The sequence below is a fragment of the Sinorhizobium terangae genome (assembly GCF_009601505.1).
GTDB classification, from domain to species: Bacteria; Pseudomonadota; Alphaproteobacteria; order Rhizobiales; family Rhizobiaceae; genus Sinorhizobium; species Sinorhizobium terangae.
This window is the reverse complement of sequence record NZ_WITC01000090.1, coordinates 2,501-117,843: the sequence shown is the minus strand read 5'-3', so window position 1 is coordinate 117,843 and position 115,343 is coordinate 2,501. Positions and strand designations below refer to the sequence as shown.

Genomic DNA, 115,343 nt, shown 5'->3' with positions numbered 1-115,343 from the left:
ATTCTTCGGAGAAGTCGCTGAAGGAATACGGCGACAAGGTTTCGGAAACCGACCGCAAGGCGATCAGCGACGCGATCGCTGCCCTGAAGGCCGCAACCGAGGTTTCCGAGCCCGACGCCGAGGACATCAAGGCCAAGACCAATACGCTTATGGAAGTTTCCATGAAGCTCGGTCAGGCGATCTATGAGGCACAGCAGGCCGAAGCCGCCCATGCGGATGCCGCAGCGGACGCCGCCCGCGACGACGACGTCGTCGACGCCGACTTCGAAGAGGTCAAGGACGAAGACGGCCGCAAGCGGTCGGCATAAGGCATCTTTCGATCGTGACATCACAGGAGCCCGGGAGCGATCCCGGGCTTTTTTGATGCCCGATCGACCGCCGGCATGCGGTCGATCAGATGCCGGCGACGACGCAACAGGCCGCGCGAGCGCCTTTTTCGACAAAAAACCACGCGTACCCCGAGTTGGCTATGGTATCGCGCTTCAAGGTTTACTAAATCCTGTGGCAAGATAATCAGGCAGCCGCCGGATCCCCGCGCTGGCACGCCTTGTCAATGGGACATTCTTTGAAGCATGAAACGTGATCTTTACGAAACGCTCGGCGTTGCAAGAAGTGCGGATGAGAAGGAGCTGAAAAGCGCCTTCCGCAAACTGGCGATGAAATATCATCCGGACAAGAACCCGGGCGACGCTGAAGCTGAAAAGTCTTTCAAAGAGATCAACGAAGCCTACGAAACGCTGAAGGACCCGCAGAAGCGCGCGGCCTATGACCGCTACGGTCACGCTGCATTCGAGCAGGGCGGCATGGGCGGCGGCTTCGGCAACGGATTTGCGGGCGGCGGTGCCGGGGGCTTCTCCGACATCTTCGAGGACATCTTCGGCGAGATGATGGGCGGCGGCCGCCAGCGGCGCTCCGCCGGCGGGCGCGAGCGCGGCGCCGATCTTCGCTACAACATGGAAATCTCGCTCGAAGAGGCCTATTCCGGCAAGACGGCGCAGATCCGCGTGCCAACGTCGATCACCTGTGACGTCTGCAGCGGCAGCGGCGCCAAGCCCGGCACGAGCCCGAAAACCTGCGCGACCTGTCAGGGCTCCGGCCGCGTACGCGCAGCGCAGGGCTTCTTCTCGATCGAGCGCACCTGCCCGACCTGCGGCGGCCGCGGCCAGACGATCACCGATCCCTGCACCAAATGTCACGGCCAGGGCCGGGTCATGGAGGAGCGTACGCTTTCGGTCAACATTCCGGCCGGTATCGAGGACGGGACGCGCATTCGGCTCTCGGGCGAAGGTGAAGCCGGCCTTCGCGGCGGCCCGGCGGGCGACCTCTATATTTTCCTCTCGGTCAAACCGCATGAATTCTACCAGCGCGACGGCGCCGACCTTTATTGCAGCGTGCCGATCTCGATGACGACGGCGGCGCTCGGCGGCAAATTCGACGTGGCAACGCTCGATGGCACCAAGTCCCGCGTCACCGTGCCGGAAGGCACGCAGGCCGGTAAACAGTTCCGTCTGAAGGGCAAGGGCATGCCGGTGCTGCGCTCCAGCCAAAGCGGCGACCTCTACATCCAGATCCAGATCGAGACGCCGCAGAAGCTGACCAAGCGTCAGCGCGAGCTCTTGCAGGAGTTCGAGCAGATCTCGTCCAAGGAGAACAATCCGGAGTCGACGGGCTTTTTCGCCCGGATGAAGGATTTCTTCGACACGCTCAGCGACTGATATCGGTTCGAACACGACGCACCGCCGTCCCCCGACCTGAAAACCCTTGGGGCGTTTCGCTGTCTCGTTGAGACAGCGAAGCGCCCCACTCTTTTGAGCAGCCTCAATGCCGGGTGGAAAACTGTCACATGTCCTGGAGCCGATCAGCCGAACAGGCCTGCGGCGTAGTAGGAAAGCGCGGCGATCCCGGCAGCCGCCGGCATGGTGATCACCCAGGCGATGACGATGTTGCCGGCCAGACCCCAGCGCACGGCCGAGACGCGCCGTGCCGATCCGACGCCGATGATGGCGCCGGTGATCGTGTGCGTGGTCGAGACCGGAATGCCGAGCCAGGTGGCGCCGAACAGCGTGATGGCACCACCCGTTTCGGCGCAGAAGCCCTGCATCGGGTTGAGCTTGGTGATCTTCGATCCCATCGTGTGGACGATCCTCCAGCCGCCGAACAGCGTGCCAAGGGCGATCGCCGCCTGGCAGGTGATGACCACCCAGAAGGGCACGTAGAATTCAGACCCGAGATAGCCCTGGGAGAAGAGAAGCACGGCGATGATGCCCATGGTCTTCTGCGCGTCGTTGCCGCCGTGTCCCAGCGAATAGAGCGAGGCGGAAACGAACTGCAGCACCCGAAACGTGCTGTCGACGGCAAAAGGCGTCTGGCGCACGAAGAGCCAGGACACGATCAGGACGAGAAGCAGCGCGAGGAAAAACCCGATGGCGGGCGACATGACGATTGCCCCGGCAGTTTTGAGAAGGCCGTTCCACACGATGGAACTGAAGCCGGCCCTGGCGAGGCCAGCTCCGACGAGGCCGCCGACGAGTGCGTGCGAGGAACTCGACGGAATCCCGAACAGCCAAGTGACGATGTTCCAGACGATCGCGCCCATCAGCGCCGCGAAGATGACCTGCGGCGTAACTATCCCGGGATCGATGATGCCCTTCCCGAGCGTTTCGGCCACGTGGAGGCCGAAAAAGAGAAAAGCGATGAAGTTGAAGAAGGCTGCCCAGAGGACCGCATATTGCGGCCTCAGCACCCGGGTCGAGACGATGGTCGCGATCGAGTTGGCCGCGTCGTGCAGTCCGTTGAGGAAATCGAAGAACAGCGCGACGGCGATGAGCCCCACGAGCAGCGGGAAGGCGAGCGTCGCATCCATCAGACGTTCTCGATCACGATGCCGCTGATTTCGTTTGCCACGTCCTCGAAGCGATCGACGACTTTCTCCAGTTCGCCGTAGATTTCGCTGCCTATGATGTAAGCCATGGGGTTGGTGGCGCCGTGGCGCTGGAACAGATCCTTGAGCCCCTGCTCGTGCAAGTCATCGGAGCGACCTTCGACACGGGTCACTTCCTCGGCAATGGTGCTGAGGCGATGGGCATTCGCACCGATCCGGTTGAGCAAGGGTATCGCCTCGGCAACGAGATGGGCCGCCTGTACCACTGCGGCACCCATTTCCTGCATGCCGGGATCGAAGCTTTTCTGCTCGTAGAGCCGGATCGTCTTCACCGTCTTGTGCATCATGTCGATCGCGTCATCCATCGACTGGATGAGATCCTTGATGTCGCCACGGTCGAAGGGGGTGATGAAACTCCGGCGAACCGCCAGCAAAACTTCGCGGGTGATCTCGTCGGCTTCATGCTCGAGCGCGACGATGCGATCGCAATGGCGATCGATGTCCGGTCCCCCGGCGAGCAAGGCATTCAGCGCTTCCGCTGCTCCCATGACTGTGCGCGAGTGCTGTGCGAAGAGATCAAAGAATCTATCCTCGCGGGGAAGAAGCTTGCGAAACAAAGCGATCATTATCGATGCATCCAACCGTCGATTGTCATAAAACTGTCATATTGTACCCGCGATCCCAAGGAAAGTTCCGAGGCGAAAGAAAACAAAGGCTTCCCCCAGCGGATTCAGGGCCGGGCTCGAACATCCTTTCGCCTTGCCTTGGCGTCGCTTTCATCCTACCTGACAGCAACGTCGAATCCGGACCCGAGATGCCGCACAAGGTCTTCGTCAACCGCCTGAAACTGACCGACTTTCGCAATTACGCGACGCTGGCGCTCGACCTCGACGCACGCCATGTCGTGCTGACCGGCGAGAACGGCGCAGGCAAGACGAACCTTATGGAAGCGGTCTCGTTCCTCTCCCCCGGCCGCGGCCTGCGCCGTGCGGCCTATGCCGACGTCGCGCGCGTTGGAGCGGCCGACGGCTTCTCGGTCTTTGCGGCAGTCGAGGGCATGGAAGGGCCCGTGGAAATCGGCACGGGCACCGCCGGCACCGAGGATGGCCAAGCGCGCCGCCTGCGGCTCAACGGCACGCCGGCCAAGACCGTGGATGAATTGACCGACCACCTGCGGGTGCTCTGGCTGACCCCGGCGATGGACGGCCTCTTCACCGGCCCGTCCGCCGATCGCCGGCGTTTTCTCGACCGGCTGGTGCTCTCGCTCGACCCCGAGCACGGTCGGCGCGCCAGCGAGTTCGAGCGCGCGATGCGCAGCCGCAATCGGCTGCTGACGGAGTTTCGGCCGGACCCTGCCTGGCTTTCGGCAATCGAGCGAGAAATGGCGGGGCTCGGGGTGTCCATGGCATTGGCGCGCCTCGAAATGCTGGGCCTGCTGACGGCGCTGGTCGAAAGAAGCCAGGTCGAGCGAAGTCAAAGCGAGGGTACATTTCCTTCCGCGACGCTGTCGCTGTCGGGCTTTCTCGACGACTTGCACGGCCTGCCGGCCTACGATCTCGAAGAGCGCTATCTGGCAATGCTGCTGGAAGGCCGCGGCCGCGATGCCGCGGCCGGCCGCACGCTTGATGGTCCGCATCGCAGCGATCTTCTCATTCGCCACCGGGAAAAGAACATGGAGGCCGAACGGTGTTCGACCGGCGAGCAGAAAGCGCTGCTGGTCGGCCTTGTGCTCGCCCATGCCCGTCTTGTCGGCGACATGACCGGCCATGCGCCCGTGTTGCTGCTCGACGAAATCGCTGCCCATCTCGACGAGGGGCGGCGGGCAGCACTCTTCGATCTCGTCGACGGCCTTGGTGGTCAGGCCTTCATGACCGGAACCGACCGGACCATGTTTGCAGCGCTTGGCGAACGCGGCCGCTTCCTGACCGTTGCCAACGGACAGGTTTCCGGGTGAGACTCGCGCTGCAAAGCATGCGGAGAAGAATCGGTCACGCCTGTGATTTTCGGTCGGTCCGTCCCTAAATCAACGTGATCCAACGGAAAGGTTCCCGAATGACGATCGACGCAAAGCTCGACACCGCGGAAATCGCCCGTTACGCGCGCCACATCGTCTTGCCGGAAGTGGGCGGCGCGGGACAGCAGAAGCTGAAGGCGGCGCGCGTTCTCGTCATCGGCGCAGGCGGCCTCGGCGCGCCCGTGCTCCAGTACCTCGCCGCGGCCGGTGTAGGAACACTCGGCGTCATCGACGACGATGTCGTGTCACTGTCGAACCTGCAGCGGCAGGTCATTCACGCAACCGCGGATATCGGTCGCCCTAAGGTCGAGAGCGCCGTGATGGCGATCAATGCGCTCAATCCCCACGTGACGGCCACGATGCATCACACGCGGCTCGAGGCCGGAAATGCCGAGGAAATCTTCCGCCACTACCATCTCGTCATCGATGGCTCTGATAATTTCGATACGCGTTATCTGGCGGCAGACACGGCCGAAGCGGTGCAGGTTCCGCTGGTCACCGGCGCCGTCGGCCGCTTCGACGGGTCGGTCACCGTGCTGAAGCCATTCGAAACCGATGTCGAGGGCCATCCGAACCCGTCCTATCGCGACCTCTTTCCCGCCCCTCCCCCGCCGGGCGTGGTTCCCTCCTGCGCCGAGGCCGGCGTGCTCGGCGCCTTGACCGGGGTTATCGGCACGCTGCAAGCAATGGAGGCGATCAAGCTCATTACCGGGATCGGCGTGCCTCTCGTTGGTCGGCTGCTGCTCTACGATGCGCTCGCGGCCGAGTTCAGCACGATCCGCTATCGTCGTGGCGCGGCTTGAGGACACCATGAAGGTGATTCGCATCGACCGTCGCTTCGATCGCATCGAAGAATTGCTGGCGCTGATCCTCGCATCCTTCGCCTATATGGATGGACGGATCGAGCCCCCTTCTTCGGCGCATGCGCTGACGGCGGAAACGCTCCGTCGAAAGACCGAAGACGAGATTGCCTTTGTCGCCCTCGCCGAGCGCGATCTCGTCGGCTGCGTGTTCTGCAAGCCGGAAGCGGATTGCCTCTACATCGGCAAGCTCGCCGTCGCGCCCTCGGCACAGCGCAGGGGCGCGGGGCGGCTGCTTCTCGCCGCGGCGGAAGAAACGGCGCGCGAATTGAAACTTCCCGCGCTCCGGCTGCAGACACGCATCGAGCTTTCCGAGAATCACGCGACTTTCGCGGCTTGGGGTTTCGCCGAGACCGGCCGTTCGGCCCATCCCGGCTTCACCCGTCCGACGTCGATCGAAATGCGGAAGGTGCTTTAAAGACGCGCAGCGAGCGAAGGAGCCATGCGGCAGTGTTTCGACGCAAAACGAAGAGCCCCTCCCCAACCCCTCCCACAGGTGGGAGGGGCTTCCCCGCGGCAGCCTCCGCACTGAAATGAACCGTTGCCGCTTGTGGAGACGCAGCACTGGGCGCGAGCAAGCCCCTCGCCCTTGTGGGGAGGGGTGGGGGAGGGGTATCCGGACAGAAATGCCGCTCTAATCCCGCCCCGGCAATACGCGGTCCGGCGGGCGGTGGCCGTCGAAGAAGGTGCGGATGTTGATCACCACTTTTTCACCCATGTCGATACGGCCTTCGAGCGTCGCGGAGCTCATGTGCGGCAGCAGCACCACCTTGCCTTCGCCGGCGAGCTTGACGAGCTTGGGGCTGACCGCCGGCTCGTTTTCGAAAACATCGAGCCCGGCCCCGGCAATCTTGCCTTCCCTGATGCACTTGATCAGCGCCGTCTCGTCGATGATGCCGCCGCGCGCGGTGTTGACGATGTAGCTGTCCGGCCGCATCAGCGCGAGCCGGCGCGCCGACAGCAGATGGAAGGTCGCGGGTGTCGAGGGGCAGTTCACCGAGACGATGTCGACGCGCGCGAGCATCTGGTCGAGGCTGTCCCAGTAGGTCGCCTCGAGCATTTCCTCGGTCTCTGGCTTTACCCGGTGGCGGTTGTGGTAGTGGATCGACAGGCCGAAGGCCTTGGCGCGGCGGGCGACAGCGGTGCCGATCCGGCCCATGCCGACGATGCCGATACGCTTGCCGGCGATACGGCGGCCAAGCATCCAGGTTGGCGACCAGCCCGCCCATTCTCCCTTGCGATCGGTCAGGATCTGCGCACCCTCGGCGAGCCGCCGCGGCACCGCAAGGATGAGCGCCATGGTCATGTCGGCCGTGTCTTCGGTAAGCACATTCGGGGTGTTGGTGACGGTAATGCCCCTTCGAGCGGCCGCGTCGACATCGATGTTGTCGACCCCGTTCGAGAAGGCGGCAATCAGCCGCAACTGCGGCCCCGCCTGCTCGATGAGCGCGGCATCGATGCGGTCCGTCACCGTCGGCACGAGCACATCGACCCGCTTGACCGCGGCAACCAGCTCCGGCTGCGTGCGCGGCATGTCGTCGACATTCAGCTCTGCGTCGAAGAGTTCGCGCATGCGGGTTTCGACGACATCCGGCAGTTTGCGGGTGATGTAGACCGTTGGCTTCTTCTTGCTTGTCATCGCTATGCGCGGGCCTCGTTCACGGGTCCTTAACCAAGTTGGGTGATAGTTTCTCCCTGTAGTCGCAATTTCTACCAGACCCGGTGGCGAAGACAATTGAAAGTCACTGCCTGACACCGGATTTGCACCCCAAGCCGACGGGCCAGATCAAAGTGCGCCTCCAAGGCTTCACTGCTATCGGAACATGAGCTTCGTCATGCGTGATGTCGTTTCCAGCTTCTCGACCGTGTTGGTAGCCGCCTGCATCGGGATTGCCGTGATGACCTCCGGCGCCTTCGCCCAGGCGGCGAAAGGCGCGAGCGGCCTGCCGCTGCCGCGCTTCGTCAGCCTGAAGTCGAAGAGCGTCAACTTGCGAATCGGTCCAAGCCTCGATTACGCGGTGGCCTTCCGCTACCTCAAATCGGGCGTGCCGGTGGAAATCATCCAGGAATATGACAACTGGCGCCGCATCCGCGACGCGGACGGGACGGAGGGCTGGGTGAACCAGGCGCTGCTTTCCGGCGACCGGACTGCGCTTGCCGCCCCGTGGATGCGCGGCAAGGGCGAAGGCATATTCGTCAACCTCCGCCGAGATCCGCAAAGCACCGCGCCGATCATCGCGCGGATGGAACCGGGCGTCATGCTGCAGATCGGCGAGTGCAATGGCGACTGGTGCCACGCCGAGACGCAGGGCGTCGAAGGCTGGATCGCTCAAGGCGAGATCTGGGGCGCCTATCCGGGCGAAGCGTTCAAGTAAGCGGCGGCAAGCGAAAGCCCCTCATCCGCCTGCCGGCACCTTCTCCCCGCAGGCAGGGCGAAGGGACTCGCGGCGCCCGCTCAGCCCCACTCCCGCGTGCGTGGAGTGGGTTAGGGTGAGCGGCACGTCCCGTTTAGAAACGGGCTGAATCCTTTAGACGAGAGCGGCTTGCCTCGCTGCATTGGCAAGCGAGACCATCGGGCGCGGTCCGATCTGGCCGATCACGATGCCCGCGGCCAGGTTCCCGAGCCGGCTGCAATCTTCAAGCGAGCGACCGGCCGTATAGCCAAAGAGGAAGCCGGCGGCGTAGAGATCGCCGGCGCCGGTGGTGTCGACCACCTCCTCGATAACGCTCGCGCCGACGCGCACGCGCTCGGCGCCGCGCACGATGACGGAGCCTTCCTCGCTCAATGTCACGGCGGCCAATTTGCAGTCCCTCGCCAGACTGTCGAGCGCGAGATCGAAATCCTCCGTCTCGTAAAGCGCCAAGGCCTCCTGCCTGTTGGCAAAGACGATGTCCACGGTGCCGGAACGCATGAGGTCGAGGAACTCGTCGCGATAGCGATGGACGCAGAAGCTGTCCGAGAGCGTCATGGCCACTTCGCGGCCGTTGGCATGGGCGATTCGAGCCGCCTCGCGGATCGCATCCTTGGCGCGCGGCGGGTCCCACAGATAACCTTCGAAATAGGTGACCTTGGCCTGCGCGACCACATCCGCCTCGACGTCTTCGGGGCCGAGTTCGACACAGGCGCCGAGATAGGTGTTCATAGACCGCTCGCCGTCCTCCGTCACGAAGATCATCGAGCGTGCGGTCGGCGGCATAGTTTCGAGCGGCTTGGTCTGGAAATAGACGCCCTGCGCCCGGATATCGTGGGTGAAAATGTCACCGAGCTGGTCACTGGCGATCTTGCCAAAATAGGCCGCGCGCCCGCCAAAGCTCGCGACACCGGCCGCCGTGTTGCCGGCGCTGCCGCCGGATGCTTCAACCGCGGGGCCCATCCGCGAATAGAGCAGCTCGGCCCGATCCGCGTCGATGAGGTTCATCGCGCCCTTGATGATACCGTTCTCCACAAGAAAGCTGTCATCGCAGCGCGCAATGATATCGACGATCGCGTTGCCGATCGTCAGCACATCGTATTTTGTCATGAACTCCGTCCGGTTTCCTGAAATGACCGGTCTCCGTTAATACCGGTTTTCCGGCCATTTGGAAGCCACTAAGGCGCCGCGCGTCTTTTCAGACGCACAAAGCTCGCTGTAGAACTTCGGGACGCGATATGTTCCGCCCTTAAATCGGCTCCGATTTTAGGCACTGGAGGCGAAAATGCATGCGATCAGGCCGGCAGCGCCCCGGCGTCGTAGGCGGCAGCAAATTCCGCGCTCGGCGGAATGGGCTTGATGACATCGATCATGACGCCGTTTGGGTCGGCGGTGATGAAATGACGTTGGCCGAAGTCCTCGTCGCAAATCTGCTTGAGTATGGGAAGCCCTGCGGCCTGCGCCTCCGCATAGACCTGGTCGGGATCGTCGACCTCGAAGTTCAGGAGCAAGCCACGAACCGGCGCTCGCGATGCTTCCGGTATAGTTTCATGGCGATAGTCTAGAACGGCGAGGGTCACATGCTTGTCCTCTGTCGATTGGAGATGCATGTACCAGTCGCTCGTGAAAAGCGCCTCGAAGCGGAAGTGCCTCATATAGAAATCCGACGTCGCCTGAACGTCGTTCGTCATGATGACCGGGTAATAGCTCGTCGTTTTCATGCTTTTCCTCCTCAACTCTTTTTCATACAATCTGTCTGTATCTAATTAACATACAGGCTGCATGTATGCAACAAACTCGACGCTCGAACCGAGATCGATCCGACGCCACGCGAACCGCAATCCTCGACGCGGCCCGCGAGCTCTTTGTCGTCCGCGGATACGCGGACACCGCAACACCTGACGTCGTTGCCGCAGCGGGGCTGACGCGCGGCGCGCTCTATCACCACTTCGAGGACAAGAAGGCGTTGTTTCGGGCTGTCGTCGAGCGGGAGGCACGGGAGGTCGCCGCGGCTATCGAACAATCCGGCGACACCCGTCTCTCCCCGCGCGACGCGCTCGTCTCCGGGGCCGGCGCCTATTTCGACGCGATGGCGATACCGGGCAGAGTGCGCCTGCTGCTGCTCGACGGCCCTGCCGTTCTCGGAGCGAACGAGGCGGCGGCGATCGACGCGGCTCACGCGCGGCGCACGCTGGAGGACGGTCTGAAGGCCGCGATTGCGCCGCGCCGCGTCGACAGCGCGGTCCTGACCGCGACGGCAATCCTGCTTTCCGCTGCCTTCGATCGCGCCGCAGTCGAGATCGAGGGGGGCGCCGCCCGCGCGGTCTATATGAAAGCAATCACCGATCTGGTCGACCGCCTAATCGCGCCCTGAAATCTCCCCCGCCGCCGTGACATATCACCCGGCGACAGGCACGACCTGCGGCGGCAGCTCGACCAGTGGGGCAGGTATATCGCACGTTTTTTCCGGAAACTTGCAGAGGTCCGCGATGACACAGCGCTCGCATTCCGGCCGGCGCGCCTTGCAGACGTAGCGGCCGTGCAGGATCAGCCAATGGTGCGCGTGGTAAAGGTAGGCCTCCGGGATAACGCGCGAGAGATGCGCTTCCACTTCGTCCGGCGTCCTGCCCGGTGCCAGGCGAATGCGATTGGCGATGCGGAAGATATGGGTGTCGACGGCGATCGTCGGTTGGCCGAAAGCCATCGACAGAACGACATTGGCGGTCTTGCGCCCGACGCCCGGCAGGGTCACCAGCTCTTCCCGCGTGCGGGGTACTTCGCCGCCGAAATCGGCGATCAGTTTCTCCGAGAGCGCGATGACGTTTTTCGCCTTGTTGCGGTAGAGCCCGATCGTCTTGATATAGTCCCTGAGCTTTTCCTCGCCCAGCGCCAGCATCTTTTGCGGCGTATCGGCCACTGCAAAGAGCGCGCGTGTCGCCTTGTTGACGCCGGCATCGGTTGCCTGGGCCGAGAGCGCGACTGCCACCACCAGAGTGAACGGATTGACGTGTTCGAGTTCGCCCCTCGGTTCCGGGCGCTGCACGGAGAAACGGCGGAAAATCTCCTCGACCTCGGCAGCGCTGTAGGCACTGCGCTGCCGCGCCGGGACCAGGCGGACCGTCGCAGCATTCGATTTTGACGATTGTTTCGGCGATTTCGGCTTCACGTTTTTCATGCCGCATCTATAGTCATTGGTTATGACCGAAGGCAACGCCGAGACCTCCATCAACGACCAGACGATCTTTGCCGCCGAGCTTACGCCCTACCGTTCGCTTGGTCTCAGGGGATTCAAGGTCCTTCTGATGATCGCGGGCGCGATGAGCCTCGTGCACATATTCGTCTTCCTGGTCATCGGTGCATGGCCAATCGTCTTCTTTTTCGGCCTGGACTTCGTCCTGCTCTTCGGCGCCTTCTGGCTCAACTACCGTTCCGCACGGGCCCGGGAAGAGGTGAGCGTCTCGCGAACCGACGTGTCTGTGAGGAAATTCACCCCATCGGGGAGAATGACCGAGCATCGCTTCAATCCCTTCTGGGCGCGGTTCAGCATCAAGCGGCACCAGGAGATCGGCATCGTCTCGATGTGGATCATCGGCGGCGGTCGCCAGACCGATATTGGCTCCTTCCTCAATCGCGACGACCGCGAAACCTTCGCGCTGGCCTTTGCCCGTGCGCTCGCGACTGTCCGCCGGCGCTGATTCTTGAAACGACCGATGCTCAACAAGAATCGGGTGGTTATCCGCTCGCTACAGGCTTACCTGTAGGCTGACAGGAGGCGATCATGAACGTTGTTACATCCATTCCGACCGACATCACTCCCGAAGGCACCGATTACGATACGGTCAGCCGCGTGATCGAGATGCTGACGGAGGATTACCGCGATCAGCCGTCGCTTGAAACCGTCGCCCGACGCCTCGGCCAGTCGCCAACGCAATTGCAGAAGACCTTCACCCGCTGGGCAGGGCTTTCGCCCAAGGCCTTTCTCCAGGCGGTGACGCTCGATCACGCGAAACGCTTGCTGCGGCAGGAGGACATGCCGTTGCTGGAGACAAGCATCGAGGTGGGTCTGTCCGGTCCGAGCCGCCTGCACGATCTCTTCGTAACACATGAGGCAATGTCGCCCGGCGAATGGAAGGCGCGCGGCGCCGGGTTGACCATTCGCTATGGCTTCCATCCCTCGCCGTTCGGGACCGCGCTCGTGATGGTCACCGAGCGGGGCCTTGCCGGACTTGCCTTTGCCGATTCCGGCGAGGAGCGGTCGAGCTTCGACGACATGGCCCGGCGCTGGCCGAAGGCAAGCTATGTCGAGGACAGTGCGGCAACGGCGCGCTATGCCGCCCGCATCTTCGATCCCGAGCGCTGGTGCGCGGAGGAGCCGCTGCAGATCTTCCTGATCGGCTCGGACTTCCAGATCCGGGTGTGGCAGGCTCTCTTGAATATCCCGCTCGGAAAGGCGACCACCTATTCGAAAATCGCCGACGAGATCGGCCAGCCGACCGCGTCACGCGCCGTCGGCGCGGCCGTCGGACGCAACCCGATTTCCTTCGTCGTGCCCTGCCACCGCGCGCTCGGCAAGAGCGGCGATCTCACCGGCTACCACTGGGGCCTGACGCGCAAGCGGGCGATCCTCGGCTGGGAAGCGGGCAAGGGCTGACACAAAAAAAGGGACGCCGCGGCGTCCCTTTTACCCGATGCGAAGGCGCGTTAATGCGCGCTGGACATGTCACCCAGCACTTCCTTCGAAGCGACGGTGGAATCCGCATTCAGCTTGTAGACCATCGGAACACCGGTCGCGAGGTTGAGCTTGAGGATCTGTTCCTTGGTCAACTTGTCGAGCACCATGACGAGCGAGCGCAGCGAGTTGCCATGCGCGGCGATCAGCACCTTCTGGCCCGAAAGCACGCGCGGCAGGATGTCGGTAAGATAATAGGGCCAGACACGCGCGCCGGTGTCGCGCAGGCTCTCGCCGCCGGGCGGCGGGACGTCGTAGGAGCGGCGCCAGATATGCACTTGCTCTTCGCCCCATTTGGCACGCGCGTCGTCCTTGTTTAGGCCGGAAAGATCGCCGTAGTCACGCTCGTTCAGCGCCTGATCGCGAATGGTTTCAAGCGAGGACTGGCCGACGGCGTCGAGCACGAACTGGCAAGTGCGCTGGGCGCGGACAAGGGAAGAGGTAAAAGCAATGTCGAACTTGATGCCATATTCGGCGAGTGCCTTGCCGCCAGCCTTCGCTTCTTCGACGCCAAGTTCTGTCAGGTCCGGGTCGCGCCAGCCGGTGAACAGGTTCTTCAGGTTCCAATCGCTCTGGCCATGCCGAACGAGAACGAGGGTGCCGCTCATTTCAATTCCTCTTGAAAGATTTGAGTGTCAGTTGAGCCCGAGAACGTCGAGCATGGAATAGAAGCCGGGCTTCTGGCTGCGACCCCAAAGGGCGGCGGTGACCGCGCCACGCGCGAAGATCGAGCGATCCGTGGCGCTGTGGGAAAGGGTGATCTCTTCGCCCTCGCCCGCGATAATGACGGAATGTTCGCCGACGACGGAACCGCCGCGCAGCGTCGCAAAGCCAATCGCCCCTTCCGGGCGTGCCCCGGTGTGGCCGTCCCTCACCCGCACGGAATGGTCCGCAAGCGCGATGCCGCGGCCCTTGGCCGCCGCCTCTCCAAGCAGGAGCGCCGTGCCCGACGGCGCGTCGACCTTGTGCTTATGGTGCATTTCCAGGACTTCGATGTCCCAGTCCGCCGCCTTGAGCGCGCGTGCAGCCTGCTGCACCAGCACGCCAAGGAGATTGACGCCCAGGCTCATATTGCCCGACTTGATGACCCGCGCGTGCCGTGCCGCGGCGCGGATCTTTGCCTCGTCGTCAGCCGAGCAGCCGGTGGTACCGATGACGTGGACGATGCGTGCCTGCGCTGCCAGCCCGGCGAATTCGACCGTACCCGCCGGCGACGTGAAATCGAGAACGCCCTCCGCCTCTACGAATGCCTCGAGCGGCTTGTCGGTGATGGCGACACCGATCGGCCCGAGCCCGGCGAGTTCGCCGGCGTCACGCCCGAGAAACGGCGAACCCGGCCGCTCCACCGCGGCGTGCAGGCGCACGCCGGCCATGCCGTGAACGATCCGGATCAGTGTCTGGCCCATTCGGCCAGCCGCGCCGACCACCACGAGCTTCATGTCCGTTTCGCTCATCGTCGAATTCCCCTGATGCTATAGGATTGCGTCTTCCGCCGTCATGTCCGAGGCGCTGCCCTGAAGATTGTGCAGCCGAGCGTAGAGGCCGTCCGGACGCTGTGCAAGCTCCTCATGCGTGCCCTCTTCCACGACGCCGCCGTCCTTCATGACGATGATCTTGTCGGCATTGACGACGGTCGAAAGCCGGTGCGCAATGACGATGACCGTGCGGCCGCTCATCGCTTGATCGAGTGCCTTCTGAACCGCAGCCTCGGACTCGGTGTCGAGGGCGGAGGTTGCTTCGTCGAGAAGGAGGATCGGCGCATTGCGCACAAGTGCGCGGGCAATCGACAGCCGCTGCCGCTGGCCGCCCGACAGTGTCACGCCGTTTTCGCCGACCGGCGTGTCGTAGCCCTGCGGCTGCGCCAGGATGAAATCATGGGCATAGGCGAGTCGTGCCGCCTCCTCGATTTCCGCGTCCGTGGCGTCCGGCCGCCCATAGCGAATGTTGTCGCGGATCGAGCCTTCGAAGAGGTACGGTTGCTGCGAGACATAGGCAAGGCCGTTGCGCAGCGACTGCTTGGTGACTCCGGCGATATCCTGCCCGTCGATGAGGATCTGCCCTGACTTGGGGTCGTAAAAGCGCGGGATCAGGCTGATGATGGTCGACTTTCCGGCACCCGAAGGGCCGACCAGCGCGGTCGTCTTGCCGCCCTCGGCGCGGAAGCTCACGCCTTTGAGGATCTCGTCGCCGCTGCTGTAGGCGAAGCGCACGTCACGCAGCTCGATCGCCGCTTCGCCGAACTTGATTTCGGTTGCATTGGGACGGTCACGCTGATGCGGAACAGTGTCGAGAATCTCGTAGATCATGCGCGCGTTGACAGCCGCGCGCTCAAGCGAAACCTGCAGGCGCGCAAGACGCCGCGCAGGGTCATAGGCCATCAGAAGGGCGGTGACAAAGGCGAAGAAAGCGCCCGGCGGAACGTTGCTGTAGATAGTGCGGAAGGCCGAGTAAGCGAGCACCGACGATATCGCCAGGCCGGCGAAGGTTTCCGTCATCGGCGCGGTGCGTTCGCTGAGCCGTGCGATGCGGTTTGCCCGGTTTTCCGCCCGGTCGATGATCGTCTCGACCTTGCGGCGCAGTTCGTTTTCCATCGTGAAAGCCTTGACGATGGAAATGCCCTGGATCGTTTCCTGCATGGCGCCAAGGACGCGGCTGTTGACCTCGACGGCCTCGCGTGTCGCCAGGCGCAGGCGCTTCGAGATATAACGCAGGCCGAGAAGCAGCGGCGGCGCGACGAAGAAGACAATGAGCGAGAGCAGCCAGTCCTTGCTGAACATGACCCCGATGAGCCCGATCAGGGTCAGAAAATCGCGCGCGATCGACGTCACCGTCATGTTGAGCACGTCGCGTATGCCGCTAACATTCTGGCTGATCTTGGCGGCAAGCTGCGCTGAGCGCATGTCATGGAAATAACCGACGCTCAGCGCCATCAGATGGGCGTAAAGTCGGCGCTGATAGCGGGCGACGATATTGTTGCCGATCTTCGAGAGCGCGACCGCCTGTCCGTAGGTCGCGAGACCGCGAAGCACGAAGGCCGCGAAGATGGCGGCACAGATCCACAGCACGATATCGGCGCGCCTGTTGGCAAAGGCCTCGTTGATCACGGATTCCATGATCCAGGCCGTGAAGCCGGTCGTCGCCGCCACGACCGCCAGGCAGGCGATGGCAAAGGCATAACCCCGGATGTGGTCGCGGCCGTTTTCGGCAATGACGCGCCTCAGGATTCCGGTAATCGTGTCGGAATCGACTGCGCGCTGTTTTCTATTCTTGGCGTCCAATAAGCCCGTCTTCCCTGAGCTCGCTCTAGATCACGATGATTTTAGGTCGAATCGACCTAAAATCATGAACGTGATCGATTCCAATAAGTTAGAGCGGGATGCGGGCGGAAAACCGCGCACACTTTTCCTCATCCCGCTCCAGCGTTCCGTGTACCGGCATCGCCTGTCCGGGGCTCTATAGTGCTTTGATGCCGTTTTGGCGAGTCTTTGCGAACATGGGCCGGTCAGCTTCTCCAGCGCCGTCCCTCCATTGCAACACCAAAATCTCTCGGCGTGCGCGCGAAGGCCGCGAGACCGGAAAGTGCCGCCATCGGATGGACGACGGCGAAAGTCGGGATCGTTCGCATCAATGCGGAATGCGGCGCCTTGTCCTCGAAGGCTGCGCGAAATTCCGGCCGCATCAAAGCCGGCAATATCTTCTGCGAGATGCCGCCCGCCAGGAACACGCCGCCGCGTGCCATGAAGATCAGCGCCATGTCGCCGGCAACCCGACCAAGATAGGTGCTGAAGAGCGATACCGTCTCAATGGCCACCGGATCCGAGCCGGAAAGCGCGCTGGTCGTCACCGCCGCCTGGTCGGCGAGCACCGGCTCCTCGCCATTGGCGGCGCAGACGGCGCGGTAAAGGTTCATGATGCCGCGGCCGCACAGGATCTGCTCGCCGGCCATGCGGCCTTCGATCGGCTCCAGGAACGGCCAGATCCGGAAATCGCGCTCGGTGCGTGGACCGATATCGACATGGCCACCCTCGCCGGGCACGGGAATCCAGGTGTGCTGCGCGAAAACCAGGCCGGCGACGCCGAGGCCCGTTCCGGGACCGAGCACGACGCGCGATGTCGACGGGCGGACGCTGCCGCCGCCGATCTGGACGAGATCCTCGTCAGCGGGTGTGGCGACCGCGAGCGCCTGCGCCTCGAAGTCGTTGATGATCAGCACGTCGGCGAGACCAAGGCTCGCCAGCATGTCCTTCGGCCGAATCACCCAGCCGGCATTCGTCAGCGGAATTTCGTCGCCCTTGATCGGGCCTGCGACCGCAAGGATCGCAGAGCGCGGCTGAACGGACGTCTTGTCGAGGATGCACTTCTGCATCGCCTCCTCGATCGTCGCGAAATCGCCCGTCTTGATCGGCGGCAGTTGCTTCGGTTCGGCATAGGTATCGATCAGCAGCGCGAAACGCGCGTTCGTTCCACCGATGTCGCCGATCAATATCGGAAAGGGAAAGCCGTGGTCACTCGCACTGAGCATTGCAAAATCCGTCCTGATCGCGGTCATGGAAACTTCGAGACTGTGTATCAGTTGCGCCGGAAGGCGATCAACTCTTCCGCCGTGGCGCGGTTCAGCGCCATCGGGATGTCGTAGACGATCGCTAGGCGCATCAGTGCCTTGACGTCGACATCATGCGGCATGGCGGTCAGCGGATCGACGAAAAAGATGAGGAAATCCACGTCGCCGGTGGCGATCATCGCGCCGATCTGCTGGTCGCCGCCGAGCGGTCCGCTCTTGAGGCGCGTGATATCGAGCCCGGGACAGGCCTCGAGAACGCGGCCTCCGGTCGTGCCCGTGGCGACGATCTTCCACTTGGACAACACCGTCTCGTTTGCCTTGGCAAAGGCGGCGAGATCATCCTTCTTCTGATCGTGGGCAATCAGGGCAAGACATTTGCGATCGGCCATGCAGCCTCCCCAGCGTCGATCTTAAATCGATTTGAACGCCCTATACATGAGCCTCGCGCAATTGGGAAGGCAGCAGGGCCGGCGGAAGCCGGCCTGTCGAGCGCGCGCTTCCGCAGGTTATTGCAACGCCGGACGCGGCAGGGGTACCGGAATGTTTCCCAACGGCGCCGCGGCCGCGGCACCGATGACGGCTTCGATGCTCGTCGCGGCGGCGGGAACGGCGGTCGCGGAGCGATAGGCCGTGCCGTAGGTCACTTCCTGCTCGGAAGCCGGTGCAGGACCGTCGAGTACCAGGGCGCAGGCCTTCGGCAGATCCGAAAGCTTCGCAAATTTCGGCTTCATGGGCTTTTCCGGCTTCTTCTTCGGCTTTGCCCATGGCTCGTCGGTGAACCACCAGGCGAGCGACTTGTCGCAGCCGTCACCCGCCGGAACGCGCGCCTGGCCCTTGCAGCCGACGGAGCCCTCCGGGCACTTGATGCGAATGTGGAAATGATAGTCGTGACCGTAGATCGGCCGGACCTTGCCGAGCGCCGAACGATCGCCCTTCCAGGTGTCGCATAACTTCTTCTTGATCGCCGGATTGACGAAGACGCGCTCCACCTGGGGATAGCTTGCCGCCATCATGATCAACCGCGCGTGAGCGGGGGTCCATATGGACGGATCGACTGTCAGGAACTTGTTCTTCTGCAGCATCGAGGTCGCGGAAATCGATTCGCGCTCCTCAAGGCTCAGCGTCCTTTGCGGCATTGGTGTCAGCCAGATGTCGGCGTCGAGGCCGATCTGGTGCGATGCGTGACCGGAGGTCATCGGGCCGCCGCGCGGCTGTGATATGTCGCCAAGCAAGAGGCCTGGCCAGCCGATCTTCTCCGCTGCATCGTGCGAGAAGCGCTCGATCAGCGCGATCATTTCCGGGTGGCCCCAGCGTCGATTGCGCGAAAGACGCATTGCCTGCCAGGTCGGTCCGTCCGTCGGGATCGCGACACCGCCCGCCAGGCAACCCTTCGCATAGAAGCCGAGGGACGAAGGCGCCATCGCCGCCGGCAATGCCTTGGCGCCAAAGAGTTCCTTCGCAGGCGTTCCATCAGCCGAAGCCGCGTCAGTGGCCAGAAGGCTCGCCCCCACGATCAAGCCTAAAATTGCCGAACCGCAGCGTCGAATGGCAGCAGCTATTTCAAATCCCATTCCAGTCCCCCGATCGGCGGCAGCACCGGTATCCCACGCGGTCTGCCTTCACCCCTATTTCGAATCACCGCACTCGCCGAGCCTACAGCGCCGCGCGTCTGACGCGCAAAGATCGCCGCAGCACTTAGAGTCGCCGCAGCACTTAGAATTGCTGCATGATTTTGTCCTCAAATCGATTCCGATTTAAGGAATCATGCAGTGGCGGATCACCCGGATGTGACTCAAAAATTTCGCCTGATTTTGGGCAAGTCCTGTCAATTGCCCCGATTTCGCCTATTCTGGCTCGAAAGATCATCGAATGATAAGGGAAGCAACTGGATGCTGGAATTGAGCGGTATTGTGAAGACGAAACTGGCGACCGCACTTCTGGCAATGCCCCTACTCTTACCGCTCGGCTCGGTCGGCGCGCGTGCCCAGGAACAGCCCACCTGGCACCATGGCCTTTCGCTCGTCGGCGAGCTCAAATATCCGCCGGGCTTCGAACGTTTCGACTATGTGAAACCCGATGCCCCGAAAGGCGGCGACGTCCGGCTCTCGCAGACGGGAACCTTCGACACATTCAATCCGCTGCTCGAAAAGGGCGAGGCGGCCGTTGGCCTGTCGCTCGTCTTCGACACGCTGTTGAAGCCCGCCGATGATGAAATTTCAACCGCCTATGGCCTGATTGCCGAGAGCGTTTCGTTTCCGGACGACATCTCTTCCGCCACATTCCGCTTGAGAAAGGAAGCGAAGTGGTCGGACGGCAAACCGGTGACACCGGAAGACGTGATCTTCAGCTTCGAGAAGGGCAAGGAGCTCAATCCGCTTTACCAGAGCTATTACAAGCACGTCGTCGGAGCTGAAAAGACCGGCGAGCAGGAAGTCACATTCCGCTTCGACGAGAAGAACAATCGCGAACTGCCGCACATTCTCGGCCAGCTCCTGATTGTCCCGAAGCACTGGTGGGAAGCGCCCGGTCCGGACGGCAAGCCGCGCGACATCACGCGCACGACGCTGGAGCCGGTGATCGGCTCGGGGCCCTACCGAATCGCTTCGTTTTCGGCCGGATCGCAGATCCGTTACGAACGGAGGGATGACTATTGGGGTGCAAACCTCAACGTCAATGTCGGGCAGAACAATTTCGGCTCCATCACCTACACCTTCTTCGGTGACAGCGGCGTCGAATTCGAGGCCTTCCGGGCCGGCGACATCGATTTCTGGCGCGAGACCCAGGCGCGCCGGTGGGCGACCGGCTATGACTTTCCGGCCGTCAAGGAGGGACACGTAAAACGCGAGCAGGTACCATTCAGGGCGACCGGCGTGATGCAGGCGCTGGTGCCGAACATGCGCCGCAAGCCGTTCGATGACGAGCGTGTGCGCGAGGCCCTCAACTATGCGCTCGACTTCGAGGAATTGAATCGCACCGTCTTCTTCGATCAATACACGCGTGTGAACAGCTATTTTTTCCTGACGGAACTGGCCTCCACCGGCCTGCCGGAGGGTCTCGAGCTCGAAATCCTGAACGAGGTCAAGGACCAGGTTCCGCCCGAGGTCTTCACCACGCCCTATGCGAACCCGGTCGGCGGCACGCCGCAGAACGCGCGAGACAACCTGCGCAAGGCGATCGGGCTCCTGAAGGAGGCCGGCTTCGAGCTCAAAGGCAGCCGCATGGTCAATACGGCGACCGGCAGGCCGTTTTCCTTCGAGATTCTCTTGAGCAGTCCGATGCTGGAGCGGGTGGTGCTGCCCTACGCGCAGAACCTCAAGCGGATCGGCATCGAGGCGAGTGTGCGTACCGTCGACCCGTCGCAATATACCAACCGCGAGCGGGCCTTCGACTATGACATGACCTGGGAAGTCTGGGGGCAGACCTTGAGCCCGGGAAACGAACAGGAGGACTTCTGGGGGTCGAAATCGGCGTCACGCCAGGGTTCGAGAAATTATGCCGGTATCTCCGATCCGGGCGTCGACGCCCTGATCAATCGCGTCATATTCGCCAAGGATCGAGAGACGCTCGTTGCCGCCACGAAGGCGCTCGACCGGGTGCTGCTCGCCCACCATTATGTCGTGCCGCTCTACTACCCGAAGGCAGCAAATATCGCCTATCGCGATACGGTCGGCAGGCCGCCGGAATTGCCGAAATACGCGATCGGCTTTCCGGACATCTGGTGGTGGTCGGCCGCCGCCAACCAATGAAACCCTTGCGCTCGAGCTGGCTCTCGATTCCAAATGTAAAGAGCGAATCACTTAAATACGGCAGTGGCCGGGGCCGAAAGGCACGGCAAGGAGTATCAGGCATTGAGACGAAATAGACGGCAACCCGAAGCACCGCGGATCGACGCGATCGGCGGCAACACGATGCCGAGGTTCGCCTGATGGGTGCCTATATCCTGCGTCGGCTGCTCCTGATGATCCCGACGATCGTCGGGATCATGGCCATCTCCTTCGCCGTCGTGCAGTTCGCGCCGGGCGGTCCGGTGGAGCAGGTAATTTCGGAGCTGACGAACGCGGCCGGATCGGACCGGCTCACCGGCGGCGGCGGCGATCTGCTCCAGGGTGGCGGCGACGAGGGCGGCCGATATCGCGGGGCGCAGGGCCTCGATCCCGAATTCATCGCAAAGCTCGAGAAGCAGTTCGGCTTCGACAAGCCGCCGCTCGAGCGCTTCCTGTCGATGATGTGGAACTATGCCCGCTTCGATTTCGGCGAAAGCTTCTTCCGCAATACGTCCGTCGTCGACCTCATCATCGACAAGATGCCGGTCTCCATCTCGCTCGGCCTCTGGATCCTCATCTTTTCCTATGCCATCTCGATCCCGCTCGGCATCAGGAAAGCCGTCACCGACGGGTCCACCTTCGATGTCTGGACATCCGGCATCATCATTGTCGGCTATGCCGTACCGGGTTTCCTGTTCGCCATCCTCCTGATTGTGGTTTTCGCCGGCGGATCCTTCTTCGACTGGTTCCCGCTGCGCGGGCTCGTCTCGGACAATTTTTATGAACTCCCCTGGTGGCAGAAGATCCTCGACTACTTCTGGCACATGACGCTGCCGCTCATCACGCTGCTGCTTTCGGCCTTCGCGACGACGACGCTGCTCACCAAGAACTCCTTCATCGACGAGATCAAGAAGCAGTATGTCACGACAGCGCGCGCCAAGGGCTTGAGCGAGCGGCGGGTGCTTTACGGTCACGTCTTCCGCAACGCCATGCTGATCGTCATCGCCGGCTTTCCCGGCGCGTTCATCTCCGCCTTCTTCACAGGCTCGCTGTTGATCGAATACATCTTCTCCCTCGATGGACTCGGCCGGCTCGGCTACGACGCCGTCGTCAAACGCGACTATCCGATCGTCTTTGCGACGCTCTACATCTTCTCGCTGATGGGCCTCTTCGTCGGTCTGATCTCCGACCTGATCTACACCTGGGTCGACCCGCGCATCGACTTCGAACGGAGGGACGTCTGATGAGCGTGGTCTCGGCATATTCCGGCGCGCCGGAAAAGGGGTGGTTGACGCCGATCGGGCGGCGGCGCTGGCAGAATTTCAAGGCCAACCGCCGCGGCTACTGGTCGTTGTGGATCTTTCTCGTGCTCTTCGGCCTCAGTCTGTTTGCGGAATTCATCGCCAACGACAAACCGATCATCGCCTCTTACAAGGGCGAGATTCTGTTTCCGGTTGTGTTCAACTATCCCGAGGAGAAGTTCGGCGGATTTCTTGCCGAAACGGACTACCGATCGGACTTCATTCGAGACGAGATTCAGGCCAATGGCTGGATGATCTGGCCGCCGATCCGCTATTCCTACCAGACGGTCAACTCGAATATTCCCCATTCGGCGCCGACGCCGCCTTTCTGGCTGATGAGCAAGGAGGAGCGCTGCTCCGCCTACCCGCAAGGTGCGGCGGATCCGGGCTGCACGCTCGGCAACCTCAACTGGCTCGGCACCGACGACCAGGCGCGCGACGTGATGGCGCGGATGATCTACGGCTTCCGCATCTCCGTCCTCTTCGGTCTACTGCTGACAATCGCGTCGGCCGTGATCGGAGTTTCGGCGGGGGCGATCCAAGGCTATTTCGGCGGATGGACCGACCTGCTTCTTCAGCGCTTCATCGAGATCTGGTCGTCGATGCCGGTGCTCTACATCCTGCTGATCATCGCCGCCATCCTGCCGCCTGGCTTCTTCATCCTGCTCGGCATCATGCTGCTCTTCTCCTGGGTCGGCTTCGTCGCCGTCGTGCGGGCCGAATTCCTGAGAGCCCGCAATTTCGAATATGTGAACGCCGCACGCGCCCTCGGCGTCGGCAATGGCACCATCATGTACCGGCACCTGCTTCCGAATGCGATGGTCGCCACCCTCACCTTCCTGCCCTTCATCCTTTCCGGCTCGATCACGACGCTGACCTCGCTCGATTTCCTGGGCTTCGGCATGCCGCCGGGTTCGCCCTCGCTCGGCGAAATGATCGCACAGGGCAAATCCAACCTGCAGGCGCCGTGGCTGGGGCTGACGGCCTTCTCGGCCATGTCGGTCATGCTTTCGCTCTTGATCTTCGTCGGCGAAGCGACGCGCGACGCCTTCGATCCACGAAAGACGTTCCGGTGAGCGCGACGATGACAGAGCCCCTCCTTTCCGTGCGCGATCTCTCCGTCGCCTTCCATCAGGGCGGCGAGACATCGGTCGCGGTCGATCATATTTCCTTCGACATCAAGCGCGGCGAGACGGTCGCACTCGTCGGCGAATCGGGCTCGGGCAAGTCGGTGTCGGCAAATTCGATCCTGAAGCTGCTGCCCTACCCGGCCGCAAGCCACCCGAGCGGCGAGATCTTCTTCAACGGCAAGGATCTCCTGAAGGCGAGCGACGCGGAGCTGAGGCATGTCCGCGGCAACGACATCACGATGATCTTCCAGGAGCCGATGACGTCGCTGAACCCGCTGCACACGATCGAGCAGCAGATCGGCGAGATTCTCGACCTGCACCAGGGCATCAAGGGCGCCGTCGCACGGGCGAAAACGCTGGAGCTCCTGAACCAGGTGGGCATCCGCGAAGCGGAAAAGCGCCTCGGCGCCTATCCGCACCAGCTTTCCGGCGGCCAGCGCCAGCGCGTCATGATCGCCATGGCGCTCGCCAACCGGCCGGAACTCCTGATCGCCGACGAGCCGACGACGGCGCTCGACGTGACCGTGCAGGCGCAGATCCTGGAACTTCTGAAGTCGCTCAAGGATGAGCACGGCATGTCCATGCTCTTCATCACCCATGACCTCGGGATCGTCCGCAAGATCGCCGACCGGGTCTGCGTCATGACCAAGGGCAAGATCGTCGAGACCGGCCCGACGGCGGAAATATTCGCCAACCCGCAGCACGCCTATACGCGGCATCTGCTCGCCTCCGAGCCCAAGGGCGAGCCTCCGCCCTCTGACGCCTCGAAGCCGATCGTCATCGAGGCCAGGGACGTGAAGGTCTGGTTCCCGATCAAGGCAGGCTTCATGCGCCGTGTCGTCGATCATGTCAAAGCCGTGGACGGCGTCGACCTGACGCTTCGCGCCGGCCAGACGCTCGGCGTCGTCGGCGAGTCCGGCTCGGGCAAGACGACGCTGGGTCTCGCGCTGACGCGCCTCATCTCGTCCAAGGGGCGCATCGCCTTTGTCGGCAAGGACATCGACGCCTACAGCTTCAGCGAAATGCGGCCGCTCAGAAACCGGATGCAGGTGGTCTTCCAGGATCCCTATGGTTCGCTGAGCCCGCGCATGTCGATCGCCGACATCATCGGCGAAGGACTGAAGATCCACGAAAACGCCCTTTCCGGCGAGGAACGCGACGCGCGCGTGGCGGCCGCCCTTCAGGAGGTCGGGCTCGATCCGGCGACCCGCTGGCGCTATCCGCACGAATTTTCCGGCGGCCAGCGACAGCGCATCGCAATTGCCCGCGCCATGGTGCTGAAGCCGCAATTCGTCATGCTCGACGAGCCGACATCGGCGCTCGACATGAGCGTTCAGGCGCAGGTGGTCGACCTGCTCCGCGATCTCCAGCGCAAGCACAATCTCGCCTATCTGTTCATCAGCCACGATCTCAAGGTCGTGCGTGCGCTTGCCAACGAGATGATCGTCATGCGGCTCGGCAAGGTGGTCGAACAGGGACCGGCGGAGCGCATCTTCGAGGCACCGGGCGAAGACTACACCAAGGCTTTGATGGCTGCCGCCTTCAATCTCGAAGCCGTCAATCTTTCCGCCATACGTCAATAGAGTTCCGAGAATGCCCGCCAAGAGTCCCGTCATCGTCGACCTGAAATTCATTCCTGAGGAAGTAGAGGCCGCTCTCGGTGGCGCGTTTCCCGATCGCGAAGTGATCAATCGCGCGGATCCGGCGCAAAAGGATCGCGATCTCTCCGGCATCGACTACGCCGTGGTCTGGAAATCGGCCCCGGATCTCTTTTCGCGCGCGCCCGACCTGAAGGTGGTGTTTTCCGGCGGCGCTGGCGTCGACCACGTCCTGACGCTGCCGGGCTTGCCGAACGTCCCGCTCGTGCGCTTCGTCGACCGGACATTGACCACACGCATGAGCGAATGGGTGGTGATGCAGTGCCTCCTGCACCTGCGCCAGCATCGCGCCTACGAGGCCCTGGCGCAGAAGCGGGAGTGGCGAGACCTCATCCAGCCGGAGGCTGCCGACGTCACGGTCGGGATCATGGGCATGGGCGTGCTTGGCCAGGACGCGGCCCGCAAGCTCGCGACGATGGGGTTCAAGGTCGTCGGCTGGTCGCGGACGAAGCGGGCGATGGAGGGCATGGACACCTACGGCGCCGCCGACCTCGACGCCTTCCTTGCCCGCACGGACTTTCTCGTCGGCCTGCTGCCGCTGACAGCGGAAACCAAAGGCATCTTCAACGCCGACCTGTTCGCAAAACTCAGCCGCAAGGGGCCGCTTGGCGCCCCGGTGTTCATCAATGCCGGACGCGGCGGCAGCCAGGTGGAGGCCGATATCCTGGAATGCCTCGATTCCGGCGTGCTTGCGGCGGCGTCGCTCGACGTCTTCGAGGAGGAGCCCCTCTCACCGGACAGCCGCTTCTGGACCATGCCCAACGTCTATGTGACACCGCATGTCGCCGCCTCCTCCGACGTCAGGGCACTCTTTGCCCATGTCGAAGAGCAGATCGCCCGGTTCGAAAGCGGCCTGCCGCTGGAGCATGTGGTCGATAGATTAGCCGGCTACTGATAGGGCGCAGCGAGGGTTTGACGCTGCGGATTGCCCCCTCACCCTAGCCATTTCCCCGCAAGCGGGGCGAAGGGACTTGTCCCCGCTCGCCACGCCGACAGAGGAAGCCGAGGGAGCGCGGCATCCCCTTCTCCCCGCCTTCGGGGAGAAGGTGCCGGTAGGCGGATGAGGGGCAACCAAGTTTTCAAAAACACCCGACGGTCCCGCTCTACGGCCGGCGGTAGCCGGTTGGCTGGTCGTAGAGCCAGCCAATGCGGCGGATGGCGTCTTCCAGTCCCTCGCGGGCGACCGTCATGGTATGGCCGTTGGCGTGAACCAGCGTCTTCTCGTCCTCCATGATCGCCACATGGCCCTTCCAGAAGACAAGGTCACCGCGAAGGAGCTCCTCGCGGCTGATAGCGCGGCCAAGCCCACGCGCCTGCATGTCGGAGTCGCGCGGCGCATCACTTCCCACCATCTGCATCGATAGCTGCACGAGGCCGGAGCAATCGATGCCGAAGCCGGACCGGCCGCCCCAGAGATAAGGGGTTTCCAGAAAGCGTGTCGCCACACTCACATAGTCGCCCGCGAGTGCCTCGTTGGCCGGGACGCAATGATTGGCGATGACGGCCAATCCGCTGTCCAAGAGGAAGTATCGCGTCCCACGGGTTTCGGCTTCGCCGACAACATGCACGCGGCTCCCCATGGAAAGGGCGAAGGCCTGTGGAAAGCGCAGATCGGCGCCGCGATAGACGAATGTACGCGGCACCGCAACGAAGTGGGTCGCCGGCGCATTTGAAGAACTCAGCGCTGCCTCGGGCACATAGCCGACATAGCCGTCGAGATCGGCCTTGACCCATGCCCAGCCGCCCGCAACGTCCAACACACGCGCGGTCTCCCCGTAAAGCAATTCGGTGTCGGTCCCGCACGCGAGATCGGGCCTTCTCCGCAGCGGGGTCACGGAAACGGAGATGGTCGCGGGCGTGCCTTCGACATAGCGCGGCGCTTCGACAACGCCGCGCAGTCGCTCCTCTGCAAGATCCTCACGATAGGCATTGAGGCGGCGGTCAGGCAATTGCGACATGGGCAGACTCACAAGGACAATGTTCGACCCTGATTGATGATCAGATCGCCGAACTTTTCAAGATAAAGTGCACCTTCGACCGTACGTTTGATGACAACGTTGCGGCGGTCGCGCTCGTCGCGTACCCGGTCGACGAGGCCGAGCGCGCCCATGGTATCGAGCGCGCGGGTGATAACCGGCTTCGTCACACCGAGCGTCGCGGCAAGCCCTCGGACCGTGTGCGGGGGCGGAACGAGGTAGATCTGCAAGAGGATAGCCATCTGGCGCAGCGTCAGGTCGCGGCTATCGACCCGGACCTGTTCGAGCGTCACCGAATGCCAGAGCCCCAAAGCTTGGGAGGGCGTAAGCTCGACCGGCAAGGGAAACTCCTGCTTAAACCACGTTCCGGGAAAATAGCCGTTCGATCGTTACGCAAGCGTTTCTTTTGTCGCGTGATTGTGGGGGCCCTTATCCGCCTGCCGGCACCTTCTCCCATTTTGATGGAGAGAAGGTTGCGGCAGCGGGACGAGGGGCAGAGACTGATGAGAGGCTACCCTGCGATGCGGCCGATATGATGATAAAGCGCCCGGATCGCCTGTGCCTCGCCGCCGATGGGAGAATGGGGGCGCTCGGCCTGTGCCCAGCCGAAAATGTCGAAGTGCACCCAGCTCTTCGCGCTCGTCACGAAGCGCTTGAGGAAGAGTGCCGCCGCGATCGATCCGGCCATGCCGCCCGCGGGTGCGTTGGTGAGATCGGCGATGCGGGCGGAGACATCCTTGTCGTAGCCCATATGGAGCGGCATCCGCCACATCGGATCATCGACCGCAAGGCTTGCCTCGGCGAGATCATTGGCAAGCGTGGCATCGTCGGTGAAGAACGGCGGCAGATCGGGACCGAGCGCGACGCGGGCAGCGCCCGTCAGCGTCGCCATGTCGATGATGAGGTCGGTTTGCTCCTCGTCGGCATAGGCGAGCGCATCGGCGAGAATCAGCCGGCCCTCGGCGTCGGTATTGTCGATCTGCACCGTCAGGCCCTTTCGGCTCCGGTAGATGTCGCCCGGACGGAAGGCGTTTGACGAAATCGAGTTTTCGACCACCGGAACGATGACGCGCAGATCGACCTTCAGCTTGGCGTCCATGATCATCAGCGCGAGGCCCATGACGTTGGCGGCACCGCCCATGTCCTTCTTCATGAGCAGCATCGAGGAGGCCGGCTTGATGTCGAGCCCCCCGGTGTCGAAGCAGACGCCCTTGCCGACGAGCGTCACGCGCCGGTGACCCTTCTTGCCCCAACGCATCTCGAGAAGCCGCGGCGCCTCGGCGCTGGCCCGGCCGACCGTGTGGACCAGCGGGAAATTCTGCGCCAGCAGCGCCTCGCCCGATATCACCGAGACGTCGGCCTTGTAGTGGCTGGCAAGCGCCCGGAACGCTGCCTCCAGCGCCTCCGGCCCCATGTCGTTGGTCGGCGTGTTGATGAGGTCGCGCGCCAGAAAGACCCCGGCGAGTTGCCGCTTGATATCGGTCGCATCGGCGTCGGCAGGGATGAGCAGTGTCGGCGCCTCCGCCTTGGCGGACTTGTAGCGCTCGAAGCGATAGGAACCGAGGCCGTAGCCGAGAGCCAGGCGGTTGGCGGTCAACGGCGCCGTTTCGATATGCCACTTGCCGGCAGGCAGCGCGCGGGCGAGTTTTCCCGCCAGGAACGGGGCTTCCGAGGGATTGGCGCCGAGGCCGAACAGCGCGCCGCCGAGATGACCGTCGGATGACGGAATGAGAAGGACGGCGCCGGACTCCGCCTTGAACCCCGCCTTCTTAGCCCAGTCGAGCGCAATCGGATCGATGCTCCCCGTTTCGATATGCGCCGGCGTCACCGCGAAGATCGGCAGCGTCTTGCCGGTGCTGGTGTTGAACGGCGACGGCCGCTCGATGAACTGATAGGGAGCCATGGAAGTCCTCGACTGACAGAAACGGATTGCGCGATTAACGCTCCGTTAGGGTTAACAGATTATTGCTGGAGTGAAAGTTGCGCCGCTGATGTTGGGAGTTCCGGTGCGAACGCATGCTGGGGGCACCACTCATGACCGCTGAAGCCACTTCCCTACTCCCTCGTCTCGTTCAGGGTACAGCCGTCGCGCTTGTCGCGCTGTCGCTTGCCGGCTGCGCCGGCCAACAGAAGAAGGAGCTCACCACCGGCTCGATCCCGACGCTCTCGAAACCCGTGCAGTCGATGAACGCAACCGAACTGTCGCAGGCGGCAGAGAGCATAGGACAGGCCTATGAGCGCAATCCCAAGGATCGCGAGGCGGGCCTCAACTACGCCAACCTGTTGCGCATGACCGGCCGCAACGAGCAGGCACTTGCTGTCATGCAGCAGGTGGCGATCAACCATCCTTCGGACCGCGAGGTTCTGGGTGCCTACGGCAAGGCGCAGGCCGCAGCCGGCCAGCTCGAACAGGCATTGGCGACGATCAGCCGGGCGCAAACGCCAGACCGTCCGGATTGGAAGCTGAAATCCGCGGAGGGTGCCGTCCTCGACCAGCTCGGCCGGTCGTCGGAAGCGCGCCTCAGGTACCGCGAGGCCCTCGATCTTCGCCCCAACGAGCCCTCCGTGCTCTCCAATCTCGGCATGTCCTATCTGCTGACAAAGGATCTGAAGACCGCCGAGACCTATCTCAAATCGGCCGCCGATCAGCCCGGCGCCGACAGCAGCGTGCGGCAGAACCTCGCGCTCGCTGTCGGCCTCCAGGGGCGCTTCCAGGAAGCCGAAGCGATCGCCCGGCAGGAATTGACAGCAGAGCAAGCCGAAGCGAACGTCGCCTATCTGAGATCCATGCTGTCACAGCAGGGCGCCTGGAAGCAGCTCGCCAAGGCGGACGACGGAAACACGAACTAGCGCGGTCTTTTCACGCCTCGCGGCCACCCCCACCGTCATCCTCGGGCTTGACCCGAGGATCCATGCGCAAGCCTCCCAAGAGCCCGAAGACTTTTGCCAGCGTGGACCTACACCATGCAGAACGGGCTTGTATTTGGATCCCCGGGTCAAGCCCGAAGATGACTCCGCTGAGAGGCTGCGCGAACAACGGATTCGGTTACCAGTTCAAGGCGTTACGGCGATCTTTGTGTCGATAGGCGCCTCACATGAAACCGATGCGCCCTAAAACTTGTCCGCAACCTGTATCCCCGCCGGGCCCAAAATGACGGCGACGAGCACCGGCAGGAAGAAGAGGATCATCGGGACGGTGAGCTTCGGCGGCAGTGCCGCTGCCTTCTTTTCCGCCGCATTCATGCGCTGGTCACGGCTTTCCTGCGCCAGCACGCGCAGGGCCTGCGCCACGGGGGTGCCGTAACGATCGGCCTGGATCAGCGCCTGGGTCACCGACTTTACATCCTCGATGCCGGTGCGCAGGCCGAGATTTTCGAGTGCGACGCGCCGATCCGGCAGGAACGAAAGCTCGGCGGTCGTCAGCACCAGCTCTTCGGCGAGCGGCGGCGATTGCGCCGCGATCTCGTCGGCAACGCGACGCATGGCAAGTTCCATGGAGACGCCCGATTCGACGCAGATCAGCAGAAGGTCCAGCGCGTCGGGCCAGGCACGGCGGATCGAATGCTGGCGCTTGGAGACGGCATTGGCGATGAAGATATTCGGCGCGTAGAAACCGAGATAGGCGAAGCCGACGGCGAAGAGCAGCCTGAGCATCAATGGTTTGTCGGCAAAATTCCCCAGCACGAAGATGTAGACGACGGCAATGATCAGAAACATGAAAGGCAGGCAGAAGCGGGCAAAGAGAAAGGTATTGAGCGCGTTCTGCGATCGATAGCCTGCCGTCTTCAGGCGGTTGACCGTGTTGTCATCCACCAGCGCCTGCTTCAGGTTCAGCCGCTCGACGATCTGCCGCACCGAGGTGTTGTTCTGCGCCCTGAGGCTCGCCTTGCCGCTGGCAGCCTCGGCGTTCAGGCGTACGCGCTCGCGGGCGCGAATCTGTTCGCGTTCGGTCGCCACCGCTTTCATCCGCTTCGTCAGATCGCCTTGCTCGAAGAAGGGAACCACAAGCGAATAAAACGTCGCCAGCACCGCCATCGAGACCAGGACGGCAATGACGATGTTCGGATCTGTCAGCGTTTTTACCCAGGCATCCACCGAAGCATCCTCAAATGTCGAAATTGATCATGTTGCGCATCACGAAGATGCCGATGCTCATCCAGACGGCGGACACCCCCATGATGAGGTGGCCGCGCGGATCGGTGAAGAGGACCAACATGTATTCGGGCGACGTAAGATAGACGAGCGTCGCAACGATGACAGGCAGCGCGCCGATGATGCAGGCGGATGCCTTGGCCTCCATGGACAAGGCATTCACCTTCGCCTTCATCTTCTTGCGCTCGCGCAGGACCTTGGAGAGATTGCCGAGCGCTTCCGAAAGGTTGCCGCCCGCCTGTGCCTGAATGGCGATCACGATCGCAAAGAAATTCACCTCCGGCAGGGGAATGCTCTGGATCATGCGACCGCAGGCTTCCGGCACAGTGAGGCCCACCTGCTGGGAATCCACGACCCGACGGAATTCCGTCTTGACCGGCTCCTGTCCGTCGCTGGCAATCAGCCTCAGCGCGTCGTTCAGCGGCAGACCGGACTTGATCGAGCGCACCATGACATCGAGTGCGTTCGGGAACTCGTCCAGGAACTTCTTGCAGCGCCGCTTGATCATGAAGCCGACGATCCAGCGCGGCAAGCCGGCAGCGGCGATCAGCGCGACGCCGACGGCAATCAGCAATTTGCCGCTGGCAACGAATGTCAACAGAAACGCAAACAGGCCAAAAATGGCACTGAACACATAAAACTGCGGCACCGACATCGAGAGGTTGGCCTGCGCCAAGCGCATCTTCATCGACGGAGCGGCCTTCGCCGACTTTTCCTGCTGCTTCTTTTCGAGCTCCTTCAGCGAATCCTGGACGGATTTGCGCCGTTTCGACATCTCGGTGACGCGATCGCGTGCCGCCTTGATCTTGGTCCGGTCCGTCTCTGCAGCGCTGACCCGGCGGAAGCGGCCTTCGGCCTTCTTCTCGCTCTCGATGCGCGAGAAGAGCACACCGTAGGCGAGTCCAGCCGCCGCGACCGCGACGAGGCCAGCCAATGCCAGAACGGTGATGTCTACGCCGAACATCGTCGAACCTGTTCCTTTGCTCTAGCGGGGCGATGCGAAGTCGTTCTTCGCGCCTGTCCCGCTCTCGATCATTTCATTGTTTCCTTAAAACAGTGAAATGATCTAACTCTTTGAAATTAAGCGATTCCAGACGGAAAACCGCTACACGCTTTTCCTGGAATTGCCCTAGTTCTTTTCCATCGCGTCGAGCGTCGCGGCGAGCCGCTTGTCCTCGTTGAAATAGCGGGCGCGGTCCCAGAAATGCGGCCGGCCGATGCCGGTCGAAACGTGCCGGCCGATGATCCGGCCATTGGCGTCCTCGCCGTCCATCTCGTAGCGCATCAGGTCCTGCGTGATGATCACGTCGCCTTCCATGCCGACCACTTCGGTGATGTGCGTGATCCGGCGGGATCCGTCGCGCAGGCGCGAAGCCTGGATGATAACGTCGATCGAGCCCGCGATGATTTCCCGAACCGTCTTGGCCGGCAGCGTATAGCCGCCCATGGCAATCATCGATTCCATGCGGCTCAGGCACTCCCGCGGCGTGTTGGCGTGGATCGTGCCCATCGAACCGTCGTGACCGGTGTTCATCGCCTGCAGCAAGTCGAAGACCTCTGGTCCGCGCACTTCGCCGACGATAATGCGTTCGGGGCGCATGCGCAGGCAGTTCTTGATGAGGTCGCGCATAGTGATCTCGCCCTCGCCCTCGATGTTCGGCGGGCGGGTTTCGAGGCGCACCACATGCGGCTGCTGCAGCTGCAGTTCAGCCGAATCCTCGCAGGTGATGACCCGCTCGTCGCTGTCGATGTAGCGCGTGAGACAATTGAGCAGCGTCGTCTTGCCCGAACCGGTACCGCCCGAAATGACGATGTTGCAGCGGACGCGGCCGATAATCTGCAGGAGGACAGCACCCTCCGGCGTGATCGATCCGAAGCGCACCAATTGTTCGAGCGTCAGCTTGTCTTTCTTGAACTTGCGGATCGTCAGCGCCGTGCCATCGATCGCCAAGGGTGGGGCGATGACGTTGACGCGCGATCCGTCGGGCAGGCGCGCGTCGCAGATCGGGCTCGATTCGTCGACGCGGCGGCCCACCTGGCTCACGATGCGCTGGCAGATCGATAGCAATTGCGCGTTGTCGCGAAAGCGGATTTCCGATTCCTGCACCTTGCCGCCGACTTCGATGAAGGTCTGGCCAGCACCATTGACCATGATGTCGGCGATATCGTCGCGCGCAAGCAGCGGCTCCAGCGGCCCATATCCGAGTACGTCGTTGCAGATGTCGTCGAGCAGTTCCTCCTGCTCCGCGATCGACATCGCGAAATTCTTGATGGTGATGATATCGTTGACGATATCGCGAATTTCTTCGCGCGCGCTCTCGGTGTCGAGCTTTGAGAGCTGCGAGAGGTCGATCGTGTCGATCAGCGCAGAAAAGACCTGCGATTTGGTGTCGTAATAGTCCTCGTCCCTGGTCGCGCGCCGGCGCGCCGGCGGAGCCGCCGGTTGCGGACGGACCGGGGCGACAACGGCTTCGGCGATAACGGGCGCCACCGGTCGCTCCACAGCAATCGGCTGTGCGGCCGGCATGGGCGGCGGAACCACGGGGCTCGTTACACCAGCCTTGCCAAAACCTTCATTTCCGCGTTTGCCAAACATCACTTCAATCCGGTTGCTTCATTGCCTACCGCCCGCGGAGCCGGGCCAGCACCTTGCCGAGTCCCCCCTTGCGTGCCTTCTTGATCGTCGCGCGCCCGGTCAGGAGATGCGCCATCTGCGAGAAGGTCTCTGCGACCGGAGATTTCTTGTCGATTTCCGCGATCATGCGTCCGCTGTTGGAGGCGTTGCCGAAAAGAACCGCATCGAAGGGGATGATGGCGGCGGCTTCTAGCTCGAGCGACTCGCAGAACTCGTTCGGTGCGATTTCCGGCCGCTTCGGCATGCCCACCTGGTTGAGGATGAGGTGTGGCGCCTTGTCGTTCGGACGGATTTTCTTCAGCGCGTCGAAGAGGTTCTTGGTGTTTCTGAGGCTGGCGAGGTCCGGAACGGCCGTGACGACCACTTCGTCGGCCTCGGCCAGAACCGAGCGTGTCCAATCGGACCAGATATGCGGCACGTCAAGGACCGAGACAGGCGCGCTGCGCTGCAGAATTTCGAGGATCGGATGGAAGGCGCCTGCCTCGAAATCGTAAGCGCGATCGAGCATTGAAGGCGCGGCAAGCAAGGACAAATGCTCGGAACATTTCGTCAGAAGGCGGTCGAGGAAGACCTCGTCCAGTCTATCCGGTGCAAACACCGCTTCCGAAATGCCCTGCGGCGGATCCTGGTCGAAATCGATGTTCGCCGTGCCATATGGCAGGTCGAGATCGGCGAGGATGGTCTCCGTCGAAAACAGATTGGAAATGCCCCAGGCGCAATTGTGGGCGATGATAGACGAGCCGCAGCCGCCCTTCGCGCCGATGAAGGCAAGGCTGCGACCCAGAGGCTCGGCCTCGGGGTCGACGAAGATCGCCGAAACCGCCGTCAGGACATCCGCCATCGACACCGGGGCAACCATGTATTCTGAAATGCCGTGGCGGATCAGATCACGATAGAGCGCGATGTCGTTGTGGCGGCCGATAATGATCACCTTGGTGCTCGGATCGCAAACTTCCGCCAAGGGCGCGAGCTCGGCAAGCAACGAGCGCGGTTCGGTGGCGGCTTCCAGGATGATCAGGTTCGGGGTCGATACGCTGGCGAACATGTTTGCGGCGGCGGCGATGCTGCCGCCGGTGATCCGAAGGCTGACCTTCGCCATGCGGCGATCCTGGCCGCAACGCTCCATGAGCCGCTGCACCGTCTCGCTTTCGCAGAACGCATGAATCGAAATGCGCGGCAGCGGCCTCAACTGGTCGAGGTCGCCCGGGCGCGCCGCGTCGGCGGAAAAGTCCGCCGCTCCGCCGCTGTCGATGCTGTATTCAATGGCGCTCATCGCTTTTCCCCGGGCCCCGTCAATTGAAGATGATTGTCGTGCCGCCGTTGTCGGTGTCCGTGCCGCGCCAGGAGTTGATTACTTCGCCACGCTGCTCGGCATCGATCGGCGACATCTGGCGCGGGCCAATGAGATCCGTCGGATTGGATATCTGGGCGGCGAGATTGGACTGCGTGGCGCAACCGAAGTTGTAGTAGTTGCGGTTTTGGAGCGTGTTGAGCGTCAGATCCTCCGGCCACTCGCCGCAGGGTGCGGTCTGCGCGGCGATCGCGACATAGCTCAGGCGAATGGGCGCCGCATCGCCGGTTGCACCAGCTTCATATCCAGTTTCGATCACTCTTTTCGCCGGTATCCCGACCGCTGCCAACTGACGGCGGATATCCCTGCGGACGACTTGGGCGGCATGGCTGTTGGCCGATCCGCGCGGCAGCACGATCTGGATGACGCCGGTCGACGCATTGCGGTATTCCGCGGCAAATCCGCGGACGACGTCGCGCGTGCCCTGGGAGAGCCGCGTGTCGCCGGATGCGACGGGAATGTCGATAGTCCGCTCGGCCTCGGCGATGACGATCGGGTGCCGTGTACGATAATCGTCGGGGAGCGCGCCGGTCGCGAGCTTGTCCTTGGTGCCGCAGCTTGCAAGCAGTCCGGCGGCAATGGCGAGCGCGAGCATGGGAAGACGGCTTCGTTCGAGGAACATCCGGGTCTGCCTTTCAGGACTGTTCTGCGTGGCGTTTCGCTTGTTCATGACCCGACCTATTTGTAGATGAAGCCGACATTGCCGTGATAGCGACCGACAGGCGCCGGCGCCTCCGGACGTCCGTAGATCCGGTTGACGCGGCCGAGGAAGAAGCTGTCGAGATCGTTGGCCGGATTGAAATTATCGTCGGGACGCGAAATCGCGCTGCGGGCGACCGGACGCACCAGATAGGGCGTCGCGATGATGACGAGCTCCGTCTCGTTGCGCTGGAAATCCTTGCTGCGGAACAGCGTGCCGAGGATCGGGATTTTAGCGGCGCCCGGCAGGCCCGACATCGCCTGACGAATATTATCCTGGACCAGACCGGCGATGACGATGGAGCCGCCGGAGGGCAGTTCGACGCTCGTCGAAGCCTCGCGCCGGCGGATACCCAGGAAAGTATTGCCGGGTATGGCGTTTGCGCCGTTGCCCGTCACGACCGAGCCCTCATAGGTCGGCTCGGACACATCCGTCTCGATCGCCAGACTTATGCGACCGGGACCGAGAACGACGGGTTTGAAGTTCAATCGAATTCCATATTCGACATCGTTCACCTCGCGCGTAACCGTCGGTTCGCCCGTTGCGTCATCCTTCTTTACTTCCTGCACGCCCGACAGGCGGAATTCTCCGCCGACATAGAACTTGGCCTCCTGCCCGGAAATCGCGGTCAGACTGGGCTCTGCAAGCGTCCGCATGACGCCTGCCTGTTCCATGGCGTTGATGTAGCTCGAAATGGTCGTTGGACCGATCGATCCCTTGATGAGGGCATTGGCCCCTACACTGATCGCGTCACCAAGGTTGGCAGGATTGCGGAAACCGATACCGCTCTCGCCGTCCCCGACGCTGCCGTTGAAGCCGAGTTGCTTCAGCACCTGCCTGCTGACTTCGGCGACGGTCACCTTCAACGTCACCTGGTCGTCACCCTCGATCGTCAGCAAATTGACGATCTGGGAGGTTTGCCGGTCTTCGGCGAAGATATCCGCGTCGCCGTTGTTTCCCTGTGCGGTGATGTTGCGCGTCGTCGCCTCACCGCCTTTGAGGAAGGCCTGCGCCAAATCGACTGCCTTGGTGGAGTCGAGCGGCGTGCGGACGGTGCCGGTGAGGACGACGTTGTCCGAAACGATTTCGACGTTGATGTCCGCATCCGGAATGAAGCGGCGGAGATTCGCTTCGAGGCCGGCGACATCACGCTCGACCGCAATCTCAAGACTGACGATTTCCTCGCCGTTCGGCCCGAAGACGAAAATATTCGTCTGACCGACGGCCTTGCCGAACAAATAGATGCGCCGGGAGGTGCGGGTGACCGCATCGGCGAGCGACGGATCGGCGACCAGGATGTCGTGGGCATCCGTTGGGAGATCGACGACGACGGCCTTGTTGAGGCCGAGGCTGATTGTTTTTTTGACGCCCGGACCGCTGTTTGCGATTCTTACGACCGACGATGCGGCCGCCTCGGCCGCAGGCACGACCGGCAGTGCCATGCCCGAGAACGTCAGGCAGAACGACAGACCCGCTGCGATCGACGTCCGAAATATGTTTCCGTTCCGCTTCACCTTGCGCCCCGCTCGATCTTCATTTCTCGTTCTGGCCAGTGGCACCGTCGCTTTTGACGATGGAGCCCGATTTGATGAGCTGAATGCTCGGCTGGCCGTCACCGCTCAAAAGATAGTCTGCAGCGTTGGTATCGGCCTCCTGCGCATCGGCGACGCTGCGAAGCGCCAGCGAAATGCGCTCGGCCATCTGCTGTGCAACCGTCATGACCTTGGATTGATCGGGCGTCAGTTCCAGCGTCGCGGTGGTACCGACCACCGATTTCGAGCCGTCGTCCTTCTCTTCGACCTGCTGATCGATCGCCAGTACCCGGACGTTGCTCAGCACCGTCTCGGTCAGATAGACGCCGTCGTTATCGGACTTGCGCACCATGATGACGTCGACGCGGTCGTTCGGCAGGATGAAGCCGCCCGCGCCCGTGGCAACGGTGATTTCTGTCGCAACCGCCCGCTTTCCCGCAGGCAACAGCGACGACATGATGCGGCTCGAGGAATCGGCGATTTTTTCCTGGCGGACCGGCTCGCCGGTGAAGATCGGCAGGCGCACGACGGCGCCTGAAAGGTCTTCGACCGCACCCGGACGGTTTTCCTCGGTAATCAGTCCTTCGACGATGCCGTCTTTCGGCCAGGCCATCCAATGGATCGCGTCGGCTCCGAGCCGCGAACCAACCGGCAGGCTCTTGCTGGCGACCAGCACATTGACTGTCGGCGCCTGCTCGATGACTGGCTCGGCTGTTTGCGGCGCGGGACCACGGGTCAGCTTCATCGCGAGCAGTCCGGCCATGGCAGCCGAGGTCACGGCCACCGCCAGAATGATGATGCGCACCGGTTTCATGATCGTCCCCAAGCCCCAAGAATGCCCCTGGGCCAGATTGATCAGGAATTGGTGTAATTATGGTTAACGAGCCCGATACGGACGTGGTTAACGAATGCTTGCGTGGATTGATCTCACCAGCTGCGGGCGAGCATTTATGAAAGCTGCGCGAATGCAGCCTGCATCAGTGGCGATGAGGGATAGGCCGCAAAGCCACCAAGCGCGATGGCAACGCCGTACGGGATCTTCTTGGCAGTCAGAAGCAGGGCCGGTACCGGGATGCCGCTGGCGAGGATCGTGTTCTCCTGCTTGCGCAGGAACAGAACGGCGAGCGTCAGGATGCCGCCAAAAATGGATACGTAAACAAGGAACGCGACGAGCGAGACGTTGAGGCCGAACCAAATGGCGCTTGCGGTCAGGAGCTTGGCGTCACCTCCGCCCATAACGTTAAGCGCGAACAGGCAGAAGCAGACGGCAAAAACAGCGATAGCCGCCAAGACGTGAAGGCCGATCTGTCCAATGTCGAGCCCGGCGAAGGGTGCGACGACAATGAACGCGCCTATCAGGATGACCGACACCCGGTTCGGAATTGTCATCGTGAGAAGATCGGTGAAAGCCGCAAGGGTAAGGCAGAGCGGAAAAATGACCAAAATACAGGCAATTATCATGACGTCATCTACCGGTGTTATGTCATTCACCATCGGCGGCGCGGCTACGATAGCGCGTCCTTCCTAAAGAGGAGAGCCGCTTCAGCGGAAGCGGCTCTCCTCATTTGGAACTGATTGCCACGTTTTAGAACGCGCTTTCAGCCGTGGTCATCTTGTTACCAAGATCGACAAAGAGTGTGTTCAGCGTTCCGCCGAGTGACGTCGCGCCGGTGATCAGGGCAACCGAGATCAGAGCTGCGATCAAGCCGTATTCGATGGCAGTCGCACCGGTTTCGTCCTTCAGCAGGCGAGCGAAAATCGTCTTCATAGTGATTTTCTCCTGGTTCACTTGTTGTTCAGCACTTCCACCAACTGTCTGCCGTTGACGTGGCGTCATTCGAGACGAGGTGTCTCTCGGCATTCGCAGCGGCTGCGACTTAGAACTTGCCTTCAGCCGTGGTCATCTTGTTGCCGAGATCGACAAAAAGCGTGTTCAGCGTGCCGCCAAGCGACGTTGCGCCGGTGATCAGGGCGACAGAGATCAGAGCTGCGATCAGGCCGTATTCGATTGCCGTCGCACCGGACTCGTCCTTCATAAGGCGAGCGAAAATGGTCTTCATGGTGATTCTCCTACTTCACGTGTTTGTTGTTCAGCACTTCCGCCAACTGTTGCCGTTGATCGGATGAAAGGACGCTACAAGGGGCGAATTGCCATCGGCTTAAGGAAACCGGTTACCGTGAAGTTAAGCGGCCATCCCGCTTTCTTGGGTAAATGTGCAAGAAAGGGATGCCTTAAATTGCCGCGCATCCGGGTAACGGTTCATTCACCAAAAGAGGCGAAGATGCGCCGGACATCTCAGCAGGAAGCACCATGGACACGTTCCTCCCGCACAAGTGGATCGCCAGGCTCACATTCGGCGCAGCGCTCGTCGGCATGTTCGCGCCGTTCGCCACGCATGCGCAGGAACAGATGATGCGCGTGTATATGGATCACGCGCGCGTACTGAAGCTCGACCGGCCGGTCAGCAAGGTGATCATTGGTAATTCGGAAGTCGCCGATGCGACGGTCGCGGATTCGAAGACGATTGTGCTGACGGGGCGCAACTTCGGCACGACCAATCTCGTGATCCTTGACCAGGACGGAAACGCCATCGTCGATGAACGCATTCTGGTGTCGATCGACGAAGGCAATACAGTGCGTGTCTACAAGCAGACTTCGCGCACGGTCCTTTCCTGCACGCCCAACTGCGAGCGCCACGCCGAGCGCCAGGCATCGGCTGCAGGCGCCAACTGACACACCTGAAAAGAATTCAAGATCGCTAAAATTCTTCCGGTCATCGCAAACGAAAATTCAACGCTCCGCATTTATTTTTGACGGATCGGACGTGCATGACGGAACGGCGCAATGGCGACTGAGCGAAAGACATCATCTCTGCGGAACTGTGCGCTCCGCGGCCTGCTTCGGCGCTTTTTCGGCGATCGAAAGGGCGCGACGGCCATAGAGTTCGCGCTCCTGGCTCTTCCCTTCTTTGTGATTGTCTTCGCATCGATCGAAACCTTCGTCGCCTTTGCGGGCGAGCAACTGCTCGCCAACGCGACGGACACGCTGGCACGGAAAATCCGCACCGGGGAGATTACCTTCGAGGACAGCAGCAAGCCCGGCTTCAAGACGAAAGAGCAGTTCCGCCAGGCCTTTTGCGACGAGATCACGATCCTGATGCCCTGTTCGGCGACCGAAGTAAACGAGCCCGACAAGCTCTATCTCGATGTTCGAAATATCACGGATCTCACGCAGTTTCCGACTGCGGTTCCAAGGATTGGCTCCTCCTCGTCCTCCGATCTGGACACGAGCGGCTTCCAGTTCACGCCGGGAGGGGCCGGAGCGTTCACGATGGTGCGCGCCTACTATCGTTGGGAAGTGATAACCGACCTTGTCCGGCCCTATGTCACGAATCTCCGCCCTGCCGGCAGCAGCATGCCCCGGGATTTCCTAATGGTCGCAACTGCGACCTTCCGCAACGAAAATTACTGAGGTCGCCATGAGACGCTCGCCTGCATTTTCGTTTGCGCGGGGCATCTCGGGGTCGCTGACGGCGCTTGCTCGGGACCGGCGCGGCGTCGGTGCGGTGGAGTTTGCCATCATCGCGCCATTGTTGCTCATGCTCTACATCGGCGCCTTCGAGATTTCTCTTGGTTTCACCGTGGCCCGCAAGGTCGCGCGCGCATCGAGCGCCGTCGCCGACATCGTCTCCCGGCAGACCGACGTCAACAAAGCGCTGCTGGACAACATGAAGTATGTTGCCCTGAGCATCACGGCGCCGTACGACAGCACGGGCTATTCGCTGAAGATCACCGGCATACAGGTCACCGGCACCACCAGCGGGAAGGTCGTCTGGTCGCGGGACCAGAACGGCGCAACGCCCTATACCGTCGGCTCGACCGCCACCGTCCCGGCCGAACTCGACGCCGTGAACGCCTTCGTCGTACGCACGGAGCTTGTCGTGCCACACGACCTCCTGCTCTTTGCCCCGGGGCTCGAAGACAGCACGTTGAAGACGATCGATCTCTCCAAGACGTCCTATTATCGCCAGCGCTTTGGCGACACGATCAAATGCACGGACTGCTGACGACCGCTTCACGGCGTCAATTGCAATGCGCGCTTCCCCGCGCTATTCCTCCCGGATTGCGCGGATCGCTCCCCGCGCGGCAAGCAACACCGGATCGCGGCTCTTCCTGACGCGCTCCGGATAACCGGGTGTCTCATGGCGCGTGCATTCCTTTTCGTACTCGATTCCTTCGGCATCGGCGGCGCGCCGGACGCCGACGCCTTTGGCGACCTTGGGGCCGATACGCTCGGGCATATCGCCGAGTTCTGCGCGGCCGGCGCCGGTGATCGCGCGGGGCTGCGCGAAGGGCCGCTGCAATTGCCGAACATGTCCGCGCTCGGGCTGATGCACGCGGCGAAGCTTGCAACCGGGCGCCTGCCCGCCGGCATGCCGCTGCCGGAGCGGGTCTATGGCGTCTATGGCGCCGCCAGCGAAACCTCGCGCGGCAAGGACACGCCATCGGGCCATTGGGAAATCGCCGGCACGCCGGTGATGTTCGACTGGGGCTATTTCCCCTCGGAAGGAGACGCGTTTCCCGCCGAGCTCGTCGAGGCGATCTGCCGCGAGGGCGATATTCCCGGCATCCTCGGCAACTGCCATGCCTCCGGCACCGAAATCATCGCCCGGTTCGGCGAGGAGCATAGGCAGAGCGGAAAACCGATCTGTTATACCTCGTCCGATTCCGTCTTCCAGATCGCCGCGCACGAGCAGAGCTTCGGGCTCGATCGGCTGCTTGAACTTTGCCAGGTCGTCCGCCGGCTCGTCGACGACTACAGTATCGGCCGCGTCATCGCCCGCCCGTTCGTCGGCGATAACGCGCAGAACTTCACGCGCACCGGCAACCGCCGCGATTACTCGGTGCTGCCACCGGAGCCGACGGTTCTCGACCGCCTGAAGGAGGCCGGACGCAAGGTACATGCCGTCGGCAAGATCGGCGATATCTTCGCCCATCAGGGCTTGACAAAGCTCACCAAAGCCAATGGCAACATGGCGCTCTTCGATGCCAGCCTCGCGGCGATCGACGAGGCCGAGGACGGCGATCTCGTCTTCACCAACTTCGTCGATTTCGACATGCTCTATGGTCATCGCCGTGATGTCCCGGGTTACGCCGCCGCACTCGAAGCCTTCGACCAGCGCCTGCCGGATCTCGACCGTCGCCTCAAGCCGGGCGATATCGTCATCCTGACCGCCGATCATGGTTGCGATCCGACATGGCGGGGAACCGACCATACGCGCGAGCGTGTGCCGGTGCTGATGTTCGGTCCCTCGTTGCGCAGCCGCTCCTTTGGCGTCGCAAACACATTCGCGCATATCGGCGAGACGGTTGCCAGGCACCTTGGCATCGCGCCGGGCCCGCATGGGAGAAGCCTCATTTGACCCTTCACCTGAAGAAAGCCGAACTGCATTGCCACATCGAGGGCGCGACGCCGCCGGAGCTCGCGCTGAGGCAGGCAAGGAAATACGGGGTCGATACCAGCGCGATCATCCGCGACAAGGCCTATGTCTGGGACGATTTCACCAGTTTCCTGAAGTGCTACGACAGCGTCGCGTCGCTGTTTCGCACTGAGGGCGACTACGCGCTTCTGGCTGAGGCCTATCTGAGCGAGCTCGCCGAAGCGGGCACGATCTACAGCGAGATCATCGTTTCGCCGGACCATGGCAACACGGTCGGCCTCGGCGCGGACGCCTACATCGAAGGTCTTGCCGCTGGCATGGATGCGGCGAAGGCAAAGACCGGCATCGAATCGCGCATGCTGATCACCGGTATCCGCCACCTCGGACCGGAGGCGGTGATCAGGACCGCTGAATATGCAGCCAGGTTGCGGCATCCCCTCGTTACCGGCTTCAATCTGGCAGGCGAGGAACGGATGCACAGCGTCGCCGAATTTTCCCGCGCCTTCGATATCGTCCGCGACGCGGACCTCGGGCTGACGATCCACGCCGGCGAACTTTCCGGCGCTTTCAGCGTGCGCGATGCATTGGACCACGTGCGGCCAACGCGGATCAGCCACGGCGTGCGGGCGATCGAGGACGAAGACCTTGTGAAGCGGCTGGCGGACGAAGGCGTCGTTCTTGAAGTCTGCCCCGGCTCCAACGTTTCGCTACAGGTCTTCCCGGACTTCGCATCGCATCCTCTCAAGGCGTTGTACACAGCCGGTGTGCGCGTCACGCTCAACTCCGACGATCCGCCCTTCTTCCACACGTCGCTGGCGCAGGAATACGACATCGCGTCGACGGTCATGGGTTTCGAGGACAGCGAGATAAACGGGATGACGAGAACGGCGATCGAGGCCGCCTTCGTCGACGAGGCGACAAGGCAGAGATTGTTCGCCGCCCTCTAGACGGTCCCGGTCGGCGAAGGCTGGAAAGAGCGATACAATCACTTGCAGCTTCCGCTCTTTCCGTGGAAAAGAGGCCCATGTCCAAGTTATTAGGGGAAGAGCCATGGACGGCGTGACAGTCATCGATCATCCGCTTGTGCAGCACAAGCTGACCATCATGCGCAAGAAGGAAACGTCGACGGCAGGCTTTCGCAGGCTGCTTAGGGAAATATCGACGCTGCTCTGCTACGAGGTGACGCGCGACCTCGAACTCACCATGGAACGCATCGAAACGCCGATGATGGAGACCGACGCGCCCATTCTCGAGGGCAAGAAGCTTGTCTTCGCGTCGATCCTGCGCGCCGGCAACGGCCTGCTTGAGGGCATGCTCGAACTCGTGCCTTCAGCGCGCGTCTCGCATATCGGCGTCTATCGCGATCACGAGACGCTGCAGCCGGTCGAATATTATTTCAAGGCGCCGGACAGCCTGTCGGAGCGCCTCGTCATCGTCGTCGACCCGATGCTCGCCACCGGCAATTCCTCGATCGCGGCGATCGACAAGCTCAAGGAACGTGGTGCGAAGAACATCCGTTTCCTCTGCCTGCTCGCGGCGCCGGAAGGCATCCAGAACTTTCAGTCTACCCATCCGGATGTACCGATCTTCACGGCCGCGATCGACAGTCACCTTAATGAAAAGGGCTACATTATGCCCGGCCTGGGCGATGCGGGCGACCGCATGTACGGAACCAAATAGTTTCCCTTTCTTAACCACATCATAAGACTTGCGTGCAGCCGCCGGATTCCCGGCGGCTTTTTTGCATCCCGTTAGCGATCTTCTGTTCAGATGGAGAAGCGCGTGTGGTCGCCTGCGACACCGACTACAGAATCGATGCCGGAGAGCTGAGCAATGTTTGCACGTCTACTCGTCTTTGCCGGCGGCCTTGCTCTTGTCGCATTGGTCGTTCCCGACCTCGCTTCAAGCTATCTCGAAAGACGGAACGAAGCGACGGCTGAAGACGCTCAGCGCACCGCGCCCGCTACCGCCGCCAAATATGCGAGCGGCAAGAGCATCGTCCTTGAAGCCGATCCAACCGGTCATTTCTTCGGCACGTTCCGCATCAATGGACGGGCGGAACGGGGTCTCGTCGACACCGGCGCAAGCACAATTGCCATCAATGCTTCGGCTGCTCGTCGCTTCGGCATTTCCGTCGGCAGCCTCGCCTTCAGTGCGCGGGCGCAGACGGCCAACGGCATCGTCGAGGCAGCCTATGTCAGTCTGGATCGCGTCGAGATCGGCGGCATCACGCTCAAGGATGTCGATGCCATGGTCCTTCCCGACAAGGCGCTTTCCGGCATGCTCGTCGGCATGAGCTTCCTGAGCCGGCTATCGTCCTATCGTGTCGAGAACGGAGCGCTGTATCTCGTCAGGTGATGCGGGCGACAATGATCGGGCGCGGATCCGGCCTTCGGTCGGCGATCGTGTAGAGCGCCGCGACCTTTTTTGCTATATCGTCGGCCGTGTTGCGATCGGCCGCATGGACGAATGCGATCGGCTCGCCATTGCTCACTTTCGTCCCGAGCGGCTGCAGGCCCGAGAGGCCGACGCTGTGATCGATCCGGTCGTCTGGACGGGTTCGCCCGCCGCCGAGCGCAATCACCGCCATGCCGAGCTCGCGCGTCTCGCAGCTCGCAAGATAGCCGTCCCGGCTCGCCTCCACGGCCACCGCCACGGGCGCCCTTCTCAGATAGGCCTGCGGCCGGTCGACAAAGTCGGCCGGTCCTCCGAGCAGATGGACCATGCGGCCGAAACGCTCCATCGCGGCACCGCTTTCAAGCGCGTGACGCGCCATCGCTTCTCCCTGATCCGGATCGGGCGCCAGACCAGCGGCGACGAGCATCTCCGCGGCAAACGCCATGACGACTGTGTCAAGACGCGTGCCTTTTTTCTCGCCGCGCAGATAAGCAAGGCAGTTGTCGATTTCGAGCGCATTTCCCGCCGCGTCCGCGAGCGGCTCGTTCATGTCGGTGACCAGGGCCGACGTGCGAACGCCAGCACCGTTCGCGACATCGACGAGCGAGCGCGCGAGGATCTCGGTCTCGTCGGCATCGGTCAGGAACGAGCCGTTGCCGAGCTTAACGTCGAGCACAAGCGATTGGAGCCCTGCGGCAAGCTTCTTCGACAGAATGGAAGCGGTGATCAGCGGCACCGAATCGACCGTCGCGGTCACGTCGCGAACTGCGTAAAGGCGCTTGTCCGCGGGCACGAGATTCGCGGTCTGACCGATGATGGCGCAACCGACTTCGTCGACCACTTTGCGAAAGAGCGCCGGGTCAGGCTGAATGTTGTAACCCGGAATCGATTCAAGCTTGTCGAGCGTGCCACCGGTATGACCGAGGCCCCGGCCGGATATCATCGGCACCGCGGCACCGCAGCCGGCGACGATGGGTGCCAGCATCAGCGAAACATTGTCGCCGACGCCGCCGGTCGAATGCTTGTCGACGATCGGGCGACCCATCGCGCTCCAGTCGAGCGTGTCGCCGGAATCGCGCATCGCCAGCGTCAGCGCCACGCATTCGTCGCGGCTCATGCCGGAGAACCACACCGCCATCGCGAAGGCGGCAACCTGGCCTTCCGAGATGGAACCGTCGGCAATGCCCTTGACGAAGCCGGCGATCTCGGCCGCTTCGAGCTGGCCACCGTTTCTCTTCTGTCGGATGACTTCCTGTGGGAGCATGGTCAGGCCGCCGTTCAGGCTTCGCTCGCAATCATCTCTTTCAGGATCGCGGCCAGCCGCTTGCCGCCGACCGGCGCCATATCCTTCGTCTCGTGGTGGCTGAGTTCCGCGCCGGTCATGCCCGCGCCGAAATTGGTGATCACCGAGGCAGCGGCAACCCGCAATCCGAAGAACCGCGCCAGGATGACTTCGGGAACGGTGGACATGCCGACGGCGTCCGCCCCGAGAATGCGCGCCATCCTGATTTCGGCCGGCGTCTCGAAACTCGGGCCTGAGAACCACATGTAGACGCCGCTCTGGAGCGGAATGCCAAGCCGGGCCGCAGCCTTCTGCATCCGCTCGGCAAGCTCGGCGTCATAGGCATTCGTCATCCCGACGAAGCGAGCGTCGCCCTCGACGCCGATCAGCGGGTTGGAGCCGGAAAAGCCGATATGATCGGCGATGCGCATCACCGAGCCCGGGGGCATATCCTCCCGCAGCGATCCGGCCGAATTGGTCAGGATGAGGCTTTCGATGCCGAGCCGCTTCAGCGTCTCGATCGGCGCGCGCATCGCATTGGCGTCGCCCCGCTCGTAATAATGCGCGCGGCCGGAGAGCATCGCGACGGGCACGCCACCGAGCTTGCCCGCCACCAGTTCGCCGGCATGGCCGGAGACGCCGCCTGCCGGAAACCCCGGGATCTCTGCATAGGGGATGCGAACCGGCTTCTCCACGGCCTCGACCAGCGCACCTAACCCGGAGCCGAGCACAATCCCGTAGCGCGGCGCAAGGCCGCTGAGCTTTGTCTTCAGGTATTCCGCCGCTTCGCTCATCCGAGGATCTCTGTCTCAAAGCTGTGCGGAAGGAGGTCGGAGAGCGCCAGCGTCTTCTTCACGCCCGTCTCGTCGCAGAGATAGATGCGTGTGCTTGCGCCGGAGAATTCCGCCAACCGCTGCCGGCAGCCGCCGCAGGGCGGACAGAGCGCAAGCTTCTCGGCGATGACGGCAACTTCCATGATCTTGCGCTGACCGGCCATGACCATGTGGCTGATTGCCGTCGTCTCGGCGCACCAGCCTTCCGGGAACGACAGGTTTTCGATATTCGCGCCGGTATAGATCTTGCCGTCCTCCGCCCGGATGGCGGCACCTACCGGGAACTTGGAATAGGGCGCATGCGCCTTTGCCATGGCTTCACGCGCAGCGAGGAACAGATCGTTCTCCATCATTAGCGCTCCTTCACGTAAGGCACGCCACCCGCCTTGGGCGGAATGGCCTTGCCGATAAAGCCCGCAAGCAGGATGACCGTCAGAATGTAAGGCAGCGCCTGCATCAACTGCACCGGAACCTGGCCGACAAGCGGCAGAGGCGTGCCCTGCAAACGGATGGCAAGGGCATCGAGGAAACCGAAGAGCAGGCAGGCGAGCATGACGTTCTTGGGCCGCCACTTGGCGAAGATCAAGGCCGCAAGCGCGATGTAGCCCTTGCCCGCGGTCATGCCCTTGACGAAACCGGCCGTCATCGCCAGCGACAGGTAGGCGCCGGCGAAGCCGCAGAGAATGCCGCAGCAGATGACCGCGCGGTAACGCAGCCAGATCACCGATATGCCGGCCGTATCGACCGCTCCCGGATTCTCGCCGACGGCGCGCAGCCTCAGGCCGAAACGCGTGCGATAGAGGATCCACCAGCTTGCCGGCACCATGGCGAAGGCAAGGTAAGTGAGCAGGAAATGCCCGGAAAGCACATCCGCATAGATCGGCCCGAGGATCGGCACCTCCCGGATCGCGTCCGCCCCGGGGAAATTGATGATCTGGAACCTTGCGCCTTCGGCAAGCGCGGGCGTGCGGCCGCCCTGGCGGAACCAGGCCTCGCCTAGGATGACCGTGGAACCGGCGACGATGAAGTTGATCGCGACGCCCGAGACGATCTGGTTGCCGCGCTGGGTGATCGAGGCATAGCCGTGGACGAGCGACAGGAGCACCGAGATCAGGATCGCGGCGATGAGGCCGATCCAGACCGATTGGGTTACGGCGGCGACGGCGCCGGCCGCAAAGGCGGCACCCAGCATCTTGCCTTCGAGGCCGATATCGAACACGCCGGCCCGCTCGGTGAAGAGCCCGGCGAGCGCCGCAAAGATCAGCGGCACGGAGACCCGGATCGTCGATTCCAGGAGCACGACGAGGACGTGGAAGAAATCCATGGCTTCAGGCTCCCTTGGTCTGGACGACGGCGGCCGCGCGCTGGCCCCGCATCGCGAAGACACGGGTAATCGCGGGGCGGAACATGTTTTCGAGCGCGCCGGCAAAGAGGATGACGAGGCCCTGGATGATGACGATCATGTCGCGTGAGATCGACGGCATTTCGAACGCGATCTCGGCACCGCCCTGGTAAAGCACGCCGAAGAGGATCGCGGCAGGAATGATGCCGCCCGGATGAGAGCGGCCCATCAGCGCGACCGCGATACCGACGAAGCCTGCGCCCTGGACGAAATCGAGCTGCATGCGGAACTGTTCGCCCATGATCGGGTTCAGCGCCATCATGCCGGCAAGCCCGCCCGAGATCATCATGGCGATGACGGTGATGCGGCTTTCGCGGATGCCGGCATAACGCGCGGCGGAGGGGCTGTGGCCCATGGTCCGCATCTCGTAGCCGAGTTTGGTGCGCCAGATCAGCACCCAGACGGCAAAGGCGGCGGCCAGCGCCAGCAGGAAGGAGATGTTGAACGGCGCCGTCCCGATGTTCAGACCGAAGATCGACAGCAGCCAGTCGAGTTTCGGCAGTTGCCCGCCCTCGGCAAAGGTGCGCGTCTGCGGCGCCATCGACCCGAGCGGCTTGAGGACCCGCGTCAACAGGTAGACCATCAGGCTCGAGGCAATGAAGTTGAACATGATGGTGGTGATGACGATATGGCTGCCGCGCTTTGCCTGCAACCAGCCGGGCAGGAACGCCCAGAGCGCGCCAAAGAAGGCCGAACCGATGATCGCGATCGGGAAGACCACATACCAGGGCATGGTCTGGTCCAGCCAGAGGCAGGCGAGCGCCACCCCGATGCCGCCGACATAGGCCTGCCCTTCACCGCCAATATTGAAGAGCCCACAGTGGAACGCCACGGCGACGGAAAGACCGGTAAAGATGAAGGTCGTCGCATAGTAGAGCGTGAAGCCGATATATTCGCCACGACCGAAGGCGCCGTTGATCAGGTGATAGGCGGCCTCGAATGGATTTTCGCCGACGAGCAGGACGACAAGTCCGGCGACGATGAAGGCGACGGCAAGATTGATCAGCGGGACCAGACCGTACTCGACCCAGCCCGGAAGCTTTGCATAAGGCGTGCTCATTCCGCGGCCTCCTTGCGGCCTTCGACACCGGCCATCAGGAGACCGAGTTCGCCCTCGGTCGCATCGGGGCTGCGCTCGCCGACGACACGTCCGGCAAACATCACGAGAATGCGGTCGGAAAGCGCGCGGATCTCATCGAGTTCGACGGAGACGAGCAGGACGGCCTTGCCCTGGTCGCGCATTTCGATGATCCGCTTGTGTATGAACTCGATGGCGCCGACGTCGACGCCGCGGGTCGGCTGGCCGATGATCAGCACGTCCGGTCCGCGCTCCATCTCGCGTGCAAGCACGATCTTCTGCTGGTTGCCACCGGAGAAATTGGCCGTCTTCAACCGGGCGTTCGGCGGGCGGATGTCGTATTTGGCGATCTTCTCCTCGGCATCCTCGCGGATCGCGTCGATGTTCAGGAAGACGCCGTTCAGGTAGCGCGGATCGTTGTGATAGCCGAGGATGGCGTTCTCGCTCTCTTCGAACTTCAGGACGAGGCCGACATGATGGCGATCCTCCGGCACATGCGCCAGCCCGCGAGCCCTGAGCGCGGCAGGATCTCTATGGCCGGTCACATCGACGGACTCGCCGTTGAGCAGCACCGTTCCGGAGGTCCCCTTGCGAATGCCGGCGATCGCTTCGAGCAGTTCCGATTGGCCATTGCCAGCCACACCGGCAATGCCGACGATCTCGCCGGCCCGCACCTCGAAGGAGACGTCGTCGACCATGGTGACGCCGCGGCTGTCCTTGACGGTAAGCCCCTGCACCGAAAGTTTCACATCGCCCGGGGAGCTCTCCCCCTTCTCCACCCGGAGCAGCACCCGGCGGCCGACCATCAGCTCGGCAAGCTCCTCGACAGAGGTCTCGCGGGTATTGCGGGTCGCGACCATCTCGCCGCGCCGCATTACCGAAACCTCGTCGGTGATCGCCATGATTTCACGAAGCTTGTGCGTGATGAGGATGATCGTCTTTCCCTGGGCCTTGAGCTGCCCGAGGATGCGGAAGAGATGATCGGCTTCGGCCGGCGTCAGCACGCCGGTCGGCTCGTCGAGGATCAGGATATCGGCCTTGCGGTAGAGCGCCTTCAGGATTTCCACGCGCTGCTGGAGACCGACCGGCAGCTCCTCGATCAGCGCATCGGGATTGACCTCGAGCGCGTATTCCTTCTCCAGCCGCTTCAGTTCTTGCCGCGCCTTGGCGATGCCCTTGTTGAGAACCTGGCTGTCCTCGGCACCGAGCATGACGTTTTCGAGCACGGTGAAATTCTCGACCAGCATGAAATGCTGGTGCACCATGCCGATGCCGGCCGAGATCGCCGCATTCGGGTCGCGGATCGAAACCGGCCGACCATTCACGACGATCTCACCGCTATCGGCCTGATAGAAGCCATAGAGGATCGACATCAAGGTCGACTTGCCGGCGCCGTTCTCTCCGATAATGCCGTGGATCGTGCCTTTGCGAACCTTGAGATTGATATTCTTATTGGCGTGGACGGGGCCGAAACTCTTATCGATCCCACGCAATTCGATGGCAATATTGTCCATATTGGCCCTGCGATCCCCAATCTCGCCCTGCTTCGGTCTTCGTCCCAAACCGTGCCGGCAATTTTTTACCATTTGGTATAAGTTTATCATCGATTTTCGGGCGCGAAAGCCCTCAATCGCGATCTCCTTATACTCTCACCGGATCGCTGGTGAGAGTCCAGCGTGAATATACACAGCCGTATCAGGCAATTGTCGCTGTAAAACGGCGACGGGCCGATTCTTCACGCCAAGGCCGGCGGCCGCAAGAGCCGCAAGGCGTTCATGGTCACCAGAACGGTGGCGCCGGTATCCGCCAGGATCGCCGGCCAGAGACCGGTGACGCCGGCGATGGTGGTGACGAGGAAGACGGCTTTCAAGCCCAGCGCCATGCCGATGTTCTGGTAGATATTGCGCATCGTCGCCCGCGAAAGCCTGACCATGGCGGCGATGTCGGAAACGCGCGCATGCAACGAGGCGGCGTCGGCGGTTTCGAGGGCAACATCCGTTCCACCGCCCATGGCAATACCGACATCGGCTGCTGCGAGCGCCGGCGCGTCATTGATGCCATCGCCTATCTTGGCAACGTGCAGCCCCTCGGTTTTCAGCGTGGCAACGATGCGCTGCTTATCCTCCGGCAGGAGCCCGGCACGGACCTCCATTCCAAGCGGGCGGCCGATCACCTCGGCCGTGCGGCGGTTGTCGCCCGTCAGCATGACGACGCGGATACCGGCGTCGCTCAGCGCTTTCACGCCCTTCGCTGCGTCGGCACGGGGCTCGTCGCGCATTGCCAGCGCCCCCGCGGCGCGGCCATCGACGACCAGCACGGAAACGGTTTTTCCCTCATCGTGAAGGCTCGCGATCCGCAGCTTCTCAGCCGCGGAGAGTGGCACGCGCTCCTCGGCTGCCTGTGGCGAACCGAGGAAAAGCATAACCCCGTCGACTGAGCCCTCGATTCCTTTGCCGCCGATCGACCTGGCGCTTGCGACCGGGGACAGCAGCAACCCGTCGGCATCGACGCGGTTGCGGATAGCCAGTGCAAGCGGATGCCTGGAACCCTGTTCAAGCGCGGCCGCATACCGAAGGATTTCCGCTTCCGCCAGGCCGAAGCCGACGACATCGGTGACCTTCGGCTTGCCTTCGGTAAGCGTGCCGGTCTTGTCGAAGGCGGCGGCGGTGATCCGGCCGATGCTTTCGAGGACGGCCCCGCCCTTCATCAACAGACCGCGTCGCGCACCGGCCGAGAGGCTCGCGGCGATCGCCGCCGGCGTCGATATCACCAGTGCGCAGGGGCAACCGATGAGCAGGATCGCGAGTCCCTTGTAGATCCAATCGCTCCAGGCCGCACCCCAGAGCAGTGGCGGCATCACCGCAACCAACGCGGCGACGATGACGACTGCCGGCGTGTAGTAGCGGGAGAAGCGGTCGATGAAACGCTCCGTCGGCGCCTTCATCTCCTGCGCTTCCTCAACCAGCCGGATGACGCGTGCAATGGTGTTGTCGGCGGAAGCGGCAGTGACGCGCACACGCAGCGCGCCGTCGCCATTGACAGTGCCGGCGAATACGCTGTCGCCCTCTTCCTTGCGAACGGGCGTGCTTTCCCCGGTCACCGGCGCTTCGTCCACCATGCTTTCGCCGGAAACAATCGCGCCGTCGGCCGGAATTCTGTCGCCCGGCCGCACGAGGATCGTCGCCCCGACCGGCAAGCTCTCGGCCGGGACCTCGCTTGTCCGGCCGTCAATCTCGATGAGTGCCGATTTCGGCACGAGCGCAGTCAGCGACTGGATGCTCGCGCGAGCCTTGCTGGCGGCGACGCCTTCCAGAAGCTCGCCAATCAGGAAGAGGAAAACGACCATCGCCGCTTCCTCGGTGGCGCCTATGAAGACCGCCCCGACGGCGGCAACGGTCATCAGCGTCTCGATCGAGAAGGGCGTGCCGGCAAGTGCTGCCATCAGCGCGCGTCTTGCAATCGGCACGAGGCCGACGAGCATGGCGAGCGTGAAAATCCAGGGCTCGGTCGCCGGTAGAAACTTGCCGGCACCATAGGCGACAGCGAGCGCGAGGCCGCAGGCAACGACAAGCTGTCCCTTGGCCGTCCTCCACCAGGGGCCGGCGGCAAAGGATCCACGGTCATGACTTTCGCTGAACACAGGGCGAGCCGTGCCGGAATGCCGATGGGGCGGTTCGCCCGCTGACGGATGGTGGTCGTGCCCGTGCGCGTGGTCGCAGCAGCCATGGTCGCCAGCGCCGGATGGCTTGCCGACCGTCGCGCCGGCGAGCGGCAGGAGCCGGTAGCCGAGGCCGCCGACCTTGCGCACGATCGCCGGGCCGACTTCGTGCCCGTCCGCATGACGAACGGTCATTGTGCCTGCGCTCACCGACACGCTGACATCCTGCACACCGCCCACGCGCCGCACGGCGGTATCGATCTTGGCCGCGCAGGACGCGCAATCCATACCCTCGATGCGATATCTGCTTTCCTGAACGTTGCCCGCCATTCCTTGCTCCTTGTGAAACCTGGAAGCAGGCTACGACCTCTAGTGGCTAGAGGTTCAAGAGCAAAAAACGCGCGTTGGCGTCCTTGGGTTGCAAGGGTGAGCAGTCGCGCTCGATTCTAGTTTTCGAGCTCTATTCGAACTCCAGAAGAAAATAGGTGGTCGGCCCGTCGGGCGCATCGTTCGAAAGGCGGAACGAGATCGGCCCTGCACCGCTTTCAACCGGCGAATGAACGGTGCCGTCGAGGCCGATGGGTGACAGTTTCCATTTCACTGCGCTTCTCGACAGGGACAAGTCGACTTCACCCTTTCGGATCAGGACCGGCAATCTGCCGAAATCCGTGATGACCTTTTCTTCGCTGTCACGAAAGATCATGCCGGTGTTCTGGGCATCGGTCGCAAAGATCAACAGAAAACGCCGGCTATTGGCGAGGGTTGCGGGCGTGTCGAGCGCCGACAGCGCGACAAGCCCGTTCCCATCTGACCGTTCTATCCGCAGAATACCGAGGTCGATCGGCTCACGAAGGGAGGAAAATGCGGCGGCTTCGGTCGAAGGCGTCGCGACTCGCAATTGCCCGGTGGCGCGCTGCAGCACGATCTCTCCCGTGTCGCTCTCATAGAGCCCTCTTTCGATGTCCGTGGCATTGCCGGCTGGAAGGATGCCGATGTCGCGGAACTCGGCGAGAATGTCCGCACTCGCCTGGTTCCGCGGTTGCGCGACGCCGATCTCGAGTCGCGACGGGTCCGAGCGCTTCAAGCCTATGCGGCCGACTAAAGCCAGATCGGTCAATTGCTCCGGCTCGCGCGCCTGCATGTCCTCGCCAAGATCGTCCTCGCCGCGCACCGCAAAGGGGATCGTGATGCCCGAGGTCGCCACGTCTCCCCGCCGGTAGACGAGCGCCGCAAGCGTTTCACCCGCCCGGGCGACCGGATCGAGGGCGATCGCATAGGGAAGCATCGCCTTCTTGTGAGGATAGGGCTCACCGTAGGCGAGCGCGATCGGCCCATGGCCATGCCTGCAGAGCACATCCCAACCCTGCAGCGCCGCATAGGCCGGCATCACGAGTCCCGCTTCGTAACGATAGCGGTTCCAGAAAAGATGATCGTATTCGCTGACGACGAAGGGTTTTCCGAACCAGCGCGCGGCGGCGACCATCCGCACATAGTTGGCGCTGTCCGCGATCGAGCTTGCCTGCAGGAGTGAGCTCCCCGGAGAATAACCGCCGACCCAATCGTGATAGGTATTCATCGTCACGGCCTCGAGGTCGCGCCTGCTCAAGCCCGTCTGCACTGTCGGCCAGTTGTTGTAGGTGCTGATCAGCCCCTTGTATCCGAGGTCGCGCAGGGTCTTGCTCATCCGCGCCGCCGATGATCGCTCTACCTCCACGATGAAGGCCTGGAGGTCGCGCAAGCGGGGAGTGTCGGCGTAACGATCGGCGGGCAATTTCACGGAGGCTGCTTCGAGCCGTTCGTCGTCCTCAAGATCGCCCCAGGCTTTCGCGAGCGCCTCGGTCGACGCGTAGCGTTTCTGAAGCCACCGGTTGAAGGGCAAGGCCAGAGCCGGATCATAGGGCGGCTTGCCGGGGCGATCATGCACGACGCCGTCGAACTCGATGCCGTTCTCGTTGGCGAGGATCACCAGCGCCAGAGCCTCGTCACGGATCGGCGCCACGCCCGTATAGGGATTGATCCGCGCCAGGAATTTCTCCTGCAGCGTCCTCCAATGGGCGAAAGCTTCCTCATCGAAATGAAGCTGGAGCTTCAGGTTTCCGCTAGCGTCCCAGCGATCGTCGTAGCCGCCGTAGGCACCGCGCGGCGACGACAGGCCGTCCATGATCCAATGGATGCCGTTGCGCTTGAGCGCGGCAAGGAGGTAGTGGATGCGGTCGACCGTCTCCGGATCGAAGTCGAAATCCTCCTGCCGGCCGAACATCAGGCTCGCATCGGTGAAGTGCAGCCGCGCGATGTTGTAGCCATGCAGCGCCAGTTGACGGGCATAACGGTCGGCGCCGTCATGATCGGGAAAACCGCCGGACGCCGGGCTCCAGGCGAGCGAGGCGCAGAGCATCCGGACCGGTTTCTCCGGCGCTTCAGCGAAGGCGAGTTGACCCGTCGGGCCGGCAATCAGCCGATGGCCCGCATCGATGGTCTCGTTCGGCAAGAGAGGCGAGAAGTCGAGCGGACTGCCCGTCTGAACCTCGAGCGAGATTTCCCGGACCGGCAGCCATTGGTCGGAGGCGTGAGCTGGCAAACAGCTGAGGAAAATCGTTGCTGCGGCCAGCGGTAGGCGGCTCATCATGCGGGCTTGCCGAGGATTCTGCTCTCGATCGGCGCGCCCGGCTTTAGCCGCGACCGGAACAAGCCAACCGGTAACGCCGCGGCATGGAAGAACCAGGCAACGACCGTATAAAGGCCCATGCCGAGGCTGCCCTTCTTGAGGCTGACCAACAGCACAACAGCCGCAAACATCGCCGAGACCGATGCTATCGCCATGCCTTTGTGCGGCAGGAACAGGATCAGGCCGAGAGACAGCGCCCACCAGAGATAGACGAGCGCCCACAGTTTCAGTTCCGGCAGTTCCCGCAGCACCTGAAGGAAATAAGGCTTTCCGAGCGAAGCACGCAGCAATTCGCCGATGCCATAAAGATATTTGCTCTTCCAGCGACGGACGAGCAGGCGGTAGGAATTGACGGTGTGACCGAAATGCTGGACGAAGCGGCGGTCGAGGCGATGGAGACCCCAGCCGGCGCTTCGAAGCCGCACACCGAGCTCGAACTCCTCGTAGCCGTGAAGATTCCGGTCCGAAAGATAGCCGACGTCCTCGATGGCGGCGCGCCGATAGAGGCCGCCTCCATTCATGCGGTCGATCGGGCCAATGCGGTTCTCCGGCGCATTGCGGTTGACGCGCCGGGCGAATTCCAGGTTGGAAACGAGCTTCTCCTCCACGTGGCCAGTGACACCGCCTACCGAGGGATTTTCCGCGAGAAAGGCGATCGCCTCGTCGAGAAAGCCAGCATCGAGCAGCATGTCGCCGTCCATCAGGCAGACGAAGGGATGTCGGGAATATTGGAAGCCGAGCTGCGGCCCGATACCGCAGCTCGGAAGCGCCGGCGGGACGATCTGCGCGATGGTGACGGGATATTGCGCGGCGATCTCCACGGTCCGGTCGGACGATCCGCTGTCGGCAATGATGATTTCGCCCTCCTTGCCCGCCAGCGCCGCAACGACGCTTTCGATCGTCGCGGCGATCCGCTTCTCTTCGTTCAAGGTCTTGATGATGACGGATACTGTCAAAAGAGCCCCCAAGATATCGGCAGGGTGTCGCGAGCGCCAAAGCCGTTCCCGCAGCGTTTTCTAACCGGGATAATTTGAGTTTTGGTTTATTCGCGGCAGCCGCCGCGCCATCAACCAACCCGCAGCAATGCCACACGCCCCGCCCGCGAGCTTGACCGCAAGGTCTCCCAAACGCGCGTGACGATCCATGGACAGCATTTGCAGCAATTCGAATCCGACCGCCGTACCAAGCACGATTGCAACGACGAACGGCAAACGTCCCGGATAGCCGATCATGAATAGAAAGCCGAGGAGTCCGAAAGCGCCAAACCTTTCGACATGCACCCATGTGCCGATATGGGGGCGCATGCCGATCGGAGACAGCGTCGAATAGGCGATCACGCCGAACAGCAGCCAGGCGAGCAGTGATGCGATGCGTCTGAAATTCATGCTTCAATCCAAATCGTCGTGACCTGTCTTCCCCGGATCGGCACCGGCCCCAAGGAAAAACGCGCATCCGTGCAAAGCATTACCGCGGCGCCGCGGGAGGGCCGGCTTACTTCGACAACAGTGACCCGTATACCGCAAGCGTCTTTGCGGCGACCCCCGTCCAGCTATAGGTGAGCTCGGCATGCCTGATCTTCGAAAGGACCTGCTCCTCGCTCGGCGGGTTGGCAATCTTGCTGCCGATCGCCGTCGCAAGCGCGTCGATATCGCCCAGCGGAAAATAGTCGTCGGAAGGCAGGTCCAGCTCGCGGTTGGCGACGATGTCACTCGCCAGCACCGGCAGGCCGTGGGCCATTGCCTCCAGGAGCGCAATCGGCATGCCCTCGTGGCTGGAAGGAAGCACGAAGAGGGCGGCGTTGGCGAAGAGCTCCGCCAGCCGATCGCCGGTCTGAAAGCCTGCCAGAACGACGCCCGCGACATTTGCGGTCATTGCCCGCACCTGTTGAACATAGGGCGTCTCGAACTCCCCGTCACCGGCGAGCACGAGCTTGAAGTCGGCGCTGCCGAGCTTTGCGAATGCCTGGATCAGGTCGGTCTGGCGTTTTTCCGGGACAAGCCGGGCGGCCAGCAGAATATATCGGCGCGGCGCCAGTCCGAACTCGTCGAGGATGCCGGTACCGCCGCGGACGGGCGAAACGGCAACGCCGTTCGGGACAAAGGTTACGGCTGCCCTGTGCCGCTCTCCCATGGCGTGAACGATTTCCTTCGAAATCGCGATGCGGCCGTGAGAAAGACGCATGCCCATGAACTCCCCGAGACGCAGCATGCGCTTGGCGAAGGTACCCCATTTCTGCCGGTCGTAGTCGTAGCCATGATGGGTGACGACCACCTTCATGCCGAGAAGCCTTGCGAGCGGCACAAGGAGCGCCGGTCCAACTGCATGAATATGCAGGATATCGGGTCGGCGCAAAGCCGCGAAACAGACCCCCACGAACGTATGCACGAAGGCTTCCAACGCCATCAGTCGCGGTGCCCAGAGCGGAAAGACGCGAATTCCGTTCCACGAAAACGACGACGGCTTCTGAAGGTAGTGACGGCGTCCGATGACGTCGGCGTCCCAACCATGCTCGACGAGCTTGCCCGCGAGCATCTCTACATGCTTCTCGACGCCGCCTTGGACGTTCGGGATGCCGCGCAAACCGAGCATCACGACGCGCCGCCGGCCACGCCGGCCGGCCTGAGACCGAGGAATGCTTGCGAGCTCTTCCGGAAGACCGGCGCCGCGGCCACCAGCGGCCGTCCTCAGCTCATCCGCCACGGTCGACGGGACTTGACCGGCAGCCATACTGTGTGCGCGCGGCAAGGCGCCCGATTGCGCCATCCGATTTCTCGAGACTCCGGACTTTCTGCTCATGGTTGTCAGCCCCAAGGATTTCCCTTGGGTATGCACCGCAAGCGCCTACGCTCTCCGTAAGAAATTCCTTAAACTTCGAAGGAAATGCGCGAAAATCAGACGATTGCGCAGTAGGGATGCTGCAGCAGCGTCCAGCTTCTTAGGCAGCCCCAAGCGCTGCGTAGACGTCGAGCGTCCTGGCGCGATAGGCCGCCGCGGAGAACTCGCTGGCGATCCAGGCGCGGCCCGCAGTGCCCATTTGCGCGCGAGCGGCTGGTGCAAGCGCCGCCATGGCACTCAAGGCGCTGGCGAGATCTTCGACATCGCCGGGCGCCGCCAGCAGGCCGGTCTCGCCTTCCTTCACCATTTCCGGAATGCCGCCGATCGCCGCGCCGATAACCGGGCGCCCGAGCGCATAGGTCTCAAGAATGCTGACAGGTGCGTTCTCGTACCATTCGGAGGGAAGCACGAGCCCCAGGGACTGGCCGATCAGGCGATGCAGATCCTCACCTGAAAGATAGCCGGCGAAACTTACGTCCGCGCCGAGCTCGGCCGCGAGTTGCCGAAGGCCCGCCTCCTCCGGTCCGGTACCGGCGATTATCAGCCGCTGTTTCGAGAGGGCGACGGCCCGGATCAGCGTCGCAATCCCCTTCTCCGGAGCAAGCCGGCCGGCAAAGACGAAATAGTCTTCCTCCTGCCAGTCGTCGCGATACTCCTCGACATCGACGAAGTTCGGGACGTGGACCATCTTCTCGTGCGGCCAGTTCCATTCGGCCAGCTTTTCCAGGTAAAACCGGCTCGGCACCACGAGGCGATCCACCCGTTTGCGGTAGAGTCCGAGCAGGCGGTGCAGCATGGTTTCGGCGAGCACAACGGCGCTGAGCGATACGGAGTCCTTGACGCAACGGTGACGCAGCACATTGTAGATGCGCCCGCCGCTGCAATCCTCGCAGACCTTTCCGTCGCGGAGCATCTTGTAGGACGGACAGGCAAGCTTGAGGTCGTGAACGGTCATCACCACCGGAATGCCGGCGGACTTGAGTGTCGAGAAGATTGCCGGCGACAGATGGTGATAGACATTGTGGGCGTGGGCGACCGACGGCCGCACTTGCTCGATGAGCCGTCCGATGTTGCGCTGCGCCTCGAGGGAATAGATGACGCTCGCGGCTTGAGAGACTTTCCGCAGCAGGCCCGTCTGCCGGCCGTATTCGATTTCCGATACGAAATAGCCCGACCACGGCGAAGCTTCGTTGCGATCGTGCTGCATGGCGAACGGCACGACGTCCCAGCCGATCTCACCGAACATGCTCATGTGATCGAAAAACACCGTCTCCGCACCACCGCGGCGATAGAAGTAGTTGTTGATCGCAAGCAACTTTTTCCTGGCATTCCCGAAACTCGCCATCCGTGCATCTCACCAGTTGATCCGGTCGAGCACCTGATCGACCGGAAGCACCTGGCATCCCTTGTCGACCGCATGGCGGACCAGATGATCGAAGGTTTCCGGCGTGCAGCCATAGGGCGTTGGCGACGGGGCGATGTCATGTGTGAAGAAGACGAGCCAGCCCGGGCGCTCGACGACGTCGTCTATCCAGCGCGTCAGCGCGCGTGCATGCTGCTCCGGCTGCCGGATCTCGACGCCCTTGAGCATCAGCGGATCCACCATTCCGCGATTGATGGCCTCACCGCCAGCCCGACAGGTGCGATAGCGCCTGCGAAGCTCCGGACGCGCCAAGGGCCAGGCCGCATTGTACGGAAAGGCGAAATTTGCCGGAGCGGAGGCAACACCGACGCCATCGAGGTAGGCCGCATTGCGGTCGAGATCGCGGCCAAGCGCGGACATGTCCCGCATCCTGCGATGCGAGAAGGTGTGGCAGCCGATTTCGTGTCCGCGCGCGAGCAGTTCACTGCAGCCGGCAGGTGAGATCAGCGTTCGGTCCGGTTCCACCTGCCCTGCAAGCCCGCCAGCGATGTAGAAGGTGCCGCGCGCACCGTGCTGCTCCAGAATGGCTGCCCCGTAGTCGAGTGCCGTGTCGGGAACGTCGTCGAAGGTGAAGGAGACGAGCGGCACCTCGGTTTCGAGCCTCAGCCGTTGCCGGGCAAAGCGCCAGATCAGCCGGTTTGCCAAGCGATCGACCAACCCGTCGATCTTCCGTGCGATCTCAGGCATGCGCCACCTTTCTGCTTTTCACCGATTGCCGATCGACCGTCAAAACCGCCGACGACTGGAGATGCAGGCCGTAGAGCGCGAACATGAACGTGAACCAGATGAGGTTCCCGCCTTCGAAGAACAACGTCTCGAGGCCGGCATGGAAAATCGTGTAAAGCCAGACGCGAATGAACAGCCGCGTGAGATGGGAGTGCTCGCGATCCGGAGCGATCCGGGAGATGTCGCGAAGCGGCAGCAGAATGACCCAGATGACGGTCAGGATCAGCCCGGGAAATCCGGTCATCAATGCTGTGTCCAGGTAGGAATTGTGCCCGTTGGCCGCGGCGACGGCCCACGTTTCCACCGATCCGCCGCTGTAGACCAATTCTTCCGTCTGCCAGAAGGCCCTGAAGCCATAGCCAAGCAACGGATGCTCCGCGAGCGCCGAGAAGGCGAAGCGCCAGATGTCGGCCCGGTTCGTGAAAGTCGCGTCGATACCAAGCCCGCTAATGAACTCACCGAGCGGAATGAAGACGGCCGAGCCCACGGCGAAGAGATTGAAGAGCCCGACGCCACCGACGGCGATCGGAATGCGCAGGAATCGCGCATGCTCGAAAAGCCATGCGAGGATCAATATCCCCGGAAGCATCGCCGTCGAGGTCTTTCCACCGGTGTGGACGAGAAAGACGCAGGACAGCGCAATGATCGCGATGCCGGCGAGGCGCGACCAGGTGTTCATGACGAAGAAACCGAAGAAGGCGCCAATCACCATCGCGGCGGCGGCGCTGTTCTTGTGCGGAAAATGGCCTCGCCACAACCCAGCATTCATCGGTTCACGCAGTTCCGAAGCCTGATGGATGGCAAGCGTCGGCTTGAAAAGGATGCCGTAATAGGCAACCGCCAGCATGATGAGCGTGCCGATCCCGAGCATCTTGGCGAAATGCCGTTCCGAAGCCGGCATCAACAGATAGATGCTGGCGTTAACCGCCATCATGACGCTGAGAACGACGCCCTTGATGCCCAAGATCGGATGCGCGGAAATGACCGAAACGAGAAGAAACCAGGTGAACAGGACGGTCAGAAGGAGGCGCGGCTGCAGGATCATATTCCGCATCGGATGAAGCACGCCGTAGCAAAGCGTGCCGGCGAAGAGAGCCAGGGATATGATCTGATTCAGCCGACTGGAATTGCCGGCCGAGGGGTCCAGGATCGCCTCACCCGTCAGGTCGACAAAGGGGTCGATGGAGATCCACAGGAACAGGAACATCGCCATGAACAGAAAGGTTCCGGCCGGCGCCATCAGGGTCTCGGTGGACCGGTCCTCGCTGTAGGTGGCACTGCTCATACCTGCGGCTCCCTTATCCGGCTATCGGCCGCGCGCCGCGAACGTACCTCCACAGGCCAAGGCTCAGCGCGGCTGCCACACCGATGAGGAGCCCTGCCACGCCGCCGGCAATCAGGAGGATGAACGTCCGGGGCGGCCAGGTTCGGGAGTTCGGCGGCATCGCGCGCGAGATGACGCGGACATTGGTCGCGTCGATCTGCTGGCGCTCGGCGATCTGCTGGGCGCGAGCGAGGTGCGTTTCATAGATCGCCGCCTTTGCCCGCGCGTCGCGCTCCAGGTCGCGCAGCTGCACCTGGGCCTCGTTGTCGGTGAAGACATTGGACTTCTCGGCGCGTGCCTTGGCGCGCAGCGCGTCGAGGGCGGATTGCTCCCGGTCGAAATCGGCTTTCGCGCGCTCCAGGATACGCCGGGCCTCCTCGTCCATGGCGGCTTCGAGCGTCGTGCGTTCGGAGCGCGCGGAAACGAGGCGCGGGTGCCTTTCGCCGTAGATCAGCCGCATCGAACCGATCTGCTGCTGCAGCGTGTTATACTGCTGCCGCAGGCTCGTCATGTTGGCGGATTCGAAAACCGAAGCGCTCGCCGTCTGCTTGTTAGCGATCGCCGCGCTCATCTGCTTGTAACGCGTCTCAGCCTGGATGAAGCCTTGCTGGGCGGCCAGCACCTGGGTGTTGAGCTCGCTGGAAAGCTGGTTGCTGACGAGCTCGCCGTTGGTCGACTGCAATCCATTCGCACGGCGGAAATCCTCGACCTTCTTCTCGGCCTCGGTCACGTTGCGGCGCAGTTCGTCAAGGCGGGCGTTCAGGTTCTGGGCGACGCGGCCGGCGCTTTCCGCGGCCGATTGGAAAAGCTCCGTTTCAAAGGCATCGACGATCGCGTCCGACAGGACGACGGCCTTCTCCGGTTCCTCGCTCCAGACCTTCATGACGACGACGAAGGAGCGTTCCTCCCGCCGCGCCTCGACCCGCTCCGTCAGAGCGCGCAGCGCCGCCAGGTGATTGTCGGCGGCTTCCTCCTGATCCGACCGGAGCAGGTTCTTCAGAAAATCCAGCGGGGACGGTTTGACGAACTCAACATCCTTCGTCAGTTGCAGCTTGTCGATGACGCGCGCCAGAACGTTGCGCGACGTGAGAATCCTGAGCTTGCTTTCGACCTCCAGCAGTTGCGCGTCGCGCTGCGGGTTGCTGGTGAAGACGTCATCGCTGACAACGTTGAGGTTGGACGGATCGACGACGATGTCGGTATAGACGGTGTATCGCGGCGACGCCGTCAGCGCATAGGCAAGGGCAGCGGCAACGCAAAGAACGACGGCAAGGACGATCCACCGCATTCCGTCGCGCAGCCATAGGATCACGTCATCGATGCCGATCTCGCCGATGAGTTGGAAGCGAGTGAGCCATTCGCCAACGGTCGGCTGTACCGGTTCCCGGGCTACCGGGCGCGGCGGAGAATTCACCGCGCGGAACGACGCCCTGCGGTCTTCGGAGCCGCGGACCTCAGGAAGAATTGCCTCTTCCTCCTCCGGTGTGGGGACGAGATCGAGCAGCGAGCCTTCGCCGGAGCGAAGCCGCCGATAGCGTGTCTGCAGGCGTAATCCTTGTTCTTCGGGCTCGCTCCGCCGATACATCCGTCTTTTCCCCACGCATGCCCTTGAAGCCAGCAAAGAGCGCCCTGCGTACCCCGCATCGATTGTCAAGAACTAGGCTGGCAGGGTGAATATTCCGTTAAGTACAGCTTGCGGTCGGTAACCTTCCGCCGCCCTCGTGATCAGTGCGGCCGGAAAAACACAGCACCTTTCCTTAGAAATCCGTGAGCAGCCTGCTCCAGCTCTCCGAGGCGAGGCCGCCGATATAGATGTCATTGCGCGCTGCCGCGTCCATGAGGTCGGCGTGACGCGTGACCAAGCAGAAGTACCCGCGGTGACGGAAGGACAGCCATCGCTGGCGCGAGATGGCATTCATCAGAAAGGGCTGTGCCATGCCGACCGCGGCGGCATAGCCCTCGCGATCGAGTGAGGCGAACATTTCGGCAGTGACGTCGAATTCGCGTCCCTCCTCGCAAAGCACGTTCAGCACATTGGCGATCCGGTTCCCTTTGCCGAAGAAGAGGAAGGCACCGACGGTCCGGCCGCGTTCACAAATCACCTTCCGGCACTGCAACGCGCCAAGACTTCTGTTCAACGAGGCAACGCCGGCGAGCCAATCGAATTCGGATTTCGACCAGATCGGGCGAACCGAAAAGCGCTTGAGCATCGGTCCCGCGCACTGGCGGAATTCCTCAAGGCTTGTCGGCCTCGTCTCGAATCCCGGTACCGAACTCGGTTTCGTCGACGGCGCCCGCCAACGCAGGGCGTGATCCGCCAAACCAAGCGCGCCGATCACGGCACGCGACCGCGTCAGCGGAACGCGCCGGCTCGCAAGGAGAGCGCCCGCGACGAACGGCCGAAAGGAACGTCGCCATTCGAGACTCTGGATGGGCAGAACGACGCCGCCGCCGGCAACCCAGTGGTCGGCGCTCACCGGAGACGAACTGTCCGAAAAACACATCTCCTGGCGCGCCGCGCGCATCATGCGGGCAAGACGCGCGGCACCCGCTGCACCGGCCTTGCCGTCCGCCATGAAGGCGCAGAGAAGCCGGGCGACGGTTGGGCGGCCGTGGACCAGGAACTCGAATGGAAGCGCAAGAATCGCGCTGTCGATGTCACCTGCGCCATTCTCGTGGACGACGCTGCCGCACGCCGGAGTATAATGGGGACTGCCGAAGAAGACGGTCTCCAGATAGTGCTCGAGGTCTTCTCCCCCCTCATGGTCGGTCTTGCGGAAAACCTTCTTGAACAGCTTGCCGATCGTGGGGACGTCGGCGCGCTCCATGGCCCTTATGCCGACGGATCGGCACAGGTCGGTTTCGCCGGCCGGCGCCGATTGAGCACCCCGCAACTCAGCCTTCATGCACCATCCTTGCCGAAGCCTCCGGCCGGCCGGCCTGCTCCCTGTCGTGCCGGACGAAATGCAGGAACACACTCCATGTGGCGACAACCATCGCAATCTCGATCACATAGAACGAAACGAATGTGCCGACAGGCGGGGCATACCAACTCGCCCACGCGGCGAGCGCCGCCCCCGCTACGCTGCCAAGTCCCATCACCGTCGCCCGGGCAGCGTGGTAACCCGAGGCGCCGAGCGCTTCCACCGCTACGGACCAGATGGCCATCGGTACGATGACCCAGCAAAGCTTTCTGACGAATGCGACGAGAGAAATGTAATCCTGGCCGAACAGATAGGGCAGGATCGGCGCCAACACGAAAACCACCACGGCCGCAGCGACGCTGATGGCGGTGGAGGCGATCAGCACCTTTCGCACCCGCTCCAGCGCATGGTGCAGCCCAGCCGCGGAAATTCTTGCCGAACCGGGGTAAATGAGGCGATGCAGCGCCTCGACGGACAGATAGCTGCTCTCCAGCATCCGGCGCGCAACACTGTAGCTCGAAACGATCTCAGCGGTCGCGACGAGACTGAGGACCAGCAGGTCGGCGTTCTGGCGCACCGCGCGCAGGATAAACGGAATGCTGAAATAGAGGCCTTGCGGCAATTCCTCCCGCACGATGCAGTAGCGTGGCCGGCCGAGCCCCTTAATGGCCCATATGCAGGCCAAGGCCGCCAGAACATGGCACACGAACTGCCAGACGGCCCATGACGCGACCGTGGCGACGCCGAAGGCAATACAGGCAAGCGCCGCCGCAACTGTCCGCGCGACCGCGAAACCGACTACGACGACATTCGCCGAAGCGAAGTCGGAATGGGCGAGAAAGATCTGCTCCACCAGCACAATGATGCGAACCAGCACGACATTGGTCACGAGCATCAGGGTGATCACCGCGACGTTCGTCAGCGGTTCGGCGGAAAGCTTGAGAAAGAATGGCAGGACGGCCGCCCCGATCAGGACCAGCGCCGCGCCGCTTGCCGCAGTCAGGATGATGTTGTGACCAAGCATTTGCGGATAGATGGCGCGATCGCGTGCGACCCGGCGCACCAGGCATTCCATGGCGCCGAGCCCGCACAAATGAACGGCTATGTTGGCGATTGCGGTAACCGCAACGAAGATACTGAACTCATGGACACCGAGCCAGCGAGCCAGGATAGCGAAGGTCAGAAGCTGCGCCGCGGACCCGACGACGAGACTGCCGCCGGAGGCAACATAGGATAGGAGCATCGGCAGAAATGGCTTGTACCTGCCCGGTTCTGTTGCGCATTCCGAAGCCATTGCGATCTGCCTTTGACGACTGCCCGACGTTGTGCACGGCATTCGGGGCGGACGGGTGGTCCGCGCGGTCACCGGCATCCGCGGACAGTACCACGCAGAAATGATTGCGCGGTTAACGTACTCGCATCAATTGCATTTCAGTTTCCGTTTACCTGGATGGGATAGGGTCCGCGACGATCTGATTTTCCATCCCCAAAACCGAAGGAGCGTTCGTGCAGCAGGGCCACGATCATTTGCACGGTAATCAGGCAGGCGCCCCCTCGGTTCGCCTCGTCCGGTTTATGGACGTCGAACTCGAGCTGGCGCCGGACGTCCTGGTGCCAAGGGAGGAAACAGAACTCCTCGGGCGCCGTGCCGCCGCCATCCTTCGCGATCATGCCGGGCAGGCGACAGTCATCGACATGTGCTGCGGCTCGGGTAACCTTGCGCTCGGCATCGCGGCCGACATTCCTTCCGCACGCGTCTGGGGCGCGGATCTGACCGACAGCACGGTGGCGCTTGCTCGCCGCAACGTCGAGCGTCTTGCCCTTCAGGAGCGCGTGACCATCCGGCAGGGCGACCTTTTCGCGGCGCTCGAGGGCGAGGAGCTGGAAGGCGCGGTCGACTTGATCGTCTGCAATCCGCCCTACATCTCGACATCGCATCTCGAAGGCGACAGCGCCCATCTTCTGGCAACCGAGCCGCGCGAAGCCTTCGACGGCGGTCCCTATGGCATATCCATCCATCAACGCCTGGTGCGCGACGCCATTGCCTTTCTGAAGCCGGGCGGCTGGTTGCTGTTCGAGTTCGGAGAAGGACAGGAACGGCAGGCGGCAGCACTTCTCGCCCGGACCAAGGCCTATGGTGCCGTGACATTTGCCACCGACGCAGCAGGCAAACCACGCGTCGCACTGGTGCAGAGACGCGCTGGCGAGAGCGCGGTCAACGCATTCGAAGGACGCGGCGAATGAGCGATATCCGTCCTTTGGAGGCGGCGGACATTCCGGCGGTTGCCGGGCTGTTCCAGAAGGTATTCCGCAACGGGAAAACCACGCCGCCAGGCTTCATCGATTATCTCCGCCAGCTCTACCTGGAATCGCCCGGATGCGACCCGGAAATCTCGCCGCTCGTCCATGTCAACGGCGGGGGGCGCGTTTCCGGGTTCGTTGGCGTGAATGCCTTGCCGATGACCTTCAATGGCAGACGGTTGCGCGCCGCGATCTGCGGATCGCTGATGGTCGAAGGGCACGAGAGTGACCCGCTTGCCGGCGCGCGGCTCCTCAAGGCTTTTCTCGCCGGCCCGCAGGATCTTTCCTTCAGCGAGACTGCAAGCGAAGTTTCCACGCAAATGTGGACGAAGCTGCGCGGCATCGCGCTTCCGCAATACAGCCTCGAATGGATACGGGTCGTCCGACCTTCGGCCTTTGCGCTCGATCTCGTTGCAAGCCGTGTCCGCCCGGCCCGCCTGCTAAGCCCACTGGCGCGCTCGGTCGATCACCTTTATCGCAGCAGGATGGACCGCGGCAGATTGCGCTGGTCGGGGCTGGCGGAAGACCCGTCCGCCCGCGGGGCTTTGCACGTTGCCGATATCGACCGGCACGCCTTCGGCGCTCTCTTCGAACGGTTGACGGCGCAGTTTGCATTGCGCCCCGACTGGGCGCCGGGGCAACTCGATCACGTGCTGGCGGATGCCGTCGAGAAGCCGGAATTTGGCGAGCCGGTCTTCGCCGCCGTCACCGCGCGCGGCGGCACCCCGGTGGGCGCGTTTTTCTACCACGTGCGTGCCGGCGGCATCGCCCGGGTGCTCCAGGTCCTTGCCGCGCCGGGGCAGGCCGGTCCGGTCGTCGACTGCCTCATCGACCATGCGGCCGCGCGCGGTGTCGCGGGCCTGCGCGGGCGAACGCAGCCTGCCCTCTTGGAAGCAATGCTTGGCCGCCGCATTGCTTTCGTCCATGCAGCCTCGACCGTCGTCCACTCCCGCGACCAGGAACTCGTCGAAGCCTTCCGCAACGCGCAAGGCTTCATGAACGGGCTCGCAGGCGAACAATGGAACCGTGTGTTCGGTGGTCGCTTTGACTAGCGCATCGGCCCGATTTTCGGAAAGCACGATGCGTGGAATCAAAGAACTCTGCCCCTATTCCGGTCAGTGGCCGATTTCCTCGACTGGCTGAACGAGCTGCGGCCCGAGGTGCAGGTAGCGCGTCGCCTTGCGCTTGGCGGCGATATCCGCCCAGACGCGCTCCACCTGGATCGCCGTCAGTTGCGCCACGCGGGCAACCTCCTCGGCGCTGATGCCATTGTTCAGACCATAGAGGCAAAGGTCCATGCGGTCGTAGGGCAGTGAAAAGTAGAACTCCTCCTGCGTCTGCGCGAGCGAATAGGTGTCCGTCGTCGGCGGCCTGCGCCGGATCTCCTCAGGGACGTCGAGATGCGCGGCGAGCGCATAGACCTGCGATTTGTAAAGATGCGCGATCGGCTTGACATCGGCCGCGCCGTCACCGTTCTTGACGAAAAAGCCCTGGTCGTATTCGAGCCTGTTCGGGGTTCCGAGAACGGCGAAGTTCAACCGGTCGGCGTGATAATATTCGATCTGCTTGCGCGTGCGCTGCTTCATGTTGGTCGCGGCAACAATGCCGAGATAGACCGAGGGCGGCATGCGTAACTTCGTCTGTTTTCCCTCCGGATCCTGGACGACCAGCGAGGAGATGTTGTAGCCATCGCCTTCAAGCGCATTGGCGATGACGATCTTCGATGCCCAGTCCGGCCCATAATCAGGAACAAGCTCCCGGATGAAGGCATCGCGGCGTTCGTAGCAACCCATCGCTGCGAGCGTTGGGCCGATGTCCTCGACGACCGCCTCGACGCCGAAGGTTTCCGCCACCAGTCGGCCGAGGCGGAGGCTCTCCGGATCGGAGTCGTTTTCGGGCATGAACAGACAGAAGACGTTCTTCGCGCCGACGGCGCGCACGGCGAGCGCCACCGAGACACTGGAATCGATGCCGCCGGAAAGGCCGAGCACGAGACCGCGTTTGCGCATGCCGCGCAGTTGCGCGCGCAGCCCTTCGACGATGCGATCCGTCTCCACGGCCGCGTCTAACTTCAGGGCCTCGGCCGAGAAGACAAATTTATCCTGGTCCGGACGGATGTTCATTCTGCAAGCTCCAATGTTTCCGCCGCCAGCCTGCGGCTGACCTTGCCGGTATCGGTCTTCGGGAGTTCGGTGCGGAATTCGACGATCTTCGGCACCATGAAATCCTCGAGATGGCGGGCGCAGTGACGAATGATGTCCTTCTCGCTCAGTGCCGGATCCGAAAGGACGACAAGCGCGCCGATCGCAGACCCAAGCACCGGATCAGGAACACCGATCACGACCGCTTCCGCAATTCCCGGATGGGCGTGCAGCACGGTCTCGACTTCCTTCGGCGCCACCTTTTCGCCGCGCGTCTTGATGATGTCGTCCTTGCGGCCGACGAAATAGAGGAAGCCCTCCTCGTCGGTGCGGAAGAGATCTCCGGTGTAAAGCACCTTTTCCCACGGGTTCGGGCCGGGCCGCAGCATGCGCTCGGTCGCCGCGTCGTTGCGCCAGTATCCCTGCATCACATGCGGGCCGCGGATCACCAGTTCGCCAGGAACGCCCGGCGGCACCCGGTTTCCCTCATCGTCGACGACAAAGGCTTCCGTGTTGGGAATGGCGATGCCGACCGATCCCGGCCGACGATCCAGTTCCTCAGGCGGCAGGTAGGTGCAGCGTTTGCATTCCGTCAGGCCGTACATGGAATAGAGCCGAGCAGAGGGGAAGAGTTCTCGCAAACGCGCGATATGGGCCGGCGGCAGCGCCGCGGCGGTGTTCGAGATATAGCGAAGGCTCGGCAGGAAGCCGGGCTCGAGATCGCGCATCTGCAGGATCATCGCCGCCATCGTTGGCACCAGGGGAAAGCCCGTCACGCCTTCGGCGCGAATCCGCTCGAAGATCGCCTGCGGGAAGGCGAAGGATCTTTCGAGCACGAGCGTCGCCCCGAGCCGGACCGTCATCAAGAGCTGGTAGAGGCCGTAGTCGAACGCGAGCGGCAGGACGTTGAGGATGACGTCATCGGGCGTGTTGCGCAGATAGGTGGTGATCGATTCCGAAGCCGCATCGATATTTCGATGCGTCATCATCACCCCCTTCGGCCGGCCGGTCGACCCGGAGGTGTAGATCAGCATGGCGAGATCGACATCGATGCCGCCGTGGGGAACGGGCGAAGGGTCTGCCGCCAGACAATCCTCGAACGAAGCGGCTCCTTCCGGCGTCCGGCCTCCCGGCACCGCGGTTGAAGCAACGAAAGGCGGCGCGCCGGGCAGAAGGTCGCGCGCCTCCGCGACGATCGGCATCAACTTGGCCTGGGTGAGGATCGCCGCCGCGTCGCAATCGCCGATGATATAGGCGAGCTTGTCGGACTTGGTCGACGCGTTGATCGGGCTGAAGGTCGCGCCGGCCTTGAGGATCGCGAAGATCGAAACCGCCGCCTCCCAGCAATTGTCCATGAAGACCAGAACCCGGTCGTTCCGCTTCACGCCGTTTGCAGCGAGGGCGGCGGCGAGGCGGGTCGAGAGATCATCGAGCTCCTCATAGCTGAGCCGTTTGCGCTCGGTGACGAGCGCCGCCTTGCCGCCGTTTGCTCCGGCGTTCCTGATCAAAAATTGCTCGAACCGCATGCGCGTGGCGCCCCCAATCCGTCGCTGTCTATGCCGAGACCGGCACTGCGGACTTCGCCGCGATGAATGCGGAAATGCGTGCGAGCGAGTCGAGGTTTGCCGGGACGATATCGGCGTCGGTCATGGCGATGCCGAAGCGGTCTTCGATGAAAGCGACGAGCTCCAGCACGCCGGTCGAGTCTATGATGTCGTTCTCGATCAGCGATGCCGTGTCGGCGAGTTCGTAGGATGTGTCACCGAAGAGAAAATTCTCGATGATGAACGCCTTGACGCTGTCCTTGATCGTTTCTGTCATGTCTCATCCTTCCTGTCTTGTTTTAGGCAGCTTCCGCCGCGCGGATGCTCGTGCCGGTGAATGTTTGCAGCCACAGTTGCGTCGACAGGATGCCGACGAACGCCGCGTTGTCGCGGAAGCCGGAAGCCGGGCGTGCCCGGCACTTCTCGTAAAGTTTCGTCACCGCGCTTGGGTTGAAGAGGCCACCGGCGGCGATCGCCTCTTCGCCCATGGCGGTGCGCACATAGTCGAGTTCGCCCCGGCCGCTGAAGGAATGGCTGTCCGGTGCGCGATAGGGCTGCTTGGTCCGCTTGCCGATCGAAGGCGGCAACAGATCCTTCGTCGCCTCACGCAGGATGTGCTTCTCCACCAGACCCTTAAGCTTCATTTCCGGCGGCAGTTCCGCCGCGAATTCGACAAGACGGTGATCGAGGAAGGGGAACCGACCCTCGACTCCATGGGCCATCGCCATGCGGTCGCCCTGGCTCGAAAGGATGTAGCCCGGCAGAAGGAAACGGCTTTCAAGATATTGCGCCTGATGCAGCGGATGCCAGCGACCGAAGGCTTCGGGCAAGCGGCCAATGAGTTCATCGGCCGCATCGTAACCCGCGAGCTTCGCGCGCAAATCGCCCGAGAAGAACATTTTCGTCGCCGCCGTCCCCTTGAGCCGCGGGCGATGCGAAAAGAGCGGGTCGTCAAGCGGATCGTTCCCGGCACCGAAAAATGCCGCCAGATATTCGGACGACTGCTGCTTGAGGCCTGGGAGGTAGGGGTAGAGCTTGCGGAACAGGTGCGGTCTTATCTGGGAGCCGGGCTGCCGACCGCAGAAGCGGCGCACGCGCGCTTCCTTGAAGATGTCGTAGCCCGCGAAGACTTCGTCGGCCCCCTCCCCCGTGAGCACCACCTTCAGGCCGGAATCGCGCACAAGACCGGAGAGTTGGTACAGGGGGGCCGGCGCCGTTCGAAGCACCGGCCTCTCCGCAAAACGGATGACGTCGGGAAAAACCTTCGCAATGTCGCCGGCATGGCAGGCAACGGCCCTGTGATCGGTGCCGAGTGCCGCAGCCATCTCGTGCTGGAAGGCGCTCTCGTCATGTTCGGCGCTGTCGAAGGTCACGGAAAAGGTTCGAAGGCCCTGCGGCGCCATGCCGACAGCGAGCGCCGACACGATGGACGAATCGAGGCCACCCGACAGGTAGGCGCCGACCGGGACGTCGGCCCGCATGCGGATGCGCGTCGCATCGGTCAGAAGCGCGCGCAGTTCCTCGGCAGCCTCACCTTCGTCGATATCCCGCGACCGCGCATCCCTCTCCGGAAATGCCAGGTTCCAATAGGTCCGTGTAGCTGCGCCGCGGTCGTCGGCAACCATCAGGCTCGCCGGTTCGAGTTCAAAGATATCCTTGAACGGCGTGCGCGGCGCAATCGGCGCCCAGAGCGTAAAAATCTGATCGAGCGCGATCGGGTCGATCTCCGCGGGAATACCTGGGACTTGGAGGAGCGCCTTCACCTCGGAGGCGAAATAGAGCGTTCCCGCCCGCATCGCATAAAACAGCGGCCTGACGCCCATGCGGTCGCGCGCCAACAGCATCCGCCGACGACGGTTGTCCCACAGCGCAAAGGCGAAGTCGCCGTTGAGCCGGGACACGCAATCCTCGCCCATTTCATCGTAGAGATGGAGGATGACTTCCGTGTCGCTGGACGTGCGGAAGCGGCGGCCTCTGGTGCGAAGCTCGTCGCGCAGTTCGACATAGTTGAAGATCTCGCCGTTGAAGGCGATCGTCAGTTCGCCCGTGGCATCGGACATCGGCTGCTGGCCATCGCCCAAGCCGACGATCGACAGCCTGACATGGCCAAGACCAGCCTGCGGCGCGGTGAAAGCACCGTGTTCGTCCGGTCCGCGATGGGCAATCGCAACCGTCATCTTCTCAAGAAGAGCCCTTCCATCCGGAACAGAGCCGAAATAGCCACCAAAACCACACATGACGAGATACTCTGACGTCCGCAGACAACGCGGAAAAATATAGACGGGATATCGACAGCAAGAGTTAACTGTCGAGCGTTTTCATTGAAATGGTAAATCAATCGAGACAGACATAAATAGTCTGAGAGAATACAATGGTGGCGCAGACGCTCCCCTCGTTAAAATTTTATACAATTCCTCGATGTCGAATAGTATGCAATCTCCAAGAGACCTAGATTTTTTAGTTCCAAATCTTCTCGTCCCTATTCGTTTTTGAACTTATAGTTTCGTTAATGAAACTTTAACAGGCTCACGGAGGTCAACGCCCGGATTACATGGATTTGTGGTTAATGCGGCAAATCGCTCGGTCCGCCTGATATCCAAGCTACGGCGTTCACTTGGCCGCGTAGACGGCTGGACGGGGCAAGCCGGGATGCCTGGCCTTCAAGCGGAATGACGAAAGTGGATGCGGTGCAGTAGGCCATGGCTTTTATACATGTCGTTGTCCCAAAACCGCTGCACACTTTTGGGCGACATACATCAGATCCCGATTTTAGGTCCGATCGACCTAAAATCATAAATGTGATCGATTCTAATAAGTTAGCGCGGGATGCGGGCGGAAAACCGTACACATTTTTCCTCATCCCGCGCTAGAAGCCGAAGGTTTGTTGCGCCGGCTGCGGCGGGTCGACATGGACGCCCTCCAGCTCCAGCATGCGGGTCTTTGCCGTGGCACCGCCCGGCGCCGAGAAACCGCCGATCTTGCCGCCGGCCGCCAAGACGCGGTGGCAGGGAATAATCAGTGGAACCGGATTCTTGGCCATGGCTTGGCCGACGTCGCGCGCCGCTTCCGGCCCGGCGCCGAGCTCCTTCGCCAACGCGCCGTAGGTGGTCGTCTGTCCCCAGCGGACACGCCGGGCTGCAGCATAAACTTGCCTGAAAAACGCTTCCTGCCCGGCGAGATCGAGCCTGATGTCGGAGAAGTCGGTTTCCTGGCCCTCGAAGTAGCGCTTCGCGGCCGCAACTGCTTCAAGCACGTCGGGCGTAGGCGTGCCGGGTTCGGCATTGGGGAGGCGGCGCAACAGCATCCGCTCCGCCGCGGCGGCATCTTTTGTCGGCAGCTGGAAGCGCGTTATTCCGTTGTCGTTCCAGGCGATGCCGCAGAAGCCGCCAACCGTTTCGAAGATGAGGTAATGGTGCATCACGTGGACCTCCACGATTCCGATGACATAAGAATCGTGCGTCCGGTCTCCGACTTCAACCCGTTTTCGGCGCGCCCGCTGATGCGGTTCGTCTGATGGACCTGTGTCGTGCGGTGACCGTTTGTGCGACAGGCGCCCACAAGCACGCCGCGGGCAAGCAACAATAGTTCCACGGCAGTCGCGCGGGCGCGCAACTGCTGGTCCTTCCTACCCGCGAAGTATGCGTCCAAGCGCCGTGCCAGCGCCGTGCCAGCTCCCTGGCCAGCGCGCTGACACGGCTGCTGCGCGGGTCAGCTCGGAAGGGCGCCCGACTTCTTGGCGACCCAGGTGGCAACATAGTCCATCAGCGCTGGCGACAGGCAATCATAGGGCTCCAGCCCCAGCTCCCTGAGGCGCGCCCGAACGCCATCCATGCGGCTGGGGTCGACTCCCGATTCTATGATGGAGGAGACGAAGGCTGCGAAGCCCGGGGGGGCCCAGCCCGACTCCTGGAAGCGTTCGGGGTGAATGAAGTCCAGCCCCTGGAAGGCATGTTCCCGTTCCACCGGCCCATACATATGAACGCCGCACTCCCTGCAGGCGTGCCGCTGGATCAATGCGGACGGGTCGACCACTTGCAGCTTGTCGCCGTTCTCGAGCACGGTCACCTTGTCGTGCGGAACAACCGCGACAATGGAGAAATCGGCGCCGCTTGGTTTCCAGCATTTGGTGCAGCCGCAAGCGTGGTTGTGGGCAATCTGCCCCTCGATCCTGACCTTGACTGGCCTGTCGGTGCAGGCACAAACAAGCGTGCCTCCGGCAAAATCCGGACTCGCGGGTTTGACGCCGCCATCCACGGCCGGATGAATGCGAATTGAACTATCCATTGCGTCTCCTCCCTGTTGTGCCGAAGTGGCCCTTCGGCCTGCTTCATGTTCCCTCGAATCCTACCCGATTTAACGAATCATGCAGCAGGCATTCGAACGTCACTGCGTGATTCTCTCGTCGTGTTCGTTGAGCAGCGGAACGCCATAGGAGAGCAGGAGCTTGTTGATTTCCGCCTGGTTGTCCCTGATGAAGGCGTTGAGCGTGCGTTTCCATTGCTGATCGGAAGGCCGCACGCCCATGGTGATCCGATAGGTCATGCGCTGGCCCCCCTTCTCCCTTGTCAGGGGCACGAGCGCCAGATCGGCCCCGGACTTGCGGGCGTAATAGCCCGCCATCGGACCCCAGATCACGGCGGCGTCGATCACGCCAGCCAGCATATCGCGGATCATGACCTCCGCCATCGATGCCGATACCCGCGTGTCGACCATGAGAGGGTACACCTTCGCTTTGCGCATCAGTTTTGCGATTGCCATGTTCGCGGAGGGTGGCGTTCCCTGGACCACGCCGATTCGCTTGTCTGCAAGCTTCGGATCGGTCAGCGTTTCGACGCCGGCAAGGTCGCCGTCCTTCTTGTAGAGCAGCACGTAGGAGGAGCGGTAATAGGCGTTGGTATTCTGGACGAGCTCGTCCCCTTGAGCATAGCCCATGATGATGTCGCAGCGATTGGCGCCGAGTGTATTGCGCACAAAGCCGGTGACCGAGGGAAACCACGTATAGGCGACGGAACTGCGTCCTGTCGCGGTTGCGACCATCTTGGCGAGCTTATCCTCGAAGCCCTCGCCGCTCTTGTCGGAGAAGGGCATGTTGGACGGGTCGGCACAGACCCGCAGCCTGTCCGGGTCGACCAGTTCGCCAGCCGCCCCGAGCCCGGCGCTCTGGGACTGCGCTTTCAGCGGCATCAGCGCGACCATTGTGGCAGCGAGGAGGGCTGTCTTGCAGGTCCGGTGGACGGCGCGTGCCATGTCATTCCCCCATGCAGGACGCCTCATAGGCCTTCGCCGCTTCGGGCTTGTCGGCCTTCTTGGGCGGACGACCTCGAGGCGCGGCGCCGACGGAGCGTGCGCGCAGGTAGACGTAGATGTCGTCGAGGTAGCAGTAGACGTTCTTGTTGTCGCCGAACGCCGGCATAACGTTTTCCTTGCCGCCGCCGACATTCTTGCGACCTTCCGCAACGATCGAGATGAAGGTCGGATAATCCATGTTCTTCACGGTCGTGGCCAAGGCGGGTGCATAACTCGATCCCATCCCATCAGGACCGTGACAGACATGACAGTCCGCGTGATAGCGCCGGTAACCGCTGAAGGTGTACCAGTCGACCGTCCCATCACTCTGGAACTTGAATGTCGGGTTTCCCTCCGCATCGAAGTATTTGCCGTCTTCGTCTTTGACTGCTGCGGCTTTCTGCTTGTCGTCTACCGCTGTAACATTTCCGGGGATCAAGAACGGGAACACGGCGCAGAGCGCCAGAACTACGTTACGAAAGGCCATCAGCAACTCCAAGCTTTGAAAAACCGGAACCGATGCTCCAGCAGGACTTATCGGGGTTTGCACACACGGAAATGCGGACTGCCCGGCAGTGGCTGCCTCGGGCGGCCGATGTCTGATGGGGCTGCGCCGGCAGCCCCATCATTCTTGAACAGCTCATCAATCCGGAAGACCGAAGACGGTCAGCTGACCGCCGAGCGTTGTGTAGTTCGCCAGGGCAGCATAACCGCCGACTGCACCCAGCCCTGCTGTGGCGATGCTCTGACTTTCCTCGGTCGGAGCTTTTTCACCGGCAACCGCCTGCTGCCACGCTGCTGCACCCTCAGCTCCCAGTAGGCCGCCGGCGAGTCCGATGCCGGCCCAGCCGCCAACACCCGACAGGACTGCTATGTACTGCTTGCCGTCGTGTTCGAAGGTGTTGATGTTGCCGATGATGCCGGAGGGTGTCTTGAACTTGTAGAGTTCATTTCCCGCCGTATCCACGGCCTTGATGTAGCCTTCGAGCGTGCCATAGAAGATGACGTCGCCTTCGGTTGCGAGCGCACCTGACCACACCGAGAACTGCTCCGGCTTCGACCAGACGATCTCACCCTTGGCCGCGTCCCAGGCAATGAAATTACCCATGCCGCCGTGGCTCTTGGGTGTGGGATACATGTTCACGGTCGCGCCCACATAGGGCTGACCGGCCGTGTAGCTCACCTTGTACGGCTCGTAGTCCATGCAGACATGGTTGGTCGGCACGTAGAACAGTTTGGTCTTTGGCGAATAGGCTGCCGGTTGCTGGTCTTTCGTTCCCAGTGCTGCCGGGCAGACACCCTTGGTGTTGACGTCCTCGCCGTTATACTCGGTGGAGTACTCGTTTACGACTTGCGGACGCCCATACTGTTCGCTCTTGGGATCCATTACGACCTCGGTCGCCCAGTTCACCGTCGGATCGTATTTCTTGGCAACCAGAAGCTCACCCGTTGCACGGTCAAGGGTGTAGCCGAAGCCGTTGCGGTCAAAGTGCACGACCACGTCGCGCGGCTGACCGTTGATTTCCATGCCGTCGACCAGAATGTTCTCGTTGACGCCGTCAAAGTCCCATTCGTCGTGCGGCGTCATCTGGTAAAGCCACTTGGCCTGACCAGTATCGACGTCACGCGCCATGAGCGTCATCGACCAGCGGTTGTCGCCGGGTCTCTGGTTGGGGTTCCAGGTCGAAGGGTTGCCCGTCCCGTAGTAGATCAGGTTGAGCTTTGGATCATAGGAGTACCATCCCCATGTCGTACCGCCGCCGGTCTTCCACTGCTCGCCTTCCCATGTGTTCATCCCGGAATCCTTGCCGACAGGCTTGCCGAGATGCGTGGTCTTCTCGGGATCAATCAGCGTTTCGGAGTCGGGACCCGTGGAATATGCTCGCCACACACGCTTGCCGTCACTCAGATTGTAAGCGGTGACATGGCCGCGGACGCCAAATTCTGCACCCGATATGCCAACGATTACTTTGTCCTTTACTATCATAGGAGCGGATGTGCCGGACTCGGACAGGCTCCCGTCGATTTTTTCGCCATTTTGAGCTTGCCAAGCGACCTTGCCGGTCTTGGCATCGAGCGCCGTGACCATGGTGTCAGCCTGGTACAGGATGATCTTGCCGTCACCATAGGCCGGACCGCGGTTGACCGTGTCGCAGCACATGATCGGAATAACGTTCGCATCCTGCTTTGGCTCGTATTTCCAGAGGATCTTCCCGTCGTTCTTGAGATCAAGGGCATAGACGGTATTCGGGAACGGCGTATGGACGTACATCACATCGCCGATCACGAGCGGGCCGCCTTCATGGCCGCGCAACACGCCAGTGGAGAACGTCCATTTGACTTGCAGGTTTTTGACGTTGTCCTTGTTGATCTGGTTAAGTTTCGAATAGCGGGTGTTTGCATAGTCGCCGGTTGGCATCGCCCAGTTCTTCGGGTCGCTCGACAGTTTCATCAGTTCATCATTGGCGAACGCATTTCCGGCAAGGGCCGCCATCAGAACTCCAACGGCGGTCATCGGCAGACTTAGTTTTCCGAGTATGCGCATGCGGATTCCTCCCGGTGTCAGTGTGGACCCGAGGCGCGTCATCACAATCCTCGGGCGACCACAAGGCCAGCCCAAGCTCTGTCGTGCTTGTCGTGGGATATCTGCTTACTTCAAAGTTTCACGGTTCAGTTGGATGGGCAGAGGGCACCGTTATTGCCCGTCCTCTTGACCGACGCGACATTTACGCTCCCAAGAGACAAGGCTTGAAGCCGGAAACGTCAGGTAGAATAGGCGATTAGACGGTCTTAGGCAAGATTAAATAGACGCTGCGGATGCGGCGCAACAATCGCTATGAATGCGGCACAACAACAAAAAATTGCTGCTATGCAACACATATATTACTAATATCTGTAGAATTTAGGTCTGTTCCGCCAGAATAGTTACTATAATAATACAGCTACAGATCGGCCCAACCTGTCGCCAATCTATACCTCAATACCTGGAGATTTCATCGTGACCACTGGTAACTTGGACGTGATCGCCTTCCTCGCGGCGTTCTCGTGTGCTGCGACGGCATCGGCAGCCGGAAGCTACCCGACCGTTGCAATCGTCGACTATGTGTATGGCTGCATGAAAGCCAATGGCGAAACACGGGCCGCGCTCGAGAGCTGTTCCTGCTCCATTGATGTCATCGCCTCGATCGTGCCCTATGAACGCTATGAGGCAGCCGCGACGTTCAGGAGCCTCGGACTTCAGACCGGCGAAAGCGGGGCCCTGTTCCGGCAAAGTGCACCGGCAAAATCCGCCATCGCCGAACTGAGACGCGCGCAGGCCGAAGCGGACGTCCGCTGCTTCTGAGCCCAATCAGCGGATGGCGGCTTTGGCCCGCGATCACGCCGTGTCCGGAAACCGATTGTGAAAAGCCGAAACGAGATTGTCGAGCGCCGGCGTGTCACGCAAATGGCGCGAGAGGCCCACTTCGAAAATCCCCAGCACCTGCGCCGGGCGCGGCGAGAGCACGATGATGCGATCGGCAAGCAGGAGGGCCTCGCGCAGATTGTGGGTCACCATCAGGGCGGTTGTGGGCCTCGCCGCCCACACCGTCATCAGGAGGCGGCGCAATCTGTCGGCGGTGCGTTCGTCGAGCGAGGTGAAAGGCTCGTCCAGAAAGAGAATGGCGGGCTCCGTGGCGAAGGCCCGCGCAAGGGCGGCGCGGCGCGCAAGCCCAAGCGAAAGTTCCGAAGGGTAGAGCGACCGCATGGCCGAGAGACCGAGGATTTCGAACAGCCAGTTCAGGTCCTTGTCCCTGAGATGCGGAGAGAGAGCAAGGCGGACATTCTGCTCCACCGTCCGCCAGGGCAGAAGCACCGGCTCCTGGAAGACGGCAGCAATTCGGTTGGAGCCGCCTTCGGGCAGTCGATAGCTGCCGGAAAATTGCCGATCGAGACCGAGCAGGATTCGCAGTGTCGTGGTCTTGCCACAGCCCGAGGGCCCCAGCAGACAGGCGAATTCGCCCTGCCTCACCTCGAAGGAAAGTCCGCGCAACGCGACAATCGTAACGCCCTCCGCCGACCGGAACGTCTTCTCGGTAATGTCGACCTTAAGCGGGGCGGCGACGCCAGCGGGTTGCATGTCGTTCAAGTGGCTGCACCAGAAGGAGTTCGATCAACAGCATGATGGCCACGAAGGCTAGCGTGTAGGCAAGGATGGCGGCAACATCGAATATCTGAAAATAGAGATAGATCTGGAAGCCGACGCCGCTGGACCGGCCGAGCAGCTCGACGACGAGCACGATCTTCCAGATCAGCGCAATGCCGGAGCGCGAGGCGGCGGCGAAATAGGGCTGCAACTGCGGCATCAGGACATGGCGGATGCGGTCGAGCCACCCCAGCCGGTAGACTGCGGCCATTTCCGCAAACCGGGGATCGAGCGCGCGCGCACCCTCGCGCATGGTGACGACGACATTGGGTATCTTGTTGATCGCGACGGCGCCGATCGCGGCGGCCTCCGTCAGGCCGAACCAGATGTAGGCGAGGACAATAACGACCAGGGCCGGCAGGTTGAGAAAGAGGACAAGCCACGGATTGAAGAAGGAATCCGCCCGCCGGTGCGTGCCGAGCAGGACACCGATGACCGAACCGACGACCATGGCGACAACGTAGGCGGCTGCGACCCGCCAAAGCGTCATCGCCACGTGATAGCCGAGGTCGCCGCTCGCCGCCTCCTTGAGGAGGACCCGCCAGACCTCGAGCGGCGGCGGAAACGCACGGCTCGGCCAGACCTCGGCCGCGATGCCCCAGAGCAGGCATAGTCCAAGGAGCGACGCGAGCGCCGTCGCCGCAGGCAAGGCGCCGCCGATCCCACGGGTGACCGTGCGTGAGCGCCGGCTTGCGGATACGCCGTTCTCCGATCCGAACCCTGCCGTCATGTCTTCAATGCAGCCCAGAACGTCCCGGGAGCCATGTGCCGCGCCTCGCCGACGAGCTTCTCGCCGCCAAGCTCGGCAAGAATTTCATAAAGCTTGGCGGCGTCGCTTTCCTCTTCGGCGAGCGGCCTCCGTGGAATGCCTTCGCGATAGCGGTCGCGCAACACCTCGAGTTCCCTGCCCTCGGCCCGCACGACAGGCGCCAGGCGTTGCCATTCGGCGTCGGACTCGGCCAGCAGCTTCTTGGCCTGCGCGCTTGCCTTGATGAAGCTCGTCGCCACATCCGGGTTTTCGTTCGCCCATTTGTCGTGGAATACATATCCCAGCGCCGAGACCGGTCCCGATGCCCCGAGCGCCCTCGCCGCGTCGTCGGCGCCGATCAGGCGGCGGAAGCCATTCGCCTCCAGCCGCGCGCAGAAATGCCAGAAATTCAGGACCGCATCGAGCTCGCCGGAGACGGCCTTTTCTGACAGCAAAGGCGGGGCGCCGAAAACAATTTCGGCCTCCCTCGTCAGATCGATCTTGTGGTCACGCTGCGCCAGCCCCTGGATCAGAAGCCAGCTCTTGTCGAGCGATCCGCCGGTCACGCCGATCTTCTTGCCCACGAGGTCGGGGATGGCACGAATTGGCGCATCCTCCTTGACCATGATGGCGCCAACGGCCGTGGAGTAAGGTGCGAGCGTCAGGTCCTCGCCCTCAGAACGCTGGCGCGACACCCACAGCCAGTCGGACACGATGACGTCCAGATCGCCCGCGAGCATCGCGACGTTGGTGGCGTCCTCGCCGGCGAAATAGACGACCTCCACGTCGACGCCGTTGGCCGTGTCGAATTTGTTGTGCTTGATGGTGTCGAGTTCCCAGTTCACCGTGCCGAACTTCAGGACGCCCACACGTATTTTCGGAGCGGACGGGGCTGCCGAGGCATGGAAGCCCAGAGGACTTGCTGCTGTCAGCAGAGCCGCTGCGCAAAGCACGCGCCGCGATATATTCATGATGCCACCTCCCAAAAACGCGATGTCACGTTTCCCCGCTCCTGCCGGGGAACGCACATTTCCATCGCACGACCTTCAGCCCCGGATGGCCCTCGGACCACTTCGCGATCTCGGGCGGAGCCAACATCATGCATTGGAAAAGCGATCCCCGCGCCTCGAAATACAGGTGCTCGGTGCGGCAATTCGTAGGGTTCGCCAACATGCAGACGGTCAGGACGAGAGCGACGAGATTCAACGGAGCACCTTTCCCTGGGCGCATGCGCACGGCAATCACGCTCGCTGGCATGCTACGCATGCCGGTTCGACAACCGGCCTTCACGAGGTGCCCGTTGGAAAGCCTACGAGGAGGATACGCGTGCGCTAAACGAGCGTCAATTCGTCGGCGACGGCGAAAGATTAGGGGGTCTCACTGGTGTTTCAGCGCTTCCGCAATCGTCTTGGCCAGCGCGTACAAGCGCTGCTCGATCAGTGTCGGCACCTCGCAGACGAAGCTCAGCGATTCCGTCCGCTCCCGAAAGACGCGAGTCTGAAACGCGAGCCGATCGCTCCGCGCTGTCAGTTCGTTGGTGTCGGCATCGGGTTTGGCCCGCAGGGCATCGACGGCAGAAGCCTCCTGACGCAGGCGTGCCGCCATGTCCCTCTGCCTGTGGGCGTAGCGTGCAATGCCGCCGACGACGTCCGAGCGCTCCCGGTTCATATGATCGAAGAGACCCTGCATGAGCATGGTCATGTGCCGCTCTCTCTCGCTCACCGGAAGGCCTTCCGCGTAGCTCTTTATCTTTTGCTGCGCCTCCGCAAGCGGCACGCGACGCGCCGACAGCTCGGTCACCAGGGCAGAAATCCCAGAATCCTTGGACCAGTCCGCGGCCGTCCGCGGCAGGTCTCCGCCGGTCCATACCTGGCCGAGCGAAAGTTCCGGAACCTTGCGCTGGATGCACGGCCAGTCCGGGTCGTCCCCCTGCGCGGCCAAGACGGGCCATGCGGCGGCTGCGGCGACTGCCGCGGCAGGGATGATGCGCCTCAGGAGCAGCCGCAGCATCACGCGTTTCCTCCGGTATCCTGCTTGCGGCCGAGCAAGCCGGTCGATGGGTCATAGGCGAGGATCGCACCGCCCAGAAACAGGATGGTGAACGCAACCACGAGCAAGAGCGATCCCCAGTCGACCTGTCCGTAAAGGGCGAAGCGGATCAGCTCGACCGCGTAAGTGAACGGGTTTCCAAGGCAGATCTTGTAGAGAAGCGGACTCGATTCCTGAATGCGCCACAGGGGATAGAGTGCGGGAGAGGCGAAATACATCGGGAAGATCACAAAGTTCATGATCCCCGCGAAATTCTCCAGTTGCTTGATCATCGATGACAAAAGCATGCCGAGCGAGCAGAGCATGATCCCTGCCAGGAAGAGCGCCGGCAGGACCATGAAGTAACCGGTCCATGGCGGTTTTACTCCCCAGAACCAAGCGATGGCGAGAAAGGCGTAGACCTGCAGGATCGATACGGTGACGCCGGCAAGCAGCTTCGAGACCAGCAGGAACCAGCGCGGAAAGGGGCTGACCAGCAGGGTCCGCATGTTTCCCATCTCCCGATCATAGACCATCGAGAGCGACGACTGCATGCCGCTGAACAATAGGATCATGCCGCAGAGGCCCGGCGTGATATAGACTTCGTACAGGACGTAGGTCTTGTAGGGCGGGATGATGGAAACGCCGAGCACCTGGCGGAAGCCTGCGGCAAACACGAAGAGCCAAAGCAGCGGACGAACCAGCGACGAGATGAAGCGCTCTCGCTGATTGAGAAAGCGGAGCCCTTCCCGGACCAGGATGCCTTTGAGGCATACGAGATATNTTGGCGGGCGCTGAAGCCACGTTCCGTAGCGGGGCCTGCCGAAATGGGTCCTGCGGCAGATTGCAAAGTCATCGGCGCTCTCCATTGGCCGGAGCTGAGGCGACCCCCGTCAGTGTCGCAAAGGCCTCTCGAATGCTGCCTGCGCCACAGGAACCAATGACGTCATCTACCCTGCCGTCCGCGAGCACCCGGCCCTTGTCGAGTATGATGACGTGGTCGGTTTCCTCCACCTCATCGATGAGGTGGGTCGCCCATAACACGCTGATGCCATCGGTCAGCACCAACTTACGGATCGTGGCGAGGATCTCCGCACGCGACCGGATGTCCAGCCCCACGGTTGCCTCGTCGAGCAAGAGAAGCGGCGGACGATGCATGAGAGCCCGTGCAATCTCGATGCGACGCATCTGCCCGCCCGAAAGGCTGCGCGCCTTGTCATATAACCGGTCGCTCATGTCGATCTGAGCAAGCAGCGCCTTGATTCGCGACAGGGCGTCTCTTCGCCCGATCCCATGCAACGACGCGTGGTAGGAGAGATTCTGGTAGACGCTAAGATCGAGATCGAGCGTACGCGCCTGAAATACGATGCCGAGGCGGCGCAGCGCCTCGCCCGGCTCCCGGCCGACGTCGTGGCCGAAGATACGGATCGTGCCGTGGCGCGTGCCGTAGAGATGGCTGATCAAGGAGAACAACGTCGTCTTGCCGGCGCCGTTGAGGCCGAGCAGGACGGTGAAGCGTTGCGGCGCGATGGAAAAGGAAATGTCGGACAGAACCTGCTTCTGGCCGTAGGAATGATTGACACCCGACACATCAAGTGCGGCAGGCAAGCTCACTCCATCATTGGCCTTAACATGCTGCATGTGTCGTGTTCCTTCCGCGACCAGCCAAGTTAGTCCACATCCCAGCCTATTTGATGGTGATCGTTCCTTGCAAACCTTTCTCGCCAAGAAAGGAAATGGACCACCTGCTGTCTCTTCCTCTCTTACTGAAGGGCCCTTTGCCTTGCGCGTCAGTTCGGGCTGACGACCACCCCCCAGGGCAGCGCCCCGACGGTCACCGACTGAACCGCTTCATCGGTGGCAACGTCGATAAAGGTGATGTCGTTCGAAACGCCGTTGGTGCTGATGATCGTCTTCTGGTCGGGCGTGAAGGCGAGCTGCCAGACCCGCTGCCCGACGAGCACATATTTTTCGACCTCATAGGTCTGCGCATTGACCACGGCGACGCGATTGGCGGGGCCGAGCGCCACATAGGCTTTCTTGCCATCGGCAGTGATCCGCACGCCGACCGGCTGGATCGCTTCCGCGCGCAAGCCGGGAATCTCGAAGGTGATCTTGTGCTTCACCTCACGGCTCGCATTGTCGATGACCGAGACCGTGCCGCCGATTTCGGCGCTGACCCAGACCTCCGAATTGTCGGGTTTGAACTCGGCAAAGCGTGGCCTGGCATCGACGAGGACATTGTCGGTGATCTCGTGGGTCTCGGTGTCGATGAAGTGCGCCATGTTGGTCGTTTCCGAGGTGTTGACCAACGACTTCCCGTCCGGGCTGATGCCCATTCCCTCGGGTTCGACGCCAACGGGCACCTCCATCGCCACGCTCCTGCTCTCCAGGTCGATGACCGTGACCAGATTGTCGTCCTCATTGGCGACGTAGAGCGTTTTGCCGTCGGGAGAAAGCACGAAGAGCTCGGGGTCAGGACCGGAGGGCAGCGTCCCGACGATCTCGTAGGTGGCCGTGTCGATGATCTCGATCGTGTCGTCGTCGCTTGCGCAGAGATAGATGAACTTGCCGTCGTGCGAAATCGTGATGCCACGCGGCCGCTGGCCGACATCGACGGTGCGGACCACCTCCATCGTGGTCGAGTCGACGACGGTCACCGTGTTGTCCTTCTCGTTGGAGACGTAGACCATGTAGGCGGACGCCGGCGACGCCGCGCTTGCTGCCAAGGCAAACCCGGCCGACAGAAAGGTCAGTCTTCGCAGCATCTGGCTCTCTCCCTGTGTACTGCATGATTCCTTAAATCGACCTTGCGCGTCCAATTGGACGCGCGGCGCTGTAGCCTATTTCAGCTTGCATTGGGTCTCCGGCTGATCGATCCCGAGCGTGTCGAGCTCGGAAACCTGATGCAGGAATCCTTCCTGCGGCGACGTCGATACGACGGAACGGCCGTCTCCGAGGAAGATCGGCTGGCGCAACTGCCAGTTCCATTTGCGGAAGGTCAGCCGCTGCCCCTTGAACGCGGCGATCGAAAAGTCATCGGCGCGAATGAAGGCCGCAAGCTTTTCGGGGTCGGCACTTTGCGTGCGCGTGGCAGCATCGCCGATAATCCTCGCAGCGGTCCACGCGGCCATGTCCTTGGACAACATCCGTCTGCCGTTGGCCTTGGCGAAGCGGTTCTGTATCTGCGTGCCGCCCCATTGCTCGCTGGCCGGATGCCAGGCAGAAGGGATCAGGCCGGCGGTTCCGGCTACCGGGCGCGGAATCCAGGTCCGGAACGGCACATAGGTTCCGAAAACCTCGCTCTCGTCGGCCACGAGCAGCACATCGTGATCGGGGAAGCCTTGAGTGAAAACCGGCATCTGCCGTTGGATTTGGACCACGCCGGTATCCGTCCTCCGCGCCGTGCCGGTATCGGTGAATTCCTTTTCCGCCACGATCTCGCCGCCGAAGCGGGTCGCGGCGCGGCGGAGCGCATCGGCGAACAGCTTGTCCGGCTCATGAGAGCCGTAGACCAACACCCATCGGCGCCACTGTTTCCATATCAGATATTGCGCCAGCCCATCGGCGAGCATGGTGCGCGTCGGCGCTGTGTGGAAGACGTTCGCCCGGCAGTCCTCCTCGCGCAGACGGTCGTCCGGGGCGCCAACGTTGAAGATCAAAATGCCCTTGTCACGGGCGAGATCGGCAATCGACAGAAGCTGAGTGGCGGAGAGATCGGCGAGAATGTAGAGAACGCCCTTCGAGACCATGTCATTGAAAGCAGGCGCGACGTCGGCATCCGGCTTCACCTCGGACACATCGAGCGTATACTTCTGTCCGAGGAACCTGCCGGTCGTGTTGTTGTCGCCGATCGCGACCTCCGCCCCCGCGACACCTTCGTTGCGCGGCGGCACGTCCAGCACAGAAAGGGCAAGTTGCGGCGCATAGGCGCGAAGGTAGCCGAGCTTGATCTCCGAGACCTGTTTGGCTGGAGCCGTCTTGCCGGCCGGTGCGGGCGAAGACTCCTGCGCGTAGGTACCGGAGAGGCTCGGAACCGCAAGAAGAACAGAGATAAACGCTACGAGGAAACGCGGCACCGCACATCCCACTTGGTCGCAAGAGCACATCATCTCCGACGCCATAGCGCCGCGCGTCTTGTCAGACGCGGACGTTGTAGCACTTTCAATTGCTGCATGTTCTTATCCTTAAGTCGGCTAGGATTTAAGGAAGGATGCAGTGGTCGGATCTGTGTAACGCCTTGGTGCCGCAGATAGCTTAATCGAGATGTCCCTGATTTCAACCGGAAATTGGGAAGAGGTTCTCCGCGCCCACTATGACGGTTTGGACGTCACAGCGATTCCGTGTTCATCGCGGGTGCCACTTTCTCGCCGGGCGCCGCCCGATCGCGTGCCGCGCAATCCCGGATTTCTGCGGGCGTTCGGCCGCCGGGGCTTACTGGGCCAGATTCGCTACGAGCAACGCCCAGAAGGCAAAGAGCGGGGCGTCGACCGATCGCATGGCGTGTCTGATTCCGGGCTCATTGTAGAAGGAACCGCCGACGCCCGGCGAGAACCAGGCTCCCAGTCCCTGCCGGAATTCCCCCTCCGAAAGAACGAGATAGACCTCTTCGGGTGCATGATCATGGTCCGGATAGCGGACATTCGGCGCCATGAGGGTGACGCCGATCCACAGGTCCCGCCGATCTTCGAGGCCGCCGGGCCCGATGATCATCGCATTGGCGTGGCCTTCGAAGAAATTCACGCTTTCGGAACCGTCATTGTTCGACCGCCGGCGCCATTCGAGCAACGGTTCGATCGCCTTGAAGCGCTCGATCAAGCGGCGAAGCGAACCGTATTCGGTCTCGACGGCGAGCGCCGCGTCGAGTTGGGCACACACCGGCAGCCGGCTCCCCGGACCAGACCTTTGCGGGCCCGGGACCTCCAGTGCAGCAAAAATCCGCCGGATCGAGCGGCGCGATTCCGGAGCTCGGGCGAATTGGTCGAATGCCGCAAGGGCTGCATCGACGAATGACTGAAGAGCCTCGCTTCGACCTGCCATTGAATTCCCCTGTACGAACGAGGAGAGGGCCGTCCGCTGGACGATCCTCCTGGATGTCAGACGTTCTTGAGGAGCCGAAGCGCGTCGTAGATCGCGGCGTGCGTGTTGCGCGCTGCGACCGCGTCGCCGATGCGGAAGAGCTGGAATTTGCCCTGCGGGTTGCGCAGGACGGACTGCTGCTCCCCGGCGATCAGCTGATCGTGCGACAACTCCCCGAGATTGCTCGAGGCGGGTTTCAGCTCGAAGTACAGTTCGTCGAGCGGAATGGTGCCGTGGTTGATCACCACCTGATCCACCGTACGCTGCTTCGCAACGCCGCCATAGTCACTGCCGACATGCGCGATCAGTTGGTTGCCTTCGCGTTCAACCGCATCGAGCCTGTAGGTGACGGTGAAGGTCACGTCCAGTTTCTGCAAGGACCGCATGTAGGGGACGAGGTTCATCGCCATGACTTCCGGCGCGAAGGAGCGGTCGGGGGTCATGATCTCGACCTTGGCGCCGGCATTGGCGAGGAATTCGGCGGCCTGCAGGCCGGCATGGTCGCCGGCGTCGTCGAAGATTAGGACGTTGGTGCCCGGCTTGACGTCGCCCGAAATGATGTCCCAGGCGGAGACGACGAGCTCGTTGCCCTTGGAGAGGACGTCCGTGTGCGGAAGTCCGCCTGTCGCGATGACGACGACGTCCGGATTTTCGGCCTCTACGGTCTCAGCCTCCGCCCAGGTGTTGAAATGGAAGGTGACGCCCAGCTTCTCGCACTGGCTCATCCGCCAGTCGATGATGCTGATCATTTCCCTGCGTCGTTCGCTTTGAGCCGTGAGCCTGATCTGGCCTCCCGGATCGTTAGCCGCCTCAAAGACGACGACCTCATGGCCGCGCTCGCCCGCCACACGGGCCGCCTCAAGGCCGGCAGGCCCGGCGCCGACGATCACGACCTTCTTGCGGCGCCCCGCCTTCGCGATCGTGTGCGGCATGGTGAGTTCACGGCCGGTCGCGGCATTGTGGATGCAATAGGCGGCACCGCCCTGGTAGATGCGGTCGAGACAGTAGTTCGCCCCAACGCAGGGCCGAATGTCGTCCTCACGCTTCTCCATTATCTTTCGGACGATATGCGGGTCCGTCATATGGGCGCGGGTCATTCCGACCATGTCGACCTTGCCGGACGCAATCGCGTGGCGCGCGGTGGCGACGTCGGGAATCTTCGCGGCGTGGAAGGTCGCGAAGTTCGTGGCCGCGCGAATTTCGCCGGCGAAATCGAGATGCGGCGAATTGGCCATGCCCTGGATCGGGATGACATCGGTGAGGCCGGCGTCGGTATCGATATGCCCGCGGATAACGTTCAGGTAATCGATAAGACCGCTTTCCTTGAGGCGCTTCGAGATTTCAACGCCTTCCTCCTTGCCCGTGCCGCCGGGAAGACACTCGTCGGCCGTGTATCGCACGCCCAGGATGAAATCGTGTCCGACGCGTGCGCGGATCGCCTTCAGGACGTCGAAACAGAAGCGCATGCGGTTGTCGAGAGAACCGCCGTAAGGACCGTCAAGCTCGTTCGTCAGCGGCGACATGAACTGGTCAAGCAGGTGACCGTAGGCTTCCAGTTCAACGCCATCCATGCCGCCCGCCTTCATGCGCTCGGCCGCATCGGCGAAATCCTTGATGATGCGCTCGGTGTCCCAGTCTTCGAGCTTCTTGGGGAAGGCGCGGTGCGATGCTTCGCGCTGATGGGAGGGAGCGACAACCGGCAGCCAGTCACCCTTGTCCCACCGCGTGCGCCGGCCGAGATGGGTTAGCTGGATCATGATCGCCGCACCCTCGTCGTGCACGGCGTCGGTCATCTCTCTGATCCACGGCACGATCTCGTCTTTGTAGGCGAGCAGGTTGTTGAACACCGGCGGACTGTCCTTCGAAACCGCGGCAGAGCCCGCGGTCATCGTCAGCGCCACCCCGCCTTTTGCTCTCTCGACCGTATAGGCGCGATACCGCTCCTTCGGCATGCCATCCTCCGGATAGGCGGGCTCGTGCGACGTCACGATGATGCGGTTGCGCAGCGTCAAGTGCTTGAGTTGATAGGGCTGAAGGAGGGGGTCGTTCGACATGTGCCGGGCTCCGGTCTAGAAACGTCGGCTCAAACGCTACGCGAAAATGTACATAGGTGTCAATTCAAGAAACATGTAGGTCTGCTGTATCGACATCAGTGTACATTTTTCTTGTGTGCCCTTTCACAATTTGTTAGGAAATCGTTATGGAGCACGTTTCAAACGACAGCGGCTGGCGCGGATCGCAGGAGGGGTGGCTGGAAGCGGCCTACGAGTCACTGCTCGAAGGCGGAGTGGACTCCGTGAAGATCCTGCCGCTGGCAAAGAGGCTCAACCTGTCGCGAACGAGCTTCTACTGGTTCTTCAAGGACCGGGAAGAGCTGCTGGCTGCGCTCATCGGCCGGTGGCGGGACAAGAATACCGGCAACATCGTGAAGCAATCGGAGGCATACGCGGAATCGCTGGCAGAAGCGATGCTTAACGTATTCGATTGCTGGCTGAACAAGGACCTGTTTGACTCGAAGTTCGAGTTTGCCGTGCGCAGCTGGGCACTCCAGTCCGAAGACATCCTGAACGAGGTTCAGCAAGCCGACCACGTGCGGTTGGAAGCCCTCAAGCGCATGTTTATCCGTTTTGGCCATTCGGAGATCACCGCCGATGTCCGCGCGCGTACGACCTACCTGGTTCAGATCGGCTACATCTCGATGCAGACTCGCGAGGATATCGCCACCCGTATGAGGCGGATTCCCGAGTACATTGCCATCTACACGGGCCAGGTACCGGAGCGAAGGGAGCTGGATCGCTTCTTCGCGCGGCACGGCTACAAACCAGAGGCCGGAGAATAAACAACGATGAGCGGCTCACTAAGGATTGGCATCGTTGGTGGAGCCGGCTGGCTCGGTGGAGCAATTGCCGCCTCACTGCTCGATGCCGGTTTGGTGCAGCCGCATGATCTTTCCCTCTCTTATCGTACAGAGCAGCCGAACTGCTTTACCGGCTCCTTCTGGACCGCCGACAACCGAGAGCTCGCCGACCGTTCGGACGTAATCATTGTCTCGGTCCGGCCCGCAGATTGGCCGCCGCTTCTGATCGACGCCGATGGTAAGCTCGTGATTTCCGTCATGGCCGGCGTTCGGTTGAGCCAATTGGCCGAACACCACAATACGAAGAGAGTTGTGCGCAGCTTGCCGAACGCGGCGGCGGAGGTCGGCAAGTCCTACACGCCCTGGATCGGCTCGGTGGACGTAACCGATCAGGACCGCGCCATCGTCCGCGCGATCTTCGATGCCTGCGGCACTGAGAACGAGGTCGCAAGCGAAAGCGACATCGATTACCTGACGGGCCTTTCCGGATCGGGTCCGGCATTTCCCGCATTGTTGGCGACCGCGATGATGAACGATGCCGTAGCGCGCGGACTTGGTCCGGAGATCGCTCGGCGCGCGGTGACCACGGTGCTCATCGGCGCGGGTCGCCTGCTTGAACGTCGCGACGAACATCCTGCCGACACGGTTGAAGCGTTTCTTGGCTATCGCGGCACGACTGCCGCCGCCATCGAAGCAATGCGCGCCGCTGGCTTTGAGGCCGCTGTCGCGGACGGCCTTGCGGCCGCTCAGAGAAAATCGGTGAGTATGGGAGAACGCTCCTAGCTGCCGTTGGAGCAGGGAAAACGCGGCATCCTGCTCTTCAACAACACGCCGCAAAAAGAAAAGGGAACGGCAATGAAGTATCTACTTGCATCGACTTGCCTCATGCTTGGTGTACTGGGAGGCGCGTCCGTCACCAACGCTGCGGAATGCGGATCGCTGACCATCGCGAGCATGAACTGGCAGAGCGCGGAAGTGCTTTCCAACCTCGACAAGATCATCCTGAACGAGGGCTATGGCTGCGATGCCGAAATCACCATCGGCGACACCGTCCCGACGATCACCTCGATGGCGGAAAAGGGTGAGCCCGATATCGCGCCGGAGGCGTGGATCGATCTGCTGCCCGATGTCGTCAAGAAGGGAACGGAAGAAGGCCGTATCGTCAAGGTCGGTTCTCCGCTGCCTGATGGCGGCGTGCAAGGCTGGTGGATCCCAAAATATTTCGCGGATGCCCACCCAGACATCAAAACGATTCCCGACATGTTGAAACACCCGGACCTGTTTCCCGATCCGGAAGACCCCAAGAAGGGCGCGATCTTCAATGGCCCTCAGGGATGGGGCGGCACCGTCGTCACGTCTCAGCTGTTTAAGGCGTTCGACGCCGAGAAAGCCGGCTTCAAACTCGTCGACACCGGTTCAGCCGCCGGCTTGGATGGCTCTATCGCAAAAGCATATGAGTCCAAGGAAGCCTGGGTCGGCTACTATTGGGCGCCAACAGCGCTCCTCGGCAAATACCAGATGGTCAAGCTGGAACCAGGCGTTCCGGAAGATGCGGCGGAGTGGAAGCGCTGCGTTACCGTGGCCGATTGCCCTGACCCGAAACCAAGCGCGTGGCCGGTCGATACCATCGTGACGCTGGTCGCCAAGCCGTTCTCGGAGAAGGCTGGTCCCGAGGTCATGGACTACCTGAACAAGCGGTCCTGGAGCAACGACACAGTCAGCAAGCTGATGGCCTGGATGACGGATAACCAAGCGAGCGGCGAAGAAGGCGCCAAGCACTTCCTCGAGGAGAACGAGGATGTCTGGTCCAAGTGGGTCTCGCCGGAAGCGGCCGAGAAGATCAAGGCGGCGCTCTGATAGACAAAAGGTGCGGCGCAGGCACGCGCCGCACCGATCCAACCGAAAAGCAAACAAGACGTGTGCCGGCTTCTTCATAGGGGAACCGAATGGATTGGTTTTATGAGTTCTCGAAACGCCTGCCTGCCATTGGCATTGCCGGAAAATCCTGATGTCTAAGCTGTTCCCGCACCTGTTCTCACCCATCAGGCTCCGTGGGTGCACCCTAAGAAACAGGATCGTGTTCGGGGCCCATACGGCGAACATGGCCGAAGGCGGGCTTCCGACCGAGCGGCATGCGGCGTATTACGCCGAGCGGGCGATTGGCGGGGCAGCCATGATCGTCGTGGAACCCATGCCGGTCCATCCGGCAGCCGTGCTTACCCGGGGAAACTTTCGCCCCTCGGACGACAGTGTGGTCCCCCACTTCAGAAAGGTTGCTGCCGCCATCAAGGACAACGGCGCTGTCGCCATCCAGCAGCTCTATCATGTCGGCGCTCATGGCGATTCGGACAATTCCTTTCACCCGCATTGGTCACCGTCGGGTCTCCCCAGCTATCATGACAGCGATGGCTCGCATCCGATGAGCGTGGCGGAGATCTGGGAAACCATCGACGGCTTCGTCCAGGCGGCACGCCGGTGTCAGGAGGCGGGTTTCGACGGCGTCGAAGTCTGGGCCGCCTATCTCGGTATGGTCGATCAATTCTGGACGCCGTGGTCGAACCGCCGGGACGACGATTGGGGCGGCTCTCTGGAAAATCGCACGCGAATGTCACGTGAGATCCTCGCGCGCATCCGGGCGATCTGCGGACCCGATTTCATCGTCGGCCTCGCCGTCAGCGACGAGCCGGATTACAGCGTCGCGCTTTCCAGAGATGAGCTTGCCGAGATCGTCGGCATGCATGACGAACTGGGGCTGATCGACTACGTCACTTGCGGGTCCGGCGGCTATCTGGACTTCCATAAGCTGATGCCCACCTTCCTCTACCCCGAGAAACTCGGGGCCGACCTCGGGGCGACGCTCAAGCGGACCGTGAAGAAGGCGCTGGTCATTGCCGAAAGTCATATCAGGACGCCGGAAAATGCCGAAACCGTGCTTGGCGAAGGCGCGGCGGACCTGGTGTCCATCGTCCGCGGCCAGATCGCCGATCCGCATCTCGCTCGAAAGGCAAAAGACGATCGCCCCGACGACATCCGGGGATGCATTTCCTGCAATCAGATGTGCTGGGGCCGGCGCTCGCGCGACTACTGGATAAGCTGTCTCATCAACCCGTCCACGGGACGGGAATCTGAGTGGGGCGGCGACCGTTTCACTCGGACCGCGCAATCGAAGAAGGTCCTTGTCGTGGGCGGCGGGCCGGCGGGATTGGAAGCGGCGCGCGTCGCTGCAGAGAGAGGCCACGAGGTCGCCCTGATGGAAGCCTCCAGCCGGCTTGGCGGCAACTTCCTGCTCGCCGGCATGCAGCCCCGTCGCGGGCAGATTCTCGATCTCATCCAGTGGTACGAACGCCAGCTCGACAAGCTGAAGGTCGACGTGCGCCTCAACTGTTACGTGGAGGCATCGGAGATTTTGGCCTACGGAGCCAATTCGACCATCCTTGCGACAGGCTCCTATTCACCGGAAACAGGGTTTCAGAAGGCCCTGCCCGCGGTCGAGACGCTGCCCGGGATCGAGCGCGGCAACGTGTTCACCGTCGAGGCTGTCATGGCGCGTCAAGCGAGGCCCGGAAAGCGCGTTCTGCTTCTCGACGAAGGTGGCGGCTGGCGGGGCTGCGGCACGGCATGGAAGCTTGCCGAGGACGGCCATGCAGTCACTATCCTCTCCCCGGACCCCTTCATCGGCAAGGAACTCCAGCGAACGACGGCCGATGTGCCGCTGCGGCGGATGCTGAGGAAGCTCGACGTCAACTGGCTGGTCGACGTCAGCGTCGTCGAATGGCACGGGAACGGCACAACGGTTGTCGACCACAACACCGGACGGCAAGCCTTCGTCGAGGGAGACTGTCTCGTCCTCGCCACGACAAACATGTCGGCCAACTGGTTGGCACAAGATCTGGAGGGTCAGGGTCTGCCTTTCCATCTAATCGGCGATTGCGCCGCCCCGCGGCAGGCTCCCTATGCCTTCCATGAAGGCAGGAAGGTTGCATTGGAGCTCTGATGTCCGACGAGAGGATCACATTGCCCGTTGCCGAGGCTCGGTCGCTCGCGACCGAGGCCTGCCTGTCCGCAGGCGCCAGCCATTTGACGGCGAAGTCGCTCGTGGACGCGACACTTTCTGCCATCGAGGTCGGCCGCGACGAGCTGGGGTTTCCACATTTCCTGGACTACCTGCAGAGCCTGCGGGAGGGCCGCATCGACGGGGGTGCAAGCCCCCGCATCGTACATAGACTTCCGGCCCTCATTCACGCGGATGCCAATCGGGGAATCGCCCAGCTCGGCTTCGACCTCGTTTATGACGACCTCGTCGACCGGGCGCGGACCTTCGGTGTGGCAATCTTCACGCAGAGGAACAGCTATACGGCAGGCGAATTGGGATACTACGTCAGACGCCTGGCCCTCGATGGGCTGGTCTCGCTTGCGGTGGCCAACAGTCCTGCGATGGTGGCCGCGACACCGGGCGCCAAGGCTGTCTATGGTACCAACCCGCTGGCCTTCGGTACGCCGATGTCGGGATCGGAGCGACCGCTGGTTATCGATCAGTCGTCGAGCGCAACGGCGTTCGTCAACATCGTCCGGGCTGCTTCAGAGGGGCGCTCCATTCCCGAGGGATGGGCCACCGATGAAAACGGCGAGGTCACCCTTGATCCGCACAAGGCGCTGCGAGGAGTGCTGCTCGCCTTTGGCGGGCCGCGAGGAGCCAATATTGCCTTGATGGTCGAGGTCCTGGCGGCCGGCCTGTCAGGCGCGTCCTGGTCCCTCGACGCGCCAGACTTCAGGTCTGGAGCCGAATGTCCCGGCACCGGCTTGACCATTGTCACGCTATCGCCGAATGCGATCGGGGAAGACTTCGGCGCTCGCCTCGCCGAACAGGTCAGGCGCCTTGAGCAGCTCGGCGTGTATATCCCGGGTCAAAAGGTCTCACTGTCGGCGAAGAATGGCGGTGGCTTCATCACTTTGGATGCAAGAATCCTGGCAGCCATCAGGAGCTATATTTAGTTCGACTTGCCCCAGAACTGGGTGTCGTGGGTCTTCAGACATTTTGGCGACTCGCGCTTGCAGAAAAACGTCCTTCCGTCGGCTCAAAGGGTGTTTTTTCATACGACTGTATAACTTGTGCGAATTCGACAAACGACAGACTCTGGGCCCGCCTCGAGCAACTCTCATCGGCTGCAAGGCAACCTCCAGGCCGGAGAACCTTCATGCACACACACCCGGCGGACGCGAATCGGACAGACATAGGCCCGACGCGCACGAGGGCGAGCCGAGTAAGCTACATAGCTGTAAGGAACCGTGGCTCGACAGTGCTGGTCGTTCGTGACGGCAATGTCCTCACCTTGCCTAAGGCAACAGCCAGGGCGGGCGAGTCGGGCCCCGCGCAGTCCGTGCCACACGAACCCCTTTATCCAGAGCCGATGCGTTACGTTCCCCGCATGCGAGACACCTTGAAACCGGTCAGTCGGGGCTTCCTTGCCCTTGGCGTCCTTTTCCTCCTCGGCGCGATCTATATCCACGGTTTCGCGATTTTTCGAAGCTGGCTCATGTTTTAGACGGTGCCGCCCCCCTTGTTGGCGCTGTTTCCGTCTCGGGCGAGAACGCCTTGATCTGGCGCATCGACTTGACGCTGCTGCAGGCAGCGAAGCCACTTCATCGCTCCCGCTATCGCCATTGACATCGTCGGTAATGCCAATTACCACTCAAGGAACGCATCATGAGGCGAGGTCAAAGGTTGTGGTTGCAGCAAAATCGGGGCGGTTGAAAACTCGCCGGCAGGCCCTTCTTCAAGCGGCGGCCGACGTCTTTTTCGAGCAAGGCTACGCGGCGACGAGCATCGATGCGATCATCGAGCGTGCCGGTGGATCGAAGCGAAACATCTACAATGAGTTCGGCAACAAGGAGGGCCTGTTCTCCGCGATCGTCTCCGAAAGCGCGGACAAGCTGCTGTCGACCCTGGTCGTGGAGGAAATCGAAGGACACGATCTGGAGGAAACCCTGACAGCCTTTGGCCAGCGTCTCATGGGCCTTTACATGTCATCCACGTTGATCGGCATTTACCGGATTGCCATCACCGAAGCCACCCGCTTTCCTGATCTCGTCAAGGCATTCTATGAAAAGGGCCCAGGCCGGGCCACGTCCCGTCTCGCCGAGGTCCTCGAATTCGCGCGGGAACGAGGGGAGATTCAGGCGGATGATTGCCTGCGCCTGGCCGGCCTCTTCGTCGGCATGATACGCGATAACCTTCTTCAGGTTATTTTTGCACTCCGCCCGCCGCCGTCGGACGACGAGGCGCGGGAGGCGGTCGCTTCGGCCGTGAAGGTCTTCCTGAATGGCGTCCGACCTCGCTAGCGCAACGGCGCGAAAATGGGACCCGATTTTCGGAAAGCACGATGCGTGGAATCAAAGAGCTACAGCGCCGTGCGTCCTAAAGGACGCACGGCGCTGTAGCACGGATAGAACGTCTATGGTTCTTGGTGAGCAAACGGCGCCTTCACGTCGACGAGCGGCAGCGTGAAGACGAACGTCGTTCCATGAGGCTCATTGTTCTCCGCCCACAATTGCCCGCCGTGGGACTCGACAATCGAACGGCAGATCGCGAGCCCCATGCCCATGCCGTGCCCCTTGGTCGTAAAGAAAGGCTCGAATATCCTGTCCGGAAATTCGATGCCCGGGCCGCAGTCGGTGATCTCGGTCCGGACCACGTCCCCCGATCGCCGCACGCGCATCCGGAGGACCCGGTCGCTCGCAACGGACTCCATTGCCTCCATGCCGTTGCGAACGAGATTGATCAGGACCTGCAGGATCTGGACGCGATCGACGGCAAGCGGCGGAAGGCCGTTTTCGATCTCGACATTCACGCGGACGCGACGGCATGTCGCCTCCTCGGCAATGAGGTCACGCGTCTCCACGACGAGGCTGCCGAGCGCGATCGGATCTCTCGTTTCCGCGGATTGCCGGAACAGGGCGCGCACGCGGCTCACGACCTCCGCGGCGGCGCTCGCGGCACGGGCGATGCGCTCCACGCTCTTCTGCGCCCGCTCGATGTTCGGCGGTTCCGCCGCAAGCCACCGCTGGCAGACATTCGAGGAGGTAATCACAGCCGTCAACGGCTGGTTGACCTCGTGCGCAATGGACGCTGAGAGTTCCGCGAGGCTCGCCGCCTGGCTCGCACGCGCGAGATTTTCCTGGGCGTGGCGCAATTCCTCCCGGGCGCGCACCCCGTCGTGAACATCGAGCGAAACGCCATACCATTGCACGATCTTGCCGTCTTGATCGCGGAGAGGCTCGCACCTGCCCTCCATCCAGCGATAGTCGCCATCTTTCCCGCGCCCGCGGTACCGCATCACGAAGGCGTCGCCGGTCTTGATGCTGTTCGCTGCCGTACGCTCCACTTCAGGAGCATCTTCGGGATGAACCAGCTCTTGCGCCATTCTTGCGAAATCCTCGATGCTCCCCTCTGAGATGCCGAGAAGGTTGAGGTGTCGCTTGCTGACGTATGACAGCTTGCCTTCGGGCGTCCAGCTCCAGATGTGGACCGGCAGGGCATCGATCAGTTGCTGAAGCTCCCGTTCGCTTTGGCGCAGCGCCTCTTCGGCGTGCATCTGATCGTCGATGTCGTGGCAGAGGCCGTACCACTGGACGATGCGCCCGTCCTGATCCCGCATCGGATCGGCGCGGCTCGATATCCACCGATAGACGCCGTCGGCGCGGCGCAGGCGATAGCGCATGGAAAAGTGCTCGCCGGTAACGAGGGAGTGGCCGAGCGTGTCCGCCAGCTTGGCTGCATCATCTGGATGGACGACGGTCTCTACAAGCGCCGCCAGTCGGGTCATGCCCGGCTTGTCCGTATCCCCAACGTCCATGCCGAGAAAATCCACCTTCTGTTTGTTGAAGAAGGTCGGCTCGCCGTCGGGCTTCATTCGCCAGATATGGATCGGAACCATGTCGATGAGCTGGAAGAGCTCCCGCTCCCGTTCGCGCAATGCCTCTTCGGTTTGCTTGTAATCGTCGATGTCGATCGATGGTCCGAACGATTTCCTGTCGGGTTGCACCACGGCGACCTCCGGTAATTGGCGTTACCGTCAGCACGTACGGTAATGATCGTTACCAGTCAAGAAGGTACGACGCATAAGAGGTAGGAGGAACTTGCAAGGGAATTCCGGCAGAAGCGCGTTGCCGGCGCTGAAGCAATCTACAGCCTTGATCTCTGAGAACTGATGGACACATTACAATATGTTCATGAAACTGAGGCGCCGCCCAATATTTATTTCATGCCATTCGGAAGTAGAATTTGGCAAAAATTGGACTCCAGGATACGCATAAACTTTAATTATTGTTAACGTGAACCACGCTTCCGCTCATTTTATGATGTTTGTGAGGCTGGATACTGCCGGCGATCGACGTGGTCGCGACGCGACAGTGTGAGACGGCCCCGCGGAAGCCCATAGCTTCCAATGATCAAGGAGACGCAAAATGCGCTCGCTTATCACGACATCAGCAATCGCAGCTCTTGCCCTGTCACTCGTGGCAGGCAACGCCCTCGCGGCCGGACAGCACCATGGCCAGGCACCCTCGATCGGTCCCGAAAATGGCGACTACTACCAGGGAGTATTCCCCAATGACGGCGCGATGACTCCTCCGGCACCAGCCGTCAGAACGGCAACACCCGCCATGTCCGTTCGGAGTCCGCGGCTCGCCAATATCCTCCACGAGCTTCGCACGGCCGATCGGCGCATCGAGTCGGAGCGCGCCGAAGGCAAGCTTGGTCCGGTGGCCTTCAACAGGCTGCATCGTGAGGAACGGAACATCCGGGCCGACGCAAACGAAGTGGCAGCCACACATCACGGCATGATACCGACCCGGTCCTATGCCCGATTGCAGCAGGATGTGCGCTGGCTTGACAGAAACATCGTCCGATCGGCTTGATGTCGGGCTGCTCCTCAGCGTGATCACCGGACCGTTTCCGACGGTCCGGTGTCATGTCGAAGGTCCGTCATGGCGTGTTCTAGCGACAGCGCCGCTCAAGCCGCAATCGTCAGCATCTCGATGCCATGACGTTGCATGGCTGAGCCGATCCGGGCGAAGTCCGGCTGCGCCTGAGGCTCGCTGGTGCCGATGTCGCGGAAGAAGGCGATCATGGACGATTCGAGGAGGACGAGCATTCGTGCCGTGCGGCCGCTGTCGTTCGAGTAGTTGTGTGGCGTCATCGACCCGATATGGATTGCGGCGCGGGGTCCAGCAACCGTCACCTCCGGTGGACCGTCGGCCGTAAAGCGGCGAACCGTTACCTCGCCTTCCGTCACATAGAACATTTCGGGCGAAGCGTGGGTATGGGGCGGGGTCCCGGAGCCCGGCGGAATCTCGACCTCGATCAGTTCGAGGCCCGAGCCCGCGATGCCGCCAAGGAACCGGATACGATCGGCAACGACCCAGAGGGCCTCGCCGCTTTCAGAAGTAGTGACGTCAAACTTCATCGCTTGTCTCCTTTGGTTGCGATGCGACGTCCGCGGGTGTGCGGCCGGATGTGACCGCGGACAGGATCACCTCAAGCGCCCAGGAGGCAGCCTCACCGGCCTGGGCGCCGGTGAGACCGCCATAGTCCTTCAGAACCTCCCATGCGGAGGCCGAGAAGAGCAGGTGCGCCAGCGCCTCGACCTTCCAGGCCTCGGAGGCGGGAAGGGAGGCAATGGCCGGAGCCAAGGCGCGCGCGAAATGCGCGCGGCGGGCCGCAACTGTACCGATCCGCATCTCGCGACCGGCTTTGGAATGCAGCGAGGCGCGGATCGCCGGCTCGTGCATGTCGAACTGCGGAAAGGCCCGCCGCGGGCCATCGACGACTTCTTTCAACGTCATCGGCGTCGCGGAGGTGCCAATTCGGGCGTTAAGCCAGGGCCAGAAAGCGGCAAGCATGTCGTCCTTGGTCGCGAAATGACGAAAGATCGTTCTGCGTTGCACCCCCGCCTTTTGCGCAATCGCTTCTGTGGAGACATCGTCCACGGCGCCCGCCGAATCCATCAACTCGAACAGCGCGGAGAGGATTGCCTCCCGCGTCTCACGTGCCCTTTCTGCGCGCAAAGGGCTGTTGTAGGTGCGGACGTTCGTCATGCAGCTCGCTCCAAAGTTTTAGAGACACAGTCTGTGACATGAAAACGAGCCGCCGTCAATTGGTGACACATGCAGTGATGCGAAATATGCGCCTCCATCCAGCTCGTGAGGCGGCGAGGCCCAAGTTCTACTGCATGATTCCTTAAATCGGAATCGATTTAGGATAAAATCATGCAGCAAATCAAAGTGCTACAGCGACCTTTGCGCGTCCGATTGGACGCGCGGCGCTGTAAAATGGATAAAGAAGAGCGTGTGCGGCCGTCGTTGTATCGAGGCCCCTCGCAGGCGAGTGCCGGCCGGGCCGGTTCGGTCAGGCTAGCTTCTCGCTATTAACCGGTAGCATGAACTGAAAAACAGCGCCCCGTGGCGCATTTGCCGTCGCCCACAGGCGCCCGCCGTGGGCCTCGATAAGAGTCCGGCTGATCGCCAGCCCCATGCCCAACCCTTGCGGCTTGGTCGTATAGAAGGCATCGAAGAGGAGGTCCATGCGGTTCGGATCGAACCCCGGGCCCGAATCCTGGACCGAGATCACGACGTGCTCCGATTTGTCCGTGGCGGAGCGAACCAGCAACTCGCGCCCATCCCTCTCAACGCTGTTCAAGGCCTCGATGGCGTTCATCATCAGGTTCAGAACCACCTGCTGCAGTTGGATGCGATCTGCCAGGATGATCGGCACATCGCTCGATAGCTGGGTCTCCAGGGCCACACCGTTCTGCTGCATCTCGCCGCGTGCCAGCGCAATGACTTCGTGTATCGTCTCATTGACGTCGAGCCAGTCCTTTTGGGGCGGCGCCTTGTTGGCGAGCGCGCGTACACGAGAGATGATTTCGCTCGCCCGGCGGCCTTCCGCGATCGCCCGCGAGGCCGAGCGCCGAGCTTCCTGCAGCTTCTGCGCATCGAGCCAATGCAAACACGCGCTGGCGCTGTTGACGACCGCGGCAAGCGGCTGATTGACTTCGTGGGCAATCGAAGCGCTCATCTCTCCGAGCGTTGCCACGCGCGCAACATGGGCCAATTCCGCCCGCGTCTGGCGCAGCACTTCTTCCGTTCGCTTGCGCTCGGTCACGTCGCGCAGGATCCCGCTGAAGAACCGCTCATCTCCCGTCCCCACCTGGGCAAACGACACGTCCAGGTCAATCTCTTTTCCGTTCTTGTGCAATCCGGGCAAAGACACGGCGTTCCACGACATCCGTTTCTCCCCGGATTCCAGATAACGACTCATCGCCTGTTCGTGGCGGTGCCGCATGCGCTCGGGCATGAGCATGGTGATCTTCCGACCGACTATTTCCGTTGGGGTATAACCGAAGGCCTTCTCCACCGCCCCGTTGGCGAACAGAATTGTGCTCTTCTGGTCCATCGCCAGAATGACGTCCGTAGCGGTCTCGGCGAGCGTACGATAACGCTCCTCGCTCTGGCCCAACGCTTGCTCCTGCCGTTTGCGCTGCGTGATGTCTCGGATGTAGGTCCGAAAGTGAACGGGCGCGGCGTTGACGTCCAATACAACCGAGGCGTTCAGATAAACCCATACGATGGAGCCATCCTTCCGTATATAGCGCTTCTCCAGATCAAACGATTTGAACTCGCCGCGGATGAGCCGCGAGCATTGCTTCCACTCTGCCTCCACGTCGTCCGGGTGGGTGAACTCGTGAAACCGGCGTCCCAGCAGTTCTTCCTCTGTGTAATCCAGCAGCTCGCAGAGAGTTGGTGGCACTTTAAGCCAACGACCCTCCAGATCCGTATGAGTGGCCATCACCAGGGAGAATTGCTCCGTGCGCGCCAAATTCTCCTGGCTTTCGCGCAATGCATCTTCGGCGAGCTTGCGTTCGGTCAAGTCGAGCACGAACGCGACGCCCTCATTTCCACCGTCATCAAACAGTGCGCCACCGATCAGCACCGGTATGCGGCTGCCGTCTCTGCGGAAGAACTCCTTCTCGAACGGCTGGAACTTCCCGACCGCCCGTAGCTCCGCCACCGCTCGCTCGTTGCGATCGCGCCACTCCGACGGCGTGAGCTCCTTCCAGCGTACACGGCCCGACAGAACATCTTCACGGCTGTAGCCCACCATGCGCAGAAATTCTTCATTGGCCTCGGTAATCGCGCCCTCGAGATTCCAGATGCAGACTCCCATGATGTTGGCGTCGACCAGGCGCCGGATCTTCGCTTCCCGTTCCTGGAGGTCGCCGTAAAGACGGCTGTTCTCCAGTGAGATCGCAGCCTGCAGGGCCACCAGTTTCAGCACGGCGATCCGGGTCGGAGTGAACACATGGGGCATCAGGTTGTTTTCGAGATAGAGCACGCCGACGAGTTTGGCCCGGTTGATCAGCGGCACGCAGAGAATGGAGCGGGCGTGATGCGCGAGGACGTACGCATCGGCCGAAAACGGGTTCTCGGCTGAGGCATCGTCCAAGATTACGCTCTCCCGGGTGCGCACGACATAATGGAGGATCGACTCCGGCAGGGCGGCCGCGGCCGCGCCCGCTTCCCGCGTCCCCACGATGACAGTGTTGCCGCTGGTGGTGGCCTCTGCCGCAATGCGCAGCTCATCACCCCGAGGGAGAACCAACAGACCTCGCTCGGCACCCGCATGCTCAACCGAAGTTCGCATGAGCTTGTCGATCAGCTTCTCCAAGACAGTCTCGCCCCACACGGCTTGCGAGACTTTGACAACGGTGGCGAGATCCAGTTGCTCGACGGGCGTGTTGATCGTCGACGTCGCACTCGGGCGCACCGGCTCCCCGCGCAGATGCGGATAGGCCTGATCGAGCTGGCGCACCTTGGCGTCGGCACCCCAACGGAGATAGCAATAGCGCGCGTTGCGCAAATAGGTATTGGCGATCGTCTCGAAGTCGCGTGCCGCGTAAAACCGCGCAGCGAGTTCGTGGGCGATGCCCTCGTTCTGTAGAAACTTGTGTTCGCGCGCCGAGCGAATCGCTTCTTCGTAAAGGCGCATCGCGTCCAGATCCCGCCCTTCCAGCCGCGCAATTTCGGCGCCGACCAATGCTGCGCGATTTGCAAAATTTGCGGGGCAGTTTTCCGCCCACACCGTGAGTTGGCGTTGGTGGTCAAGGAGCAGGTCAAAATGCTGTGCCCGCTCTTCGCTTCCCGCAGGGCCGCAGGCAGCCGCCCGTGTGAGCGCGCCGTAGAAATGATAATCCGCGGCCTCCAGGAATGACCGTGTCGCCCAAAGCAAGGGGGTAGCGCTCTCCATCGCCTCGATGGCCCTTGCATGATCCTGTGCCAGCACACACGCTTGCAGCTTGTGAATCCAGTAGGTGCAGGTGCAGAGCGCCAGAGGCGGGTCTTCCTTGATGTGCCGCTCGTAAGCGTTGTCACCGTATCCCGCATTGTCGGCAGAATTGAAGTCCAGCGAGGGTCCGCGAAGGGCTCGGATCAGCATGAGCTGGCAGGTGAACCAATCGACGGCGAAACCAAATCGCGCCTTGCGGGCATAGGCAAGCCCCTCCTCCGCCTCGCGTTCCACGTCGCCAAGTGGCTCTCCCGAGACCACAAGATTCGTGATCAGGTTCTTGAAGCCAAAAACCGCATAGGTCAGATCGCCGTTGGCGTTCGCCATATCGAAGCCGCGCCTTATCAGTGCGCGGCTAGCAAAAAGGTCTTCCATCCACGGGACGGTGAATGCTCCGAAAGAGGCGTAGACGCGCGCCTCGAAGAGATCCAAGCCACGGTTCTGCACGAGGTCGCATGCAAGCTGTCCGAAGCGAAAAGCGGTCTGGTAGTCACCGAAACGAAAGCCCAAGACCCGGTTGATGTGGGAATACGCGTAGCACGAGGCATCGCAGTTGCCGTGCTCCAGACTAATCGTTGCCATACGAAGGACGACGAGGTCGTAGAGGTTGCTGTTGGTGAGCAGCGTCGGCGCGAACAGGCCCGAGAGAACGTCCATTGTCGCGCGCCAACCGGGGTCGCTCATCAACGGAAGATCAATGAGCTGCTCAATCGATCGGCCGTCGAGCAGCCGCCACATGCGCTCGAGTTCCTGACGTACGACCTCTTCCGACGGTTGCTGCGACCAGTCGATGCCGACACTGCGGAGATATTCCAAGCCGACGTCGATGGCGCGATCGGGCCGGTTAAGAGTGAGGTAAAGCGCCTGGCGCAAGTGCGTGACCGCGGCTCTGTCGACAACGGTTGCCGCACGGTCCACCAGGGCTGAGAGGCGTTTCTCTGCTGAGGCGAGTTCGCCGGTCAGGAATTCACATTCGGCCAGATGGAGTTCCAGATCGAACACTAGGCGATACTGTCGCTGCCAGCAGCCATCCTCCAACAAGGCGCGACCGGCGGCGAAATAGGTCAATGCCGAGGCATAAGCCGTTGAAGTCCTCGCGCGCTTGCCTGCACGCAGGTTGAGAGCTGCGACCCGCTCCCGCTCTTCATCCGATTGAATCAAGGCCGCGCCGCGATCGAGCTGATTGACGATCTCGAAGATCTTCGTGTCGATTTCGGCGGGCGTCGTCCGTGCGGCCAGTGTCCTGCCAATCTGCAGGTGCACTGCCACCCGCTCATCTTCGGAGATCAAGGCATAGGCCGCTTCGTGGACACGGTCATGGAGGAAGACATATGCGCCCTCCTGACGGGAGATGAGTCCTGCGCGCACGACCTCCCAGAGAGCCACATGGATCTCGTCTTCAGACACGCCGAAAACCATACTCATTGCGGCGGTCCGTCCCCGATTTCCGAGGCACGCGAGTTTTCCCAAGAAGTCCCGCGTTTTGCCCGGCAGACGGCTGAGCTTCGTGGCCATGAAATCGACAACGTTAACGGTGAAGCCCTTGGCCCTGATGCGGGCCATGTCCCAGGTCCAGACCCCCGCGTCATGGTCAAACGCGAGCAGCGCCTCCTCGGCAAGGACCATCAAGAACTGGATCGTGAAGAACGGATTTCCCCCGGTCTTTTCGTGCACCAGCTCTACCAGCGGCTGGGCGATAACCGGGGCGCAGTGCAATGCGTCGACGACCAGATGCCCCACATCGCGGGGCTTGAGAGGCTCGAGCACGATCTCCTGCACCCTTCCGTTGGCATTGCGGATCGCGCCAAGTGTCCGTACCAGCGCGTGCGTCGGACCCACCTCGTTGTCCCTATATGCGCCGACCAACAGAAGGTGGCGGACCTCCGGATGGGTGCTGAGATGTTCGATCAAGTCGAGCGTCGCCCTGTCCAGCCATTGCAGATCATCGAGGAACAGGGCGAGCGGATGTTCCGCCCGAGCGAACACGCCGAGGAATCGACGGAAGACCTGCTGGAATCGCGTTTGCGCCTCCTGCGGCGGCAGGTCGGCCGCCGGCGGCTGCCCGCCGACGATGAGAGCAAGTTCCGGAATGAGGTCGACCATCAGCGAGCCGTTCGCCCCCAGCGCCTCGCGTATGTCGGCGCGCCAGCGAGCGAGTTCGGCATCGTTCTTGCTTAGCAACTGACGCACGAGACTTTGCAGCGCCTGCGCCAAGGTGGCGTATGGGATGTCACGCTTGTACTGGTCGAACTTGCCGGACGCGAAGACACCGCGTGGTGGAACCAGTACCTTGTGGAGTTCATTGACAACGGAGGACTTGCCGATACCGGAATAGCCGGAGACCAGCACGAGTTCGGTTCTGCCCTGGCTCACGACCCGATCGAATGCAGCAACGAGAGTGTCGATCTCGGCCTCCCGTCCATACAGCTTTTCCGAGATCAACAGTTGGTCCGATATGTCGCGCTCGCCCAGCGCAAACGGGTCGATGCGTTGGTGCGCCTCCCATGCCTTCAGGCAATGTTCGAGATCGTAGGCGACGCCGGCGGCGGTCTGGTAACGGTCCTCGGCGGTCTTGGCGAGGAGCTTCATCACGATCGCTCCAACCGGAGCCGGAATGCCCTCCGCTCGCTCGTCCGGCGGCATCGGCTGGCGGGCGATATGGCAATGGATCCATTCCATCGGATCCGAGGCCGTGAACGGAAGCGTCCCGGTCAGCATCTCGTACAGCGTGACACCGAGCGAGTAGAGATCGCTGCGCGCATCAATGGAGCGGTTCATGCGACCAGTCTGCTCGGGCGCCATATAGGCAAGCGTCCCCGCGATGATCTCCGGGGGTTCTGGCGCCCGCCGTTCACGCGGCACGCGAGAAGCAATGCCGAAGCCTGACAGCCACGCTTCACGGCGGTCGATGTCGACCAGGATGTTGGATGGCTTGACGTCCTTGTGAATCAGCCCGCGGCTATGGAGGCGACCGAGCGCCACAGCCAGGCCGATCGCGACGTGCAGGAACGGCGTCAGATCCCAGGCCTTTCCAACCATTCGCGCAAGGACTTCGCCACCCGTGTCCTCGATCAGGAGCGCAGTGTTCCCAGGCCGGCGCTCCAGCGCCACAGGTCGCGCCGCCCACGCGCTATCCAACGCGTCCCGAAGCGCGTAGGCGTGATCGAGTCGTGCGACGGTCTCCACCGTCGGCTGTGTCGACGCTGGCGCCCACACCAAAAGCGAAAAGTGGTCATCGACCGATGCACGTCGGGACAGGACAAATTCCTCATCCTCCCAAAGCGTCTCGACGACGTATGTCGGCAGCTCTGTCACAATTTAGAACTCCAACCGACGCGAATGATTGTCATACGCTGCACTCGTCTTGCCCTCAGGATGCAGCGCAGATTGAAAAGTTACGCCTCGACCGCGAGTTGGGATAGCCCAAACCCGCCGCCGCGATTCCGACAATTGAGCTGCCGGCCTGGTTGGACGAACAAGCTCGCCCGCACGCCGGGCGCAGTCCTTCATTCGCCCCAGATCAAAGCGGTGCCTTTTCAGGTCCGGCGTGTCCTGCGACAGCAGGCGCAAATTCATGTCCGTATCCATTACAATAGCCGACAGCGGCTGGCGGGCCTCGTGCAGCAGAGTATTTGGTGACGTCACGAAATTCGATAACCTTGCGGGATTAACCGCTCTATCCGCAAGTATAGGATGTCCCGGCCGCGGGTTGAGTTTCGCGTCGCAACGCTTTGACAATATTAGCCACTCTTCAAGAGCACGCCCGATCCCGTGATTGAGGAGGTAAAGACGTCTTGGGTCGTCCTCCCAAATGCCAGCAACGACGATAAACCAATGTATAGTTTTTTATTATTCCAACACTCATTACGCTTCGCGTCGGATAGCAGCGAAAACTTCCTTTAGAAATATGTAAGCAGCTCAATGAGTGAAAATACGAATAAATGTATCAGATAGAGAGATTGCGAAGAATAACAACTTTATTGTTCTTGATGACAGCTACTCTTGGCGCTACGAGCTGCTCAACCGTAAGATACCCCGTACAGGAATTACTGACCGGACAAGAGGCTGCTGGTTGTCGCATCAAACAGGATCATCCCCTCGATCTGCTTTACGTGACTGACCGCGCACCTGCCGCCTCTGCTGATGGCGAACTTGCTTACAGCTCATTTCGGGGTCATTCGGTAAGCTTCGGTTCGGTTACGCTTGCGCGCAAACGGTCGCCCTTTCACCGCAGGCCCGCTGGACACCCTGACGCAGCGCTACAGGTTTCACGGACGACCAAGCTGGGAGAATTTCCGCAGTCGCCATATCCGATCGAACTCACCCCTCACGGCCCCCGTCGGGTACCCACGACGGTCGCTGCCCATATGCGGGCGGCCGCTGGGCTGCAGGATGAGGTGAGCCGCCGCGTTTCGCTCGCGAAGCGCAAGGAAGTCGTCATATTTGTACATGGCTATAACAATAGCTTCGATGATGCCGCCAAAGCCACCGGCAACCTATGCGATACGCTATCTCAAGAGTTTGTTTGCGTTTCGCTTTCGTGGCCCGCGGGCGGATCGGGCGGCGCTTTCTACGGTTATAATATTGACCGTGAGTCCGGCGAGTTCGCAGTTGCGGATGTGAAGAAGGCTATTCGTATCATTTCCGCGACCGAAGCCGTCAAACGTCTCCACCTCATCGCGCACAGCCGTGGCGCGGACGTCCTGCTATCCGCCCTTCACCAACTGGGAATGGAAGCATACGCCGCCCGGTCTTCTCCTTCCGAGCGGTACAAACTCAACAATGTGGTGCTGTTTGCTCCAGACATCGACCTCGACGTTGCCACAACAAAATTGTTCGGTTTCGTGTCCGACCCCGACGCGCCGCACGGAATAAAAGCAACCCCTTACGGTCTCTTACCGCCCATCGGCCCGCTCCATCTGACAATATATTCATCACCCAATGACAAGGCGCTCGCCCTTTCAAGCGGGCTGTTCGGAAGTGTTGTGCGCCTCGGGCGTTTAACCCGCGCCAGTATCAGCGCCAAGGAAGCGGGCTCGAATGCGCTGTGGAAGAATTCGCAGCGATCGGGTGTCGCCGACTTTATCGAATATCGTGGAAATGCAGGCTTCGCCGGGCACAGCTACTTCTTGTCCGACCCGGCGGTGCGAGAAGATCTGGCTGCCTTACTTAGGGACCGTCTCAAGGCCGGCGCCCCCGGTCGACCACTGGTCGAAATAAAACGTCCATTTTGGAGAGTCCTCAGCCGCAGTCCAGAGCGCCGTGAGTCCAATTGAACGCACAGAGGACGCTCTAGCACTTTGATTCTAGAGAATCTTATCCGCTTTCAGTGATGCCACCAGAAAGCGGATGCGCTAGTGGGCGGTGGCCAGGTTGTCGGCGGTCGCGTGCCAGCCAGTGAACGCGCTTCGCATGAGTACGATCAGGAAATAGAGCGCGCCGGAGACGGTCGACAGCAAGATGATGGTCGCAAAGAGGCCGGCCGCCTCGAAGGCGTTCATCTTCGCGATTGCGAGGTGGCCGAGTCCTGCCGTGCCGGCGAGGAACTCGCCAATGACCGCGCCGATCATGAAGAAGATGATTCCAACCTCCATGCCAGTCAGCACCGCGGGCATTGCGCTCGGCAGTTCGAGCACGATCAGCCGCTGCCACGACTTGGCGCCGAAGCTTTTCATCACATCGCGGTGGCCGGCCTCGATCGACTCTACGCCGAGCAGCGTATTGCTGAGGATCGGCAGGAATGCCAGCACCGCAGCGATGACGATCTTGGAGGTCATGCCGAAGCCGAACCAAAGAATGAACAGCGGCACCAGAACGATCTTGGGAACCACCTGTATGGCGATGATGATCGGCTGAAGCGCCCGCTCCAATCGCGGCAGCTTGGCAAGCACAACGCCCAGAATGATGCCGACGAGGGTGGCGAACAGGAATCCCGCCACTGCTTCGTATAATGTCACGCCGAGATCATAGTAAGTCGACGACTGCAAGGCGGATCGAGGCTGCCCAGGATGCGGATGGTCTCGCGGATATACATCGGCCGTCCTTCGCGGTCGAAGGACGCGGCCGCGGCGACGAGACCATGTTCCTCGCCAAAGAATTCGATGGCGTGTTCGATCGCTTTCTTCAAGCCGAGGAGTATTCGAGGTGCGGCCGCTGCGAAGTCATGGCAAACCCGCGGGCTGCTCTCTGTCGATGAGAGGGAAACCGTGACTGTTGGTCGGTCTGTGCGGAGGTTTGTGCGGTGGCTGCGGGGGAACGGCAAAACCCCCGGGGCGTTTGGGCACCGGGGGTTTTTGTTGGTTGCGGGGGCAGGATTTGAACCTGCGGCCTTCAGGTTATGAGCCTGACGAGCTACCGGGCTGCTCCACCCCGCGTCAACTTTCGTTTTTGTTTTGTGTTGTTTTCGCCGTTTGCCGGCGTTTGTGAGAGAAGATGTTTTATCTTGCGATTTGCAGACCTGGCAGCGACCTACTCTCCCGCGTCTTAAGACGAAGTACCATCGGCGCTGGGGCGTTTCACGGCCGTGTTCGGAATGGGAACGGGTGCAGCCACCCCGCCAGAACCACCAGGTCGGCAAAGCGCAAGCGTTGCTCCCCGGAGGGGAGCAAATTGTCGAGAAGCTGGTGAAGCGATTGCTTCGTTTTGAACACGTCATGCGTCTTATCCGGACAACTCCAGCAGCCGGCAGAGCCGAGCCGCCAGTCGTCTGGCGCGCCGTCCGCAGCGTCGGCCGAAGGCCGACAGCGTGAGGACAAAGAATTGCGATGCGCATCCATGATGAGCATAAGCAATGGGAACGATCAAGCCGATCGAACGATTAGTACCGGTAAGCTTCATGCGTTGCCGCACTTCCACACCCGGCCTATCAACGTGGTCGTCTTCCACGGTTCTCAAGGGAATACTCGTTTTCAGGTGGGTTTCCCGCTTAGATGCCTTCAGCGGTTATCCCTTCCATATATAGCTACCCTGCTATGCCCTTGGCAGGACAACAGGTCCACCAGAGATATGTCCATCCCGGTCCTCTCGTACTAGGGACAGATCCTGTCAATATTCCTACACCCACGGCAGATAGGGACCGAACTGTCTCACGACGTTCTGAACCCAGCTCACGTACCGCTTTAATTGGCGAACAGCCAAACCCTTGGGACCTGCTCCAGCCCCAGGATGCGATGAGCCGACATCGAGGTGCCAAACAACCCCGTCGATATGGACTCTTGGGGGTCATCAGCCTGTTATCCCCGGCGTACCTTTTATCCGTTGAGCGATGGCCCTTCCACGCGGGACCACCGGATCACTATGACCGACTTTCGTCTCTGCTCGACTTGTCAGTCTCGCAGTCAGGCGGGCTTATGCCATTGCACTCGACGAGCGATTTCCGACCGCTCTGAGCCCACCATCGCGCGCCTCCGTTACTCTTTCGGAGGCGACCGCCCCAGTCAAACTACCCACCATACACTGTCCCGGATCCGGATGACGGACCGCGGTTAGACATCCATGACGATAAGGGTGGTATTTCAAGGACGGCTCCACAGGAACTGGCGTCCCTGCTTCAAAGCCTACCACCTATCCTACACATGCCGACACGAATGCCAGTGTAAAGCTATAGTAAAGGTGCACGGGGTCTTTCCGTCTGACCGCAGGAACCCCGCATCTTCACGGGGAATTCAATTTCACTGAGTCTGCGTTGGAGACAGCGGGGAAGTCGTTACGCCATTCGTGCAGGTCGGAACTTACCCGACAAGGAATTTCGCTACCTTAGGACCGTTATAGTTACGGCCGCCGTTTACTGGGGCTTCGATTCAGAGCTTGCACCCCTCCTCTTAACCTTCCAGCACCGGGCAGGCGTCAGACCCTATACGTCGTCTTGCGACTTCGCAGAGCCCTGTGTTTTTGATAAACAGTCGCTACCCCCTGGTCTGTGCCACCCCATCATACTTGCGTACAAAAGGGTCACGCTTCTTCCGAAGTTACGCGTGCAATTTGCCGAGTTCCTTCAACGCAGTTCTCTCAAGCGCCTTGGTATACTCTACCTGACCACCTGTGTCGGTTTCGGGTACGGTCTATACGGTGGAGCTATTTCCCGGGACCGCGTCCAGGCCTGGACAATCCAATAAGTCCAGACAAGTTAAGCGATCCGTCACTACCACCAGGCCCACGAATATTAACGTGGTTCCCATCGACTACGCGTGTCCGCCTCGTCTTAGGGGCCGGCTAACCCTGCTCAGATTAACTTTAAGCAGGAACCCTTGGTCTTTCGGCGAGAGGGTCTCTCACCCTCTTTATCGTTACTCATGTCAACATTCGCACTTCCGATACCTCCAGGACCCCTCACGGGTATCCCTTCACAGGCTTACGGAACGCTCCGCTACCACGTGCCTTGCGGCACATCCTCAGCTTCGGTGCATGGCTTTAGCCCCGTTACATTTTCGGCGCAAAGACCCTTATTTAGACCAGTGAGCTGTTACGCTTTCTTTAAATGATGGCTGCTTCTAAGCCAACATCCTGGTTGTTTTGGGATCCTCACATCCTTTCCCACTTAGCCATGACTTGGGGACCTTAGCTGGAGGTCAGGGTTGTTGCCCTTTTCACGACGGACGTTAGCACCCGCCGTGTGTCTGCCGACTAGTACTCCCCGGTATTCGGAGTTTGGTTAGGATCAGTAAGACGGTGAGTCCCCATAGCCCATCCAGTGCTCTACCCCCGGGGGTATTCGGTCGACGCTCTACCTAAATAGATTTCGCGGAGAACCAGCTATTTCCGAGTTTGATTGGCCTTTCACCCCTAGCCACAAGTCATCCCAATCTATTGCAACAGATGCGGGTTCGGTCCTCCAGTTGGTGTTACCCAACCTTCAACCTGCTCATGGCTAGATCACTCGGTTTCGGGTCTAATGCGACGAACTGAACGCCCTGTTCAGACTCGCTTTCGCTGCGCCTTCACCTATCGGCTTAAGCTTGCTCGTCACACTAAGTCGTTGACCCATTATACAAAAGGTACGCCGTCACCCTTGCGGGCTCCGACTGTTTGTAGGCATCCGGTTTCAGGTTCTATTTCACTCCCCTTGTCGGGGTGCTTTTCACCTTTCCCTCACGGTACTTGTTCGCTATCGGTCATGCACGAGTACTTAGGCTTGGAGAGTGGTCTCCCCATGTTCAGACAGGATTTCTCGTGTCCCGCCTTACTCAAGGACAATGAGTGTTCTACGTGTAAGGGGCTATCACCCTCTACGGCCGACCTTTCCAAATCGTTCCACTTCATTCCTCATTGCCACTGGCCTGGTCCGCGTTCGCTCGCCACTACTTGCGGAGTCTCGGTTGATGTCCTTTCCTGCAGGTACTTAGATGTTTCAGTTCCCTGCGTTCGCTTCTTATCCCTATGTATTCAGAATAAGATACCTTTCAACAATGCTTGGAAACCATTTTGGTTCTCACTCACGCGTCGTACCGCTCCTTCGGAGCTGACGCTCCGTTAGGGCGCGCAACGATGCGCGACGGCCTCTGGCCTTGCGAAGCTTCGCTTCGTTCAGCCAAACGACAACCAAAATGATTTTCCAAGCATTTAAGGTGGGTTGCCCCATTCGGAGATCCATGGATCAAAGCTCATTCGCAGCTCCCCACGGCTTATCGCAGCGTATCACGTCCTTCATCGCCTGTGCATGCCAAGGCATCCACCAAATGCCCTTTTGACACTTGATCGTTCTCATTGCCAATGCTCATCCTTATTGGGTTTGGCTAAGCTTACCCACTCGGCTTGTCGCCTCGTAGGGCAGCCAAACCTGACTATCCGGACACCTTGCAGTGCGCCGAACCAGTCAGTCCCAAGCACTCGTTAAGAATGCCCGGCCCAAAAGCCCGGTTACCTTTTACAACCGGGCCGATCAGATGCCATCGACGTGTTCGACACGGTCCTCATTGGAATTACGCCGAGCAATTCCGAGGCCGTGTCTTAAGACCAGCTTCTCGAGATCTGTCCGGTGATGCGCGGTCAGGCAACATCAATCCAGCATAACCGTCAGACGAAGGACAAGCCTCCGAACAACGATCTGCCTCAGGACAACGAACTTGCGTTCGATCCAGACATATCTTCTCTTCACAATTTTAGCAGAACAGGCATCAGTCTCAGTCGAGACGATGCAAACCTATTTTCTCTCAAGGATATCCAACCCACGCTTCTGGCACTCAAACGAAGCGA

The 115,343-nt window shown here is 61.7% G+C and carries 98 protein-coding genes, 1 tRNA gene, 2 rRNA genes and 2 pseudogenes (1 of these 103 cut by a window edge); 33 read left to right on the top strand and 70 right to left on the bottom strand.

The annotated features are described in order from the left end of the window. Both dnaK and dnaJ read left to right on the top strand, forming a co-directional pair. Positions 1–308: the 3' end of a molecular chaperone DnaK gene (gene dnaK / locus GHK62_RS21725; protein ID WP_153441161.1), read on the top strand. It extends 1,615 nt beyond the left edge of the window; only the last 308 of its 1,923 coding nucleotides appear in the window; its start codon lies off the left edge, out of view; its stop codon occupies positions 306–308. A gap of 264 nt (positions 309–572) precedes the next feature. Further along, positions 573–1,715, top strand: coding sequence for a molecular chaperone DnaJ (gene dnaJ, locus GHK62_RS21720; RefSeq protein WP_153441160.1), 1,143 nt, complete (start codon positions 573–575; stop codon positions 1,713–1,715). Between the two features lie 143 nt (positions 1,716–1,858). On the opposite strand, the gene GHK62_RS21715 is transcribed toward dnaJ, so the two are convergent. Then, on the bottom strand, positions 1,859–2,863 hold the full coding sequence (locus GHK62_RS21715; protein ID WP_153441159.1) for an inorganic phosphate transporter: 1,005 nt from the start codon (positions 2,861–2,863) through the stop codon (positions 1,859–1,861). Continuing rightward, on the bottom strand, positions 2,863–3,507 hold the full coding sequence (locus tag GHK62_RS21710; protein ID WP_153441158.1) for a DUF47 domain-containing protein: 645 nt from the start codon (positions 3,505–3,507) through the stop codon (positions 2,863–2,865). The genes GHK62_RS21715 and GHK62_RS21710 overlap by 1 nt, the downstream gene beginning before the upstream one ends. Positions 3,508–3,695: 188 nt before the next feature. On the opposite strand from GHK62_RS21710, the gene recF reads away from it, so the two are divergent. The 3 genes from recF to GHK62_RS21695 all read left to right on the top strand — a co-directional run bounded on the left by recF (position 3,696) and on the right by GHK62_RS21695 (position 6,173). Next, positions 3,696–4,835 carry a DNA replication/repair protein RecF gene (recF, locus tag GHK62_RS21705; protein ID WP_153441157.1) on the top strand — a complete coding sequence of 380 codons (1,140 nt, stop codon included), beginning with the start codon at positions 3,696–3,698 and terminating at the stop codon, positions 4,833–4,835. Between the two features lie 98 nt (positions 4,836–4,933). Beyond that, positions 4,934–5,698, top strand: a complete 765-nt coding sequence (locus GHK62_RS21700) for a molybdopterin-synthase adenylyltransferase MoeB (protein ID WP_153441156.1) — start codon at positions 4,934–4,936, stop codon at positions 5,696–5,698. A gap of 7 nt (positions 5,699–5,705) precedes the next feature. Then, positions 5,706–6,173, top strand: coding sequence for a GNAT family N-acetyltransferase (locus GHK62_RS21695; RefSeq protein ID WP_153441155.1), 468 nt, complete (start codon positions 5,706–5,708; stop codon positions 6,171–6,173). Between the two features lie 216 nt (positions 6,174–6,389). Here GHK62_RS21695 and GHK62_RS21690 read toward each other — a convergent pair whose 3' ends face one another. Continuing rightward, positions 6,390–7,394: a 2-hydroxyacid dehydrogenase gene (locus tag GHK62_RS21690; protein ID WP_153441154.1), complete on the bottom strand. Its 1,005-nt coding sequence runs from the start codon at positions 7,392–7,394 to the stop codon at positions 6,390–6,392. A gap of 184 nt (positions 7,395–7,578) precedes the next feature. Here GHK62_RS21690 and GHK62_RS21685 point away from each other — a divergent pair, with 184 nt between their 5' ends. Beyond that, positions 7,579–8,130: an SH3 domain-containing protein gene (locus GHK62_RS21685; RefSeq protein ID WP_153441153.1), complete on the top strand. Its 552-nt coding sequence runs from the start codon at positions 7,579–7,581 to the stop codon at positions 8,128–8,130. Between the two features lie 153 nt (positions 8,131–8,283). On the opposite strand, the gene GHK62_RS21680 is transcribed toward GHK62_RS21685, so the two are convergent. Together GHK62_RS21680 and GHK62_RS21675 are read right to left on the bottom strand one after the other, a co-directional pair. Further along, positions 8,284–9,276 (bottom strand): adenosine kinase, encoded by a 993-nt coding sequence (locus GHK62_RS21680; RefSeq protein ID WP_153441152.1) that lies wholly within the window; start codon positions 9,274–9,276, stop codon positions 8,284–8,286. Positions 9,277–9,461: 185 nt separating this feature from the next. Further along, positions 9,462–9,887 carry a VOC family protein gene (locus tag GHK62_RS21675; protein ID WP_153441151.1) on the bottom strand — a complete coding sequence of 142 codons (426 nt, stop codon included), beginning with the start codon at positions 9,885–9,887 and terminating at the stop codon, positions 9,462–9,464. Between the two features lie 65 nt (positions 9,888–9,952). Here GHK62_RS21675 and GHK62_RS21670 point away from each other — a divergent pair, with 65 nt between their 5' ends. Continuing rightward, on the top strand, positions 9,953–10,540 hold the full coding sequence (locus tag GHK62_RS21670; protein ID WP_153441150.1) for a TetR/AcrR family transcriptional regulator: 588 nt from the start codon (positions 9,953–9,955) through the stop codon (positions 10,538–10,540). 24 nt (positions 10,541–10,564) lie between these two features. On the opposite strand, the gene nth is transcribed toward GHK62_RS21670, so the two are convergent. Further along, complete coding sequence (gene nth, locus GHK62_RS21665) at positions 10,565–11,341, bottom strand: endonuclease III (RefSeq protein WP_153441149.1); 777 nt, start codon at positions 11,339–11,341, stop codon at positions 10,565–10,567. Positions 11,342–11,363: 22 nt separating this feature from the next. On the opposite strand from nth, the gene GHK62_RS21660 reads away from it, so the two are divergent. After that, complete coding sequence (locus tag GHK62_RS21660) at positions 11,364–11,861, top strand: DUF2244 domain-containing protein (protein ID WP_153441148.1); 498 nt, start codon at positions 11,364–11,366, stop codon at positions 11,859–11,861. 83 nt (positions 11,862–11,944) lie between these two features. Next, the gene (locus GHK62_RS21655; protein ID WP_153441147.1) at positions 11,945–12,817 is read left to right on the top strand and encodes a methylated-DNA--[protein]-cysteine S-methyltransferase; all 873 of its coding nucleotides are present in this window, start codon (positions 11,945–11,947) and stop codon (positions 12,815–12,817) included. Between the two features lie 50 nt (positions 12,818–12,867). On the opposite strand, the gene GHK62_RS21650 is transcribed toward GHK62_RS21655, so the two are convergent. From GHK62_RS21650 to mepA, 6 genes are all read right to left on the bottom strand, one after another. Further along, a complete protein-coding gene (locus GHK62_RS21650; protein WP_153441146.1) occupies positions 12,868–13,503 on the bottom strand; it encodes a 2,3-bisphosphoglycerate-dependent phosphoglycerate mutase in 636 nt (211 codons plus the stop codon). Positions 13,504–13,530: 27 nt separating this feature from the next. Beyond that, complete coding sequence (gene dapB / locus GHK62_RS21645) at positions 13,531–14,349, bottom strand: 4-hydroxy-tetrahydrodipicolinate reductase (protein WP_153441145.1); 819 nt, start codon at positions 14,347–14,349, stop codon at positions 13,531–13,533. An 18-nt stretch (positions 14,350–14,367) separates the two neighbouring features. Beyond that, complete coding sequence (locus GHK62_RS21640) at positions 14,368–16,173, bottom strand: ABC transporter ATP-binding protein (protein WP_153441144.1); 1,806 nt, start codon at positions 16,171–16,173, stop codon at positions 14,368–14,370. A 224-nt stretch (positions 16,174–16,397) separates the two neighbouring features. Then, positions 16,398–17,417 carry a glucokinase gene (locus tag GHK62_RS21635; protein ID WP_153441206.1) on the bottom strand — a complete coding sequence of 340 codons (1,020 nt, stop codon included), beginning with the start codon at positions 17,415–17,417 and terminating at the stop codon, positions 16,398–16,400. Positions 17,418–17,464: 47 nt separating this feature from the next. Continuing rightward, complete coding sequence (locus GHK62_RS21630; RefSeq protein ID WP_153441143.1) at positions 17,465–17,845, bottom strand: methylglyoxal synthase; 381 nt, start codon at positions 17,843–17,845, stop codon at positions 17,465–17,467. Between the two features lie 117 nt (positions 17,846–17,962). Further along, positions 17,963–19,027: a penicillin-insensitive murein endopeptidase gene (gene mepA / locus GHK62_RS21625; protein ID WP_153441142.1), complete on the bottom strand. Its 1,065-nt coding sequence runs from the start codon at positions 19,025–19,027 to the stop codon at positions 17,963–17,965. A 318-nt stretch (positions 19,028–19,345) separates the two neighbouring features. Here mepA and GHK62_RS21620 point away from each other — a divergent pair, with 318 nt between their 5' ends. From GHK62_RS21620 to GHK62_RS21600, 5 genes are all read left to right on the top strand, one after another. Beyond that, complete coding sequence (locus tag GHK62_RS21620) at positions 19,346–21,202, top strand: extracellular solute-binding protein (RefSeq protein WP_153441141.1); 1,857 nt, start codon at positions 19,346–19,348, stop codon at positions 21,200–21,202. Positions 21,203–21,381: 179 nt separating this feature from the next. Then, the gene (locus GHK62_RS21615; protein ID WP_153441140.1) at positions 21,382–22,464 is read left to right on the top strand and encodes a microcin C ABC transporter permease YejB; all 1,083 of its coding nucleotides are present in this window, start codon (positions 21,382–21,384) and stop codon (positions 22,462–22,464) included. Next, the gene (locus GHK62_RS21610) at positions 22,464–23,597 is read left to right on the top strand and encodes an ABC transporter permease (protein WP_153441139.1); all 1,134 of its coding nucleotides are present in this window, start codon (positions 22,464–22,466) and stop codon (positions 23,595–23,597) included. Before GHK62_RS21615 ends, GHK62_RS21610 begins: the two co-directional genes overlap by 1 nt. An 8-nt stretch (positions 23,598–23,605) precedes the next feature. After that, positions 23,606–25,234: an ABC transporter ATP-binding protein gene (locus GHK62_RS21605; protein ID WP_153441138.1), complete on the top strand. Its 1,629-nt coding sequence runs from the start codon at positions 23,606–23,608 to the stop codon at positions 25,232–25,234. Between the two features lie 10 nt (positions 25,235–25,244). Beyond that, on the top strand, positions 25,245–26,204 hold the full coding sequence (locus GHK62_RS21600; protein ID WP_153441137.1) for a 2-hydroxyacid dehydrogenase: 960 nt from the start codon (positions 25,245–25,247) through the stop codon (positions 26,202–26,204). A gap of 208 nt (positions 26,205–26,412) precedes the next feature. Here the strand turns inward: GHK62_RS21600 and GHK62_RS21595 are convergent, their stop codons facing one another. The 3 genes from GHK62_RS21595 to GHK62_RS21585 all read right to left on the bottom strand — a co-directional run bounded on the left by GHK62_RS21595 (position 26,413) and on the right by GHK62_RS21585 (position 29,188). Beyond that, entirely contained in the window at positions 26,413–27,267 is an 855-nt protein-coding gene (locus tag GHK62_RS21595) for a C40 family peptidase (protein WP_153441136.1), read from the bottom strand. Between the two features lie 8 nt (positions 27,268–27,275). Further along, on the bottom strand, positions 27,276–27,626 hold the full coding sequence (locus tag GHK62_RS21590) for a MarR family transcriptional regulator (RefSeq protein WP_153441135.1): 351 nt from the start codon (positions 27,624–27,626) through the stop codon (positions 27,276–27,278). Positions 27,627–27,796: 170 nt separating this feature from the next. Continuing rightward, positions 27,797–29,188 carry a leucyl aminopeptidase family protein gene (locus tag GHK62_RS21585; RefSeq protein WP_153441134.1) on the bottom strand — a complete coding sequence of 464 codons (1,392 nt, stop codon included), beginning with the start codon at positions 29,186–29,188 and terminating at the stop codon, positions 27,797–27,799. Between the two features lie 131 nt (positions 29,189–29,319). Here GHK62_RS21585 and GHK62_RS21580 point away from each other — a divergent pair, with 131 nt between their 5' ends. Further along, positions 29,320–30,135 carry a tetratricopeptide repeat protein gene (locus tag GHK62_RS21580; RefSeq protein ID WP_153441133.1) on the top strand — a complete coding sequence of 272 codons (816 nt, stop codon included), beginning with the start codon at positions 29,320–29,322 and terminating at the stop codon, positions 30,133–30,135. A gap of 261 nt (positions 30,136–30,396) precedes the next feature. On the opposite strand, the gene GHK62_RS21575 is transcribed toward GHK62_RS21580, so the two are convergent. From GHK62_RS21575 to GHK62_RS21530, 10 genes are all read right to left on the bottom strand, one after another. Next, complete coding sequence (locus GHK62_RS21575; protein ID WP_153441205.1) at positions 30,397–31,320, bottom strand: type II secretion system F family protein; 924 nt, start codon at positions 31,318–31,320, stop codon at positions 30,397–30,399. 70 nt (positions 31,321–31,390) lie between these two features. Then, positions 31,391–32,401, bottom strand: a complete 1,011-nt coding sequence (locus GHK62_RS21570; protein ID WP_153441132.1) for a type II secretion system F family protein — start codon at positions 32,399–32,401, stop codon at positions 31,391–31,393. Between the two features lie 165 nt (positions 32,402–32,566). Continuing rightward, positions 32,567–34,033, bottom strand: coding sequence for a TadA family conjugal transfer-associated ATPase (locus tag GHK62_RS21565; RefSeq protein WP_167528320.1), 1,467 nt, complete (start codon positions 34,031–34,033; stop codon positions 32,567–32,569). 25 nt (positions 34,034–34,058) lie between these two features. Beyond that, positions 34,059–35,345, bottom strand: a complete 1,287-nt coding sequence (locus GHK62_RS21560) for a CpaE/TadZ family protein (RefSeq protein WP_153441131.1) — start codon at positions 35,343–35,345, stop codon at positions 34,059–34,061. 19 nt (positions 35,346–35,364) lie between these two features. After that, a complete protein-coding gene (locus tag GHK62_RS21555; RefSeq protein ID WP_153441130.1) occupies positions 35,365–36,093 on the bottom strand; it encodes a CpaD family pilus assembly protein in 729 nt (242 codons plus the stop codon). 8 nt (positions 36,094–36,101) lie between these two features. Further along, positions 36,102–37,565, bottom strand: coding sequence for a type II and III secretion system protein family protein (locus tag GHK62_RS21550; RefSeq protein ID WP_234886990.1), 1,464 nt, complete (start codon positions 37,563–37,565; stop codon positions 36,102–36,104). A 91-nt stretch (positions 37,566–37,656) separates the two neighbouring features. Next, positions 37,657–38,469: a Flp pilus assembly protein CpaB gene (gene cpaB / locus GHK62_RS21545; RefSeq protein ID WP_153441129.1), complete on the bottom strand. Its 813-nt coding sequence runs from the start codon at positions 38,467–38,469 to the stop codon at positions 37,657–37,659. Between the two features lie 134 nt (positions 38,470–38,603). After that, positions 38,604–39,116 (bottom strand): A24 family peptidase, encoded by a 513-nt coding sequence (locus GHK62_RS21540; RefSeq protein WP_153441128.1) that lies wholly within the window; start codon positions 39,114–39,116, stop codon positions 38,604–38,606. Positions 39,117–39,240: 124 nt separating this feature from the next. Then, the gene (locus tag GHK62_RS21535) at positions 39,241–39,423 is read right to left on the bottom strand and encodes a Flp family type IVb pilin (RefSeq protein ID WP_153441127.1); all 183 of its coding nucleotides are present in this window, start codon (positions 39,421–39,423) and stop codon (positions 39,241–39,243) included. A gap of 109 nt (positions 39,424–39,532) precedes the next feature. Continuing rightward, a complete protein-coding gene (locus GHK62_RS21530) occupies positions 39,533–39,715 on the bottom strand; it encodes a Flp family type IVb pilin (protein WP_153441126.1) in 183 nt (60 codons plus the stop codon). Between the two features lie 314 nt (positions 39,716–40,029). On the opposite strand from GHK62_RS21530, the gene GHK62_RS21525 reads away from it, so the two are divergent. From GHK62_RS21525 to GHK62_RS21495, 7 genes are all read left to right on the top strand, one after another. Beyond that, the gene (locus tag GHK62_RS21525; protein ID WP_234886989.1) at positions 40,030–40,389 is read left to right on the top strand and encodes a pilus assembly protein N-terminal domain-containing protein; all 360 of its coding nucleotides are present in this window, start codon (positions 40,030–40,032) and stop codon (positions 40,387–40,389) included. Between the two features lie 111 nt (positions 40,390–40,500). Further along, complete coding sequence (locus GHK62_RS21520; RefSeq protein WP_153441124.1) at positions 40,501–41,127, top strand: TadE/TadG family type IV pilus assembly protein; 627 nt, start codon at positions 40,501–40,503, stop codon at positions 41,125–41,127. 7 nt (positions 41,128–41,134) lie between these two features. Then, positions 41,135–41,722: a TadE/TadG family type IV pilus assembly protein gene (locus GHK62_RS21515; RefSeq protein WP_153441123.1), complete on the top strand. Its 588-nt coding sequence runs from the start codon at positions 41,135–41,137 to the stop codon at positions 41,720–41,722. A 135-nt stretch (positions 41,723–41,857) separates the two neighbouring features. After that, on the top strand, positions 41,858–43,078 hold the full coding sequence (locus tag GHK62_RS21510; protein WP_153441122.1) for a phosphopentomutase: 1,221 nt from the start codon (positions 41,858–41,860) through the stop codon (positions 43,076–43,078). Further along, positions 43,075–44,043: an adenosine deaminase gene (locus GHK62_RS21505; RefSeq protein ID WP_153441121.1), complete on the top strand. Its 969-nt coding sequence runs from the start codon at positions 43,075–43,077 to the stop codon at positions 44,041–44,043. The genes GHK62_RS21510 and GHK62_RS21505 overlap by 4 nt, the downstream gene beginning before the upstream one ends. A 103-nt stretch (positions 44,044–44,146) precedes the next feature. After that, entirely contained in the window at positions 44,147–44,776 is a 630-nt protein-coding gene (upp, locus tag GHK62_RS21500) for a uracil phosphoribosyltransferase (RefSeq protein ID WP_153441120.1), read from the top strand. A 153-nt stretch (positions 44,777–44,929) separates the two neighbouring features. After that, a complete protein-coding gene (locus tag GHK62_RS21495) occupies positions 44,930–45,454 on the top strand; it encodes a retropepsin-like aspartic protease family protein (RefSeq protein WP_153441119.1) in 525 nt (174 codons plus the stop codon). On the opposite strand, the gene deoA is transcribed toward GHK62_RS21495, so the two are convergent. From deoA to GHK62_RS21410, 17 genes are all read right to left on the bottom strand, one after another. Beyond that, complete coding sequence (deoA, locus tag GHK62_RS21490) at positions 45,447–46,763, bottom strand: thymidine phosphorylase (protein ID WP_153441202.1); 1,317 nt, start codon at positions 46,761–46,763, stop codon at positions 45,447–45,449. The two genes, GHK62_RS21495 and deoA, sit on opposite strands and share 8 nt — an antisense overlap. Positions 46,764–46,771: 8 nt before the next feature. Next, on the bottom strand, positions 46,772–47,569 hold the full coding sequence (locus GHK62_RS21485) for a purine-nucleoside phosphorylase (RefSeq protein ID WP_153441118.1): 798 nt from the start codon (positions 47,567–47,569) through the stop codon (positions 46,772–46,774). After that, positions 47,566–47,958, bottom strand: a complete 393-nt coding sequence (locus tag GHK62_RS21480; RefSeq protein ID WP_184108395.1) for a cytidine deaminase — start codon at positions 47,956–47,958, stop codon at positions 47,566–47,568. Before GHK62_RS21480 ends, GHK62_RS21485 begins: the two co-directional genes overlap by 4 nt. Before the next feature lie 2 nt (positions 47,959–47,960). Further along, positions 47,961–48,932, bottom strand: a complete 972-nt coding sequence (locus tag GHK62_RS21475) for an ABC transporter permease (RefSeq protein WP_153441116.1) — start codon at positions 48,930–48,932, stop codon at positions 47,961–47,963. Between the two features lie 4 nt (positions 48,933–48,936). Further along, positions 48,937–50,070, bottom strand: a complete 1,134-nt coding sequence (locus tag GHK62_RS21470) for an ABC transporter permease (protein ID WP_153441115.1) — start codon at positions 50,068–50,070, stop codon at positions 48,937–48,939. Further along, positions 50,067–51,602 carry an ABC transporter ATP-binding protein gene (locus tag GHK62_RS21465; RefSeq protein ID WP_153441114.1) on the bottom strand — a complete coding sequence of 512 codons (1,536 nt, stop codon included), beginning with the start codon at positions 51,600–51,602 and terminating at the stop codon, positions 50,067–50,069. The genes GHK62_RS21470 and GHK62_RS21465 overlap by 4 nt, the downstream gene beginning before the upstream one ends. Before the next feature lie 221 nt (positions 51,603–51,823). Then, positions 51,824–54,076, bottom strand: a complete 2,253-nt coding sequence (locus GHK62_RS21460) for a heavy metal translocating P-type ATPase (RefSeq protein ID WP_153441113.1) — start codon at positions 54,074–54,076, stop codon at positions 51,824–51,826. Positions 54,077–54,206: 130 nt separating this feature from the next. Next, on the bottom strand, positions 54,207–56,369 hold the full coding sequence (locus GHK62_RS21455; protein ID WP_153441201.1) for a glycoside hydrolase: 2,163 nt from the start codon (positions 56,367–56,369) through the stop codon (positions 54,207–54,209). Next, positions 56,369–57,367 carry a glycosyltransferase family 2 protein gene (locus GHK62_RS21450; protein WP_153441112.1) on the bottom strand — a complete coding sequence of 333 codons (999 nt, stop codon included), beginning with the start codon at positions 57,365–57,367 and terminating at the stop codon, positions 56,369–56,371. Before GHK62_RS21450 ends, GHK62_RS21455 begins: the two co-directional genes overlap by 1 nt. Positions 57,368–57,427: 60 nt before the next feature. Continuing rightward, a complete protein-coding gene (locus GHK62_RS21445) occupies positions 57,428–57,796 on the bottom strand; it encodes a VanZ family protein (RefSeq protein WP_153441111.1) in 369 nt (122 codons plus the stop codon). Positions 57,797–57,902: 106 nt separating this feature from the next. After that, positions 57,903–59,000, bottom strand: a complete 1,098-nt coding sequence (locus GHK62_RS21440; RefSeq protein ID WP_234886988.1) for a glycosyltransferase family 4 protein — start codon at positions 58,998–59,000, stop codon at positions 57,903–57,905. A gap of 346 nt (positions 59,001–59,346) precedes the next feature. Beyond that, positions 59,347–60,591, bottom strand: coding sequence for a glycosyltransferase family 4 protein (locus tag GHK62_RS21435; RefSeq protein WP_153441109.1), 1,245 nt, complete (start codon positions 60,589–60,591; stop codon positions 59,347–59,349). A 9-nt stretch (positions 60,592–60,600) separates the two neighbouring features. Next, positions 60,601–61,356 carry a polysaccharide deacetylase family protein gene (locus GHK62_RS21430; RefSeq protein ID WP_153441108.1) on the bottom strand — a complete coding sequence of 252 codons (756 nt, stop codon included), beginning with the start codon at positions 61,354–61,356 and terminating at the stop codon, positions 60,601–60,603. Next, positions 61,349–62,680 carry an O-antigen ligase family protein gene (locus tag GHK62_RS21425; protein WP_153441107.1) on the bottom strand — a complete coding sequence of 444 codons (1,332 nt, stop codon included), beginning with the start codon at positions 62,678–62,680 and terminating at the stop codon, positions 61,349–61,351. The genes GHK62_RS21430 and GHK62_RS21425 overlap by 8 nt, the downstream gene beginning before the upstream one ends. Before the next feature lie 13 nt (positions 62,681–62,693). Continuing rightward, entirely contained in the window at positions 62,694–64,304 is a 1,611-nt protein-coding gene (locus GHK62_RS21420) for a GumC family protein (RefSeq protein WP_153441106.1), read from the bottom strand. A 172-nt stretch (positions 64,305–64,476) separates the two neighbouring features. After that, a complete protein-coding gene (locus tag GHK62_RS21415; RefSeq protein WP_153441105.1) occupies positions 64,477–65,625 on the bottom strand; it encodes a GNAT family N-acetyltransferase in 1,149 nt (382 codons plus the stop codon). Next, positions 65,615–66,937, bottom strand: a complete 1,323-nt coding sequence (locus GHK62_RS21410) for a lipopolysaccharide biosynthesis protein (protein WP_153441104.1) — start codon at positions 66,935–66,937, stop codon at positions 65,615–65,617. The genes GHK62_RS21415 and GHK62_RS21410 overlap by 11 nt, the downstream gene beginning before the upstream one ends. 212 nt (positions 66,938–67,149) lie before the next feature. On the opposite strand from GHK62_RS21410, the gene GHK62_RS21405 reads away from it, so the two are divergent. Together GHK62_RS21405 and GHK62_RS21400 are read left to right on the top strand one after the other, a co-directional pair. Continuing rightward, the gene (locus GHK62_RS21405; RefSeq protein WP_380785199.1) at positions 67,150–67,887 is read left to right on the top strand and encodes a N5-glutamine methyltransferase family protein; all 738 of its coding nucleotides are present in this window, start codon (positions 67,150–67,152) and stop codon (positions 67,885–67,887) included. After that, entirely contained in the window at positions 67,884–68,996 is a 1,113-nt protein-coding gene (locus GHK62_RS21400; RefSeq protein WP_153441103.1) for a hypothetical protein, read from the top strand. Before GHK62_RS21405 ends, GHK62_RS21400 begins: the two co-directional genes overlap by 4 nt. Before the next feature lie 63 nt (positions 68,997–69,059). Here GHK62_RS21400 and nadE read toward each other — a convergent pair whose 3' ends face one another. From nadE to GHK62_RS21355, 9 genes are all read right to left on the bottom strand, one after another. Further along, positions 69,060–70,067 (bottom strand): NAD(+) synthase, encoded by a 1,008-nt coding sequence (gene nadE, locus GHK62_RS21395; RefSeq protein WP_153441102.1) that lies wholly within the window; start codon positions 70,065–70,067, stop codon positions 69,060–69,062. After that, positions 70,064–71,611, bottom strand: a complete 1,548-nt coding sequence (locus GHK62_RS21390) for a class I adenylate-forming enzyme family protein (protein ID WP_153441101.1) — start codon at positions 71,609–71,611, stop codon at positions 70,064–70,066. Before GHK62_RS21390 ends, nadE begins: the two co-directional genes overlap by 4 nt. Positions 71,612–71,639: 28 nt before the next feature. Continuing rightward, the gene (locus GHK62_RS21385; RefSeq protein ID WP_153441100.1) at positions 71,640–71,906 is read right to left on the bottom strand and encodes an acyl carrier protein; all 267 of its coding nucleotides are present in this window, start codon (positions 71,904–71,906) and stop codon (positions 71,640–71,642) included. 22 nt (positions 71,907–71,928) lie between these two features. Then, the gene (asnB, locus tag GHK62_RS21380; protein ID WP_153441099.1) at positions 71,929–73,866 is read right to left on the bottom strand and encodes an asparagine synthase (glutamine-hydrolyzing); all 1,938 of its coding nucleotides are present in this window, start codon (positions 73,864–73,866) and stop codon (positions 71,929–71,931) included. 629 nt (positions 73,867–74,495) lie between these two features. Next, a complete protein-coding gene (locus GHK62_RS21375; RefSeq protein ID WP_153441098.1) occupies positions 74,496–75,047 on the bottom strand; it encodes a methylated-DNA--[protein]-cysteine S-methyltransferase in 552 nt (183 codons plus the stop codon). A 290-nt stretch (positions 75,048–75,337) separates the two neighbouring features. Further along, positions 75,338–75,913, bottom strand: a complete 576-nt coding sequence (gene gfa, locus GHK62_RS21370; protein WP_153441097.1) for an S-(hydroxymethyl)glutathione synthase — start codon at positions 75,911–75,913, stop codon at positions 75,338–75,340. A 99-nt stretch (positions 75,914–76,012) separates the two neighbouring features. Further along, a complete protein-coding gene (locus GHK62_RS21365) occupies positions 76,013–76,876 on the bottom strand; it encodes a substrate-binding domain-containing protein (protein ID WP_153441096.1) in 864 nt (287 codons plus the stop codon). A 1-nt stretch (position 76,877) separates the two neighbouring features. Beyond that, entirely contained in the window at positions 76,878–77,402 is a 525-nt protein-coding gene (locus GHK62_RS21360) for a c-type cytochrome, methanol metabolism-related (RefSeq protein WP_153441095.1), read from the bottom strand. 156 nt (positions 77,403–77,558) lie between these two features. Further along, a complete protein-coding gene (locus GHK62_RS21355) occupies positions 77,559–79,430 on the bottom strand; it encodes a methanol/ethanol family PQQ-dependent dehydrogenase (protein ID WP_153441199.1) in 1,872 nt (623 codons plus the stop codon). A gap of 483 nt (positions 79,431–79,913) precedes the next feature. On the opposite strand from GHK62_RS21355, the gene GHK62_RS21350 reads away from it, so the two are divergent. Beyond that, the gene (locus GHK62_RS21350; protein ID WP_184108394.1) at positions 79,914–80,258 is read left to right on the top strand and encodes a hypothetical protein; all 345 of its coding nucleotides are present in this window, start codon (positions 79,914–79,916) and stop codon (positions 80,256–80,258) included. 33 nt (positions 80,259–80,291) lie between these two features. On the opposite strand, the gene GHK62_RS21345 is transcribed toward GHK62_RS21350, so the two are convergent. The 10 genes and pseudogenes from GHK62_RS21345 to GHK62_RS21300 all read right to left on the bottom strand — a co-directional run bounded on the left by GHK62_RS21345 (position 80,292) and on the right by GHK62_RS21300 (position 91,007). Continuing rightward, a complete protein-coding gene (locus GHK62_RS21345; protein ID WP_153441197.1) occupies positions 80,292–81,032 on the bottom strand; it encodes an ABC transporter ATP-binding protein in 741 nt (246 codons plus the stop codon). Next, complete coding sequence (locus GHK62_RS21340; protein WP_234886983.1) at positions 81,001–81,828, bottom strand: ABC transporter permease; 828 nt, start codon at positions 81,826–81,828, stop codon at positions 81,001–81,003. Before GHK62_RS21340 ends, GHK62_RS21345 begins: the two co-directional genes overlap by 32 nt. Continuing rightward, the gene (locus GHK62_RS21335) at positions 81,825–82,817 is read right to left on the bottom strand and encodes an ABC transporter substrate-binding protein (RefSeq protein WP_153441094.1); all 993 of its coding nucleotides are present in this window, start codon (positions 82,815–82,817) and stop codon (positions 81,825–81,827) included. The genes GHK62_RS21340 and GHK62_RS21335 overlap by 4 nt, the downstream gene beginning before the upstream one ends. A 406-nt stretch (positions 82,818–83,223) precedes the next feature. Continuing rightward, positions 83,224–83,856, bottom strand: coding sequence for a hypothetical protein (locus GHK62_RS21330; protein WP_153441093.1), 633 nt, complete (start codon positions 83,854–83,856; stop codon positions 83,224–83,226). After that, positions 83,856–84,730 (bottom strand): annotated as a pseudogene (locus GHK62_RS21325) (ABC transporter permease). The gene GHK62_RS21330 and the pseudogene GHK62_RS21325 overlap by 1 nt, the downstream one beginning before the upstream one ends. Continuing rightward, positions 84,727–85,515, bottom strand: a complete 789-nt coding sequence (locus tag GHK62_RS21320; RefSeq protein ID WP_153441091.1) for an ABC transporter ATP-binding protein — start codon at positions 85,513–85,515, stop codon at positions 84,727–84,729. Before GHK62_RS21320 ends, GHK62_RS21325 begins: the two are co-directional and overlap by 4 nt. Positions 85,516–85,664: 149 nt before the next feature. Next, the gene (locus tag GHK62_RS21315; protein ID WP_153441090.1) at positions 85,665–86,642 is read right to left on the bottom strand and encodes a YVTN family beta-propeller repeat protein; all 978 of its coding nucleotides are present in this window, start codon (positions 86,640–86,642) and stop codon (positions 85,665–85,667) included. Positions 86,643–86,717: 75 nt separating this feature from the next. Beyond that, the gene (locus tag GHK62_RS21310) at positions 86,718–87,953 is read right to left on the bottom strand and encodes an ABC transporter substrate-binding protein (RefSeq protein ID WP_327790988.1); all 1,236 of its coding nucleotides are present in this window, start codon (positions 87,951–87,953) and stop codon (positions 86,718–86,720) included. Positions 87,954–88,308: 355 nt separating this feature from the next. After that, entirely contained in the window at positions 88,309–88,914 is a 606-nt protein-coding gene (locus GHK62_RS21305) for a dimethylsulfoniopropionate lyase (RefSeq protein ID WP_153441089.1), read from the bottom strand. Positions 88,915–88,970: 56 nt separating this feature from the next. After that, complete coding sequence (locus tag GHK62_RS21300) at positions 88,971–91,007, bottom strand: NADH:flavin oxidoreductase (RefSeq protein ID WP_153441088.1); 2,037 nt, start codon at positions 91,005–91,007, stop codon at positions 88,971–88,973. Between the two features lie 146 nt (positions 91,008–91,153). On the opposite strand from GHK62_RS21300, the gene GHK62_RS21295 reads away from it, so the two are divergent. The 6 genes from GHK62_RS21295 to GHK62_RS21270 all read left to right on the top strand — a co-directional run bounded on the left by GHK62_RS21295 (position 91,154) and on the right by GHK62_RS21270 (position 98,149). Then, positions 91,154–91,792, top strand: coding sequence for a TetR/AcrR family transcriptional regulator (locus GHK62_RS21295; RefSeq protein WP_153441087.1), 639 nt, complete (start codon positions 91,154–91,156; stop codon positions 91,790–91,792). A 6-nt stretch (positions 91,793–91,798) separates the two neighbouring features. Further along, the gene (locus GHK62_RS21290) at positions 91,799–92,593 is read left to right on the top strand and encodes a pyrroline-5-carboxylate reductase family protein (RefSeq protein ID WP_153441086.1); all 795 of its coding nucleotides are present in this window, start codon (positions 91,799–91,801) and stop codon (positions 92,591–92,593) included. A gap of 72 nt (positions 92,594–92,665) precedes the next feature. Beyond that, positions 92,666–93,667: an ABC transporter substrate-binding protein gene (locus GHK62_RS21285; RefSeq protein ID WP_153441085.1), complete on the top strand. Its 1,002-nt coding sequence runs from the start codon at positions 92,666–92,668 to the stop codon at positions 93,665–93,667. A 151-nt stretch (positions 93,668–93,818) separates the two neighbouring features. Beyond that, on the top strand, positions 93,819–95,804 hold the full coding sequence (locus GHK62_RS21280; protein ID WP_153441084.1) for an oxidoreductase: 1,986 nt from the start codon (positions 93,819–93,821) through the stop codon (positions 95,802–95,804). Further along, positions 95,804–96,802: an Ldh family oxidoreductase gene (locus GHK62_RS21275; RefSeq protein ID WP_153441083.1), complete on the top strand. Its 999-nt coding sequence runs from the start codon at positions 95,804–95,806 to the stop codon at positions 96,800–96,802. Before GHK62_RS21280 ends, GHK62_RS21275 begins: the two co-directional genes overlap by 1 nt. 732 nt (positions 96,803–97,534) lie before the next feature. Then, positions 97,535–98,149, top strand: a complete 615-nt coding sequence (locus tag GHK62_RS21270) for a TetR/AcrR family transcriptional regulator (RefSeq protein WP_327790987.1) — start codon at positions 97,535–97,537, stop codon at positions 98,147–98,149. A gap of 113 nt (positions 98,150–98,262) precedes the next feature. On the opposite strand, the pseudogene GHK62_RS35395 reads toward GHK62_RS21270, so the two are convergent. Further along, positions 98,263–99,822: pseudogene (locus GHK62_RS35395) on the bottom strand (sensor histidine kinase); the annotation flags it as partial. Between the two features lie 451 nt (positions 99,823–100,273). Between GHK62_RS35395 and GHK62_RS21260 the strand changes: the two are divergent. Beyond that, positions 100,274–100,726: a hypothetical protein gene (locus GHK62_RS21260; protein ID WP_153441080.1), complete on the top strand. Its 453-nt coding sequence runs from the start codon at positions 100,274–100,276 to the stop codon at positions 100,724–100,726. A gap of 95 nt (positions 100,727–100,821) precedes the next feature. On the opposite strand, the gene GHK62_RS21255 is transcribed toward GHK62_RS21260, so the two are convergent. From GHK62_RS21255 to GHK62_RS21240, 3 genes are all read right to left on the bottom strand, one after another. Next, on the bottom strand, positions 100,822–101,274 hold the full coding sequence (locus GHK62_RS21255) for a cupin domain-containing protein (RefSeq protein ID WP_153441079.1): 453 nt from the start codon (positions 101,272–101,274) through the stop codon (positions 100,822–100,824). Then, on the bottom strand, positions 101,264–101,905 hold the full coding sequence (locus GHK62_RS21250; RefSeq protein WP_153441078.1) for a TetR/AcrR family transcriptional regulator: 642 nt from the start codon (positions 101,903–101,905) through the stop codon (positions 101,264–101,266). Before GHK62_RS21250 ends, GHK62_RS21255 begins: the two co-directional genes overlap by 11 nt. 310 nt (positions 101,906–102,215) lie before the next feature. Next, positions 102,216–108,467, bottom strand: a complete 6,252-nt coding sequence (locus GHK62_RS21240; protein ID WP_184108392.1) for a PAS domain S-box protein — start codon at positions 108,465–108,467, stop codon at positions 102,216–102,218. Between the two features lie 626 nt (positions 108,468–109,093). Here GHK62_RS21240 and GHK62_RS21235 point away from each other — a divergent pair. Then, the gene (locus tag GHK62_RS21235; RefSeq protein ID WP_153441077.1) at positions 109,094–110,428 is read left to right on the top strand and encodes an alpha/beta hydrolase; all 1,335 of its coding nucleotides are present in this window, start codon (positions 109,094–109,096) and stop codon (positions 110,426–110,428) included. A 78-nt stretch (positions 110,429–110,506) separates the two neighbouring features. On the opposite strand, the gene GHK62_RS21230 is transcribed toward GHK62_RS21235, so the two are convergent. The 5 genes from GHK62_RS21230 to GHK62_RS21210 all read right to left on the bottom strand — a co-directional run bounded on the left by GHK62_RS21230 (position 110,507) and on the right by GHK62_RS21210 (position 114,847). Next, a complete protein-coding gene (locus tag GHK62_RS21230; protein WP_167528318.1) occupies positions 110,507–111,109 on the bottom strand; it encodes an ABC transporter permease in 603 nt (200 codons plus the stop codon). Next, positions 111,106–111,279, bottom strand: coding sequence for a hypothetical protein (locus tag GHK62_RS33665; RefSeq protein WP_167528317.1), 174 nt, complete (start codon positions 111,277–111,279; stop codon positions 111,106–111,108). Before GHK62_RS33665 ends, GHK62_RS21230 begins: the two co-directional genes overlap by 4 nt. Positions 111,280–111,449: 170 nt before the next feature. Further along, positions 111,450–111,526, bottom strand: a tRNA-Met gene (locus tag GHK62_RS21220). A gap of 81 nt (positions 111,527–111,607) precedes the next feature. Continuing rightward, positions 111,608–111,722: ribosomal RNA gene (rrf, locus tag GHK62_RS21215) — 5S ribosomal RNA — on the bottom strand. A 226-nt stretch (positions 111,723–111,948) separates the two neighbouring features. Beyond that, positions 111,949–114,847: ribosomal RNA gene (locus GHK62_RS21210) — 23S ribosomal RNA — on the bottom strand. Between the last annotated feature and the right edge of the window lie 496 nt (positions 114,848–115,343).

Bases quoted from the DNA above. Each gene is read 5' to 3' on its own strand.
- GHK62_RS21470 (WP_153441115.1), bottom strand. From the start codon at position 50,070: ATGAGCACGCCTTATGCAAAGCTTCCGGGCTGGGTCGAGTACGGTCTG.
- cpaB (WP_153441129.1), bottom strand. From the start codon at position 38,469: ATGAAACCGGTGCGCATCATCATTCTGGCGGTGGCCGTGACCTCGGCT.
- gfa (WP_153441097.1), bottom strand. From the start codon at position 75,913: ATGGATAGTTCAATTCGCATTCATCCGGCCGTGGATGGCGGCGTCAAA.
- GHK62_RS21455 (WP_153441201.1), bottom strand. From the start codon at position 56,369: ATGAGCCGCCTACCGCTGGCCGCAGCAACGATTTTCCTCAGCTGTTTG.
- GHK62_RS21565 (WP_167528320.1), bottom strand. From the start codon at position 34,033: ATGTTTGGCAAACGCGGAAATGAAGGTTTTGGCAAGGCTGGTGTAACG.
- GHK62_RS21275 (WP_153441083.1), top strand. From the start codon at position 95,804: ATGTCCGACGAGAGGATCACATTGCCCGTTGCCGAGGCTCGGTCGCTC.
- GHK62_RS21255 (WP_153441079.1), bottom strand. From the start codon at position 101,274: ATGAAGTTTGACGTCACTACTTCTGAAAGCGGCGAGGCCCTCTGGGTC.
- GHK62_RS21475 (WP_153441116.1), bottom strand. From the start codon at position 48,932: ATGGATTTCTTCCACGTCCTCGTCGTGCTCCTGGAATCGACGATCCGG.
- dapB (WP_153441145.1), bottom strand. From the start codon at position 14,349: ATGAGCGAAACGGACATGAAGCTCGTGGTGGTCGGCGCGGCTGGCCGA.
- GHK62_RS21670 (WP_153441150.1), top strand. From the start codon at position 9,953: ATGCAACAAACTCGACGCTCGAACCGAGATCGATCCGACGCCACGCGA.
- GHK62_RS21445 (WP_153441111.1), bottom strand. From the start codon at position 57,796: ATGAATTTCAGACGCATCGCATCACTGCTCGCCTGGCTGCTGTTCGGC.
- GHK62_RS21305 (WP_153441089.1), bottom strand. From the start codon at position 88,914: ATGGCAGGTCGAAGCGAGGCTCTTCAGTCATTCGTCGATGCAGCCCTT.
- GHK62_RS21480 (WP_184108395.1), bottom strand. From the start codon at position 47,958: ATGGAGAACGATCTGTTCCTCGCTGCGCGTGAAGCCATGGCAAAGGCG.
- GHK62_RS21345 (WP_153441197.1), bottom strand. From the start codon at position 81,032: ATGCAACCCGCTGGCGTCGCCGCCCCGCTTAAGGTCGACATTACCGAG.
- GHK62_RS21340 (WP_234886983.1), bottom strand. From the start codon at position 81,828: ATGACGGCAGGGTTCGGATCGGAGAACGGCGTATCCGCAAGCCGGCGC.
- GHK62_RS21695 (WP_153441155.1), top strand. From the start codon at position 5,706: ATGAAGGTGATTCGCATCGACCGTCGCTTCGATCGCATCGAAGAATTG.
- GHK62_RS21365 (WP_153441096.1), bottom strand. From the start codon at position 76,876: ATGGCACGCGCCGTCCACCGGACCTGCAAGACAGCCCTCCTCGCTGCC.
- GHK62_RS21655 (WP_153441147.1), top strand. From the start codon at position 11,945: ATGAACGTTGTTACATCCATTCCGACCGACATCACTCCCGAAGGCACC.
- GHK62_RS21385 (WP_153441100.1), bottom strand. From the start codon at position 71,906: ATGACAGAAACGATCAAGGACAGCGTCAAGGCGTTCATCATCGAGAAT.
- GHK62_RS21540 (WP_153441128.1), bottom strand. From the start codon at position 39,116: ATGATAATTGCCTGTATTTTGGTCATTTTTCCGCTCTGCCTTACCCTT.
- dnaJ (WP_153441160.1), top strand. From the start codon at position 573: ATGAAACGTGATCTTTACGAAACGCTCGGCGTTGCAAGAAGTGCGGAT.
- GHK62_RS21400 (WP_153441103.1), top strand. From the start codon at position 67,884: ATGAGCGATATCCGTCCTTTGGAGGCGGCGGACATTCCGGCGGTTGCC.
- GHK62_RS21585 (WP_153441134.1), bottom strand. From the start codon at position 29,188: ATGGCTCCCTATCAGTTCATCGAGCGGCCGTCGCCGTTCAACACCAGC.
- GHK62_RS21420 (WP_153441106.1), bottom strand. From the start codon at position 64,304: ATGTATCGGCGGAGCGAGCCCGAAGAACAAGGATTACGCCTGCAGACA.
- GHK62_RS21680 (WP_153441152.1), bottom strand. From the start codon at position 9,276: ATGACAAAATACGATGTGCTGACGATCGGCAACGCGATCGTCGATATC.
- GHK62_RS21260 (WP_153441080.1), top strand. From the start codon at position 100,274: ATGCGCTCGCTTATCACGACATCAGCAATCGCAGCTCTTGCCCTGTCA.
- GHK62_RS21285 (WP_153441085.1), top strand. From the start codon at position 92,666: ATGAAGTATCTACTTGCATCGACTTGCCTCATGCTTGGTGTACTGGGA.
- GHK62_RS21535 (WP_153441127.1), bottom strand. From the start codon at position 39,423: ATGAAGACGATTTTCGCTCGCCTGCTGAAGGACGAAACCGGTGCGACT.
- GHK62_RS21715 (WP_153441159.1), bottom strand. From the start codon at position 2,863: ATGGATGCGACGCTCGCCTTCCCGCTGCTCGTGGGGCTCATCGCCGTC.
- GHK62_RS21630 (WP_153441143.1), bottom strand. From the start codon at position 17,845: ATGGCCGATCGCAAATGTCTTGCCCTGATTGCCCACGATCAGAAGAAG.
- GHK62_RS21300 (WP_153441088.1), bottom strand. From the start codon at position 91,007: ATGTCGAACGACCCCCTCCTTCAGCCCTATCAACTCAAGCACTTGACG.
- GHK62_RS21375 (WP_153441098.1), bottom strand. From the start codon at position 75,047: ATGCACCATTACCTCATCTTCGAAACGGTTGGCGGCTTCTGCGGCATC.
- upp (WP_153441120.1), top strand. From the start codon at position 44,147: ATGGACGGCGTGACAGTCATCGATCATCCGCTTGTGCAGCACAAGCTG.
- GHK62_RS21515 (WP_153441123.1), top strand. From the start codon at position 41,135: ATGAGACGCTCGCCTGCATTTTCGTTTGCGCGGGGCATCTCGGGGTCG.
- GHK62_RS21280 (WP_153441084.1), top strand. From the start codon at position 93,819: ATGTCTAAGCTGTTCCCGCACCTGTTCTCACCCATCAGGCTCCGTGGG.
- GHK62_RS21430 (WP_153441108.1), bottom strand. From the start codon at position 61,356: ATGCCTGAGATCGCACGGAAGATCGACGGGTTGGTCGATCGCTTGGCA.
- GHK62_RS21495 (WP_153441119.1), top strand. From the start codon at position 44,930: ATGTTTGCACGTCTACTCGTCTTTGCCGGCGGCCTTGCTCTTGTCGCA.
- GHK62_RS21615 (WP_153441140.1), top strand. From the start codon at position 21,382: ATGGGTGCCTATATCCTGCGTCGGCTGCTCCTGATGATCCCGACGATC.
- GHK62_RS21465 (WP_153441114.1), bottom strand. From the start codon at position 51,602: ATGGACAATATTGCCATCGAATTGCGTGGGATCGATAAGAGTTTCGGC.
- GHK62_RS21570 (WP_153441132.1), bottom strand. From the start codon at position 32,401: ATGTTCGGCGTAGACATCACCGTTCTGGCATTGGCTGGCCTCGTCGCG.
- GHK62_RS21415 (WP_153441105.1), bottom strand. From the start codon at position 65,625: ATGAAGGCTGAGTTGCGGGGTGCTCAATCGGCGCCGGCCGGCGAAACC.
- GHK62_RS21605 (WP_153441138.1), top strand. From the start codon at position 23,606: ATGACAGAGCCCCTCCTTTCCGTGCGCGATCTCTCCGTCGCCTTCCAT.
- GHK62_RS21330 (WP_153441093.1), bottom strand. From the start codon at position 83,856: ATGCTGCGGCTGCTCCTGAGGCGCATCATCCCTGCCGCGGCAGTCGCC.
- GHK62_RS21610 (WP_153441139.1), top strand. From the start codon at position 22,464: ATGAGCGTGGTCTCGGCATATTCCGGCGCGCCGGAAAAGGGGTGGTTG.
- GHK62_RS21600 (WP_153441137.1), top strand. From the start codon at position 25,245: ATGCCCGCCAAGAGTCCCGTCATCGTCGACCTGAAATTCATTCCTGAG.
- GHK62_RS21315 (WP_153441090.1), bottom strand. From the start codon at position 86,642: ATGCTGCGAAGACTGACCTTTCTGTCGGCCGGGTTTGCCTTGGCAGCA.
- GHK62_RS21690 (WP_153441154.1), bottom strand. From the start codon at position 7,394: ATGACAAGCAAGAAGAAGCCAACGGTCTACATCACCCGCAAACTGCCG.
- GHK62_RS21235 (WP_153441077.1), top strand. From the start codon at position 109,094: ATGTATCAGATAGAGAGATTGCGAAGAATAACAACTTTATTGTTCTTG.
- nth (WP_153441149.1), bottom strand. From the start codon at position 11,341: ATGAAAAACGTGAAGCCGAAATCGCCGAAACAATCGTCAAAATCGAAT.
- GHK62_RS21700 (WP_153441156.1), top strand. From the start codon at position 4,934: ATGACGATCGACGCAAAGCTCGACACCGCGGAAATCGCCCGTTACGCG.
- GHK62_RS21460 (WP_153441113.1), bottom strand. From the start codon at position 54,076: ATGGCGGGCAACGTTCAGGAAAGCAGATATCGCATCGAGGGTATGGAT.
- GHK62_RS21580 (WP_153441133.1), top strand. From the start codon at position 29,320: ATGACCGCTGAAGCCACTTCCCTACTCCCTCGTCTCGTTCAGGGTACA.
- GHK62_RS21390 (WP_153441101.1), bottom strand. From the start codon at position 71,611: ATGCGGTTCGAGCAATTTTTGATCAGGAACGCCGGAGCAAACGGCGGC.
- GHK62_RS21710 (WP_153441158.1), bottom strand. From the start codon at position 3,507: ATGATCGCTTTGTTTCGCAAGCTTCTTCCCCGCGAGGATAGATTCTTT.
- GHK62_RS21355 (WP_153441199.1), bottom strand. From the start codon at position 79,430: ATGACCGCCGTTGGAGTTCTGATGGCGGCCCTTGCCGGAAATGCGTTC.
- GHK62_RS21290 (WP_153441086.1), top strand. From the start codon at position 91,799: ATGAGCGGCTCACTAAGGATTGGCATCGTTGGTGGAGCCGGCTGGCTC.
- GHK62_RS21425 (WP_153441107.1), bottom strand. From the start codon at position 62,680: ATGAGCAGTGCCACCTACAGCGAGGACCGGTCCACCGAGACCCTGATG.
- GHK62_RS21520 (WP_153441124.1), top strand. From the start codon at position 40,501: ATGGCGACTGAGCGAAAGACATCATCTCTGCGGAACTGTGCGCTCCGC.
- mepA (WP_153441142.1), bottom strand. From the start codon at position 19,027: ATGGGATTTGAAATAGCTGCTGCCATTCGACGCTGCGGTTCGGCAATT.
- asnB (WP_153441099.1), bottom strand. From the start codon at position 73,866: ATGTGTGGTTTTGGTGGCTATTTCGGCTCTGTTCCGGATGGAAGGGCT.
- GHK62_RS21635 (WP_153441206.1), bottom strand. From the start codon at position 17,417: ATGCTCAGTGCGAGTGACCACGGCTTTCCCTTTCCGATATTGATCGGC.
- GHK62_RS21620 (WP_153441141.1), top strand. From the start codon at position 19,346: ATGCTGGAATTGAGCGGTATTGTGAAGACGAAACTGGCGACCGCACTT.
- GHK62_RS21660 (WP_153441148.1), top strand. From the start codon at position 11,364: ATGACCGAAGGCAACGCCGAGACCTCCATCAACGACCAGACGATCTTT.
- GHK62_RS21360 (WP_153441095.1), bottom strand. From the start codon at position 77,402: ATGGCCTTTCGTAACGTAGTTCTGGCGCTCTGCGCCGTGTTCCCGTTC.
- GHK62_RS21435 (WP_153441109.1), bottom strand. From the start codon at position 60,591: ATGGCGAGTTTCGGGAATGCCAGGAAAAAGTTGCTTGCGATCAACAAC.
- GHK62_RS21685 (WP_153441153.1), top strand. From the start codon at position 7,579: ATGAGCTTCGTCATGCGTGATGTCGTTTCCAGCTTCTCGACCGTGTTG.
- nadE (WP_153441102.1), bottom strand. From the start codon at position 70,067: ATGAACATCCGTCCGGACCAGGATAAATTTGTCTTCTCGGCCGAGGCC.
- GHK62_RS21525 (WP_234886989.1), top strand. From the start codon at position 40,030: ATGTTCGCGCCGTTCGCCACGCATGCGCAGGAACAGATGATGCGCGTG.
- GHK62_RS21485 (WP_153441118.1), bottom strand. From the start codon at position 47,569: ATGAGCGAAGCGGCGGAATACCTGAAGACAAAGCTCAGCGGCCTTGCG.
- GHK62_RS21560 (WP_153441131.1), bottom strand. From the start codon at position 35,345: ATGAGCGCCATTGAATACAGCATCGACAGCGGCGGAGCGGCGGACTTT.
- GHK62_RS21675 (WP_153441151.1), bottom strand. From the start codon at position 9,887: ATGAAAACGACGAGCTATTACCCGGTCATCATGACGAACGACGTTCAG.
- GHK62_RS21510 (WP_153441122.1), top strand. From the start codon at position 41,858: ATGGCGCGTGCATTCCTTTTCGTACTCGATTCCTTCGGCATCGGCGGC.
- GHK62_RS21555 (WP_153441130.1), bottom strand. From the start codon at position 36,093: ATGAACAAGCGAAACGCCACGCAGAACAGTCCTGAAAGGCAGACCCGG.
- GHK62_RS21595 (WP_153441136.1), bottom strand. From the start codon at position 27,267: ATGTCGCAATTGCCTGACCGCCGCCTCAATGCCTATCGTGAGGATCTT.
- GHK62_RS21250 (WP_153441078.1), bottom strand. From the start codon at position 101,905: ATGACGAACGTCCGCACCTACAACAGCCCTTTGCGCGCAGAAAGGGCA.
- GHK62_RS21575 (WP_153441205.1), bottom strand. From the start codon at position 31,320: ATGGCGGTGCTGGCGACGTTTTATTCGCTTGTGGTTCCCTTCTTCGAG.
- recF (WP_153441157.1), top strand. From the start codon at position 3,696: ATGCCGCACAAGGTCTTCGTCAACCGCCTGAAACTGACCGACTTTCGC.
- GHK62_RS21440 (WP_234886988.1), bottom strand. From the start codon at position 59,000: ATGCTCGGTTTGCGCGGCATCCCGAACGTCCAAGGCGGCGTCGAGAAG.
- GHK62_RS21335 (WP_153441094.1), bottom strand. From the start codon at position 82,817: ATGAATATATCGCGGCGCGTGCTTTGCGCAGCGGCTCTGCTGACAGCA.
- GHK62_RS21650 (WP_153441146.1), bottom strand. From the start codon at position 13,503: ATGAGCGGCACCCTCGTTCTCGTTCGGCATGGCCAGAGCGATTGGAAC.
- GHK62_RS21410 (WP_153441104.1), bottom strand. From the start codon at position 66,937: ATGGCTTCGGAATGCGCAACAGAACCGGGCAGGTACAAGCCATTTCTG.
- GHK62_RS21295 (WP_153441087.1), top strand. From the start codon at position 91,154: ATGGAGCACGTTTCAAACGACAGCGGCTGGCGCGGATCGCAGGAGGGG.
- GHK62_RS21550 (WP_234886990.1), bottom strand. From the start codon at position 37,565: ATGGCACTGCCGGTCGTGCCTGCGGCCGAGGCGGCCGCATCGTCGGTC.
- GHK62_RS21320 (WP_153441091.1), bottom strand. From the start codon at position 85,515: ATGCAGCATGTTAAGGCCAATGATGGAGTGAGCTTGCCTGCCGCACTT.
- GHK62_RS21530 (WP_153441126.1), bottom strand. From the start codon at position 39,715: ATGAAGACCATTTTCGCTCGCCTTATGAAGGACGAGTCCGGTGCGACG.